The organism is Peribacillus sp. V2I11 (assembly GCF_030817135.1).
Lineage (GTDB): Bacteria > Bacillota > Bacilli > Bacillales > DSM-1321 > Peribacillus > Peribacillus simplex.
This window is the reverse complement of the sequence record NZ_JAUSYW010000001.1, coordinates 3,062,230-3,177,572: the sequence shown is the minus strand read 5'-3', so window position 1 is coordinate 3,177,572 and position 115,343 is coordinate 3,062,230. Positions and strand designations below refer to the sequence as shown.

Below are 115,343 nucleotides of genomic sequence, written 5' to 3'. Positions count from 1 at the left end.
GTCATCAGACCTCCCCGGGTAAGAGTGCAATCTTTCCCTCCATCTATCTGCTTCATTTACTCGTACCACCTTCGGCAGTAAGGACTTTGTTTTGTTTCGCAAACTCATCCAATGATACCTAGCCTTATATGAAGTTCGTGTTCCTCAGACCGGAGGTTTGCCGCTTGCTTCCTTCAGATTCCACGTCACCGTGGACACCCTTGCATTAAGCTAACCACTACTACTGCCTTCATGGTTCGGGACTTTCACCCTATAGATTGCACCCATGCCGGGTGCACGAAAAAACTGCCTTAAAGACAGTTCCGATCTTAAGCTACGCACCCGTTAGCTTAATAAGAAAAAACACCCTAGATGGCATTTTTCGGCACAGTAAATATGCTGGTTTATGAACTTTCAATGGAGATTTTCTTCATTAATCGTTTTAATTTATCTTCTGTAGCTGTTCCCTCTACTGGTGTATAGATACTGCACCTTAATTCCATGTCCCCCTGGACTTGGAGAGAAGTTAAATTAAACAGCATCTTTCCGGCTTTAGCATGTCTAAATTCAATCATCATTTCTGGAGCTTTACTCACTTGACTTTCTTGCCATAAAGATTGAAATTCTGGGTGAGAATTACTCATTTCTTTAATAAATAGGTTATACCATTCATCACCTAAGTAGTGACCATAATAGGCACGAAAAATGGCAAGAAATCCTTTAACAAAATGCTCCCAATTCACAGCTAATGCTTTTAATTCTTTTCTTGTAAATACTAGATTGATCAAATTTCGTTGGTCATCTGGGAGTTGTTCAAAATCTAAAAATACATGAGCAGCAGCATTGTTCCAGCCTACAATATGACAATGCCGATCTGTAATGATAGTGGGGCAATACGTTAACTCAGCTAAAATTCTTTCCAAAGAAGGACTAAGTTTTGGCTGATCCTTCTTTCGATGAATAATGGATGAATTCACTTCTAAAGCTAAATCATATAGATACTCTCGTTCATCATTATTTAATTGTAGAGCAGTAGATATGCAATCCAATACGCTTGTAGAGACCTTTATATCCCGACCTTGCTCTAGCCACGTATACCAAGTAGTACTAACTCCCGCCAAATGTGCAACTTCTTCTCTTCGTAAGCCAGGTGTTCTTCTCCGTGTACCAGCAGGTATACCTATAGATTCAGGCTTTATTTGGGATCGCTTCGTTTTCAAAAATGAAGACAAAGCTTCAAGTCTGGTTCTATCATTCATTTCTAAAACCTCCATCATAACAATTTAACCTAGTAGTTATTATACCAGGATAAACACTCACTTGTAATAGGATAATCCCGAAGTATAATACAACTATACTATTCATTTGGAGTGATGAAAAATGGAAAGAGTCGTTATTACCGGAATGGGAGTAGTCTCTCCTATTGGAAACAACGTAGAAAAATTTTGGAGAAATCTGACTGAAGGGAAATCGGGCATTTCCTCTATTGATACATTTGACGTAAGTAATCATAAAGCAAAAATTGCAGGAATTATTCGTGATTTTAATGCAGATGATACTTTAGGAAAAAATGAAGCACGACGTCTAGATCGCTTTTCTCAATTTGCTTTGGCTGCTGCTGAACAAGCCTGGACTGATTCTAATTTAGATATTGATGATATAAATTTAGAAAGACTTGGCGTATATGTTGGTTCGGGGATAGGAGGAATTGAAACATTGATTGATAATGTGGATACTCTTCGAGAGAAAGGTCCAAGACGAGTTAGTCCAACCCTGGTACCAGCCATGATTTCAAATGCTGCCGCAGCCCAAATTAGTATCAAGTGGAACGCAATGGGACCTACTATGTCACCTGTTTCTGCTTGTGCGATCGGAAATACAGCTATTGGTGAAGCATTCAGACTTATTCGCTTTGGAGAAGCAGATGCCGTTTTTGCAGGAGGAGCAGAGGCAGCTATAACAGATTTATCTTTAGCTAGTTTTGGTAATGCTACAGCATTATCAACGAGAAACGATAATCCAACTAAAGCTAGCCGTCCTTTTGATGTAAATCGAGATGGATTTGTCATGTCAGAAGGAGCAGGAATTTTAATCTTGGAATCTTTGTCTCACGCTTTACGTAGAGATGCAAAAATTTATGCAGAAGTCATTGGGTATGGTGCGAGTTCTGATGCCTATCATATGGTAGCTACACACCCAGAAGGTAAAGGAGCCTATCTTGCAATGAAAATGGCTTTGAAAAATGCAAAAATTTCTCCTGAAGAGATTGATGTTATTAGTGCTCATGCAACAAGTACAGAAGTGGGAGATCGATCTGAGACACTGGCCATTAAAAAACTATTTGAATCAAAAGCTTATCAAATCCCAATAACAGCTAATAAATCCATGCTTGGTCACATGTTAGGAGCAGCTGGAGGCGTGGAAGCAATTGCTTTGGCTAAAAGTTTAAAGGAAGGAATTATTCCTCCAACCATCAACTTAGAAAAGCCTGATTCATTATGTGATTTAGATTATGTACCAGGTGTTGCTCGAAAAGTGGAAATAAGTACTGGTCTATCCAATTCATTTGGTTTTGGAGGTCATAATGCAGCTATCGTTTTAAAAAAATACGAGTGAATTAAATTTCGCTCGTATTTTTTTAATTAAAATTAAAGACCCTCAAGAGTACCTTTAGTTACCATATTGGGTCTTATAGGAAATTAAATACGAAAAAGCCCTTTTTTCTTCTATTAAGGGCTTTTTTCTTGTTCATAAAAGTGTACTTATACGAACGGCAGCAACAATGCTATACTTCCCATTTCGGAAATTTTATAGGCTAAGAGAATTCCAACCTAAAAAGTCGATCTCCTCTACTGAACTGACCCCATAAAGTTAGACAGGTTATTTCGTTAGGCAGCCTGTTGGGCATGAGCTCGGTATTGTACCGGGCTCATGCCTTTTAATTTTGCCTTGATTCGTTTGTGATTATAGTATTCTATATATTTTACTAGTTCTTGTTTAAAGTGTTCCACTTTCAAATTCTTTTAGATAAAGAAGTTCCGATTTCATGATACCAAAGAAATTTTCCATAACAGCGTTATCGTAACAATTCCCTTTGCGAGACATACTTTGCGTAATGCCACGTTCCCTAAGGGCATCACGGAATTGTTTCATTTGATAATGCCAGCCTTGATCTGAATGAATAAGGAGAGTATCGTCGTCTGTTAAGCGTTCAAAAGCTTGATCTAACATCGTTGAAATGAGTGAGTAGGTTGGTCTTGAACCGATTGTATACGTAATGATTTCTCCATTAAATAAGTCCAATATCGGCGATACATATAGCTTTTCTCCAAATAATTTAAACTCTGTAATATCCGTAACCCATTTCTCATTTGGTTTTCCAGCTTTGAAATTGCGATTTAAAATATATAGTGCAATCTTGCCCACAGTTCCTTTGTAAGAGCGATATCTTTTCATACGGACAAGACATTTTAGCCCTAGTTCTTTCATGATACGCTGTACCTTTTTGTGGTTTACTTGGTGCTCGATTTCTAAGTTCATCACGAATACGACGGTAACCAAACCGACCTTCATATTCATCGAAAACAGATTTAATCAATTCTTTCAGTTCTGCATCTGGATCAGGACGACCAAAGCTTTTCACCCAATAGTAATACGTGCTACGCGGAATGTCTGCGAGCTGTATAAGTGCTTTCACCGGGAATGCATTCCTTCATTCATAGACTACTTGTGCTTTGTCTTGTTTGGTGATTTTTCCTTGTTTTGAACTAAGGCATTCAACTTTTTTAACCATACGTAAACGTTCATTAAAAATGTGTTGTTCTAGAATCTGGTGCAATACAAAAAGACGCCTTTTATTAAAGAAAAGCGCCCGTTTGTTGAATTAAAATAAAATCATTTAATCTGTTTTACTTTGATTTATCTTAATTAATTCATCAAGCTTCTCATTTTTTTCTTTGTCTAATTTTATTTTTTCATTCATGAACTTTATTACCTTAATTACAAAATAAATAGCAAAAACAGTAAGAACTAAATAAAAAATAATAGGTAAAAAAGCTACAAGAGCAAATAATCCATCTCCACCGTTAATCATTTCAGACCTCCAAAAATATTAAATATATCAATATTATACAGTATCTTCTTCAATTAAACTGACCGGTTAAATGGGGGTTACTTGAATTCGAAAGTATGATAATGTTAATAATCAATCATCTCACATTCAAAAGGCCGCCAATTGGCTGCCTTCTTATGACGCTAACGCACCCATTAGTTCTATAATGACTAACTCTTAAAAAGAATGCTCTATAAACAGTTTTGCATCAAAAAAGACCCATGAAGGGTACTTTTTGTAGGGTTTGTTCTTCAAAAAAGATTTCCATTACCGTTAACAAGACACTGATTTTGAATGAAAGAAGTAAGGTCGATGAAAGATGGCACAACCAAAAAATCTCAGCCGATTCATAATCGGGAACAATTAGATAATATTCTTCAATGATTCCGGAAGTGTTTCCCAAAAACTTAAAGATAATTTTATTTCATATTCATCTGTGTATGTTTTTACCTTTTCTTCTCCGAATTCATCATAAAGAGCCATTTTATATTTACCCTTTTCTAAAGTTGGTGCTACATAAGTTTCATATTTTTCTTTTAAACTTCTAATTTCTAAACATAATTCCTTCGGAACATATCCAATATGTATCTTTTCTCCTTCCAAATTAGTAAGTAAAACTTTTATAGCATTTTTATCATATTCATTAGAATCTTCACTTTCCAAATATCCTTTAGGTAAAGGCTGACCTCCGTATTCATATACTCTTTCTTCAAAATAATCTTCTTTTATTTCTTTGTTTTTAAGACCATCATATGGTTCAAAGTAAAAATACTCAGCTTGTTTCAATTCTTTAACTAACCTTTTAATTGCCTTTTGGTGCTCTTCTACGAACGTTCCTTTTATTAAAAAATTTAATCGTTTAATTGGCTCTTCTTTTTTCGGTTGTTCTTCCTGTATTACTTCCTCTTCTTGTATTACTTCCTCAACATTAATAATTGATTTTGATTCAACTGTAGCTGCGACATCTTGAGTCTTTTTTTAAAAGAAATCAAACAATCCCATTAATAAACCTCCTTATTTTTTCCCTCACCTTTTTATATAATTCTATTATGTTAAATCACAATAATATGAATCACTATTGTTTTTTTGTGAATGGCTCGAAAAAGAAGTAATAGAACTAACGCACCCGTTAGTTTAAGTACTATTCTTCACAAACTACCAGCTGGTTTAATTCAATAAGAAGAAATAACGTCCTGTTGACGCAATTGTTGTATGGCTAATGTATTTAATTATCGTTATTAGATAGGTATTCTGCTACATCTTTTGGAACTTTAAAATTTAAATTTAGTTTCTTGTTTTTAAATTCGATATAAGGACTATCTTTATATGTAATAATTGTAGCGATTTGTTTAAGTTCCTTTTTATCTGTATTAGGCTCTCCAAGTTTGACTGTATCCTCTTGGTACATCTTATAAATATACCCTTTAGTTGAATTTGAAGGAATATCTACAATACTCCATTTATCAACTTCTAGTGTATTAACAAATTCATTTACATCTTCTTGATTATCTATAATGTTTAAAACCAATTCTGGATTTCTTCTGACGATACTTCTATCTTTTGGGATCTATCAAGCCCAGGATCTTCTTTCATATCTTCTTTCATATCTTCTTTTTCTATACTACACCCGACTAAAAATATAGTTAAGCAAAAAGGAAATATAAATTTCATACAAACTTTTTTCATAATTGTTGTCTCCTCCAAGGATCAAATTCATACACTTACTTACTAAATCAAGAAAATTTTAAAATTTATTGATTATTATTACTATACTACTACAGTCTAAAATTAATATCGTTCTTAAGCCTATCCTGCCCCGACAGTTGCATAAAATCGAGTAGGAGGAGGCGCCTAGCCTCCGACCTCTCACACCACCGTACATACCGTTCGGTATACGGCGGTTCAGTTTAAGTCTGACGTAGTTTTGTATACCGTTCATATAGATTTACTAACCCATGATGGAGCCAATAAACATTATTAAGGGTTTTGTCTAGAATAGGACTATGCGCTATGCGCCAATAACCCTTTCTGCTATTTCCCCATTCATATGCTTTTCCAAATGGGACGCCTAATCCTTTGAGTTTCCTCACCCTCGTTCTTGGCAATTTCCATTGCTTCCATAGACACATCCTGAGTCTTCTTCGAATCCATGAATCTAAATTCTTCAATACGTTCGGAGTATCAATGAGGGCGAAATACCCCATCCAACCTCTAAGGTATTGCTTTAACTTATTTATTCGGAGTTTCATGGGTATCGGTAATTTTCTCGAGGTCATTTCCCTGATTCGTTTCTTTACTCTCTTCACCGTTTGTTTAGCCAGTAGAACCTTCGGGTTCTTCTTTGACTTCGTGAAACTAAAACCGAGAAACGTTCTGTTCCAAGGGCGATCATACTTCGACTTCTCGTAGTTGACCTTTAGCTTCAGTTTATTTTCAATGAAGCTTGAGATATTTCCCATTGCACGTTTGGCGGCTTTTCGTGTCTTCACAAAGATAGTACTGTCATCCGCATACCTTACGAATCGAAGATTGCGTTTCTCTAGTTCTTTATCTAACTCGTCTAACATGATATTAGATAATAAAGGACTTAACGGACCTCCTTGCGGAGTTCCCTCCTCACTTTTATGAAAAAGTCCGCCTATCATAATGCCTGCTTGAAGGAATTTACGAATCAGTTTGAGAACTCGTTTATCTTCAATTTTCCGCTCTAACATTCCCATGAGCTTGTCATGATTCACTTTATCGAAGAACTTCTCCCAGTCCATATCCACTACCCATGTATAACCTTCGGTTATATAGGACTTTGCCTTTCGAACCGCCTGGTGCCCCTGTTTGTTAGGGCGAAATCCATAGCTATTCTCCGAAAAGGTTGAGTCATATATCTTGGTCAATATTTGGGCAATGGCTTGTTGAATGAAACGGTCTAGAACGGTTGGAATACCCAATAGCCGAACTCCGCCGTTTGGTTTCGGGATTTCGATACGACGGACGGGCTGCGGTTGATAGGTACCCTGTAAAAGGGCAGTTTTCATGTTGTACCATTCGGTTACGAGGTGCGGTCTCAGGTTTTGAACCGGCATTCCATCTACACCATGGCTTCCCTTATTTCTTTCTACACGCTTCAATGCCTGTATTAAGTTTTCCCTCTCTAGTATCTGTTCCATTAACATCGTTGATATCCTTTCTACGTGGATAAATGGTCTATTTGTGCCTTTATCTGCTCCACCCTTTTGAAGTTCCCCGTGTATTCACCACTTCTTCCTTCAAATAAGTTCCGTTAGGAATTGTTTGCTTCTTTGCAGATAACGAACGCCTAGTATTCATCCTCCTTAATCTGTTCGGTCCTTCCTTATCTTCTCGAGTAGACAAGTACTATGACCTCTGCTGACTTCTGATGATTCAGCTGTCCATCACTGGACAGGTTACCAAGTGTACTTGGCTGTCATCAGACCTCCCCGGGTAAGAGTGCAATCTTTCCCTCCATCTATCTGCTTCATTTACTCTGTACCACCTTCGGCAGTAAGGACTTTGTTTTGTTTCGCAAACTCATCCAATGATACCTAGCCTTATATGAAGTTCGTGTTCCTCAGACCGGAGGTTTGCCGCTTGCTTCCTTCAGATTCCACGTCACCGTGGACACCCTTGCATTAAGCTAACCACTACTACTGCCTTCATGGTTCGGGACTTTCACCCTATAGATTGCACCCATGCCGGGCGCACGAAAGAGCTGCCTTAAAGACAGCTCTGATCTTCAGCTAACGCACCCGTTAGTTCTAAAAAAAGAATAATATAGAAAGCTAGTTTACCTTTATCATGCATATATTCAAATATGGACAAGATAAAGGGTGAATAAATGATGACTAAACAAACTCTTTTTAAAGGAACTATGATTTTAACAGTTGCCGCATTCATTACAAAGATATTGGGATTCGCCAACGGAATAGTATTAGCAAATGTAATAGGTCCTGAAGGCGTCGGGCTTATCATGATGGCAATGCCTGTTACTGGTCTTTTAATTACATTAACTACGTTAGGACTTCCCATAGCTATATCTAAACTGGTTGCTGAAGCTGAAATAAAGGGAAACTATAGACGTGTAAAAAAAATCCTGGTTGTATCATTAGTAACTACTAGCTTAATAGGATTTATTTTAATGATTATTGCAATTTTCGGTGCTAAGGCATTATCTTCACATTTCTTAACAGATCAAAGAGCTTATTATTCTTTACTTACCGTTATACCGATAGTCCCTATTGTGGCAGTTTCTTCAGTTATAAAAGGATATTTCCGTGGCAAACAAAACATGACGCCAATTGCGCTATCCCAAGTAATTGAGCAAGTGGTTAGAATTGGGCTTATATTTTTTTTAGTTCAGTGGCTACTTCCTTACGGAATCGAATATGCTGCAGCTGGGGCAGTTCTTTGTGGCATTATTGGAGAAGGATTTTCTCTACTATATTTATTCTCTGTATTTAAATGGTCCAAACATAAAAAATTCAAATTACACCATTCCTTTATTAAACAGATCAGCAAGGGTAAGGAAATTTTCTTCGATTTACTTAAAACTGGTCTGCCGACAACTGGAAACGGCTTAATACAATCTTTGATAGGAATTATTCAGCCCATTCTGATTACACAAAGTTTGGCTCTGGCCGGTATTGGAACGGCTTTAGCTACAAAACAATATGGTATTGTGATGGGGTATGCTATACCTTTAATGCTTCTTCCGGGTTTTGTAACGAATTCTTTATCAGTAGCTTTAGTACCAGCTATTAGTGAATCGAAAGAGAATAATAATCATCTTCTCATTAAGAAAAGAATTCAACAAGCTGTTAACATAGCTTTGATTGTAGGTGTTCCATGGACAATCATTTTGTACGTTTTTGCAGAGCCCTTAACGACTCTGATATATAAGTCACCAGAAGCAGGTACTTTTCTTAAAATCATGGGGCCATTCTTTCTACTACACTATTTCCGTACTCCCTTTCAAGCAGTACTGATTGGTTTAGGAAAAGCAAATACTGTCATGATAAATAATTTAGTGGCTTCTATAATATCCCTAATTTCTATATTCTTTCTTGCTTCAAACCCTGAATTAGGGATTTATGGAGTCGCCCTATCTTTAAATATAGGGTTAACCTTAGGTACCTCCCTTCATTTCTTTTCAATTAAAAAATTAATTGGGTTTTATTTAAATCTAATCGATACTATCAAAGTTATTTTATCCGGTATTATTATGGGGTATGGTGGATTAATTACATTTAAATATATTGAAAATGAGACTACAAATTTAATCGTGATATTGGTTATATCTATAATGATTTCCTTGCTTAGTTATTTACTATTTCTACTTTTTTTCAAAATCATTGATTTAAAAAAATTGGATTTGAGTCAATATTTTGGACACTAAAAAGTTAAATCTTAAGCTGTATTCCTAATTCGATCTTCAATGGCTTGTGGGGTTTGATAGCCTAAGCTGCTGTGAATTCTTTTTCGGTTATACCAACCTTCAATAAATTGGAACATTGCTAATTTTGCTGTTTGATAGTCTAGATATTGTACGTGGTTGACTTCTTCCTTTTTTAATAGGGCATGAAAGGATTCTATACAGGCATTATCGTACGGGCAACCTTTCTGACTAAAGGATTGCTTAATATGATGGTTTTGGATATGTTGAGTAAACTCACTGCTTGTATATTGTGAGCCAAGATCCGTATGAAGAACTAAGCCCTCCGAGGGCTTTTGTGATAAGTGTGCGTTATTGAAAGCTTTTATGACCAGTTCTGTCGTCATTGAACGAGAAAATGAATACCCTACTATTTTCTTAGAATGAAGGTCTAATACCGAAGCTAAATAACACCATCCGTCTTTTAACGTGTGGATATACGTAATATCTGCTACCCATTTCTCATTAATAGTTTGAGTAGTGAAGTCTCGTTTTAACAAATTATCCAATTGAATAACCTTTTCTTTAGATGGGTAGGGACGGTATTTTTTCTTAGTAATAGAACGAATTCTAGCCTTGCTCATTAAACGTTGAACACGCTTAAGACTTAGGGAAAAACCTTTGGTTAATAAGCTTTCATGAATCTTTGGAGCCCCATACCGTCCCTTGCTTTCCAGGTAAATGAGATGAATTTCCTTCGTTAGTTCTTTATTTTCTTGTTCGCGATTTGATACCACTATTTGAAGGGACTGATAATGGCTGCTTCTTGGGATTTCTAGTATTTCACACATCTTCTGTACGGGATATTGTTTCTTGTGTTCCTCAATAAATTCGGAAAGATCTGTCTCGGTTACTTTTTCGCGAATATGGCCATAGCCTTTTTTAAGATTTCAACTTCTTGCTTTAACCGAAGGTTTTCCTTCTGTATGGCTGCTAATTCCTTTGGGGTCATGGAATCTTCCCCTAAACCGATAGGAGTAAATTCCTTAACCCATTTATAAATGGTAACTTCTGATACGCCATATTCGCCGCTTAATTCTTTGACCGAATTACCCGAGTGATAAAGATCTACAATAGTCTTCTTGAATTCATTATTATATTTTTTACCTGTATTCTTACGTTCCAAGACGGACACATCCTCTCAAAAATCATTGTAAGGACTTAACTAAAATGTGTCCATGAAACTATACTAACTCCAAATTGCATAAGTAGCATACATTTAACTAACTTACTGATCAGTGACAATACAGTTGTTTAATTTTGCTTTTATAAAACACACTTAACACCGTCCTATTATTCAGACGGTGTTAAAATTTTCTTTAACCATCAGCAGAAAAAAAGTCGTTTAAACATGTTCCTTAATCAACTAACGCATCCGTTAGTTTAATTGCAATATTTCACAACAGGAAAATCATTATCAATTTCTTTTTTTCTAACACCATACTGCAGATCGTAAGTAGAGCTTCCCCATGTTGTCCATGCTCCGATAAAAATACCTGAAATAACAATACCGATTAGCCTAACATCAACATTTATACAATTTACCTCAAACTAAAATAGCTTTAATTTAATTTAATTATACTTTTCAAACAATATGCTTTTTCTTAATCGAATAATAAGATGAATAATTAATGTAACTAAAAAAGACACAATCCCTTGTACAAGAATTGCGCCACTTAATAGAATAACCTTCTTCTAGCTGGTTTTTTTTAGATCAAATAATTTTAGTGCTTTGGATTTGAGTCAATATTTTGGACACATAAAAGTTAAATCTTAAGCTATATTTCTAATTTGATCTTCAATGGCTTGTGGAGTTTTATATCCTAAGCTGCTGTGAATTCTTTTTCGGTTATACCAACCTTCAATAAATTGAAATATCGCTAATTTAGCTGTTTGGTAGTCTAGATACTGTACGTGGTTGACTTCTTCTTTTTTTAATATCGCATGAAAAGATTCAATACAGGCATTATCGTACGGGCAACCTTTCTGGCTAAAGGATTGCTTAATATGATGATTCTGGGTATGTTGAGTAAACTCACTGCTTGTATATTGTGAGCCAAGATCCGTATGAAGAACTAAGCCCTTCGAGGGCTTTTGTGAAGAGTGAGCGTTATCGAAAGCTTTTATGACCAGTTCTGTCGTCATAGAACGTGAAAAGGAATACCCTACTATTTTCTTAGAATGAAGATCCAATACAGAAGCTAAATAACACCATCCGTCTTTTAACGTGTGGATATACGTAATATCAGCTACCCATTTCTCATTTATGGTCTGGGTGGTAAAGTCTCGTTTAAGCAAATTATCTAACTGAATAACCTTTTCTTTAGATGGATAAGGACGGTATTTTTTCTTCGTGATAGATCGAATATTCGCCTTGCTCATTAAGCGTTGAACACGCTTTAGACTTAGGGAAAACCCTTTGGTTAATAAGGTTTCATGTATCTTGGGAGCACCATAACGTCCCTTGCTTTCTAGATAAATGAGATGAATTTTCTTCGTTAGTTCTTTGTTTTCCTGTTCGCGATTGGATACGACAAGTTGAAGAGACTGATAATGGCTGCTTCTTGGGATTTCTAGTACTTCGCACATTTTCTGTACGGGGTATAGATTCTTGTGTTCCTCGATAAATTCGGTAAGATCTGTCTCGGTTACTTTTTCGCGAATATGGCCATAGCCTTTTTTAAGATTTCAACTTCTTGCTTTAACCGAAGGTTTTCCTTCTGTATTGCTGCTAATTCCTTTGGAGTCATGGAGTCTTCTCCTAAACCAATAGGAGTAAATTCTTTAACCCATTTATATTTATAAATGGTAACTTCTGATACGCCATATTCGCCGCTTAATTCTTTGACCGAATTACCCGAGTGATAAAGATCTACAATAGTCTTCTTGAATTCATTATTATATTTTTTCCCTGTATTCTTACGTTCCAAGACGGACACATCCTCTCAAAAATCATTGTAAGGACTTAACTAAAATGTGTCCATGAAACTATACTAACTCCACTTGATAACTAAACCAATCTCTAATCATATTTTATTGTGTTAACCAATTCGATCCTGCCTTTTTGTTTACTACTGGGAACAATTCCCACGAAAACTTTGCAATCGAGTTTAAAAAGTGATATATATCCATATTGACCTATATAGTGTTTCCGTTATACATAACGTCTATCTTGCCTAAGCTCACTGCGAACACCGGACTCAGCATTAGAAAAATGTTTCAAAGATTCTCCTTTTATTATTAAGTTATATTCCTTGGGCTTTGTGATTGTTTTTCTAATATATCTTTTATTTTTTTCAGGTCTTTCTTGTTTGCACTTTTCATCAATAAAGACATTAACGGAGTAAGCAACTTTGAAAATCCACTTGGAATACCTTTGTTTTGCAATGTCATTCTTGTTAAATTGTTGTCAATAGTTTCCCATGTGTAGGTTGTTTCCATTGGAAAAGGTCCATTAGCTGTTCTCATTACAAGTTTTTGTTCGGGAATAAATTCTACGATTTCGTAAATATACGCAAGTTGTCGTCCTAAAAATTGTGCTTTGAATGCGATTCGAGAACCGATTGATAAAGGTTTTTGAGTTTGCCATTCTGCCGAATCGATATTTACATACCATTCTGGAGCATTATCAGGGTTTGTAGCATACTCTGCAACTCTTTTACGGGTACATTTTATTTTTATATCCGTTAAAACGTTAACCATATATTATTTATGCCTGATGCCATGCATCTGGGTTATTGCCTTCCACATATTGCTTCAGAATGTACATAAGTGTTCCCCAAGTCGTATTAATCATCGCATATGGACCCTCCATAGACTCCAATCCTGAATGATTAAAGTTGACTATCGTCGCTCCGTTTTCATTAGAATTCAACTCGAAACGAATTTTGGTACCTTTCCATCCTGGCATATCATGCTGAGCCGTCCATTCTACCAGCCTACCTGGTACTAACTGATCAATATGCATTTGGAATACAGCTTGACGATTGTAAAAGCCAAATTCAGCAGTGCTTCCTACTTGAGGTTCAGCTTTAGCATCTGTTGTCCACCAACCCTTAAATCCTTCTGTTGTGGTAATAGCTTCGTATACTTTCTCAGGAGACGCGTTGATCATAATTTGATGTGGCATGCTAATCATCTTTTATTCCTCTTTTCTTTTTTAAATTATATAGTTACCTCTAAGATTGAGCTTTATTCCGATCTCTTTGGTGATTATTTACGTATCGAAGTATTAGAAGATTCAGGACTGCTAGTTCCTTGCAAAGTGGGACGAAGCCGGTTAGATTATCTTAATGCTGATTAAAAGCCGAATTTCTCACTGAGAAATTCAGCTATCATTACTTTAAAATTGCGCCCGATTGTTGAAGATTAATAATATTATGGAATGCAACTCAATCCGGCCTATGCTTAATGAACTATAGCACCTGTTAGCCATCCATGAAGCGCAAAATCAGCGCTTCACCACAGAGAATGAAAATGGGTCTCTATGTCGATAATGTTTTAATGGCTGGCGAAGAAGGTCGTTGAACTATGGTGCCTTTGAGCCCATCCGTTAGTCTGACTCCGACGACCACGGTGTATCACCGACTGTCGCACCCTTTATGGGTAGCACTCATGGGAGATTAATCCTTTTTGGTCGTCGCGCTAGCCTCTACTTAATATGCTATGATTGGAGGTTTTTGTTTAACGATCTACCAAACTCAATCAGATTACTCATAAGGCTCAGCCTTTTTTTAAAAGGCGTTTTTACTGGGTCTATTTTGTTGTGTTTTTTTCTGGATTTTGAGCTTTTTTAATTTTCATGGGAGTTGAAGAGTGGGTAATAGATTATTAAAAGAACTCCTAATAAAATAAGACCAAAGATAATGATTAATCCACTTGTATCTAGTAAGACACCTAATATCACCCATAATAAATAGAGAATTTTATATTTTGTACTTTCATCCTTATTATTTTTGTAGGCTTCTTTAATTAGCCACCCTAAAATGCTACATCCAACAACAACCAATGTAATACCAATAGCCATTATTTTCACGTGGTTTTGTTACTCCTTTTAAGGAAATTTATATGCCTAGTTTGTCCCTTTATTATTGAGCTAACCTGCCCCGATAGTTCCATAGAAAAAGAGCTGCCAAAGCAACTCTCTTATTGAAGTAAAGAACCTGTTAGCTGCATAAGACTTATTGAGAGTTGACAAAAAATGTGAAGGAGAGAGTAGGTCATTAGAAAAGATAAAAAAACGCCCAAAAAAGGCGTTCAATTTAATCATTTTTATTGACTTTACCGTCGTTCCCCTTGTCAATACCAGTAACGTTATTAACTATTTGTGGAAACAAGTTTAACCCTTGATCCAAAGCATTCATTGAATCGGCTTTTTGGCCAAGATTTTTTGATTTTTCTTGTTTTTTCATTTTCATCGCCTCCTAAAATTAGGATTCGTAGTAAATCAAAATATATTCCAAAGTAATTTTTAAATGATTATGTTGCACAGTTCGTATAAACCGAGAGACTGTACTACATATATTTATACAGTCATATGTGAAAGCAAACGTCATTCACTGTGCAGTTTAAACTATGCTTTTTCATCTAAACTACCTCTCTAGATCCAGAAAAAGGCTGCCGCCACAACCTCCCTTATTGAAGTAAAGCACCTGTTAGTTTAAGTACAAAATTTCACATACTTTTTGCAGTTAAATTACCCCATTGCTTATAAACAATATTAAGTACTTTTCCCTTGGTTCCAAAAGAAAAAGCGATTACCTGGTATAGGAACCGCCTTCAACTATCTTTGCAAAGTCATCAAGAGTAGTTGAATACTTGATATAAATTCGTGGTAAAAGATAAAGTTCGTCTTTAATGCCCTTCTCAGAAAATAGTTCAGGAGTTGTCGTAAGTCCAAACAAATAATATTTCTTCGTTTCTTCTACGACTTTGTCATTGAAATTTCCGTATGGATACGCAAGAGCATTAACTGGTTTGCCTGTTATTTTTTGAATTTTATCTTTGGACCCTTTCAGTTCATATTCATAATTTTTTATTTCCGTCAAATCAGGATGTGTAGCAGTATGAGACTGGATTGAGATTATACCCGAATCAGCCATCATTTTTAAATCCGATTTCGATAATCGGTTTGGTCGACCGATAAAGTCTGAAATAACAAAAATGGTACCACTTGGTTTAAAACGTTCGTTTTCAAGTTTCTGAAAGATAGCAAATGCATTCAGATTGTTTTTGTATCCGTCATCAAAGGTAATGAAAATGGGTTTTTTTTCTTTATAAATGTCTTGCCAACGATCAAAAGTTAATAATGTGTAGCCATGGTCTTTTAAATAAATCATTTGTTTCTGGAAATTATCAGGAGTTACGTATAGCTCCTTAGAACCCTGCCCAGTAAACTCGTCAATCGAATGATAAATTAAAATAGGTACTTTTCGTTGAGCAAAAACTTGTGATGGAAGAATTAAGATAAGAAGACATAGGAAAAACATTACAACCTTTTTCATAAAATTCCTCGCTTTGCATCCTTTTTATATCTTTTCAATTTATTGTGCCTCAAAAGCATAGTTCTATTATGATTTCTCCCATATTTGATTCTATCTCCCATTAATCAATGGTGACTTTGATAATCCCAAATGAAAAACTAATTTCTTAAAACACTAAGGATTCGGACTAACTGCCACATTAGCTCTATAAGAAAAAGAGCTGCCAAAGCAACTCCCTTAATGAAGTAAAGCACCGTTTAGTTGAAGAAAATTTGTACTATTTAATCCTTAATAGATCACGCCTGCGGCGTTACCTCTTCCTTGCGACCATGAGTCTGGTGATGAATAACCCTGATCTTCAGCTAACGCACCCTATAGTTTAAGTAGAAACTGGATTGTCAACACTAAATCAAACAACTTTTTTAAGGGATAACTTCTTAAACTCTAGAGGGCTTACGTAGCCTAAAGTTCCATGAATTCGCAGCTTATTAAACCAGTTCACATAGTCTCCAAATTCGAGTGTTAGCTGATCTAAGCTTGCGAATGTTGTTTGATTGGCGAACTCAGTCTTAATGATTTTAAAGGTCGCTTCCGCGACAGCGTTATCATAAGGGCAACCTTTCATACTTAGTGAACGACCAATCTCAAATATGGTTAACGTTTCGTCAATCAGCTTGTTTTTAAATTCATTCCCTCGATCTGTGTGGAAGAGCTGAATATCACGGAGGTTCCCTTTGATAGATGCAAACGCTCTTGCCACAAGCTTCGCATCCTTGTTAGGTCCTGTGCTAAATCCAATAATTTCACGATTAAAGAGATCGACAAAGACACATATGTAATGCCATTTATTTTTGACTTTGACATATGTTAAATCGCTTACCACTACTTTTTTCTCTTCTTTTTGTAGAAATTCCCGATTTAATTCGTTTGCCTGGACTGATTCGTTACATGAGGTCTTTAGCGGTTTGTACTGAGCGATTGTATAAGAGGAAACAAGCCCCTGTTCTTTCATGATTCGGCCAATTCGCCTTCTGGAGACCGTAAGGCCTCTTTTCTTTAATTCAACCTTAATCTTACGTGTTCCGTACGCCTTACGGTTTTTATCAAAAATGTCTAAAATGGCGTTTGTGACATCGTCTTCTGAGGTTCGTTCTTTTGCTTCGTAGTAATAGGTGCTCCGTGAAAGCTCTAGGACGCCACACATTGCTGATACCGAGTATTTATCTTTGTTCCGTTTAATTACATTTACTTTCGTCCTAGTATCAGCGCGGCTTGCTTTAAAATATCATTCTCCATCTGTAACTTCTTCAGTTCTTTTCGTAGTTTAATAAGTTCTTGTTCCTCAGGAGAACGGTTATCTTTTTCTTTAAAAGAACCTGTGTTTTCACTCTGTTGTATCCACCGGTCTAAAGAAGAAGGAGTAAGTTCATATTCTTCAATAAGAGCCTTTCGGTTTTTCCCATTTTGGTAGAGTTGAATGATCTGTTGTTTAAATTCGGAAGTGAACGTACGGCGTTCTCGCTTGGTCATTTTGAGTGCTCCCTTATCTGTAGTGAGTTAAGTGTATCTGCCCTTTAAACTTCTGTCCAGATAAGTGTAGACGATTCAAACCTTCACATTCTCTTATGTGTATTATAAAAAAGGATAGAACCAATGCGATCCCATCCTAAAAATCTTTATTGTTTGTGTTTCTTTTCCTCTTGTTGTTTATGCTTCTCTTCCTTTTGTTTGTGTTTCTTTTCCTCATGTTGTTTATGCTTCTCTTCCTCTTGTTTATGTTTCTTTTCCTCTTTATTTCCATCAATATCAAATGGTTTATCTTTATTATTTTTTGTAACTGGTGGAGCTTCTTCAGGATTTGCACCTTTAATGAACAGTTCATTATTCACCTGGTATACATCACTAGGCTGCTGGAAGCTACTTTGGTCTGTTCCAAACGCTTCCAGCATGACCTTAAACATTTGGTGCGAGATTTTAGTTGTATTTCCATCCATATAATTACCTGGACCATTTTTAGTATATCCAGTCCAAACCGCCATAGTGTATTGCGGTGTATAACCAGCGAACCAACTATCATTTACCGAACCGGGTGGATATCCATATTGTACTCTGGTTTTACTGTCAAAATTGGTTGTGCCAGTTTTTCCAGCCACATCTAGTCCAAGAACATTTGCTGTTTTTCCTGTACCAGATTTTACGACTGTCCGTAACATATCCGTCACCAAATAAGCTGTGTAATCATGCATAACACGTTTTGGCTTTGGAGTTAAATTAACAACTCTGCCATCAGGATAGACAACTTTACGAACAAAATGTGGTGTATTGTATTCACCGTTATTTCCAAAAGCACTATATGCCCCTGCCAACTCTAATGGATTAACCGTATTACTTCCGATCGCATATGATTCGTACACCTTATTATTATTAAAAGTAATACCCAGATTTTCTGCAAAGTTTTGTGCTTTATCCATCCCTACTTCCTGAAGGGTAAGGAGTGCTGGAATATTGTATGACCATTGAAGTGCTGTTCTAATAGACAACATTCCGTGATATTGATGATCCCAGTTAGAAATAGATTGACCATTTGAGTAGGTTATCTCATGATCATTAATTTGGTGTGCTGTAGACCATTTTGAATTTTCAATTGCCGGACCATAATCAAAGACTGGCTTGAAAGTAGATCCTGGTTGACGTTTAATATCAACCGCAAAGTTGTTGCCTCGGAAGGAAGCTTTATATTGGTTTCGACCGCTTCCAATAGCTCGAACTTCTCCTGTTTTTGTATCTAAAAATACGAAGGCTCCTTGAAAATTGTCATTTGGATAAGAAATAATCGTATCGGTGTTCATTATTTTGTCCGCAAAGGTCTGAGCTTTTGGATCTAGCGTCGTATAAATAGATAATCCATCCGAACTGATATCTACATTTTTCTGCTTTCTTTCAACTTCTTTTACAACAGCGTCCAAAAACGCCTCGTACGGCATTCCTTGTTGTTTCTTTTTTGGAACAAGTCCTGATGTAACTGGAGCCTTCTTTGCATCCTCCAATTGCTTTTTCGTAATATACCCCTTTTTATACATAGCTTCTAAAACAATATTACGACGATTTGTTGCAGCTTTCACATGTTCGGGTTCAGTGGGATCGTAATAACTTGGACTCTGTGGGAGCCCCGCCAGCATAGCGGCCTCCGGAAGCGTTAATTTATTTAGATGATCGGCATCGATTCCGTAGTAATTTTTGGCGGCAGCTGCTACACCATATGCCCCGTCTCCAAGGTAAATCTTATTTAAATACATCATTAAGATTTGATGTTTGGAATACTTTTGCTCAAGCTGATAGGCCAAGCTCCATTCCTGTACCTTTCGCTTTATTGTTTTCTGAGGTGACAAAAAGGAGTTTTTAATGACCTGCTGTGTAATCGTACTTCCGCCTTGAGATCCGAAATCCCCTTTTAGGTTCTTGAAGATTGCTCTCGCAGTTCCTTTAATATCAATGCCATTGTGTTCATAAAAATGTGCATCCTCCGTGGCAATGAAAGCATGTTCCAACATTTTTGGAACTTGAGAATACTTAATTTTTGTCCGCTTTTCTTTACCATATTCGTAAATGAAATTCCCGTTTTTATCGTATAATTTGGTAGAAAGCGGATCGACTAGTTTTGAAGCATCTATTTTAGGTGCATCCTTAATCATTGCTGCAACCGTAACTGCCCCTATTCCAATTGAAATAACAACTAACAGTAAGCACCATATTAAAACTTTTTTCAAGAAAAATCTTCTTTTAGGGGAGTTTACACCTTTTTTTTGATCTTGTTTTGTTTTTTCCACTTGTTTTCGTTCCTGACGAGAACGATACGTTTCTGACATTAATCTTCTCTCCCATATTCAAGTTACTCGACAAAGTTGAAGAAAACTATGCAAAGAAATAACCTTTTATTTACTCACTAGTCATTGATGATCAGTATGGTATTTAAAACAATGCCTTTCATGCAAAACCTGTATATAACGAATTAAGGAAGCATTTATCCTATACTCTCCTTGGTCGGTTTTCGCAATAAAGTAATCACTTCGCACTATCTTATCTAATGTATCTTGTAGAACGTCTTCCTTCTTTACATCTGGCCCTTTTAATATTTTTTCTCGTTTAATATCATTATCCAAGGTATAACAAACAATAAATTTCTTCAAATTAATTCCCCCTTTCGAAAACAACCTCCGATTGTCTTAAGTAGGGAAACACGTCTACTTATTTGAAACGAATAGTCTTAAAATTTATATGCTGATAAGAATGCAATTATCGGAGCCAGCTTTGTCTTTCAAAGACGTTATATATGAAGCAAATACCCATGTTGATAAAATGATGGATGGCATTCCTTCTATTTTTGAAAAATACCTTTGTGTACCATCTATAAATATTTCATGAATACCATAGATACAGCCTAAAAAGATCAAAGCGTGTATAGGAAATTTCATTTTTTTAGTCCATTACACAGACCATTTATATTAATTCGAAAGGAACCTTAGTATTAAGGGGGCAAAAATATTTAATCCTCGATTCCCCCCTCTATATAAATTCCTGCTCCACTTACTACTTCACTCTGCTCTTTATCTTGCTCTTTAATATATCTAATGGACAATATTATCCTGTTAGAGATAATAGAACAAGGAAGGGAAACCCTATATCTATGTTCACTTCAATTTTCCTCTCTTATTTTAGGCGGATCTCGTTACTTTATTTGCACTTTTTACCACCACTTTTAAAAGCTTCTGAATCTAATATATAATAACTCCTTGTTGAACTAAACTCCCTCAATAAACTAAACACAATCTCACGATTGCTATAGAATTCTTAGGATTTCATAGTCATATCATTAACCGTTATCTATGTAAGCTCGGCATTACTCCTCAAGGATAGGGATTTATCGAAAAAAGTGTATGCTAACTAGCCAATTTTATAGGAAAAAATTGGTTTAATCACTGTTATGATCGCACTTTAGGATATCCACATGTCTCATGGAGGTCAACCCTCCCATGTCTCACAGAGTCGATGCTCCTACATTCCTTCGTTCAACCTTTCCATGAGGTGGATGTCGGTCATGCTGCCCCACAGGATCTAAGTCCTCACGTTAGTTGCTTTGCCGACTAATCCGTGCTTCAACTTTTAAATGAGTGTTAATTAAATAAGGTGGTAAAGCAATACCAGAAAGAGAAAATGAACGAGATTAATGAAGCTATATCATACGAATCAAATGTTAATTCCGAAGAAGTTAAAACAATAGAATTAAGTGATGGTTCATCTGTTGAACTTAGTTCAACAGATGAAGCTGATAACAGTAATTCAACAAACTTACAATCTATGGGATTTAGCGCAAAGTCTACGGATATGGGGCCATATCGTACAGAAGATAAAAAATATGGAGCCAGATTGTATACTGCTTGGGTTAAATTAAAAAGTGCAGGGGTCACTGTTGCTACCTTAAAATTAGGTAATCATTATTCTGTTGGTGATTATGGGTTGAAAATGAGATATGCTGATGTAGGAGGAACAAATGGTACTGTTTGGTCATCTGTAGATGCTTCATGTGAAGTTACTGATTCAAAAGCTGAAAAAGTAGGTTATGATATGAATGCTGTAGGAACTTATAAATTAAATGGTAAACTTAATAATGGCTATATAGTTCTTACTAGTTATATCAAACTTACTTCTTTAAATAAATCTAGTAAAGTTGCTCGTGTTTATCAAAAATACACATATAGAGATTAAAATTTTTAATGGGGTTGAATTAAAATGAATGTATCGTCTTCTTATTTTACATTTGGTTTAAATAACATGATTTTAATGGTCGGAGCTATACCAGCTATCATATACGCTTTATATTTATTACGTAAAATTTCAAAAAAATAAAGTGAAAAAAGAAGGGGAACTTTTGTAGTTCCTCTTCCTTTTTTGTTACTTTGTTTCTTCAGCAAATCACATTAAGAAAAATTTCAAAACACCTCCTATTATAAAATCGTAATTTCATTTCCGTAATCCCCCAGCACACAAGGTGTTAAAGGTACATTCGTAAAACGTATCAATGACGGTAAATTGAGAGCCCGTGTCGATGCTGATGATACAGGTGTTACAGCATCTGCTATTACTGGTTGGTTCACTACTGTATATAACAAAGCAATATCTATGGGCTACCTTCGGGTAGCTCTCTTTTTATTTGTCTTAATCAACTAACGCACCCGTTAGTTTAAGTAAAATCCTTCACAATTTCGTTATTTAGCAGTTCAATCTAACTAGGTTTTGATCCTCTATACTTACACAGCTTAGCAGTCGCCGGCTGAGGAGTAAAGATGGATGAAGTAGAGTTTAGGTTGTATGTATAAATGGAGGGAACGGGATGAGAAAGAGATAGAAAGTAAAAAGAATAGTAGCTTGAAGATAAAAGAAGTGGAGTCGGAAAGAGTAAAAAAAAAATGTGTATGATGTGAAAATTATAGAGGCTGTAGAACCCATACCTGAACCAATAGAAATGAATATATAAGTGTAAGGGAGATACAGAACAAATACAGAGAATTTCGGAGCATCATTATCCAAAAAGGAGGGTTTAATAGAAAGTTATGACTAAGAAATTAATCGGTTATCAAAGCATGTACCAGCAACAAAAGAAAACAGGACTGTATAATAAAAATAGTTGTATATCACCAAGTCCGCCAAGAGGTTGTCCAAATATTTATCCAGTGAGGGAAAACCCAAATCCAATTAACATTTTAAAGGTAAAAACTTTTCAATATACTGCAATCTCTGACGGTATAAAAAGGATTTATACCAATCAAGATGGAGTATTAAAATACGGAAGCTCTGGGATTCTTAATCCAAACAGCGTATCTTATATAAACTTATTTATAAATGGAATATTACAGCCAAATATAAATTATATCGTAGAACAGGGAAAACTTACATTCTCTAACGATTTACCCCTATCTGGATCCCCTATTATTCTTCAATTTGTAATAATTTATGGATAAAGAAAAATGGAAAGTTCTTACGCATCCAATGAACAAAATGCCGGACAATTACCCTATTGATTTCCGGCATTTTTTCATTGGCAAATCATGAGTATTAGTTGACTACAACTTCAACAACAATTGGAGTTAAAGCATCAAGTGCATCGCCACCTGGAATAGTTATAGTAGTAGTAGTAAGGGTTGAGGTATCAGCTGTTTGAATCTGAGCATTTATATATAAAACATAATAAGCAAATGACCCTGGAAATGCGGTTACAGCTGCACCGGCATCATCCGTAAAGGTTGTTGCTGCAATTGCAAATGTCGCTCCTGTACCTGTACCATCTCCTATTGTGGCAGTAAACTTTCTTGATGCCATAAAAGGTTTAATTATTGCCATTTATATCCACTCCCTTCTTTTTTAAAGTCCGGGATTTTTTCTAGACAGTCCTTAAGAGGTTGTCCTTCCCCCTGTTAATTATCTTATTTCATACTTCGAATTAGGGAACGGCAAATTTAACTTTTCTTATTGAACTCCCTCAATAAACTAAACACAATCTCACGATTGCTCTAGAATTCTTAGGATTTCATAGTCATATCATTAACCGTTATCTTTGTAAGCTCGGCATTACTCCTCAAGGATAGGGATTTATCGAAAAAAGTGTATGCTAAACTAGCCAATTATAGGAAAAAATTGGTTTTAGCAATGTTATAATTGCACTTTTGGATATCCACATGTCTCATGGAGGTCAACCCTCACATGTCTCACAAAGTCGATGTGGAACGGCTACACTTATCTAGACAGAAAATTTAAGGTCAAGTAGACTACAAATACTACTAGTTTAGGAGATTGACTTAAAAAGAGCGAAGAACATTTACTGATGAGTTTAAAAGCCAAATGGTACAGCTGTATGTGAATGGTAAACCAAGAAGGGATATTATTCGTGAGTATGAACTGACACCATCCTCTCTGGATAAGTGGATTTCTCAACACAAAACCTCCGGTTCTTTCAAAGAAGCTGATAACCGAACACCAGAAGAAACAGAACTAGTAAAGCTTCGTAAGGAACTGAAACAGTTACAGATGGAGAACGATATTTTAAAGCAAGCTGCGCTGATACGTGGACGAAAGTAAATGTGATTCGGAATAACCAGCACAAATACTCGATATCAGCAATGTGCGAAGTCCTTCAATTGCCAAGAAGCACCTATTATTATGAAGTAAAAGAAAGGTCATCAGTAGATGAAGTAAACTCCGACATCATCGAAATCTTTCAGAACAGCCGGCAAAACTATGGTACGCGAAAGATTAAAGTGGAATTAAAAAAGCGTGGATTAGTTGTCTCAAGGCGACGGATTGGGCGGATTATGAAAGAACAGGGCCTCGTCTCTACCTACACAGTAGCTCAATTCAAGCCACATTCAAAAACTTATAATGAGTCTAACCAGGTTAACGAATTGGACCGTGGGTTTAATCAGGAAAAAGAGTTGCACGCAATTGTAAGCATTTGACGTACGTAAGGGTAAATCAAAAATGGTGTTACGTATGTGTATTTGATGATCTCTTTAATCGGGAAATTATCGGCTATAGCGTCGGGCCAAAAAAAGATACTTTACTGGTCTACCGGGCATTTTCATCGATTAAGGTAGACCTGAGTAAGATTCAGCTATTTCATACGGACCGAGGAAGCGAATTTAAGAATAAGCTAATAGATGATGCTTTAGAGACATTTGACATTCTACGTTCGCTAAGCATGAAGGGCTGCCCGTACGACAATGCCGTAACTGAAGCTACGTTCAAAATCATCAAAACAGAGTTCGTTAAGGGTCGTCATTTCGAAACGCTAATCGATCTAACAAGAGAACTACAGGACTATATTCATTGGTTTAATCATATTCGTATTCATGGAACACTTGGCTACTTAAGTCCGATTGAGTATAAACTTGAACACCTTAAGAAAGTTGTCTAGTTAAGTGTTGACAATCCAGGAGACCCTCTTACATTTGAAAATAATGAAGAGGGGTTCCTTAAACTATTAAAATGGATTCATGATTTAAAAAGATTAAAAAACTTAGATGCAGCAATATTAGGTATGGAGCCTACAGGCCATTACTGGATTAACCTATCAAAATGGCTGGATAACCAAAACATTGAAGTTGTAACAGTCAATCCCCACTTAGTAAAAAGGAATAAAGAGAATCGTGATAATACCCAATCTAAGAGTGATAAAAAAGATGCGCTCGTTATCGCGGATATGGTCAAAAACGGCTACTATTCCTTTATTCGCCCATCATCAGAATCCTTTGAGAAGCTTAGAGTTCTAATGTCTAATCGTGATGTGATTATTAAACGTCTCGTGATGTCTATTAATCAAGTAAATCGATGGGTGGATGTGGTCTTTCCTGAACTCAGACAAGTGTTTAAAGATGTAACGTGCAAAGGGGCGATCGCAACCCTTCGTTTATTTCCAACACCGGATGAAATATCTTCACTAGAAACACTAGATGTCATGAGGGGTTGGAAGTCTTTAATGAAAACGACAACCAGGACCCAAGAAGGCTCAATTACTAATCAATCTAGCCAAATCCTCTATTTGGACCGGACAAGCTCTTGATGCTTATAAATTCCATTTAGAACAATTATTAGAGGAATTTGACCTCGCTGTCAAACAACTCGAAAGAGTTGAACAACAAGTTAAAGAAGTTCTCTACAAAATCCCATTTGCAAAAAAACTACTTATGATTAAAGGAATAAGTGAAATTTCATTAGCCGGAATACTGGGGGAATCAGGAGATCTAAGTGGTTTCTCTCACGGAAACTCTCTATTACGGCATGCGGGATTACATCTAGCTGAAGCAAGTTCAGGCAAATGGAAAGGTCAGATTGTCATTTCAAAGCGTGGAAGGTCAAGACTACGACGATTCCTCTACTTAGCAACTATGAGCCTTTTGATGAATAACCCTGAGTTTAAAGCCGGCCATTCCCATAATGTGAAGGTAAAGAAGATAAAGAAAATGAAATCAATCATGAAACTGATAGGTAAACTAGCAAGGATTTTTGTAGGAATAGCACGACGAAACGAGTCTTATTGTCCAATTAAAGTCCAAGTATTAATCCCATTAGCAGCATAGAAATAAAACATTAGTTATATGTATCATTAAAAATAGTTAACTTTAATTTTGAATGTTGTCTTATTCGTAGGATTTCAAATATGTACGAGTACCAGGTTTCTTAAACAAAAGGGCACTGTGACCCCATCAGGTTAGCATAACATAACTGGCCTCCACCCCTTGGATAGGCATGACCAAGGAATGAGAGGGCAATTGACCCGTTGAGACATGGGAGAGAAAGCCTCCAGGGGCGGCGTGGAGATGTGCATTATATGGTAAAATATGGAGTAGAAGCTAACTCCTTTATTTAACTATGCCTTCACGAATCCTAAATTATCTGAACTCATTTCATTTATCCGTAAGTCTAAATACAAGGGTTATGAAATCCTGCGAATAAGCGAGTATTCGTGAGCATTTTCTATTAAACTGAGGGAGTTCATTAAGGAAAACCAAAATCAAGTATTGATCACGTTTATCATTTTTATAAACGATTAAACTTTATTCAAAACGGTACGACTTTAAAACTACACAGTTTCGGGAAAGAATAATGATAATAACAATGTAAATAACGTATAATTCAGTGTTGGTTTTAGCATTATAAGTTTGTTTCTCTTTTTAACAAAGGATCATTGTGAAAGGTTTGTCAGTTCGAAGAATTCAGATTCTGGTTTCTTTATTTTTATCCCCTTTTCTGATTGAAAATATATTTCTTTATCACTTCCATAATGAACCTTAATTTCTAGATTTCCAAAATCAATGACACTTGTTCTTTCCATTTGAGGTAGCTCCTCTTTATCCCAATCAATCGCTTTATTTATAAGTGATTTTATCTCTTTAATCTTAGATTTATCATTTAATTCAAAACATTTTTCATCTTTCAGAGTTTCATAGATACAAATGTTGTCTGGTAAATCTTCAATCCAAGAAGTTGATTTATATATTGGAGTTTTATCAAATAGGAGTTCAGTTTCATAATCATATTGATTATAACTTGCTGAAATCCACAATTCACCGTCAAAACCTTCTTTTCTCCATCGTGAATGAAAACCAGACCAATCATTTTCGTCATCGTTATCATCTAGAGCTGATTGTTCATACTCAACTTTCCAACCAAGTTTAGGAAGTTTGTTCATATAAAAGTTATAAATATCCTCCCAACGATTTCCCTTTATTACATAGTGGCTTCTAGTTGGTTTCAATCCCTCAAATAACGGAATATCTCTGTGTTGTTCTGGAATAATAGACATCCCCTCATAGGTATCATCAGTGGCTTTTTGATATGCAAACCAACCTAAAAAAAGTAATAACACAACACTTCCTAATAACAGAAAATCATTTTTGTTCATATTATCCCCCTTAATAAGTACACCATATTATTTCTTTAAGTACGATTGTTAGATTTTTATATATTTTACATTCTATGTGATAGTGTAGCTTTGAAACAAAGTTCGATCAAATTAATATAAGAAACCTTGATAAATGGATAAATAAAAGGGCATGTTTTGAAAAAAAGATTAATCAAAACATGCCCTTATAATATTTAATTGGATTATTCTAAAAAGATTGATCAGTCTTGTTTTCATTAATCAGCTAACGCACCCGCTAGTTCATTCAGGAATGATTCCATACTCAACTATATTTAGCCATTGACCATCAGGTTTATCATTTATCTCAAATAAATTGACACCAAGCTCTTTTCATACTGCCGTTTCTCTAGCAGCACTACATGCGAATGCAAGTACAAAGAAACTCTTCTTTTGCGATGTCCCCTGTAACATTTTAAAAAGCCGGCTCATCTATTTATGAATATTTTCATTTTGGGTTATTAAGAATTCTGGCAAATCCTACTGAACCTCATTACACAGCCGACCGATATTCTCGACTTCAACAACGACCTCATCCCCCGACTTGATCGGGCAGCTGCCAGATGGTGAACCCGTGGCCAAAATGTCACCGGGCTCCAGTGTCATCACCTGTGAAAGCCAGCTGATTAGAAACGGAATGCTTAGAGACATTTCATTGGTATTCCCGTCTTGGACAACGCGGCCGTTTAAAGTGGTCACAATCCGCAAATTAGTGGGATCTACCCCGGTAACGATGCACGGCCCCAAAGGTCCGAACGTATCAAATCCTTTGCCCCGCGTAAACTGTGGATCTTTTTTTGTAAGATCTCTTGCTGTGACGTCATTAAATATCGTGCAACCAAATACATAATCAAGCGCATCTTCTTCTTTGATATTTTTTCCGCGCTTTCCAATGACCAGTGCTACTTCCCCTTCAAGCTCCACTTGATTGGATAGCTCGTTTGGAGGAAGGATAATTTTCTCCTTGTCTGCAATAAGCGAAGATAATGGCTTTAAAAATAGAAATGGTTCTACAAGGTTTGCCTCTCCCCCTGTTTCCTTCGCATGACCTGCATATGTCCAGCCGAAATTAACCACTTTCGAAGGTTTTACAGGTTCCAAAATTTTCACGTCACTATATTTCAGCTCTACCCCGTCATACTTTATTTCCTTGTTGACAAGTTCAGCAAAACTGCTAGACAGTTGTAATATCATCCCATCCTCAACAATACCGTAATGTATCTTGCCCTGTTGATTCTGATAGCGAACTATTTTTTGTGTTTTTTGTAGCACATGCATTATGAATAAACTCCTTTGACGAGTAAGATATACTTACCTCAGATAATATAAAATTCAGCGCTCCTCATAATCGCAAACAAGTCCCCTGTTGGAGATATATACCAAACCCTTATGTCTGAACATCTTTTTTTATTAAATGGCGTTTTTCTTTTTTAAAGTGGAAGCATCTTGAGAGTGCTCCCAACATTCAAGATTTTCAAGACCTTTAATGCTGTCTTTATAAAAAACAGGATCTTGACCAGCTTTTTTTTGTTTCATATAATCACTTAATGCTGCAAAAGCTACTTTTGATAATAATAGAACGGCAATTAAGTTTACGATAACCATCAAGCCCATAAATAAATCTGCTAAATCCCATACAAGCTCGACCTTTGCAACCGAACCGAATACAATCATGGCGAACGCGCCTATTCGATATAGAATCAACCACACTTTACTTTTGTGTAAAAATCGAATATTCGTTTCCCCATAATAATAGTTACCAATTAACGAACCGAATGCAAATAGGAAAACAAAGATAGCAAGACAACCTGATGCCCAGGAACCGATATGTTCACTTAATGATGTTTGTGTAAGTGCAATGCCAGTTAGCCCCGGTTGTTTATAAGCATCAGAAAGTAAAATAATAAATGCTGTGCTTGTACAGATGATCAGTGTATCCGTTAATACGCCAAATGCTTGAATAAGCCCTTGTTTCACCGGATGACTTGTTTTTGCCGTTGCGGCAACGTTTGGCGCACTCCCCATACCAGCTTCATTCGAGAATAAACCACGTTTAACTCCATTCATGAACGCAGCGCCTATTGAACCGCCTGCTATTTGTTCAAAGCCAAACGCGTTATTAATAATAAGAGAAAGAATTTCAGGCATTTTGGTTATGTTCATTGCTACGACAAACAATGCCATTCCAAGGTATAACACACCTAGAATCATAACCTTGTATTCAGCGATTTTTGCAATACGCTTCACACCGCCAAAGATAATCCCAGCGAAAGCAAGTGTCATGAGAATCCCTACAGTTAAACGATCTGTACCAAATGAGTTCTCAAAAGCAATTGTAACGGTATTTGATTGTACAGAATTGAATACAAGACCGAAAGAAAGCGTAATTAAAATGGAGAATAATACTCCCATCCAACGTTTGTTCAATCCTTTTTCCATATAATAGGATGGACCGCCTCGGAAACCAGTCTTATCTTTTACTTTATATACTTGCGCTAACGTACTTTCAATAAAGCTGGTTGCTGAGCTAATAATAGCAATAATCCACATCCAGAATATCGCTCCAGGACCGCCTAATGCAATCGCAATCGCAATTCCTGTGATATTACCTGTTCCAACGCGAGCGGCCATACCGATACAGAAAGCTTGAAATGGGGAAACGCTGTCTTTAGAACTAGTTCTCCCTTCCATTAAAACACGGACCATTTCCTTTAACATTCGAACCTGTACAAATTTCAATTTAAATGTGAAATAAATCCCACAAGAAACAAGCATAATAACTAATAATTTTGACCAAAGGAATTCATTTGTTACGCCAACTACATCATGTAATAATTGTTGCATTCTATCACCTCTTATTAAAAATTTACTAGCTTAGAAGATACCTAGTTTTTTCACTGTAAAAAGATCGACTTCATCAACTGATGAATTCAGTCCAAAGTCAGGGGTTATCTAGCCCCAAATATTTGAGTTAGCCTTGATAGCAGTATCTCAAAAATATAATGTACTATCTTCTGCAATCGATGTTTCCATCATTTCTTTTACCTTTTTAGGATCTGTTGTTTTTCCTAGCACCCACATCAATTTCGGCACGATTGCTTCTGTGTTCATATTTTTAGAACGTACTACACGATTATGGTCAATTTTCCGACCGACTTCATATATACTCATGTCTTCTCCTTCTTCTAGACATTGAGTTGTAATGACAACCGATACACCGTGCTCTATTAAATCAATTAATTTCGCCAAGATGTTGCGGACTTGAAAAGGAACACCACCACTTCCATAGCTCTCTATAACCACTCCTTTATACAAACCTTTTAGGCAGTCAAAAAACTCTGGTTTTATCCCAGGATGTAATTTCACAACCGCTACATCTGTACAAAGTGATGTATCTAATTGAATGTGTTTCTTTTTTTGAATATGAATCGATTTATTATATTCAATATGGTCATCATGTATCGATGCAACATACGGATAATTAATACTTTCAAAGGCATCATAGCTTTTCGTTCTAAGTTTAATCGCTCTTGTCCCTTGAATGACTTTGCCGTCAAATACAATATATACCCCACCTATATCTTCACAAGCAAAACGAATGGCATCTGAAATGTTTCGTTTTGCATCCGTTTTACTATACGAAATAGGAATTTGCGAACCTGTAATAACAATCGGTTTTGATGCATCTTGCAACATATAAGAAAGTGCAGCTGATGTGTAAGCCATTGTATCGGTACCATGCGTAATAATAAAGCCATCGTATTGATCGTAATGTTCGTAAATAGCATTCGCCATATCTATCCAAAACTCTGGCTGCATGTTGGTGCTATCAATGTTCATTAACTCTTTCGTATCAATACGGCAACGTACATTTAATTCAGGTATATAACTTAATAGATCATCGGCATGCAGTTCAGGTACAAGTCCGTTTTCTCCTTCAAGCGAGGCTACTGTTCCACCAGTCGTAAACAACATTAATTTTTTCAATGATAATGGCTCCTCTATCTCTTTTTTACAATAAGTTTTTTAAAGAATGTATTCAATTCGCGTATGCTTATTCAATTCGCGTACTTACCATGTAATTATAGTAACATAAATATAATAATTCAAGATACAAATAATTCAATTTTCGTACACTCCATCCACTTTTTGAATTCACAGAATGGTGTTTGCTTCCTGAATCTGAGCTGAGTTATTACAAATAATAAATATCAAAAAGATAATTATTTCATTAAGATACTTAATTGCAAAACCCATATACATCAACGTGTTTATATGTTTTTTCAAGAGAATATTATAGTTTTTTCTAAATGTTTTTATATACGTAAATCATTTAGTGAAATAATTTAGAATAATATTCTTCTGCAATTTAAAATCTTTAATTGAGGGACAATTGATTTTATCCCATGTCGGATAATATACCGCCTGCCCAGATTTAAACATACAGTATCCTTAAAATTATCACGCAAAAAAAAGCGATCCATCCATTTAAGAATCGCATTTGGTCTATTAACTATTTCTTATTCAACTCCCTCGGTATGATAGATATATCTCTCGAATGCTCACTTATTCGCAGGATTTCATAACCCTTGAAAATACATTAAGGTTAAAAGCAATGAGCTCAGATCCATTTGGCTTCGTGGAGGCATAATTAAATAAAGGAGTAATAAAAAACTCCATATATTACCATATAATGCACGTAATCTCCACGCCGCCCCTGGAGGCTTTCCCTCCCATGTCTCAACGGGTCAATTGCCCTATCATTCCTTCGTCATGCCTATCCAAGGGGTGGAGGCCAGTTTTGCTAACCTGATGGGTCAATGCCCTTTTGTTCAATAAATCTGGTACTCCGTACATATTTGAAATCCTACGAATAAGAAAACATTCGACAAAAGATAAGCTGAAAATCAAGTGCTAATGATTTTTAAGTGAGGTTCCCTTCGAAAACCTGTAAAGCATGATTTATTCAATATAACTACGCTGCCAGAGCTGAAAAAGGTTGTAATTTTTCTGGAGAATAAGATTCATTTCGTTTGGCTATTCCTACAAATACTCGAGCCAGTTTACCAACCAATTTCATAATTGATTTCATTTTCTTTATTTTTTTCACCCTAACATTATTGGCGTGCAACGCTTTAAACTCAGGGTTATTCATGACAAGGCTCATCGTCGCTAGGTATAAGAAACGCCGCAGTCTGGATCTCCCACGTTTAGAAATGACAATTTGTCCTTTCCATTTACCAGAGCTCGCCTCGGAAAGATGTAACCCTGCATGACGAAGGAGAGAATTACCGTGGGCGAATCCACTTAAATCTCCAGCTTCCCCTAAAATTCCAGGTAAAGAGATTTCACTGATCCCTTTAATAGCCAGCAGTTTCTTTGCGAAAGGAATTTGTTGAAGCACGTTAGTGACTTCTTGTTCCACTCTTTCGAGTTGCGTTGTAGCTAGATCATACTCTTCTAGTAGTTGTTCTAAATGTAGCTTGTAAGCATCAAGTGCTTGGTGCGTTCCGATAGAACGTTTAGCTAAATCTATAAGTAGATAAGCTTTTTTCAACCCAGGCTGACGCTTCATTACCGATTTCCATTTGCCTACAATATCTTGAGGTTGCATCGATCGTAACTCGATTGGTGTAGGAAGCAAACGTAGAGTTGCGATTGCCCCTTTGCCTTTCACATCTTTAAACACTTGTCGTAGCTCAGGAAAGACTACATCTACCCAACGATTTAATTGGTTGATAGAACTAACGAGACGTTTAACGATTACATCACGGTTGGACATAAGGACTCGAAGTTTTTCGAAAGACTCTGGAGTTGAACGAACAAAGGCATAGTATCCATTCTTCACCATATCCGCAATCACAAGAGCGTCTTTTTTATCACTTTTGGACTGAGTGTTATCTCGATTTTCTTTATTTCTTTTTACAAGGTGAGGATTGACTGTTACGACATCAATCTTTTCGTTAGATAACCATTTCGATAGATTAATCCAGTAATGACCTGTAGGTTCCATACCGACAATAGTTGTGTCTAAGCTGTTTTTAGCTTTTAGTTTATTAATCCATTCTAGAAATCTGTTAAAGCCTTCTTCGTTATTTTCGAAAGTAAGAGGATCACCTACCACGATTCCTCGATAATTTACAGCTCGAGCAACGTGAAATTGTTGGGCAATATCTACGCCAACAACGAGATGTCGATCAGAAATTCGTTCAATGAGTTGATTTTGTTTGTCCTGCATTTTAAAATTCATATTAGGGTTCCTCCTAAGATTTTGAGTTAGAGTGGTGTCTTACTCATATCTTACTGAGGAGCCCTACTTTTTTCAAAGCTGAAAAATAACGCTCTACAGGAATGCTAACCTAGCTCCATAAGGAGTCTTGCTGCATATGCCCATCAAGTTAAGATTTCTTTATACCCAAAACGAAAAAAGCTATCTTCAGTAGCATTAACAGAAAGAATAGCTTATTTTTTCGTTTTGGGTATAATCCTTTTTCTTAGCTTGATGCGATAGGCGGTACCCAGTAAACAGACAAATTTGTCTGAAAATTTCTTCGGTTTTTGGTTTAAAATAGGAATAATGTAAGATAAATCTATTTTTCTTGTATGATAAAGTAGAATAGAAGGAAAATGAATCGAAGGATGTGGTATCATTTGATGCTAAATGTAAAAAAAATGTCGTTTGTTGTTTTTATTTGTTTCATGTTTTTTATACCAAATTCAATCTCTGCTCAAGAAATTTTACACAATGGAAGTCAAGGACAAGCAGTTTATGGCTTACAAGAAAATTTAAAGAAAATGGGTTACTTCAACAGTCAACCAACAGGGTATTATGGTTCAATTACTGATCATGCAGTGAAACAGCTTCAACTAGATTCTGGACTATTACCAGATGGAGTTTTTGGATTCCAAACACAACAAAAATTAAATAGTATTGAAATGATGGCCAGGGTTGTTCATGGAGAAGCTCGAGGAGAAACTTATGAAGGAAAAGTAGCTGTCGCTGCAGTGATTTTGAACCGAATGTCAACGCCAGGTTTTCCTAAAAATACTTACGATGTTATTTTCCAGACAAATGCTTTTACAGCTGTACATGATGGGCAATATTATTTGACCCCAAATAGTTTTTCTTATCGAGCTGTTATTGATGCATTACAAGGCTGGGATCCTACTCATGGTTCTGTTTATTATTATAATCCGATCTCGGCAACAGATGAATGGATTTTCACTAGGGAAACAGTCATTAGAATAGGCAACCACTTATTTGCAAAGTAAAACTAATCTCATACATATTGAGGAGATATTTTTATAGATTCATATTATAAATATCCCATTATCCATGTAGTGGGGTATAGTTGAAAGGTCGGGCAGTAGTTGCCCGACCTTTTTGGAGGTACCCTTGGCGGCGGCACCGTTAATCGAGTAGGAGGAGGCGCCTAGCCTCCGACCTCTCACACCACCGTACATACCGTTCGGTATACGGCGGTTCAGTTTAAGTCTGACGTAGTTTTGTATATCGTTCATATAGATTTACTAACCCATGATGGAGCCAATAAACATTATTAAGGGTTTTGTCTAGAATAGGACTATGCGCTATGCGCCAATAACCCTTTCTGCTATTTCCCCATTCATAGGCTTTTCCAAATGGGACGCCTAATCCTTTGAGTTTCCTCACCCTCGTTCTTGGCAATTTCCATTGCTTCCATAGACACATCCTGAGTCTTCTTCGAATCCATGAATCTAAATTCTTCAATACGTTCGGAGTATCAATGAGGGCGAAATACCCCATCCAACCTCTAAGGTATTGCTTTAACTTATTTATTCGGAGTTTCATGGGTATCGGTAATTTTCTCGAGGTCATTTCCCTGATTCGTTTCTTTACTCTCTTCACCGTTTGTTTAGCCAGTAGAACCTTCGGGTTCTTCTTTGACTTCGTGAAACTAAAACCGAGAAACGTTCTGTTCCAAGGGCGATCATACTTCGACTTCTCGTAGTTGACCTTTAGCTTCAGTTTATTTTCAATGAAGCTTGAGATATTTCCCATTGCACGTTTGGCGGCTTTTCGTGTCTTCACAAAGATAGTACTGTCATCCGCATACCTTACGAATCGAAGATTGCGTTTCTCTAGTTCTTTATCTAACTCGTCTAACATGATATTAGATAATAAAGGACTTAACGGACCTCCTTGCGGAGTTCCCTCCTCACTTTTATGAAAAAGTCCGCCTATCATAATGCCTGCTTGAAGGAATTTACGAATCAGTTTGAGAACTCGTTTATCTTCAATTTTCCGCTCTAACATTCCCATGAGCTTGTCATGATTCACTTTATCGAAGAACTTCTCCAAGTCCATATCCACTACCCATGTATAACCTTCGGTTATATAGGACTTTGCCTTTCGAACCGCCTGGTGCCCCTGTTTGTTAGGGCGAAATCCATAGCTATTCTCCGAAAAGGTTGAGTCATATATCTTGGTCAATATTTGGGCAATGGCTTGTTGAATGAAACGGTCTAGAACGGTTGGAATACCCAATAGCCGAACTCCGCCGTTTGGTTTCGGGATTTCGATACGACGGACGGGCTGCGGTTGATAGGTACCCTGTAAAAGGGCAGTTTTCATGTTGTACCATTCGGTTACGAGGTGCGGTCTCAGGTTTTGAACCGGCATTCCATCTACACCATGGCTTCCCTTATTTCTTTCTACACGCTTCAATGCCTGTATTAAGTTTTCCCTCTCTAGTATCTGTTCCATTAACATCGTTGATATCCTTTCTACGTGGATAAATGGTCTATTTGTGCCTTTATCTGCTCCACCCTTTTGAAGTTCCCCGTGTATTCACCACTTCTTCCTTCAAATAAGTTCCGTTAGGAATTGTTTGCTTCTTTGCAGATAACGAACGCCTAGTATTCATCCTCCTTAATCTGTTCGGTCCTTCCTTATCTTCTCGAGTAGACAAGTACTATGACCTCTGCTGACTTCTGATGATTCAGCTGTCCATCACTGGACAGGTTACCAAGTGTACTTGGCTGTCATCAGACCTCCCCGGGTAAGAGTGCAATCTTTCCCTCCATCTATCTGCTTCATTTACTCTGTACCACCTTCGGCAGTAAGGACTTTGTTTTGTTTCGCAAACTCATCCAATGATACCTAGCCTTATATGAAGTTCGTGTTCCTCAGACCGGAGGTTTGCCGCTTGCTTCCTTCAGATTCCACGTCACCGTGGACACCCTTGCATTAAGCTAACCACTACTACTGCCTTCATGGTTCGGGACTTTCACCCTATAGATTGCACCCATGCCGGGCGCACGAAAAAGCTGCCTTAAGACAGCCCCTAACCCTTAATGAACTAATCTGCCCCTTTAGTTCCATACAAAAAAGAGTTGCCAAAGCAACTCCCTTATTTAAGTGGGCTGATGTGGAATACACCAATCGAATCCTTCATTTTTTAGATGCGAGTAACATTTTTTATTTATATGTTACTCCACTTAAGTTTCCTACCCGAAGCGAACTACTTATATTTATACGATTCTTTTCCATCTATGCTTGAATTAAAGTGTGACAATAATCGGACCATTTTTAGTAAGGATAATCGTATGTTCCAATTGAGCTACAAAACTTTTTTCTGTAGCATAGGTCCAACCGTCTTCTTTTTGGAATACTTCTTCTTCAAAGGTAGAGATAAATGGTTCGAAAGCGATAACCATCCCTTCCTTTAATATTTCATTATCCCATGGATCATTATAATTATAAATATGGTCAGGTGCTTCGTGTATTCTACGTCCAACACCATGTCCTGTAAGGTTTTTGATAACAGTGAATCCATGCTGTCTCGCTGTTTCGAATACTGCTTTTCCGATTCTACTTTTTTTGGAACCGGGTTTTGCTTTCTTAAGACCTGCTTCAAATGCCTTTTTAGCAACGTCGCATATTTTCGTTAATACTTCTTTTCCTTCTCCTACTACAAATGAGATTCCTGTATCTGCGAAATAGCCGTTCTTCGAAGCAGATACATCTATATTTACTAGATCCCCTTCATGAATAACCCGATGACCCGGAATACCATGTGCCACTTCCTCATTAAGACTAATGCAAGTATAGCCAGGAAAATCATATTCACCTTTTGGAGCTGAAACTGCACCTGCTTTTTCTAAAAGTTCTCCGGCTATATCATCAAGTTCTTTGGTCGTTATGCCAGGAATTGTTCTTTGTACCAATTCATCTCTAATGGAGGCAATAATTTTGCCAATTTCCTTCAAACCATTAAAATCTTCTTCTGTTTTTGCAATCATTTTTTTCTACCTCATTATCTTTTATCATCAATAAACTATATAAGTATTAATTGTACCTTTATTTTCTCGAAAAATAAAAGCAATGTAAATTATTGGGCACATTACCCCTCAGCTGAATTTTTCTTCAATCAAGAAATGGACCACAAAAAGGATCTAGTACATATGACTATACTATTAATTGGATTAATATTCCACTTTCGCTAGCCTGCCCCTCTAGTTGTATAAGGGGTCCTACCAATTTTGCTTTCGCAAAAGGGTAATTGGTCTGTTCCGGTGTGTACTTAAATCTTTCAAGCAACCGGTAAAATTGGAAAGTTATATTCATATAAGCTAAGACACATCCTTTAGCCTACACAGTTATCAGGTTCACATAAAAAAAATCAGGCACCCGTTATGGATGCCTTCAAATCTATCTTGCATTTCATTTTCTTCATAGAAGTCCTTCGGCAATATAACGGTAAAATCATGCGTTATTTTAAGATCTAGTTTAATATTGCCAGCAGGGATAGAAGCTAAAAGTCTAAAAACACCCGAAAATTGGGTGCTTATTTTAAACGATAAATTTTACTTGGTCTTCCTCGGGAAGAATAAGATTCCTCACCAATGATTTCTGCTAAATTAACTTCACATAAACTTACTACAATACGCCGTGCATTACTTTCATCCCAATAGAGATGCGTTGTTTAATCTTTTATTGTAAAATCGTTCAATTTCAATCTGTTAACTAATGCATATAATTTATTATAATTTTTCACACTTATTTTGGCTTTTTTTAGTTTTTCCATAAAATCCTTGTCATCTATCCGGTAAGAAAAACGTAATTCTTCCTCTTCACCTACAGACTCGATCATTGTTCCGTCCTCTTGTACAATGACGATGCCCTTCTCTATTTTTTCTTTTGAAAGTTGGATGGCACGTTGAGCGTTTATTTCTGCTGAGTGAAGTGTTTGACCATATCCGATTCCTACGGTTACAGTAGCATTGGATTCATTTTACAACAGAAAAACAGTATCTTTTAAATCTTTTATTTTGGATTCAATTGTACCCCGTGTACTAAAGATGAAGTAACGGCCGTTTCCCTTCTCAACTAATGACCCCTCCAATTGTTCGCAAAATTTAAGAAGAGTTTCTTTTAATTTTATCTCTAAAAATTGTAGATGGTACGAGCTTTTAGCTTTCTCAAATATTTTCTCAAAATGTTCAATTTCAATAATTTGAACACCAATTTGGGTGTCTCTAAAGTAAAAAGTTCTCGATTTTTCTGCAAGAATTCTTAATGATTGGCGAATTTCCATATCAGTTGTGGATATTCGATAGGTTGGTACTCCTGCTTCTTTTAAATTTAGATATACACAAGAAAAGCGTCACTTCCTTCAAGAAGTAACGCCACCCTTTAATTCAAGAAATTATTGATTGTAATAATACCCCATATTAAAATTGAACCCCAAACTAATATTATTATTGCGCCGACTATCCAATTCTTAGGTTTACCTTTTTTCATCAACTCTTCTGCCTTTTCTTCACAGTCGGTTAATACACTCGCTGGTATCATCTTTAATGCAAGCATTATACCTAATGGAACGATAATTACATCGTCTATATAGCCAAGAATCGGTATAAAGTCAGGTATTAAGTCAATTGGACTGAATGCATAAGCTACTACACAAGCAGCGAATAACTTTGCATACCAGGGTACTCTATTATCTTTATAAGCAAAGTAAAGTATAAAAACCTGTTTCTTCAAATTTCTTGTCCACGCTTTAATTTTTTTAAGCATTTTATTCTCCAAATAACATTCATTTTTATTCAATTATATCAAAGGTAAGATTGATAAATGTATTTTCTTATAGAACTATCCTGCCCCTTCGTATTATTATGTCAGCCAGATATTTCTGGTTGACCATTTTTTATATCGATATATGCTAACGGTAGCTGGGGTAGAACGTTCCTGCCCGTGGGGCTTGGACCCCGTCAACTAAACAGTTCGCCCCCTACTTGTGGAAATATGATTAGGCTGGTTGGGACTACGATCTCGTATAACAAGCGAAGCTATGATACTACAAGAAGGATTTAGGGGTACCGGCAATATTCTTTAGGAGGAGATAATAAATGAATTCAGTAGTTGGTCTGGATGTAGCCAAAGGTGAAAGTCAGGTTCAAGCATTCTTGGAGAAGAAGAAGCCTTATCAAGGCAGTTTTAAAGTTACGCATACCATTGAAGGACTAGAAACACTCTTTCACTTTCGAGAGAAATAGAAAATAGAACGGGGATCAAACCTCCGATTATATTGGAATCTACGGGGCATTTTCATACGCCCGTTGTACAGTATTTTGAGGAGAGAGGTTACTTATTAATTATCGTTAACCCACTCATTTCTTATCGTGCGAAGAGCTCTAGTTTACGCAAAGTAAAGACAGATATAATCGATGCACGTCACCTCTGCGAGCTGTAGGTTTGCCAAAGTAACCCCTTATTGAAGTAAGAACAATAGAATTTGCTAGCTTTAAAATATTCAAGTGTATTTCTTTTTACTAATATCGCCTCTATAAAAATTATCATTATTTTATTTTCAAATACTCAGTAAATAAAAGATAATCCTTATTGCAAAGTAGCATTGCAGTATAACGTTTATAACCTGTTAATAACGGTGTTATTAAGGGTCCTTCATACTTATTAAACAAACGTAGTAGAATCGCAAATGAATGGTTTCTTTCCATTTCAGTTCTATTACGTTTAAACTCATTAACTATATCAAGTGTAAGTAATCTGTCCCAGTATATTCTATAAGCTTCTGTTCTTTCTTTTTCAGTGATTCGGGCATTTTTTATTACTTCAAATGTTTCAAATAAATACTTATAAAATTCATCTACTGGGATCACGCCGCCAGTTAAATGAGTTTTATTCTCAGAATTAATATGTCTCACCCAATAATAACAAGGAGAATCTGCATATATACTAATTTTTTTAGTGTGTAAATAAGCACTCATAGCAATGGGGTGATCTTCTGCCAATCTAATATCTTTTCTAAAACGAATATTCAAAGAACGGAGATATTCAGTTTTAAACATTTTCAATACTGACATCGTGTCTTTTACTAGCGAATCAAAAAAATTTGTGTTTATTTGCGTACTTTTAAATACATATACAGGAACTCTACGATTGATCCCCTCATATTTTCCGATAATAACATCTGAATCATTTTCTTTACCTAATGTATACATATTTGAAATGGAATTTTCAGCAAGATAATCGTCTCCATTAACAAAGAAGATATATTCCCCTTCGGCTTCATCGATAATTCTATTTCTAGCGGTTGATGGGCCGCCAGTATTTTTTTGAGTTAATATCTTTATATTGCCATTTATATTGTACTGTTTTTTATAATTCTCAATAATTTTTACTGTATCATCCGTTGACCCGTCATCTACTATTAGTACTTCGGTACCCTGAAATATATCCGATTGAGATGTTATACTATCTTGGCATTTTAAAATGTTTTTACTTTCATTGTAACAAGGTATCCCAACTGTAACCTTATGCATAACCACTTCTCCTTAAAAGACTATAAACTACATCAGAATTATTTATCGTCATTTTTGGTTAATTATACCACTTTAGGTCTAGTTAATAGATGATTTATATGAAATTAACAATTAATAAATGTTACGAGGAATATTAATCATATTTAATCGCCAGAAATTGATGTGTTGAATCTTCTTTGTATTAATGTGGTTACTGATGTAGCAAAGCTTATTAAATAATAAATAAAACCTCATTTACACACGTTACGCTTAACCTTACCTGTCCCTTTAGCTCCGTAAGAATAAGGTTGTGGGCAGCAACCTCCCTTATTGAAGTAAACCAACTGTTAGTTATAGAGCAAAATAGTCTTCCCAAACATTAAAACCATTTAAAAAGAGTTAGGGTATAATGTAGTAATTTGGAGAAAAAATCAAATTGAATAGATAAAGTATTCATGAGTACCCCTAAGACCCCCACCCAAAAAGCCCATCTCATAAAGAGAGGGCTTTTTATGCTTATTTAAAAATTAATGTTGATAATAAACAAACTAACAAATGGACCTAAATTAGGCTTTGAACTAACGCACCAGTTAGTTCAAAGAGAAACAAATCCCAAATTACCTTTTAATATTTTTACTGGATTTCCAGCCACTATTGTATTAGCAGGAACATCTTTTGTAACAACGGAACCAGCAGCAACAATTGAATTATCACCAAATGTGTGTCTTCAGCCAAGATTACGTTACTTCCACCAATCCATACATCAATGCCAATTGAAATTGGTAATGATACCATAATCTTCAACTAAACTGAAAAGTAGGTAATTTTATTAAAATAGTAACCCGTTCGTAAAAGTGTACTTTTAGGAACGGTAAATCTGTTCTTCTGATATCTGATTTGAAGCAGCGGGAACTTTTCGTGTCTTATAATTTATCATATCTGAAGAGTAAACGCTGATACTTACCATTCCTCCTTGCGTTGTAGCTCGGATTAGGATAGGTTGATTGTACTTGTTTTTAAAACTAAAATCAGGACCATACCAGCTTACTGTAGCATCGCGTCCAGATGGAACATACGGAACGCTCCTAGTATGGGAATAGCGTTGAATAGTTTGCAGCCCTGCATTGTCGATAGCATTAAACAGGGTGGATGACACCTGACAAATCCCTCCGCCAATCCCTTCAGAAAACTCTCCTTTAACGATAACCCGAGCGAGCATATATCCTTTATTTACTGATCTCTTGCCAACGGCTTGATTAAAAGAAAACACCTCTCCTGGAAATACGACATAATTATTAATGGCTTCTGTAGCAAGCGAGATATTATTTGTACGATTTTTGTTGTTCACATTAAAATAGGTTCTATATTCACCTATCTTTTTTTCACGAATCCCCGCAAGTAATTCGCTGTCAACTTTTGGATGGATTGCAAGCAACGGCACTTCTATTTTGTACGCTCTACTACTGTACAAAAAGGAATGAAATTGCTCTTTAAATGCTTGATGGTATAGCTTGTAACCTACCCGCCCTGGAAGAATATTACCATGTTTGTCCATTGTGGCATTTACAGGTTTTTGGTACACGTGTTGGTCTATTTTTTTGACAAGTTGATTGTATTTATCCACGTCCATGATAGGAACATCTAGTAAGGGCATAGTAATATCAGCATGGTTGACGCTGGCAATCGTTTGTCCTTGGTGGGTTACCGATAAGCTTTCAGAAATATTCACTGGTTGAACGAATAGTAAAAGTCCGGCAATCCATGATAATCGCATAGAATGCACCCCCACACTGGATTGGAATTTATTTTTTCAAATCTTCACAAATCTTATTTTAAGTCTTCATAGATTGCATCTTGATCAATGAACCAACGATCAGTCAAACTCTCCCTTCGGATCATAAAATGGATGATCTTGTTTTCACTCCCTTCTCTCTCTTTATAAATCTTCACTTGAACCGGTACGTCCACAAGTATTAACCCGTTTGCGTCTTCAAGGGGTTGTCCTGAAAAATCTCTAACCCCAAAGTATGTAATATTTTCAGCAAGTTTTATGAAACGATTGGAATGATCCGGATTTGATAAGGTCATTGATAATAAACTTCGATCTCCTTGATTAATGGCAATGGTAAAAATGTGGATAAGTTCGTAGGGACTTACCGTGCCTAAATATTCATCAAGCTTACCGGCCGCTTTCAATATCATTAATTTATGAACGGGATCTTCGTTTTTTAAACGATGTGTTAAACTTCCATAGAAATGAATGCAGAAGTGACCTGAAAAACCATTTTGAAGAGAACCGGCACCATGTGGCATTCCATTCATAGAGGCAGCGATCATTTGATTATTGATTAATACAATAATGGCTCTTCTTTTCCAACTCCATTGATTATGATAAATTTTCTTCATAATCTGAGTATCATCCTTGGTTAGTGGCTGAGCATCGGCATGATGACTGCCTGCTCTTCGTTGAACCTTAAATGATAATCCCGTTTCAATGTCTATAATGGTGAAATTTGTTCTATTAGGAATAGTGTTGTTTACTATCTCCCAAGGTAATATCTCAATTTTAAAGTTTATAGGTACTTCTTCATCTTCCCATTCAATTGCATAGACCGGATGATTCACAATTAAGACAAATATAAAAATAAAAATAGCGATAAATTCTTTATAACTTTTTTTTCTGTTCATATGGTTTCTCCTGCTTTTTTCTTATTATTTCAGGACATGACCATTTGAATACCTTCGAAAATTTGGAAATTTTTCAAATAAAACTCCGAAATGTTAATTTATATTGTAAAGGTTTGGGAGAATCACTATAAAGGCTTAAAATGGCACAATCAGAAAGCTCATTTTGAAAGTGGAGTGACAGGATGTAAAACACAACTTAAGTTGTATTCCCTCACATTTTTTTAAAAAGAACCTACTACGACAGTTCTCCCCCTGATCTTTCTCCTCTGATTAGGGAGCCCAAAAGTTGAATGGTCATATTTCAATACTCTCAATCATAAGGAACAAGGAGAACATTCATTAGGGGGTTGTCTTTATGAGAACAAGTTATAGAAGATGGACAGAATATCCTTACCCAGGGGAGAGTATCCCACCTAAAGGTTCTCCAGAGGCAGGAAATTGGCCGATGTTTTTTATTTCAAGGGGAAGAGACAATGATTTCCTAGACCCCTTTCATCAACGTATAATTTGGCGAATTAAAAATCCTGAAGATATTGTTTGGGAAACAGAATTATTCATTGTAGAGGAGACATTAAAGTCATTGACTTCCCAGCAAATACGCATAGCACAATATTGGGGAACAGGTGAATTAACCGCGAAAATTACCACTTTACTTTTCAATTTAGCTGAAAAGTATAAGCTAGGATCACCGAGTGTTGCCAGGGTGCAGGGATATTTCCACGCTGCCATGAATGATACTTTTGTTATGACGTGGTTTTTTAAATATCATTGGGATGTTGCACGTCCAAATCAATATGGCAAAAATCTATCCACTGTGTTGTTTACCCCTCGTTTTCCAGCTTACCCTTCTGCACACGCTACTGTGGCGGGATGCGCAGAGGCAGTATTAAGTTATATTTTCCCTCATGAGTCATCCGAAATAAAAAAATTAATGGAAGAAAGTGCTCAATCTCGTTTGTACGCGGGCGTACATTTTAACGTAGATAACAATGAAGGCTTAAAGTTAGGCAGACAAATTGGAGAGATAGCTGTAAGTTTATTAAGGGCACAAAATCTAAATACGCTTCAATAATATTTTTGGGTTCAGGTTAAGCTAACCTGAACCTTTAGTTGCATAACGAAAGAGCTGCCTTAAAGGTTACTACGATTGCACTCGCTATCGGTCTACTAGCCTCGAATATATTCCATCCAGGTACTGGAATTGATATGGGGAGTCTTGAAAAAAGTAATATCTCCACATATGAAGAAACAGCTAAGTTAAGTGAAAGTGGTAATATTGCCGATAAATTTGTCCATATCATACCAAGTAACATCTTTCAATCGATGGCAGAGGGTGATTTACTGGCAATAGTCTTTTTTTCTGTCCTGTTTGGTGTAGGTGTTGCAGTTGTCGGAGAAAAAGGAAAGCCTGTTTTAAATTTCTTTGAAGGTGTATTGGAAGCAATGTTCTGGAAGGGAAACTAGTATTGGTCGTATATGCTACAATGTTTTTCTTTGTATTTGTTGTATTAGGGCTTATTGCGAAATTAGCTGGTACAAATATATTTATCCTTATGAAAATTTTAAAAGATGAGTTAATTTTAGCGTTTACAACCGCAAGCTCAGAATCTGTATTACCAATGCTGATCGCTAAAATGGAGAAGTTCGGATGTCCAAAAGCTGTTACCTCTTTTGTTATTCCTACAGGTTACACCTTTAACCTTGATGGATCGTCTATTTATCAAGCAATTGCTGCAGTCTTTATTGCTCAAATGTACGGCATTCATTTATCTATGACAGAGCAGATTACACTTTTACTCGTTTTGATGTTGACTTCTAAGGGAATGGCAGGCGTTACAGGTGCTTCGTTTGTTGTGGTGTTAACAACACTTAGTTCGATGGGACTTCCACTGGAAGGTATGGCTTTTATTGCAGGTATTGATCGTATTTTAGATATGCTTCGTACGTCTGTAAACGTAGTAGGAAACGCGTTAGCTACCATTGTAATGTCCAAATGGGAGGGTGAGTTTGATAAAGAAAAGGCTGAACGTTATACTGCAGCTATGAAGCAATCTGATGTCGCATAATTAGTTACAGTGGCTTTTAAATAAGGAGGAAGCATCGTGATTAACACTAGTAAAGGAAAAACAAAATGCACGAATTGAAAAAGATTTTTCAGGAACAAAAGAAGTTCCTAACCAGGCATATTACGAATACAAACGTTACGTTCGGTTGATAACTTTCCAATAACAGGTACTAGGTACACGGTGAGCTTATTAGCACCTAGTTAAAGAAAGACATACCTAATGCATGAATGATTCCTGGCCAATGTAAAAGATAGGACTTAGACCCCATACAATGCCTATCCAAATTACCAGTTGAATTATCCATTCTAAAAAAATTACAGACAAAAAGACTTCTATACACAGTATGAAGTCTTTTTGGAAAGAGAAGAGGATTACGGTTTTAAAACGACTTTTATACATTCATCCTCACGATTATTAAAAATTCGATAACCATGACTTGCATCTTCAAGGGACATTTTGTGTGTGATAATATCTCTTGGATCAAATTCGTTATTTGTTATTTTTTTAAACAATTCTGGCATAAAATGAATGACTGGAGCCTGTCCCATTTTAAGATTAATATTTCTAACCCAAAATGCACCTAATGGAAATAGATTATAGTTACCCCCGTAAACACCAGTCATTTGTACTGTCCCATACTTTCGGACAGCTTTAGTAGAAATTTGAATAGGTCCAAGGGTTCCGCCCTGCAGTTTGAATTTTTGTTCCAGAAACTCTAGGGGTGATTTCTTTCCGTCCATACCTACACAATCGATGACGACATCTGCCCCACCATGTGTGATCTCTTTTAAATGTTCGCCCATATCAGGGTATTTTGTGAACTCAAATACCTCAACATTGTTCATCTTTTTCGCATGATTGATCCGGTAATCCAAGTAATCAACTGCTATTACACGTTTTGCACCTTCCATCCAGGCAAATTTTTGTACCATCAACCCAACTGGTCCACATCCAAGAACAATAACTGTATCGCCTGATTTTACACCTGCATTTATTACACTCCAATAAGCTGTTGGCAGAACATCCGATAAAAAGAGCAGTGACTCATCCTCCAATTCGCATGACTCCGGGATAACAAAGGGAGTGAAGTTTCCGAAAGGGACTTTTAAATATTCAGCCTGACCACCTGGATGGTTACCGAACTTCTCAGTATAACCAAAGTACCCGCCAGAATCATAATGAGGGTTTGAGTTATCGCATTGGCTTTCCATTTCATGTTGGCAATAAAAGCAATGTCCGCATGAAACATTAAAGGGAACGACAACACGGTTTCCTTTTTTTACTTTTGTGACTTCAGGTCCAACTTCTTCAACAATACCCATTGGTTCGTGGCCAATAATATATCCTGGGGGTAATGGCATGTTACCTTGATATAAATGCAAATCAGATCCGCAAATAGCAGTAGAAGTAATCTTAACTATAATATCGTCTTTTTTTTCTAATTTTGCATCCTCTACTTGGCTAACCTGTATATGATTTGGTCCTTGATAAGTTACAGCCTTCATAAATGCAGGGTCCTCCTAATTCTAATACTGTTAACACTCTTAACTATGGTCAACAAAGAAAGTAAATAATATACTTACTCACCCTTAGCGTAATTGTTTTATGTAAGTTAAAGAAGTAGCACCGTTTTTGATTACGAAGTATTGGTGATAGTTCTCGAATCAGTTATTGAAAAGTGTATATAGCGTGAATTAATTCGGGGAAATAATTTACTAGTAACAGGCCGTTTCATAACCCCTAATGAATTAGTCGAGTAGAAGGGAGCCTTCTACCTTACGGTAAATTGTACTCCTCTCCCTCACAGAACCGTGCTTGCGCTATTAACGCATACGGCTCCTCCCAGTCATCGTTTACAGAATGCAGCTAATCTCTTTTCTAAGTTCATAGATGTTCACTTTAATTCTTGGTGAAGGAAGTGGATATTTACGAAGAAACAGAGCTTTTAAGCCTACTTACCAAATCCTTTATATTTTCTTTCAAGTTTCAACTGTATTGTTCATTAGTCGTTCCGTTAACACCAGTCGCCTTTTTATTAGGTAGTTCATGATGACACTGTGTTAGCGATTGCTCATTTAATAAATGTGCAAGTGATGTAAATTTCATTTCAGGCTCAGATTTTGCTAATTCTGCTATCCTTAGTAGTTTTGTTTCCAAAATTATTATTCCTACCTCTGTGTGTAGTAAATGTTTCCCTAGTAAGGGTGATAACCGGTAGCTAGCCTTTCCTCCATCGGCATTACCCAACTTCATTGTACTATGCTGCTATCCGACTCCCTACACGGCATTTGGTTTCCTTGCTTGTTATCACTTGTACACCATACTCTTCAATAGAAAAGACCGGTAGGCTCTCCCGAGTTGCCGTATCATATCAATGTGTAACGTGCCAAGGTCTCTGACTCCAGAGAGGTTTTATCCTTCTTGCCTTTGACGGAGGATAAAATGTTGCTTTCTGCACGCAGGTAAGGCATCAGCCCTCTCGGTTTACTAAAGTTTATGGAGCTCAATCCCTTCAACCATTTGGCTTTCGGCCCGCCACCTAACTGTCTACGCATAAGACTAGAGTTACCCTTTAGTCCTCCAAGACTCGCTACGAGCGAATGGCTAGTTCTTACTCGGCGGGAATCCCACCCGCTATATGATACGACCTAGGCTCGGCCGCACACCTGCCCCTTTAGTTCCATAAAATCGAGTAGGAGGAGGCGCCTAGCCTCCGACCTCTCACACCACCGTACATACCGTTCGGTATACGGCGGTTCAGTTTAAGTCTGACGTAGTTTTGTATATCGTTCATATAGATTTACTAACCCATGATGGAGCCAATAAACATTATTAAGGGTTTTGTCTAGAATAGGACTATGCGCTATGCGCCAATAACCCTTTCTGCTATTTCCCCATTCATATGCTTTTCCAAATGGGACGCCTAGTCCTTTGAGTTTCCTCACCCTCGTTCTTGGCAATTTCCATTGCTTCCATAGGCACATCCTGAGTCTTCTTCGAATCCATGAATCTAAATTCTTCAATACGTTCGGAGTATCAATGAGGGCGAAATACCCCATCCAACCTCTAAGGTATTGCTTTAACTTATTTATTCGGAGTTTCATGGGTATCGGTAATTTTCTCGAGGTCATTTCCCTGATTCGTTTCTTTACTCTCTTCACCGTTTGTTTAGCCAGTAGAACCTTCGGGTTCTTCTTTGACTTCGTGAAACTAAAACCGAGAAACGTTCTGTTCCAATGGCGATCATACTTCGACTTCTCGTAGTTGACCTTTAGCTTCAGTTTATTTTCAATGAAGCTTGAGATATTTCCCATTGCACGTTTGGCGGCTTTTCGTGTCTTCACAAAGATAGTACTGTCATCCGCATACCTTACGAATCGAAGATTGCTCTAGTTCTTTATCTAAATCGTCTAACATGATATTAGATAATAAAGGACTTAACGGACCTCCTTGCGGAGTTCCCTCCTCACTTTTATGAAAAAGTCCGCCTATCATAATGCCTGCTTGAAGGAATTTACGAATCAGTTTGAGAACTCGTTTATCTTCAATTTTCCGCTCTAACATTCCCATGAGCTTGTCATGATTCACTTTATCGAAGAACTTCTCCAAGTCCATATCCACTACCCATGTATAACCTTCGGTTATATAGGACTTTGCCTTTCGAACCGCCTGGTGCCCTTGTTTGTTAGAGCGAAATCCATAGCTATTCTCCGAAAAGGTTGAGTCATATATCTTGGTCAATATTTGGGCAATGGCTTGTTGAATGAAACGGTCTAGAACGGTTGGAATACCCAATAGCCGAACTCCGCCGTTTGGTTTCGGGATTTCGATACGACGGACGGGCTGCGGTTGATAGGTACCCTGTAAAAGGGCAGTTTTCATGTTGTACCATTCGGTTACGAGGTGCGGTCTCAGGTTTTGAACCGGCATTCCATCTACACCATGGCTTCCCTTATTTCTTTCTACACGCTTCAATGCCTGTATTAAGTTTTCCCTCTCTAGTATCTGTTCCATTAACATCGTTGATATCCTTTCTACGTGGATAAATGGTCTATTTGTGCCTTTATCTGCTCCACCCTTTTGAAGTTCCCCGTGTATTCACCACTTCTTCCTTCAAATAAGTTCCGTTAGGAATTGTTTGCTTCTTTGCAGATAACGAACGCCTAGTATTCATCCTCCTTAATCTGTTCGGTCCTTCCTTATCTTCTCGAGTAGACAAGTACTATGACCTCTGCTGACTTCTGATGATTCAGCTGTCCATCACTGGACAGGTTACCAAGTGTACTTGGCTGTCATCAGACCTCCCCGGGTAAGAGTGCAATCTTTCCCTCCATCTATCTGCTTCATTTACTCTGTACCACCTTCGGCAGTAAGGACTTTGTTTTGTTTCGCAAACTCATCCAATGATACCTAGCCTTATATGAAGTTCGTGTTCCTCAGACCGGAGGTTTGCCGCTTGCTTCCTTCAGATTCCACGTCACCGTGGACACCCTTGCATTAAGCTAACCACTACTACTGCCTTCATGGTTCGGGACTTTCACCCTATAGATTGCACCCATGCCGGGCGCACGAAAGAACTGCCTTAAAGGCAGTTCCGATTTTAAGCTAACGCAGCTGTTAGTGAAGGAAGACTCTTATTTCTCAACTTTCATAAACGTTTTTTCCTGATCAATGTCAAAGCCATTGATTCTAAGAGTTATTTCACCTTTCCTCTTCCCAGTTTCTTAACTCACCCAACAGCTATACAATTCAAAAAAGGTCTTCAAGATGTGTGTCAGAACCCATCATTAGTTTTAACTCATGGCTTTCAACAATGCGGCGAGAATATCCGGTCCTTGCTAATTGTATCATCCCCTTTTCCCAATTCTTCTGATGTAATGATGCTGCTTAACGTATCCTCAAAATTTTGGTGGTACCTGCCCAATGTTTGACTGTTCTGTTTGAGCTTTCCATCCTTCCTGACGGAACTCTTTTTCCCACTTCGAAACCACAATACAAGCGAGAACATGTCCAGGAGTATTACAAGCAGTACGTGCCATATCCAGCACTCGGTCAATGCCTGCTATAATTGCGACGCCTTCTGCAGGAAGCCCTACTGCTGAGGCGGTAGCTAAAAGGACAACTAGCGAACCGGATGGAACAGCAGCAATTCCTTTTGAGGTTGCAACAAGAACCCCCATTACAATCAACTGTTGGCCAAAATCCATCGGGATGCCATATGCTTGTGCCAGGAAAATAGAGCAAACGGAAAGGTACAATGTCGAACCATCACAATTCAGTGATAGCCCAGAAGGAATAACGAATGAAACAACCCGTTTCGAACAACCGTATGCTTCCATTCGATCCATTAACTGAGGCAGAATGGTTTCCGTACTTGTTGTAGAAAAAGCGATAAGGAACAAATCCCATACCATTCGAAACACTTTAAAGTAAGAAATCTTCAAGAACCAAGCAATTATTGGAAACAGAACGAAAATAACAATAGCAAGCCCAAGATACACAACCCCAATCAACTTTGCCATAGGGATTAAAAGGGCGATACCATACTGGCCTACAGAGGCTGCCATGAGAGAGAGTACACCAATCGGTGCGGTCACCATGACCATTTGTGTCAGTTTAAACATGATATTTGCAACTGATTCCATAAACTTCATTGCCGGCTCTGACTTTTTGCCAATTGCTCCAGCAGCTGCACCAAATAAAATAGCGAAGAATATAACAGCTAATAAATCACTTTTTGCCATCGCATCAACAATGTTACTTGGAATGATGTTAACAAGCATCGTTTTAAAATCGACAACTTTGGTAACGCTTTCATTTAATTGTGTGATATCCTTCTGAGCAAGATGGGACAAATTAAGCCCAGCACCAGGCTTTAAAATGTTAACAAGTATAAGACCTATACCTAGAATCAGGGTGGTAATAAATTCAAACCAAATAATTGTCTTAAGTCCTAATGAACCCATTTTTTTCATGTTTCCGTCGCCTGATGACCCAATGACAATAGTAGTGAAAACAATAGGCACAACAATCATTTTAATAAGATGAATAAAAGCGTCGCCAACTGGTCTTAAGGATTGGCCAAGTTCAGGAAAAAAATGTCCGATAAGTGCCCCAATAAACAATGCAATTAAAACTTGAAAAGCAAAAAACTTTTTCATAGGTTGTCCTCCCTGAACGAAAGATTAATAGCCTCATCACACAATATGTCAATAAACAGATCATTCCTTTCCCATTTGACTATTGAAGGAAAAAGAAGAAATAGCTTTTAAAGATTGTTTCTACATATTCCATAGATAACCTCCCATTTAAAAATATTTGTAAATATAGAAAAAACTGTATCATTTTTTCGTGATTCAGTAAAATACTGAATTACTATAAAGTTATAAGAATAAATTATTAATCCCGTTTACATTTCTTATTGTTCCTTAATCAGCTAACACACCCGTTAGTTCTATAAGAAAAGGAATTCTATTAAAGAATCGCGCCCGATACTTGAATAAACATTTTACTTATCTTAGCTGGAACATTCTATTTTCTAATTTATACTTCATCTTTACTATTAATATAAGAATGTCTAAAAAACAAAAATAAAGGTAGAGCTAAAGATAATCCAACTGTAAACAGAGATAAAAGACAAATCCATTTTTCTTTAATGTTATACTTGTGTGATTCATTGAACATGAATACCAAGAAAACAACACATGAGATTAAAAAATTAACTGCAAAAAAGGCCTATGTCGTGTTAGTAAATAATAATTCCATTAATAAACCTAAATCAAGTCCATTATCCCTGAGGAACTGAATAAAAAAATAATACGGAAAAACAGTACCAATTAGCCCTAAAGTTAAATATAAATTTTCCGCTGGATAATTTCCCCTTTTTAAAAGTCACTAAAAGATTACCATAATTAATTCTAAGATTGTTCAAAATATGTATATTATTGAAGATTCCTTTACTAAACAATCCGCCCCAATTGTTGAACAAAGATCAAACAGCACTCTTGAACTAAACTGCTCCTTTAGTCGAACAAGAAAAGGGGCTGCCCTGCAACCCGATTGTTCAACGAAAGCCCTTTTTACTTTATGGGAAATCCGCTCAAATCCTCGGATATAACGAGTGTTTTTTGTAAATAATAAGATTGTTAAACAATAAATTGAGGAGGACTTGTATGCAACAGGATCAACAAGCTAAGGAGAATTTGGGTTTTATTATGAAACCAGAATTTGCCGGAACTGATGCAAAAAAAGTAAAACAAGAAATTCAAAAAGATGTAAGCGAAGGACAGGGTGCAATGACTTCCCGAGAGGCAGGAGCAATGCGCGATTAAAAAACCACACTGAGTGGTTTTTTATTTTTCTGCTTCAAAATTAAACACTTACATCTCTCATTTCAATTTGATGGAGATGCTGTAAACTTAATGATTAAGCACTGTTGCATAAAGAAAGAGCTGCATTAAAGACAGCTCCGATCTTCAGCTAACGCACCCGTTGGCCATCCATGAAGCGCAAAATCAGCGCTTCACCACAGAGAATGAAAATGGGTCTCTATGCCGATAATGTTTTAATGGCTGGCGAAGAAGGTCGTTGAACTATGGTGCCTTTTTTGAGCCCATCCGTTAGTCTGACTCCGACGACCACGGTGTACCACCGACTAACGCTCCCTTTATGGGTAGCACTCATGGGAGATTAATCCTTTTTTGGTCGTCGCGCTAGCCTCTACTTAATATGCTATGATTGGAGGTTTTTGTTTAACGATCTACCAAACTCAATCAGATTACTCATACGGCTCAGCCTTTTTTTAAAAAGCGTTTTTACTGGATTTTGAGCTTTTTTAATTTTCATGGGAGTTCAAATGAAACCTACCCTTAAATCCACTCTTTTCCATGTTGTCGAATGAATTTAATATCGTTTTGATAATGTTCAAGATGCCCTTCATCTATCATCTTTTGAAAAGCAATGTCACCTTCACTGGCTTTTCTTGTAATTGTTTTACATAACCCTTCTAATCGCAGCAATACCATTTCCAAATAATCTTCTTCTATTCCCTCACCGTAAGATTCAAAAAACAATCTAACTCTTTGTTTTATACGGTTAGCTTGCTGTAATGAATCATAATAAACTTCCTCACCTGTTTCAGAAAGATAAAATCTACTTAAGGGGACGCAATTATAAAGAGTATAAGCTATGTCCCAAAGTCTTGGACCAGGTCCAGAAACATCAAAATCAATAATGCCTATAGGTCTTTCATGATTAAAAATAATGTTGTATATTGCAAAATCATTATGGCATATTACCTCAAATTGTTGAGGGGTGTTATCTATCGATTGCCAGCTATCATCAAATGAAAAATCACTTACAGCATCATGATAAAGCCGGAGCATTTTCGCTATTTCTATTAAGACATCATCGGACCACATGTATTCCTTTAAAGGATAATTACCAGCTTCTCCTTCAATAAATGATAATATCTCTCTTCCTTTTTCATCAATACCTAAAAACTTTGGTGCATAGCTGAAACCTTTGTTCTCCAAATGCTTTAATAGCTTATGAATTTTAGGACTATCTGGCTTTAATTCTCGTCGCACAGTATCTCCCGAACGATAAACTTTAGAAACATTCCCTCCTGTTAGCATTACTTCATTTTCATGGTTTGACATATATATATTCCTCCCTAATATAACTTTCCATAACCCGTAAAACAATTCCTGTTTGGTCAACTAGCCCGTTTGCTGCATAAGAAAAGGAGCTTCTGATCAGCTCCCGGTAATGAAAAAATGTTTCTCTACACGACAGTATTAAGGGTAGCTTTTGGGGAGCACCTCTACATTCTATTCCATCCACTTTTTGTAGAGGGCATCGAATTTTCCCTGGAGCTTCATTTCATCCATCCACATTTCCAAGTAGCTTGCATAAATGAAATCGCCTCTTGGGATCATATAACCTTTTTCACTGTTTGTGAAAGGCTTGTCAGTTAGAGCCGCATACAATCCGGGATCAGCTTTTGCATAAAGCATTGCTTCTACTGTGTCTGTGATCATGACATCATACGTATCTTCTGCAACAAGATGTGGGATATCAAGATTGTTTTCCACAACCGTTACGTTTGCATTGCTTAGATGCTGACGGACAAATTCTTCGTTTGTTCCGCCTGGATTTACGCCGATGCGTACAGAAGGCTTGTTGATATCTTCAATGGTAAGATACTTGTCTTTATCTTCCTTGCGAATCAAAGGCACCTTACCGAATGAAAGGTAACCTTGGGATACATATGCACTTTTTTGTCTGGCTGTGTTGCGAGTCACACCGCCAACAGCGATATCAAATTTGTCCGCTTTCAGGTCTTTCATCATCGTAGGCCATGTGGTAGCGACAAATTCCACCTCGACACCAAGGTCTTTGCCAAGCTCTTTGGCAGCGTCCACGTCAAAGCCTTCATACTCATTTGTTTCTGGGTTCAAATAGGTAAAAGGTTTGTAGTCCCCGGTCATTCCTACCCGAATGTATCCTCTTTCGATTATTTCATCAAGCTGAGAAGTCTCAACATTTTTCAAATGCCCTGGTGCATTTTCTGATGCGGGTTCAGCCGATACGTTTTGCGAGGCGATCAGGTCGTGACCGACATACCCTGTACCTAGCAAGGATAAGCTGATCACTCCAGCCATCAGTGTTTTTTTCCAATTGTTAAACATGTTATTTTACCTCCATTTTTCGCTATATTTTCAATTAATCTACCAATTATTAAAAATACAACAAAATAAATGAATCACCTTCAAAAAACATATATTTTTCAATATTTAGGTTAGATTAGCGTAACGGTTGCTATTAAAAGGACTGCACCTATTAACATATCTAAAATGTGTAATCCTAATTTAATTTCTTGTTGAACAGAAGCACCCGTTAATTCCATAAGCAAAAAAAAGCAAGCAATACGGCAGCTCTGGATCTTGAACTCGTTAGTTGAAGTACATTCCTTCACAATCATACAAATGCCGAAAAGCAAATGCTTATCGCACCTGTTAATTCATACAAACTGTACGTCAGTTTAATAAAAAAGCAGTTTAGTGGAAGTAGGGTGACTAATAAAACTTAGACTTTTCACTAGGAATATAGTAAAAAGCAGTGAGGGATTTCCCCTCACTGCCCCGTTTCTTTATTTTGTTAAAATCTTCGTGTGTCGTTTTCGAAAATTCATTGAATTATTTTCACTAATAAAAGTTGAACCTAAAAGGAGTGTGCCACCTATGATTTGAACAATTGTCATTTTTTCTTGTAAGATTACAGCGGAAATCAGTATAGCTACAAAAGGATCTACATAGCTTAGCATAGCAATACTTTGTCCCTTTAACTTTAGCATACCAGAAAAAAATAACCAAAAGCCAATACCAGTGTTAACAACGCCCAAGAGTATTATAAAAGGAATGGAAGTTCTTGATACTTCCAAGATACCAAATCCCTCGGTGAATAATACATAGGGAAAGAGAAGTAAAGCAGTTGTTCCAAGTTGAATGATTGTAATCTCTAACATGCCCATGTTTTGAATGAATTTATTTAATAACATTAAGGCTGCGTAAAATGCAGCCGCAACTAACCCGAAAAGGATTCCAAGTAGATCATCTTTACCAGAGGCGCTAATGCCGTTTCCAATAATCAATAACATACCTAATATCGCTACGCCAATACAAACAATTTTTTTAATTGGTAAATGTTCCTTAAGTACAAATGGCGAGAGAACCATGACAAACACTGGTGCAAAATAATACCCCAGTGTTGCATTAGCGAGCGTTGTATGATCGTAGGATTGATAAAGAAAAATCCAATTCCCCCCCAATGCAATCGCAGAAAGAAAAAGGGCAGAAGCATTAACTTTCACTAATTTCCATGGAATGGATTTCTTCATAATGAAAAATACAAACACTAAAAATAGACACCCAATTGAACTGCTTAGAAAAGCTGTTTCACTCGAAGATAGATCAATGTATTTTACAACTAAACCCATAGTACCGAAAATGATCATTGATAATATAAACTGAATTTTAGATTTCATCGTCTACTCCTTCGAATCTGCGAAACAGCTTATATATTTCGCAGATTCTTAATCTGTTTTATATATAAGCGTATATAAAGGAGTGAACGGTGGTGGTGATGTCGAAACGGGCTTTGTAATGTATGGATTTATAAATGATATTGGCATGATAAGCCTCCTGATTATTCAAATGTAAGATTTATTAATAATAATACAATTAATATCTTATTTTTTGAATTGGATATTTTTAAGAATGGTGCTTTCATTAAACATTTGGAAGGTATATATATTATTAAAGGTTGTGGTGTTTGATTTAATTATTTTTTGTTTCCTTTAGTTCACAAACATATTGTCTCTTTATTTAATTCACGATGTAATACATCACCCATACGCTTCATTCCTTCAATGATTTGGTCTTCAGGCATATTCGAGTAATTTAAACGTAAAGTATTCTTCTGGGTGCCATTTGGAAAGAATGGAACACCAGGAACACAAGCGACATTATTTTTTAAGCACTCTGTAAATATATGTTTGGAATCAACTCCCTCTGGGAGCTCAATCCAAATGAATAACCCACCTTCTGGCTTACTGTAAGACAAATTTTCGGGAAAGAATTCTTCCAGGCAGTTTAACATTTCTGTACATCTTGCTTTATATACTGCTTTGATTTTTTTAATATGCTCTTCCATATCGTAAAGTTCCATATACTTAGCTGTTATCCTTTGAGCAAAGCTGTCAGTATGTAAGTCAGCTGTTTGCTTAAAAGCAACGTACTTATCAATAAACGATTGATCTGCACAAATCCATCCGATTCGAAGGCCAGGAGTAAAAATCTTAGAGAAAGTGCTCATGTAAATTACTCTGTTCTCAGTGTCAAAATGTTTCACTGGCGGGATATCTTCTCCAGCAAACCTTATAGCTCCATATGGATTATCTTCTATAATCAGTACATCGTATTGATTCGCAAGTTCGATCATTCTTTTACGTCTTTGAAGATTTAATGTACGGCCTGTAGGGTTCTGGAAATCGGGAATAGTATAGATGAATTTTGCGCTAGGATGCTCTTGCAGTTTCCTCTCCAGCTCTTCCATTATCATCCCATCATTGTCCATAGCCACTTCCTCAAAGTTTGCATTGTATGATTTAAATGCATTAATTGCTGCAAGATAGGTCGGGCTTTCACAAATAATAGTATCTCCTTCGTTAATAAATAGTCTTCCAGTAAGATCTATTGCTTGCTGGGACCCTGAAGTGATAAGAATATTGTTACTAGTAGAGTCAATCCCAATGGCTTTTAACTTTTGACAAATAGAGTCTCTCAACGGACCATAGCCTTCAGTGGTACTGTATTGAAGAGAAGCCGCGCCCTCTTCATTCAATACAGCATTGCACGCAACTTTAAGGGCCTCTACAGGAAACAGCTCTGGAGCTGGAAGTCCTCCCGCAAAAGAAATGACTTCTGGTCTTTCTGTTACTTTTAATATCTCCCGGGTCTCAGAAGATGAAACTAGACAAGCTCTCTCAGCAAATTTATTTTCCATTTGTAAACATTCCTTCCTTGAAACTTCGATATTTTACCTTTCAGCTCCATTTTTATTTGAATATTCTGTTTTTTATATATACAGCTTATTCTCATGACTACTAATCAAAATAATAAACAGAGTAAGGGCAATGAAAAAACTAACATAACAGATGAATGGAAATTATTTCTAAGTTAATTTTCTAATTAAGTTCACTAGATTCATCATAATATAAACATAACTATAACAGTCAACTGACTTATATAACAGTGGAATGAAAAGAATAAACCAAACACACATTAATGTCCTAATATTAAATAACAAAAGGTGAATTTTAAAAGTTGCTGCGAGTAACTGGGCGTATTCTAGAAAAGATTTAAGGATGGATTGCATTTGTCCCATTTATCCTATTTTTGCTTATCCTCCTTTACACTCTCATCGTAAATTATCCCTTCTTCCAGTGTTATAATGTTTTATAATCAATTGCTATCTTATCCCCCAAAAATATATATCACTGAACAACCTTATATAACACTGAAAGGAGATGGAACATGCATATTGAAATTCATCGTAACGCTGAGGTTTCACTTTCAAAGCAAATATATCAATCAATTGTAGATCACATTCGTTCAGGACTCCTTCAAGAAGGAATGCAATTACCATCAGTACGTGAATTATCAAAACAGCTCGGAGTAAGTTTAGTTACAGTTGTAAAGGGCTACAACAAATTAGAAGAAGAAAACTTTACCATATCGATCCAAGGAAAGGGAACATTCGTAAATGCAGAAAAAAGAGATATGGTGGATACACGGCAAGAGGCTCTCTCTTTTAATTGGCAAGTATCTGTTCAGGATTATTTACCTAGATCTCAGTTTGCCCAGTTCCACCAAGTCCCCGAAGAACTTCACCTTTCATCCTCCATGATCGATCCAGGGCTTCTTCCTAATCGATATTTGGAGCAAGAGGTACACCAAATGCTTTCAGAAAACCCAAAGATTTTGTCTCAATACGGAAACATTCAAGGTGATGAACAACTTAGAAACGCAATGTACGAGTATTTAAAAAGGCTTGAAGTTCCTACTACACCAGACAATATTATAGTTACGAGTGGTTCACAACAAGGAATAGATCTTATCGCACGCACATTTGTTGGACCAGGTGATGTTGTGGTAATGGAAGCCCCTACTTATCCAGGAGCTATTGATGTTTTTAGAGGAAGAGGAGCTACAATACTTACCGTTCCTGTCGATGATGGTGGAATGCAAGTAGATATCCTTCAAAATTTATGTGACAAGCATAAACCAAAAATCATTTACACAATTCCTACCTTTCATAATCCAACAGGCGCAGTCATGACGTTAAAACGACGTAGACAGATGCTTGATATAGCCCAAAGTATCCAGTGCATTATTATTGAGGACGATCCATGCAGCGAAATTTACTTTGATAAAAAGCCACCGGCTTCCATTAAAAACATGGATCAGTACGGTCATGTCGTTTATTTAAAAAGCCTAACCAAGACTCTAGCTCCGGGTTGTAGAATTGGAATATTAGCTGCTTCTGGATCCATATTCAAACGTCTACTTGCAGCAAAAGCGAATACTGACTTAGGGAGTCCATTGCTTACCCAAAAGGCCATATTACCATTTATAAAATCTCAAAGAATGATTGATCATACTAAAAAATTAAGAACTGCTCTGAAGATAAGACGTGATTTAGTTCTTGAGTTGCTTTCTCAGCATGCACCTTCTGAAATATCGTGGGTAGTTCCTAGAGGAGGGTTAAACTTGTGGATCACGCTTCCATCATGGATGGATACTAACCAACTTCTATTAGAAGCAAAAAAACAGCAGCTTACATTCTTACCTGGGTCAGCCTGTTACCCTGTAGTACAAGGAAATCAACATTTACGAGTAAGTTACTCTTATATGAATGAACAGCTATTACGCCATGGGATTACAATATTATGTAACATTTTACAATCCGAAATTTCATCAAAAACAGTGTATAAAGGCTCACCAAGTTTTTGATGCATCACCATTACTTTAAGCAAGACTTGTTTATACGAATGAAACCTCATTGGATTGAAGAAATTTGCGACGCTCCTGCCGGATAACTGGCTAGCCGAGACCCCGCTAGACTCTTGCTTTGATGTGGCTTGGCAGACAGTCGGGGGAAAGGGAGCGGATTTCGGAAATCAACTGGAACGTTTTTCAAAAATAAAAAAACTGCAATCAAACTCTCTTTTCTTCGAGTTTGACTGAGTAGTATATTATTATATTAAATGATAATTTGTCATAAACGTTTCCTCCACTTTTTTATGCTTATTAAAGTCAAAAGAAGAGGCAAGTATAAAACAATGAAGCACACGCAGTATGGATTGATCATTTTATTTAATACAAATAAGGAATCGACATCGAAAAAGAATATATTGACGAGTAGTATGATTATGGACATTACCCATAAGGGATACTTTTGCTGGACGTTGAATAAGCGCTTGACACCCCTGCTGGCAGCCCACAAAGGAATGACCATATTGGGAATGATGACGATGGTCCACCAAGAAACAGTTATGTATTCGAACCGTTGAATAAAGGGCAATTCAATAATACTGGTCATTGTTAGTGTTGGCCATAGGGTAAGGGCCAACTGTTTCTGTGAATAAAAGACTATCGAAACAAAATAAAGTAATAAGGTCAATAACGTAGTGGCTATGACTCCTCCGTGAGCATACTTTTGAGATTTTTTTGCATTTTTGATGAACGGATAAAACATCAGTATCATTTCAAAACCAAGCATTGATAATGAAAAACTTCTAGTTCCTTTCATTATTTCTAATAAAGTATGATCGAAAATAGGAAGAACACCTGTGAAATCAGAGTATTTAAAACCATAAAAAGGTACAAATAAAAGCCAGTATGAAACGATTACAGTTAAAAAGGCAATACCTGTAATGGTTCTGAACCCCCCCGTATTTATATAATAAATCAGGATTAGGAAAACCAAAGCAAATGCCCAAGAAGGTACCTCGTCAAACATCCAAACATGAATGACATTTATATAACCGATTATGATCGTCATTCCAAGGGCGAAAAAGTACAGAATGAATAAGAGACTAAAGAAATTCCCAATCCATTTACCCCATGCATGGTTATTAACGTATATGAGATCACCAGGAACAATACTGAAAATCTTATATATAAGCCAAATTAATATATGAACAATCAGTCCGGCTAGGAGTATGGAGATCCAGCCATCCGTTCCCGTCGCCTTAGCTAAATCTCTTTGAAAATTTAACACGCCCAATCCAGTTTGCATGGCATGCACTAAAAATAATACATAGAATGGCGATACCTTATACTTTTCATTAACACCAGCTTGGTTCATACAGGACCCTCATTTTTATCACTCATATTTCCTATGATAATAATCTGGCTTTTACAAGGGTAATTTATTCAAAACGGATATAAACGTTAAGTACAGTTCGAATGAATTAACCTCCTCAATAAACTAATCACAATCTCACGACTGCTCTAGAATTCTTAGGATTTCAACAACAACAACTGAAAGGAATGTTACATTCCTAGATTGAATTCGGTATATATTTATAAAATCTTTAACCTTATCTTCTAAGATCTTAAAATCTTAGTATGCCTCCTCATTTTGAAGGTTCCAATCAGCACTGTTCCTGATTACAGGGAAGCACGACCACTGTAAGGATGTTTAAAAAATTGGCCCCTAGCACAATGATATAGGCAACGTATGTCTGTCTTTATTCCACCAAAGGAGGAGTATCCATTTGAAGGTCTCTTCAATATCATTCAAAGAACCCCCAGTTTATCATGACTTCCCTCCCCTCTATGAAGGTTTAGGGCTACCTGAGTTATCTTCATTCATTCAGCAACGATTTGATTTACATATACCTTGGGGAAAGTCGAAAGAATCTGGCTTGGTAGCATTCGCTTTTATAAACGGCAGGGGGATTTCGAAGTACATATACCTGATAAATTACCAGGAGTGGGACCAAAAAAGCTCCGGAAATTAAAAGGCTTGTTGCTGGAGGAAGCCAAAACAGCTTTCATCGAAAATATTGAATCGGAACCAGAAAAGCGGAAGGTGTACTAAGCCGAATTTCGTCGACCTCGGAAAGACGCTGAATAGGTGTGCTATTCCACAATTGAAATGAATAAAAGCGCTGTTCCTTGTTATAGGAAAGCGCCTGTTTGAGGAAAATCATTCTTGTCGTCTTGTCGATTTTGTTTTAAAAAAGGGTTCGTAATATAAATTTCCATAGGCATCCCTTATTTTAATAATCCGTTTTATTTCATTATCCAAATCATCATCAAGAAAAGACTTTTTATCTTCTTTAACTCCATACTTCTTTTCAAGAAATTGACCAATAATTGAATTGTTAATTCCTCTCCTTACCGCTGTTTCAATAACTATATAGAAAATGAATAACCCAATAATTAAATAAACAAAAAATATAATAGCCTTCACTAAAAATCCCCCAAACAACAATCGATTATTCCCTTTATTTTACCATGAATTCCACAATTCCTTGTTGAAGTGCCCGTTTGATGCATAAAAAAAAGGAGCTGCTGATACAGCTCCTTGAAATGAATTAATAGCCCCTAGACCGCCTAACCTCCTGTATAAACACTTGCACATGTTCCAGGTTTTGGTTCATAATAACAATGATTTTTATATTGACCAGCAAAAGGTTGATCGTACCATGTTGGAGGGCATGGAGCATATGGATTAAAATACCAAAGTGCATATTTCCCTGGATGTTGTCTCCAATAATTCAAATTCTGTTTTGCTAATCTTTTTTCAGCAGTTCTCGCTCTTTGATAAAATACATTACCTTTTTGAACAGCTTCAAAAGAATAATTTCCTCCTTGTACATGAAAAATGACTTGTGGAATTGTTCTTAAATCTTTAAAGTCTAAACAATTTGCTTTAAGACGATTAACAATTACATTTCCAACATACAACATTCCTTGTAGTCCTTCACCTTCGGCTTCAGCTCTCATCATCCTTGCCATTAAGTCAACATCTGAACTTCGGTAACTTACTCTTGCCATTTTTTCACCCCAAATATATCGTATGAAAAAAAGCCTGCATTAATGTCATTGTTTATAAAATAAGAAGTTTTTTAAAGCTTACAGTTAAGATAAGAACCTAATGAAAGGTCCGATCTTCAGCCAAACCTGTTAGCTCATGAGGTACTGTTGCTTCTTTTTGGTAATCATAGAAAAATTGTACCGGCAGAGTAAATCAATAACAAACACATAATTAACCGAAATGACTTGTCATGTTTAGCAAAAAAGTCTTTGAACAACGAGCCGAATCCTGACCACAAAAGCAATGCCATCCATCCCAGGAAAATGGTTAAGGCTAAATAGATAGCTACGAATTTAAGCGATTCATTAAACGGTAAAATGAACGCACTCAACACGGTTAAATAGAACAAAATGCTTTTGACATTGATAATTTGAAGAACGAAACCTGATAAAAAAGAAGACTGCACATCTCTGGATTCCTTCTTTGAACCTTTTGGAATGCTAATCTGCCAAGCTAAGTAAAGAAGATATGCTGCACCGGCTATTTTAAAATATGGCTCTACAATAGGAATCCAATTATAGAGGCTTGTTGTAAATACTCCGCTCATGATCCCGAGTACTGCAAATCCTGCCAAGATGCCGCTAGTGAACTTCCATGACCCAAAAAAACCAAACCTCCTTGCTTCATTCATCAATAAGATATTACTTGGACCAGGCGTAATCGATGTAATCATCACATACGAAAGAAACGCTATTATACTCATAATCTCACCTTCATTTACTATTTCCTAACGAACAGTCTTTATTGTAAGATGACTATAACTATAAATAAAATTGAAATTAAAAAATTCATTATCATTTTTTTCGATACATCATTCAAATTTAAGGAGAACGATATGGAAATTAGACACCTTAAAACGTTTCAGACTATTGTAGAAATAGGAAGTTATACTAGGGCTGCATCGAAGTTGGGTTATACTCAATCCACGATAACTTCACATATTCAGGCGCTTGAACATGAGATTGGCGGGGAACTTTTTACTTTTACAAATAGAAATTTGCAGCTTACTACTCTAGGCAGAGACTTAATACCGTTAGCGGAAGATTTACTTTCCACTCACGAACAGATTAGGAACTTGCGTTGCACCAACGAAGTTAAAGGTGTTTTAAAAGTGGCTGCACCGGAGTCTTTAACAATTTCCAGGTTAGGTCCAATCATAAGGGATTATTCCTTGAAATATCCTGATGTCAAAATCATATTAACCAATGGCCCATGTGGCCAAAACCAAGTCGACTTAATAAGTGGGCGGGTAGATGTCGCATTAATGGTCTATCCGGAAATAAAACCGGAAAAATGCATTCATTATTCTTTGATTGAGGAGAAGATCGTTCTTGTGAGCAGTCCTGACGGTCCTGATCATTTTGATGAATATAAAAATATCGGCACCAACACCAACCATTTTTTCATCACAAATGAAGAAGGCTGCAGTTATCGGACAATGTTTGAAAGATATCTATTAAAGCATGAAATGGATAACTTTCAAACCATGGAGTTATGGAGTATAGAAGCAATCAAAAAGATTGTCATGAGCGGACTTGGGTTTTCAGTTTTGCCTTTTATTACAGTGAAAGAAGAAGTAGAGAGCGGCAAGCTTAAAATCCTTAGTCATTCTGAAAAACTCAATCCCATTTATTCCCATATACTGATAAAAAAGAAAAAATGGCTGGCTCCAGCAGTAGAGGCTTTTGTTGAAGTTATATTAAACAGGTTTAATGACACTGAGAAAATGAGTGTCTTAATTGATTGAAATCATGGCATATATGCAAGTCAGAAAAGATTTATTGGCATTCAAGTTTGCCGGATGGAATCAAAGTGACTAACACCCTCCCTTTAAATAGACTGTAAAAAAGAACTTGATGTTCTTGATAGTCTACCTAAAGGGGATTTTTTATGGCCAAAAAAGGGCAAAACCCTCTCTTGAATTTTTCGAAATCAAAAAAAATAATACCTTTTAGGTATTGTTCTAATGCATATTAACAATTAGAAGTTATGGGTGAAGGGGCATATGATTAAAGAGAAATAAAAAAACAAGTGAGGTAATTCAATGGATTGGCATCAAATCAATTATTTTCAAAAAGTTGCAAGTGTTCAACATATTACTCGTGCAGCAGAACAATTATCCATTTCCCAGCCTGCGCTTAGTCGGTCGATTTCAAAGCTTGAAGACGAATTGGGTGTACAGCTTTTTGATAGAAAAGGCAGGAATATATATTTGAATCGATACAGAAATCCGCTCCCTTACCGCCGACTTTCTGCCAAGCCGCATCAAAGCAAGCGTCTGTGGGGTCTCGGCTAGCCAGTTATTCGGCAGGAGTGTCGCAAATTTCTTCCATCCATTAAGGATTACTGTAAAAAACCATGAAGGATAATCTAGTACAGTTGATTGGAACGGAAGGTGCGAGACTCCTGCGGGAAAAGCGCGTCGAGGGGAGACCCCGCAGGCGCAAGGCGCCGAGGAGGCTCCCGGACCGCCCGCGGAAAGCGAGTGCCTGGAGTGGAAATCGACGGTCGAGGTTTTATAAACCCTCATAAAAACTGAGACAAAATAAAAAATTGCACCTTAATGGAATAATACCTGAGCTTCTAATAGAATTTTACACAAGTTTCTTAACAAATAAGACCCGACCTTAGTTTGGTCCATCATTTTTCTGAACTTTGGAGATTATTAGTAAATATCATGGAAGCAGAAACCCGAATGTCATAGCATAAAACGGCCAGATGTCTGAAATAAATTCATTATAATGGACGATATTGGGTGACATAATCAGGCAATCAAAAGGATCCCAACCGGAAAAACCAGAGGACGATAATCTTGCAATTTTAAAGTTTGTGCCAGACCTAAAACGGTCACATAAAAAAACAAACTAAATCTAATAAAAATTGTGATGAATCATATTATGGCAAGTATTGCTTCCAGCCGCGTCATGAAATTAGCGATATTGATTTTCTTAGCCAACATATAGATCAGATAATTTTGTCTTGCTGTTAACTCTGGGCCAAGTACAAGAATGGCAAACATTGTTATAATGATCAAAACAATTCCAGCCAACAATTGACCGACAAAAAGGCTTTTGTTTCCGTTTTTCAAAGAACAATCCCAGTATTTTTTCAAAAAATACTCCCATTATAAAACACCGCCTTAATTTCCACTGTTCCTAAATGTTAGCACCCTCATCTCCTTTAAATTTCATTTGTTCAAAAATTAATTTCATTAGTATGAGCAGCTTTTAGATGTTCAAAATAAGGTAAGGGCGAATCACTGATCATAAGGGTAAAAAACAAAAACAAAAAATATATTGAAATATCAATTTAATTTAGTTATAATACGATACGGTCTTAGTATTAGCTTGTATTTAATTTTTAGAAAATTTAATAATTTTCTAAAAAAGCAAATTTTGGTTTTTTCGGAGGGTTTATTTTGTCTAATAAGGTACCATTTTCATTTATAGTAGTGATTGGGTTAATGTTATTTGCCCTTTTCTTCGGGGCAGGGAATTTAATTTTCCCGCCAATGCTTGGTCAATCAGCAGGTACAAATATCTGGTCAGCTAATGCAGGGTTTTTGGTCACAGGAGTAGGATTACCGTTACTTGGTGTGCTGGCACTCGGTTTCTCTGGAAAAGATGACTTACAATCATTAGCGAGCCGCGTCCATCCAGTCTTTGGTATTGTATTCACAACCGTTCTTTATTTAGCCATTGGTCCATTATTCGCAATGCCTAGAACAGGAAACGTTTCTTTTGAGATTGGTGTAAAACCTTTTTTGCCTGAAGATTCAGGTCCATTGCCATTACTTATTTTCACCATCATCTTTTTTACAGTTTCGTGCCTTCTTTCGCTCAATCCTGCGAAAATTGTCGAAATTGTAGGGAAAGTTTTAACACCCATCAAGTTGACGTTCATTGGAATCCTGGTGGTAGTCGCTTTCGTTAATCCAATTGGAGATTTCCAAGCACCTGCCGAGCACTATATGGTTCAACCATTTTTCAATGGGATCAGGGAAGGGTATTTAACGATGGATACTCTTGCATCTTTTGTTTTTGGCATCATCATCATTAATGCCATTAAAGAAAAGGGTGCTAAAACAAAAAAACAAATAATGATCGTTTGTGGAAAAGCGACTGCCATTGCGGCCGTCATCCTTGCTACCATTTATACAGCTCTCTCTTATATGGGTGCTTCAAGCGTTGAGAAACTTGGACGCTTGGATAATGGAGGCATTGTCTTGGCAAAAGTCTCGGATTATTACTTTGGAGCATATGGTGGGCTGTTATTAGGATTAATGATAACTGTGGCTTGTATAACGACAAGCGTAGGACTCATTACAGCTTGCTCGACGTACTTCCATAAACTATTTCCAAATCTGCCTTACAAAACAATTGCGATAAGTTTATCCATATTCAGTGCAATAATTGCCAATATCGGACTAACCCAGTTAATTGCCATTTCTGTACCGGTAATGACAGCCATTTATCCATTAGCCATTGTTTTGATTTTCTTAACATTTCTTCATTCTTTATTTAAAGGAAGACCTGAAGTTTATCAAGGCAGCTTACTTTTAACATTCATCGTCAGTTTATTCGATGGATTGAAGGGAGCTGGTGTACACATTTCATTCATTAATGATTTCTTCACTGCAATACTTCCTATGTATGAGGCAGGACTAGGATGGATCATCCCTGCCATTGTTGGAGGATTCATTGGGTATGCCAGCAGCGTCTTACGGTCGAAATTCGGTCATAATCACCAAATAGATTAATGATATAAATCAGTCCAGATATAATTGACTGTAGACAAATTCGAAGAAAAGCGAGTTTGCCTACAGTTTTTTTATTTTAAAAACGTTCAGTTGATTTCAGAAATCCACTCCCTTTCCGCCGACTGTCTCCCAAGCTTCCTCGCCGCAAGCGTCTGTGGGGTCTCGGCTAGCCAGTTTCCGGCAGGCGTGTCGCAAATTTCTTCAATCCATTAAGGAATACAGTTAAAAACTATTAAGGGTTTTAAAATCATGCTTCGGGATGAGACCATTCCGAACCCCATTTTGTCGACAAAATGGTTTCTATCTAAATTTTTTAAACAAAGTTGATTGGAACGGGTGTACAAGACTCCTGCGGGAAAAGCGCGTCCAAGGGAGATTCCACAGGCGGACCGCCCGGAGAAAGCGAATTCCTGGAGTGGAAATACCCTTTCTTTAACTTCTCATTCATTCCGTAATTTCTTCAGCAATTGAAAAATCTGACCCCTATGATGTGATTCATGTTCAATCAAATGGTAAACGACCCATTCAGGTGTGACATCATATTGTTCAAGTACCCTCGGTTTTCTCCAATCCGTTAGGTCCATTGTGCGAAAGTTTGAAAGAAATACTTCACGTACCTTATTGAGGCGGTAGAAATGTTCTTCTAATGTTTGTCCTTCAATGTGGCTTAGTGAGCCATCTTCAGCACGGCATCCTAATGGAAACAACGCGGATATTTCCGAATCCCATTCCGAAACAAGGACCTCCTCGTATAACCAATCTGCCTCAATCAGCGCTATGTGATATAACATCGAGCCAATCGTTTGCCTTTCATCGATTTTCGAATCGAGTATATTTTGGCTGATTCCAGTCAATTCCGATATAAGCGTACGGCGAACATCTTCTAAACACCATAGCCACCGCCCCATTTCCTCTTCATATCCCGGTAATGCAGAAACCAGTAATGCTCTTCTCTCCACCAAGATCATCCTCCTCTTCATCAACGTACATTCTATTTAAAAGTGTTGTTTCCTTCTTTTAAATGGAAAAATTAATGAATCGCCTGCCTTTTAGGGCAAAACAAAAAGAGCAATCTTTTTCGATTGCTCTTTCGCTTGTTCATGATTTTTTCGCTTTATTTCATCCGATATCGTAGATCGAAATTAACTCCCCAAAAAAAGATTGGATCTCATCTCCTCTGATATACGCCTGCTTTGTAGATAATCCTGTTCCCGTTCTTGTTCAACCATTATACGTTGCTCCAGTTTTTGAGCATATAGTGCATAGCCGATTCCATGAGCCTGAAACATCGCTTTTTCCATTGCCGACGTGTACGTTAATTCGAGAAAATTAATGAAGAATCAATCCTTCCCATAGTAAGTTTCGTACTCATCTTATCATTGAAAATGATAACTCACAAAGTTGCTGTGGTTCCATATTCACTGATAATTCAGATTTTTTGACAGCTGTTTCTATCTCCGTGTACATAAACGCCAAATCCCTCCATCTTCCTCTAAATCCCTTTTTTCATTTGCAAAAATGAGCAGTTTGATGGGATTGGAGTTGTTTTTTAAGACAAATAAAAATCCCATTAACTAATCTGTTGTTAATGGGACTGAAAGTTTATTTATATGAACCGAAAATTTCCTTTGCCAATCTACGCCCGGTAGGAGTCGCAGCCAGGCCGCCTTCTGCCGTTTCACGAAGTGCAACTGGCATGGTCAATCCTATTTTATACATGGCATCGATAACTTCGTCGCATGGAATGCGGCTTGTAATGCCTGCAAGTGCCATATCAGCTGCCGTTATTGCGTTGGATGCACCCATTGCGTTACGTTTCACGCAAGGAACTTCAACCAATCCTGCCACTGGATCACAAACCAATCCAAGCATATTTTTCAATGTGATCGCCATCGCTTCTGCAGCTTGGCTTGGTGTACCGCCGGCCAGTTCTACTATCGCAGCTGCGGCCATTCCGCTTGCCGAGCCCACTTCTGCTTGGCAGCCACCAGCCGCTCCAGAAATGGAAGCATTGTTTGCAACCACGAATCCGAAGGCAGCGGAAGTGAAAAGAAATTCAATCATCTCTGCTCGGGTCGGGTTTAATTTTTCTTTCACGGCAAATAATGTACCGGGAACAACGCCCGCAGAACCTGCAGTCGGAGTGGCACAAATCATTCCCATTGCAGCATTCACTTCGTTCGTCGCAACAGCTTTACTGACGGCATCCAATAATAAATCGCCTGCGAGTGCCTTGCCCGACTTGATATAATTTTGCAAAAGAACCGCATCTCCGCCCGTTAGGCCTGTAACGGATTGAACACCTTTCAGACCTCTTTCCACCGCTTGTTCCATCACTGTCAAATTCCTGTCCATCTTTTCAATGATCTGTTCTCTCGACAGGCTTGAGAACTCCATTTCTTGTAAAATCATGATTTCCGCGATTTTTACATTTTTACTTTCAGCAAGTTCAACCAACTCTGCTACATTTCGGAACATGTTTTTACCTCCATATCTATGCCAACACTTTCAATGATTATCATTCAACCATCCTTATGACTTGCGACACATTTTCCAATTCTTCAATTTCCTTCATGACATCGCCCTTGATTTTCTGATCGACTTCAATCACCATAAGGGCCATTTGACCTTTTTCTTTTCGCGAAACTTCCATATGTCCAACGTTAATTTCATGATTGGCCAATACTGTCGAAACGGAAGATATTATTCCAAACACATCGTTATGCACGACTAAAATGGCTGGGTTTTCACCTGACAATTTAAGCTTGAACGTATTCAACTCCGTTATTTCTATCGTTCCGCCGCCAATCGAGATCCCAACAAGTTCTAATTCTTTATCTTCGTCGAACAGTCTGATTTTGACTGTATTAGGATGATCCGTCACAGTATCCTCGATTGTAAAGGTAACTTCCATACCGGCTTCTTCCGCTATCGTTAAAGAGGCAGGGATTCGTTCATCATCCGTATCGAAATCCAATATCCCGCCTACGACAGCAACATCCGTACCGTGTCCCCTGTATGTTTTTGCAAAAGAACCATATAAAGAAATAATCGCTTTCTCCGGTTGCTTTCCGAATAATGTCCTTGCCACTCTGCCAATTCTGGCAGCTCCTGCTGTATGTGAGCTTGAAGGTCCAATCATGACGGGACCGATTATATCGAATGCAGATCTGTATTTCATTGTTTAATGCCCCTTTTCTGGCAATATTTTTTAACCGTCTTTTAAGGGTGAATGAAGATCAAAAAGCGGCATAATTACTATATTAAAATATATTTATCATTTCCGCAATGAAAACCCTTTCATTGCATATCCCATATTAACATATATTACATAAACATACCTACCAAAATTTTTATTATTTAACGCAAAATCAATATTTGATTTTTCAGTATTTTAAGATAATTAACTTTCAATGATTATATTTGTAGGAAAGCATGAAAAAAGCAGCCATCAGGCTGCTTGCCCCTTCTATCTCCGATTTAACTCGCTTTTTTCCCATCGATGGATTTAGCGGCACCCCAAATTTCGGATGCCCATTCAGGATGGTCGATGAATGGGTTGCGGTTATTTTGCCAGTCATAAATGACATCATTGCGATGGCTCTCGAAATCGTCGACTGGATCGAGATCATTCCATTTCAAAAGTGTCGATAGCTTTCCATGAAGCGGCTTCGGATACGTATTGACTGTATCGGATAATTCAAGATCCAACTCGCCGTTTCCTTCATATCGGACGGCCATGTAAAATAGCATCCTTGCTATATCGCCTTTCACATGGTCTGGCGGCTCCCATGAATCTGAATCAAACTTACATTCACATCCACTATATGTTTGACCGCCATCGTCGAAATCAAGGTGGCCCCGTTTACCATTCACTGTCACATCAGCGGGACGGAGGTGATGAAGGTCTGTCCCGGGACCTTTGCTTGTCCCAAAATCACCGTGGGACTTTGCCCAAACATGTTCACGGTTCCATTGTCCGGTATTGCCCCCATTCGCGTTCTTCGAGATGGATTTTCCAGAGTAAAGCAAGATGACATTCTGTTTGTTCACCGGGTCTTCATCCGTTTCTTTAAGGGCATTCCATACTTGATCATAAGTTAACATCGTATGCCCCTTAATAATCGAGTGCAGAACCGATTTCAATTCCGTTCCCGTTTTTCCTGCCGCCGTTTCGTAATAAGCTTCAAGCGGCTTATCATTCGAAACGGTCAGCGTGAAACGGGCAACTCCGATAGCTGGTCCTCGGCCTTGACTGCAACGAGGTATGTTCCAGCTTCATTTGCAGGTAGGGTTAATGTCTGGCCGGTGACTGTACCGATAGTGGATGAAAAGGTCAGCTTATCTCCATCTGGATCTGAGAAGTGCTCACTCAAATAGATGGTGACCTTGGAACCGGCTTTCACTTCAAGATTTTCCAGTTTCTTCGTTACGACGGGCGCAAGATTTTCTTCTTTAGGGTCGAAAGGGGAAGCAATTGCTTCCCCTCTCGAATCGACAAATTTGATATTCGATGTGTCGACACCTTCTGTTACCGACCATTTCTGAACGTTTTCAGCACCCCTGATTTCTTTTACATTGGCGTTGTCAATGATGACTTCCTTCACCGCCATGCCTCCAAAATCAATGATTGCGCCTTCCTTATCCGGTTTTATCGTCACAGCAGCATTCTTCAGCCCAAGGCCTTTGAGTACAGCATATGAACCTTTTAACCAGATACCTTCTTCGATGTTGGATGTTTCGTCAAGATCGATCAAAACACTAGGTGAAGCAATCGTAAGTCTTTTTGTTTTAACGTTTGTTACATGATACGTTTTTTCTGGAGCAGGATGTTCAACACCACCTGATCCAGATAACGAGGTTGAAATCAATACAGGGTCATGATCGCTTGCCCTTCCATGAACTTCCATGAAGGATGAGTTAATATGGACAATATCGACTTTCGTGGCCGCGGCCATATTATTCGATACCAGGATATGGTCCAGTACTTGTGAATTGCCTTGATATGTGTAAGAATAACGTTTTTCAAAAGGGACTTTCTCGATCATATTGGTTAGATCTTTGCCCTTTAATGTTTTAAGCGGTGCCGAAAATTCAAAATCATTAAAATCTCCAAGCAAGACGATATTCGCTTTGGCATCCTGTGACTTGATATCACTGACAAACCGATTGACGATGGAGGCAATTTGAAGCCTTTGCGTTTCACTTGAAAGGAAAGGAGGCTGGTTCTTGCCGAATAATGGCTGGTCACCGCCCTTGGAATTAAAATGATTGGCCACCACCACTACGCTTTCGCCTTTAAATTCGAATTGAGCGGCTAAAGGCTTCCTGCTTGAAGTGAATGCGGGATCGGTAGGCTCGATTCGTCCAGGGTTCAAGGTAAGTTTTCCATCTTTGAAGGCCACGGACTGTGTTGCCGTTCCTTTCGTTCCTTCAGTCAATTTGACACGGTCCACATTATATAAAAAGCCTACACGGATATTCCCGCCGGGTGCCCCGCCATCAAGTTTATCTTCTGGAGCGATATCGATGAATTGATATTGCGGTCCGCCCAGCTCTTTTATTTTGTCGGTTAACTTCTTGGCACTTTGAGCAGAATCCGTTGTCCCGCTATCTGTAGCCCCATCATTATCTTGCATTTCCGTTACGCCGATGATATCGGGTTGTTTAAGATTGGTAATGATGGATGTTGCGATCGTTTCAACTTTCGAATTAGCGGTTTGAGTGGAGAAATTCTCTATATTATAGGAAGCGATCGATAGCTTATCAACATCCTTCTCTAAAGATGTCACTTCCCGGGCCGTACCGCCATCCTTTAACGCCGGCAGCTGAGCTTTATCCGTCACTACCCTATAGTTGCTATATCCATAGCTCATGACACCCGTAACCGAGCCTTCAAAGAAGTCACCCGTTTTCGCTGCAAATGATTCATCATTTATATCCAGTGTAATTCTTTCAGGATTGAAATCCTTTTCCGTTATTTTGACGCCTCCAACTGCAGTAGTCGTTTCCATATTCCCTGGAATCACGACCAATTCACCATGGTCTTGAGGAGCAACCACTTTCGGGTTATATACTTGCACGAGCATTCCTTCCAGACTCTCGTAGAAATCAATGCCGTCCTCACTCGGATTAAAGTCTGTCAATCTATCATCATCGATGTTCTCAGACGGCGGAATGACATCTTTTCCAATGACGATTGGTTCTGGCATCGCAGCAGTGCCAAGCTTTTCAATAGTCGTATTAGTCAATTCAGTCGTTGGCAGATCAGTCGTTTTCATTTCAGCGTATCCTTCGATATACCACTCGACGACTTTACCTGCCACTTTGACACGATCTCCCGCTTTTAGACCATGTGCTTTGTTATACACAAGTATTCCCTCGGAAGACGTTAAGTCCTTATCCGGGTTGGGATCTTGGATGTAAAAATTATTTGCATCTTTTACATAAGTGACGACACCTTCCACACCTGAGACGAGTTGATTTTCATATGATGAAAAATGATTCATCCCCTGAATGTCACGAATCTTCACTTCATTGGTTTTGGTAACGGTATAGGCAAATGTGAAAACTTCCGATGTCTTGTCATTGACCGCGATTGCCTTGATGACAGTATCTTTGGTTAAAATGATAGGTTCTGTGTACAAGGCACTTGAAGACGTCGGTGTGGATCCATCCAGCGTATAGTGGATTTTCGCTTCTTCCCAACCAGATTCAAGTGATACTTTTGTATTTTCACTAACCGTACCAGGGAAAATATCCGTGTATACGGCTGGTTTGTTCACCAGTTCATAATCTTCAATACCACGCGGCTTCAACTGATACATGTCATTGAACCTCGATCCGATTCCGGTTACGGAAATGACATCCCCTACTTTAAAGCTATTCAGGAAATCCCCATAATTCGAACCGGTCCGGTTATCATGGCGAACGATAACGGATTTCCCTTCAGTATCTTCTGCCTTGAATTCGAATGTTCCGTATGCTCCCGATGCCGCCAATTCTGTAATGGTCGCTTTTTCAATGGTTACCAGCTCACCTTGTGTTTCCTCATTGACGCCAGATGCATCAATTTTTTGGATTTCAGGAAGTTCATTTCCAGAAGAAACGACTTCAAGGGAGGTTGGTTGGATTTGTAATTCCCTATTATAAGCGGATACTTTCCCGATTAAAGTGACCTTATCCCCTTGCTTTACATCCGCAGGCCACGAAGAACCATAAACATATAGCCCAGCCGTTTCATCTTGGATATAAAAGCCTTTTCCTCCCCAATAACCAAGCCCCGTGGTGACCACCCCATCGACCTGCACTACATCTTCAGTATTCGTGCGTGCCTCGGCAATGGAGTCCAGAACCTTCACATCAGGCTGTTCAGGAGTTGTTCCCCCATCAGTGATGATCGTGTAATCCGTTGCGGATTTCAGACCGGGTACTGAAAAGTACTTTTCCAGCTTCCCTGTAATTGTCACCTGCGCTTTGAGTAATTCCGGATGTTCGACCAAATTCAAAGCCGTTCGGATATTTCCGGCTGGAAGCTGAACAGGCATGATTTTCTTAACATCCGTTTCATCCGGACTATCCGCAATTCCTATATTCGTATTTTCAGTAAAAGGAGATGTTTGTTGATAGCTTGTACCGCTTTTAGCAGTACCGACGATGTATCCCTTCACCGTCGCCGTTCCACTGTTATTATTAATCGCTTCCATTACCGATATTGTCCCTTCCGCTTTTGCAGCGGCTGCATTTGGCAAAATCGTTGACAGCACGATCAGTATGGCAAAGAAAAGCTTACTTATCCCGTTCTTCTTCAAGATCTCAACCCCTCCAACTTTTTTTCGCAGGCTCAGGAATCAATTGAATACCGCTTAAAGAATGGTTTCTCCATTCACCGTGACACCGCTCATGCTCACGGTCTTCCCGTTAAGTCCCGATAAATCCAAATTACCCTCGACTGTAACCTGTGAAAAAGTAAAGGTATCCGGAGGAGTTCCTATTAATGTAAGATTCCCTTTAACCACTGCATTTTCCAATGAAGCAATATTCGTGATGTCCACAACTACATTACCTTCATGTGTTTTTGGGGCACCAGCCGTTCCGCCAAAATCCTTAGCCAATACCACAGTCGGGTCTGTATTGCTTCCGGCAACATCCTTGATGCGTCCTTCGATGCTTGGATCGACAGTTTTCAGCCCACTTACATAATCCCGTAAATTCTCCCAATCAGCGAATCCGATATCGGTCACTCTTCCTTCTTCATAAGCCTTCTTGAAAACGGTGAATCCATCTCCGCCCTTGGCTGTAAAAGCATTGGTCGCCACGATATATTCCTTCGTTGCATCCAAATCGGAATATGTCCCATCTTGTCCCAGGACTTCAACCTTTGTCACACGATTGCCTGCTTCCTTCGAACTGTCGTAGCTGAATTTCATTCCGGAAACATGCAGGAAGCCGCCATTTTCCTTAGGAGCGAGGCTTACACTATGCTCTAGTGCTTCATTGATTTCTGCACCCGTAAGCTTCATCGTCGCTAACGTATTCCCAAACGGTAAAACGGTTAGGATTTCCCCTAAAGTGATCTCCCCTTGATCGATGCCAGCGCGGATGCCCCCGCCATTTTGGAAAGCTATGACTGCATCCTTATTGAATTCCTTCGCTTTACTAAGCATTCCATCCGTAATTAAATTACCCAGTTCCGTTTCATTTTTACGAACACTCGGCTTCGTTTCATCCCCTGCATCACGCGGTGTTTCCAAGGCCTTCACAGCTGTTGCACCCGTCTTCGTTTCCTTCAGCTCCTTAATCTTGGAGGAGTATGTTTCAAGCACTTTTGCCGCTTCAGCATCATCCTGCTTTTCAGAAAGCTTAATCAGCTGACCGGCTTGTCCGACAATCTTGCCTTTCTTATCGAATTCCACATCAATCGTTCCTAAAAAGTCGCTATACTGATACCCTTGAACGATGACAGTCGGGTCTTTTGCTTTCCCTTTATCATCTTTGTCAACAACAACAGGGGCGTCCAACTGCGTATGGCTATGTCCACCCACAATCACGTCGATGCCCTTGACCTTGGCAGCTAATGTTAAATCATTGTCATAAGCCGCATTGTCATCATAACCAATATGGGATACGGCAACTATCTTATTGACACCCATGCCTTTGAACGCCTTGACCGCTTTTTCGGCTTCTTCAAGATAGTTTTCAAATACTATACTTCCAGGACTTGAAATATCTTTCGTTTCTTCAGTCGTAAGCCCGAAGAAACCCACCTTTTGGCCATCCACTTGTTTTACGATTCCATTGTATATCTTCCCTTGCTCCGGCTTACTTGAAATCAGGTCCGAAAATAGTCCCTTAAACTTATCATCCTTGGAGAAGTCAACGTTCGAACTGACAAATGGGAACTGTGCCCCTTTAATGAAGTCAGCCAAAGCTTGATGCCCTTCAGCACTTGATCCCAAGTCAAACTCATGATTTCCGAATGTCATGACGTCATATTTCATTAAATTCATGAAGCGAAGATCTGCTTGCCCTTTGAACTCATTAAAATAGAGAGTTCCCGAGAATACGTCACCAGCATCCACCAAAAGAGCTTGCGGCTTACTCTTACGCACTTCCTTAACAGCCGTCACCCTTTTGGCCACATTATCCAAGTGGGCATGCGTGTCATTCGTATGCATCAAGGAAAGCGTGATCGCCTTTGCTGGATTTTTCAAAGCTTCTTCAGCGGCAGCGACTTTCTTATCCGCCAATGCTATTTTCGCTAGGAATTCCTTTCGGTCCGACTCCTTGATTCCATTTAAATGAATGGCTGCTTTCGCCTTTTTAGCCGCGTTTATCTGTTCTTTCGTTTTAAGTTCCCCATTGGCAAGAGCTACATAGGCATTGACCCGTTTTGCCACTTCTTTTTTCTTTTCTGCATATACCGCATCATCATACTTACCTTTCACTTCTTTAACATAGGCGTGTATGGCTTTTCCGAGCTTGGATGTTTTGCTGACCCTTTTCAACTGCGAAGAAACGGTTTGCATCCGCTTGTCCGCGGTCTTTAAATCACCCTTCTTCACCCAGTAAGCGGCTTTTTCATAGTAGTACGGAACCTTCAGGTCACCGTTCAAAGCTGTTTTGGTCGATTTAGTGAATTTATCGTATAAAAGCTTTTCGATTTTCGCACCGTAAACCGTATCTTTAATATCTTTATCTGCCTTTTTCACGGCTTTATCCAGTGCCTCGTATTGATTCCTGATATCAATTGATTTCTTGGCAATTATTGAATTCGTAAGGGCGCTAATCGATTTGCCATGTGCAGCTTTTGCTTTCTCAGCCGCTTTATACCCTTTTACATAACCTTCTGAACGAGTGATGTACTTATCATAAGCTTCGATCTCTTTGTATTTGGCATCTTTTTCCTTTTTGCTTAACATTGATTTTTTAATGGTGGAGTTGATGTCTTTTTTTGCTTGTTTTGCAGACTTGATTTGTTTTTCAACAGTGGACACTGAAGCGAGTTTAGAAGTGTAGAAATAGGTGTCGAATGGTTTTTTGATGGCGGCCTTGGCCGTTTTGATTTTACTATTAAGGCTAGTGGCAGCATCCGAAGGTGCCGGTGCCACTGCTACGATCGTTGTCGCAGCCATTATGGTAGCTGATGCAATTTTTACGATTTTCTTTTTCCCCATTATAGTAATCCCCCCATAAGTTCTATACTGGCATAACATCCTGCTAACTTATCCAAAGAATTGACACGCTTTTCCAAAAATTCAATCCCGACAAATTTACTTACCCATACACAAATCCACCCTACTTTTTTCCTCTAAAGATCCGTGTATCTCCTATATTACAACAAAATAATCCAATTTTAAAACAAATTTACAATACTACATGGAATATTAACAGAATATTTTCATTATAATCACTCCAAAATACCTAGCAGTAGATAGATGATATATCGAGAAAATGATTTAATGGTAAAATGGAATCAGTTTTCCTCGGAATCAAACTTGGTCTTTATATCTAAATTACCAGAAACAAAAAAAGAGAGGGATTTAAATCTCCCCCACTCTTTATTGATTTAACATGAAGTTCCAATATATTTACTTTTAATACTTCCGCCACCAATATTTTTGTAAAGATATATAATAAGCAGAATTAGGATTACTCACTTTTTTAAGCTGGATAATACAGGATCATGCTTAATCGAGTTAATGTTTCCCCTGAATTATGGTAGGCATGCGGTCTGTCAGCCTTGAATCTGATAGAATCACCATTCCTTACTGTATATTCTTCGTTATTTACACGTACGGTCACTTCCCCGTCAAAAACAGTTATGTACTCTTCCGTTCCTTCTCTATGCGAATCGGAACTTAGGAATCCACCTTTTTCTATCTCGACTGAATATACTTCAAAGCGCTTCTCATCTTCAAAGGGAAAGTGGGGATAAACTCGATATTTGCCATTATCTTCAGATAATGATTGAACCTCACTTTTTAAAACAATTTTTGTATCTGGCTGCGGGCTATTTATCAGTGATGAAAATGAAATCTTCAATCCATTGGCTATTTTCCAAATGGTTGTAATCGTCGGGCTCGATCCTCCCCTTTCGATTTGTCCGATCATCGTTTTGCTTACTCCAGTTAATTCTGCAACCTTTTCAAGACTTAATTTCTTACTTTCCCTGATGGCTTTTAAATTGTTAGCAATAATAAAGTTTATTTCTTCCATAAAAATGCTCCTTATTTACAATATAACGTCGGCATTGTACAATAAAAAGTAAGTCGTTATAATGTCACTTTTGGTCATTATAGCATACAAAGGGGAGTCAACCATGCCTTTACTATCTTTTTTGCTATTTGTTTTTGTTACAAGTTTCACTCCAGGACCAAATAACATCATGGCCATGTTATTTGCGAACAAGTACGGGTTAAAAAGGACGATTAAATTTTGTTTCGGGGTAGGTGCCGGTTTTTTTGTAATAATGTTATTGTGTAGTTATTTTAATGTTTTGCTTGAAAAATTCATACCAAAGATTGAATTTATCATGACTATCCTCGGTGCAATTTATATGCTGTATCTGGCCATGAAAATCATTTCCAGTTCAAATAAAGATAAGGACGATAATGATGACAAGAACAACAGTTTTATAGCGGGCATGCTTTTACAATTCATAAATCCAAAAGGCATCTTATATGGCATCACGGCAATATCGACCTTCATACTACCTTATCACTCTTCAAATTTCAGCTTACTATTCTTTTCATTATTTCTGGCTTTTGTCGGTTTTATGAGTACGTTCTGTTGGAGTATGTTCGGTTCGGTTTTTCAAACGTTTTTATCAAAGTATCGAAGTCAGTTTAATGTAATCATGGCTTTGTTATTAGTGTATAGCGCGTTTTCGATTCTTGTACACTAAAAAGGGTAAATGGGTGCGAACCTTCATTAAGAAGGATTGCCCCATGCCTCACTCTCCCCTTTGCATTAAATGGTTAAGTTCCCTTCCCCCATTTATCTTTAAGATAAATGAAGATTTCCCAACACACTCTTCCTAAGAAACGCGCGCCACTCCCCCCTGATCCCTAAGCATCAAAATTCCACTCGTGTACCCTCTTCATTAAAAAACATATAAGATGTTCCAAATAGAGCAAAATGCGCCTTAAATAACCCTTTCCAAAGCTGGTTTCCATCAAACTAAAAACAGGTTGGTATCGTATGATTATAGAAGGGTAATTTCTTGCTTCGGGAGGTGAAATAATGACGATCAGCAGTATCATATTGGTGGTGGCGGCAGTCTTTATCGGCGCCTTGATGAGGACGATGTTCGGGTTCGGTGAAGCGATTGTCAGCATGCCTCTGCTTGCCTTACTTGTGTCTAACTTTTTGGGTTCACTTCACATATAGCGGTCTTTTCGAATTCTATACTTTTCAGTTTCAATATGGCGTCCTCGATTAAGCCCCTTTATGGACTCGGATTCCAAACGATTGTTTACGTTTTTATAAAAGTCCGGTAATTCTTGTAGTACATATCGAAATCACTAAAATAGACAGCTTTATAAAAAAAGCTGCCCATCACTATAGTAATTATGTGTGATCCACCTTGCTGTAAAAAAACACCCTACAGTTTCCGTACAATAAATGTATCCCCAAGCAGTTCCCAATTCTGGGGAAAAGGATAACCAAGTACCCAATAACTGAGACCCCTTGACCTGTAACTCTTCACCAGGTCGAATTTAGCTTTAGCACTGCGTGCGTCCTCAAACCAAACTTCATGTGTGCGCCCCTGATTATCTTTGTACCTATAATAAGGTGATTGGGCTGTCTCGTCATATTTTATTTCTACATTATATCGGATGGCGCGTCTGATGGCTTCCTGCATGTCGAAAGTCTCTGCTTCCTGCCCCTCTTCATGAGGAACGAGCCAGTCCCGTGCATAAATTTGAAATCCTATGAAGATTTTATTTGTTGGTATCGCCGTTACGGCATAGTCAAGGACACGCTTTATTTCATTAATGGGAGAGATTGCTTGTGGCGGCCCCTTTCGGTAACCCCATTCATATGTCATCAGCACTACGAAGTCGAGCAGCCGTCCGTGAACTGGATAATCATGTGCCTCAACTAATAATCCCTTTTGATTGGCGCTAGTTTTTGGGGCAAGGGAGGATGACACAAAGTAGCCCTCAGGACGCAATCGATCCACTGCTCTTTGGAGAAAGCGATTATAGAAATCACGGTCCTCTGGTGCTACACTTTCAAAATCGATATTCAATCCACGGTACCCTTTATTTTTCATCGTTTTTATGACGTTGGTTAATAATTTTTCCACTAAACTTAAATCGGAAAGGATCGTATGTGCAAGCTGTGTTCCCGCTTCCGTGGCGGAAAAATTCGTTATGCACATCATGGGTATGACGCTAGTTGACTGTGCCGCCCGTATCGTCGGTGTGTCATCAATGACTTCTAAGCTGCCATCTTGCCTCATTCTATAACCAAATGGACTTACGTAGGTCAAATCGTAGGCTACTTCACGTACCTGCTCCGCACCGGCTTGCCCGTAAACGTTTGTAAAACCATTTACATCAATGATGGGTTTCGGTTTCTGGGGAATCCTTATTATCCGTCCGATGTAAATATTGGAAGGATCTGTAATCCGGTTCATCTGCATAATGGCTTGAACTGTCGTTCCATAACGTCTTGCTATATCATAAAGGGTATCTCGTTCCCTTACGGTATGATAAATGACCGGAATGGTTAGCCTCTGCCCTGGATAGATAGCAGAAGGATTTGTGATGCGATTCGATTGCATGATTTCCTGTACCGTAGTTCCAAACTGATTTGCGATTTTATCTAGAGTATCCCCTTGCTGAACCCTGTACTGAAGATAAGGTTCAGGAATCAAAAGTGCTAGGCCAATCACTAGCTTATCTGGATTTTCAAGGCCATTGATCCGAACAATTCGGTTGGTGCTGACACCATATTGCTGGGAAATTCCCCACAAAGAATCCCCCCTATTCACCACATGGATTTTCACATGCACTGCCCCACTTTCCTTCAAGATATTCCATTCATTTTATTCCCTAGATAGCCCTAATATGTTTTTTTGAGTTCAACGTTCCAGAATCCTTAGTTTTTTCGCTCTTATTGTTTATAATTTTTGTTCCCCATTGTGAGCCCGGATTCTTTATCTAAGAAAAACAAGGGAGTGATTTCAGTAGAGGAAAAGAGGTAAACAAATCCCCCAAAGACAGGGACATTGCCAAAACCGTACCTATAACGGTGACCGTGTAGAAGCTGGATCCATTATCTATCAGTACGACAAAGAGATGTTACATGCGAAGCTGGTGGTCATTGATGGGGAAATTGCAGAGGTAGGCGCAGCAAACTATGCGAAATACCAGGGAGCAACCTCAAACTTTTATCTTCCTGGCTTCATGCTTAATTTATTTTGGAATCTTCTTAGACCTATTGCAAAAAGGTGAAGCATTTTGAGCTCGCCTATTTCCACAGCTGAAAATCATTATAGAACGAGAAATTAAAAAAAGAGCGATTGCTAACTAAATGCAGCCGCTCTTTGTATATTATTTATACTTGTTTCAGTTATCTTAAAATCCAGTTCTAAAGAATTCCCTGCCCTTTTCAAGTCAATGTTAACAGTTTGGCAGAAGTATAATTATACTTCTCAATTGAAAAATCAAAAACGGCTCCCGCTTTTAAAAAGACCGTACTTTCAACGATTAAAGTCGGATCACCTGGCTGCAAGTCCAAAAGCTTGGCATCATCTTCATTTAGTTTTTCACACGAAATGATTTTATCCGCAAACCCGATATTCAACTTCAAATCCTCGACTATATATTCATAAATGGAACCATTTGCGATTTCTTTATTTATGATGGGGATGATGTCTTTATTGAAAAAGGATTCTTCTATTACAATGGGTTCACCATTTAAGTATCTAACCCGTTTGAGGTTATAGATTTTGGTTTTTACCTGGCATTTCATTTGTTTGGCCAATTCTTCATCAGCTTCTATTAATTTTAACTTCAACACTTTACTTTTCATTTCATCATTTGGAAACACTTTGGTTAAGCCAGTCATATCCCTCATCGAAATGCAGCCCGGTCTGGAAAATTCCCTTAGGAATATGCCGCTTCCTTGAACTTGATAGATATACCCCTGCTCGACCAATATGTTGATTGCTTTTCTAATGGTATTCCTACTGACATCGAACTTCTTCATCAACTCTTCTTCAGTAGGTAACTTAGTATTTAATGTATATTTTCCATCTAATATTTCTTTCTCCATTTGTTCTACGACCATTCTATACTTTACACCCATATTTCCATATACCTTCCTCTATCCATAATGATTTCGAACAATAATTTAGACTGAATGATAGGTTTTCTTTACAATAGTTTATTTTATTGGGATTGTAAAGAAACCTCTGTTTCTTTCAGACTGTACTTAGCCTTGAGGTTTTTTATTTTGGCTTTGTTAAGGGATGCTGTTAATTTTCTTAAGGAGAAAGAACTTCAACAAACTTATTCTTTGTGCAACTAAAGGGTTACAATAAAATGGATTAATTCGGTAAAATTAATGTAGATTTAATAAAAAAACTGGGGGAAATCTTTTGAGAAAAAACCATTTCACTTTTAGCTTACTATTAATTTTGTCCTTGATGATAATTTCCGGTTGCACTAATTCCAAAGACAGCATAGCTACTATTTCAGTTAATTCCGATTCTGAGCATGCGAATACTTTAAAAAAATTAAATTTAGGGGAACTGTATGATTTTGATTTTAAATTAAATAAAGCAGATAAAACTTGGGTAACTGTTTGGATAGAAAGTTATAAAGATGGAAAACAAGAACCTCAACCGATAACTGAACTATCTTATGGGAAAAGCCCTAACAAAGTGGAGGAAGGAAATTTAGGATTTGGAATAATAAATACTGATGATTCTCGTTTAGGTATTCTTTATGCACCAAATATAACCGCAACACCACAAAAAATAGACAAAGTACATTCTGTCGACGTGTTTAGTGGATGGGATTATGCCATAGGGGAAGAAAAATTGGAATTAAAATTAGGAGAAACGTATTTATTAGGTGCATACAGAGAATCCAAAGGAAACTCTATAAGGACATATAATTTACAAGACGAAAATGAAGTGAAGAAAATGATAAAGGATGATAGGATTATATTTTTACTTAAAATTAAAATAAAAGAATTGAATGAATAATTTTTGATTATGTTACAGCTAAGATCAAAGCTGTCTTTAAGGCAGCTTCTTCTTTAGCACCAATAGGGACAGGATCGTTTAGGAATAAGGATAATCTAGCCTTGTTTTAAAATCATGGTTCGGGATGAAACTATTCCGAACCCATTTTGCCTGCAGATTTTGCATTTAATGTTCCAGTTGATTTTCAGAAATCCGCTCCCTTTCCGCCGGCTGTCTGCCCTCAAAAAAAAAGACATCCAATCGATTAACGATAGGATGTCTCCAAATCTATTGAATTCAACTGTTCCCAGACATGCGGTTGTTCAAAGATCCTTCATCCTCTTTAATGTGTAAACAAAATATTCCCAGTTGTTTATGGTCGAAGGGATGCTTAAGTGTTCTTCAGGTGTATGTACGGAAAACATATCCGGTCCGATTGAAACAGTATCCAACCCTGGTATCTTATCTATGAATACCCCACACTCGATCCCTGCATGCACAGCGATGATTTCAATATCCTCATGATATTTTTCTTTGTATGTCTCTTCAAATAATTTCTTGAGTTTCGAATCAGGATTATAGGGCCATTCCGGATAATCCGCGTCAACCAATAGCTCGCATCCAAGCATGTCGGCAATCGCCTTTGCCTGCGTGACCATATTATATTTGATGCTTTTGACGGAACTCCTGATTTCACTTTCGAATATCATTTCCGCTTCATTTGTTGTAATGACCCCTAGATTCGTCGAACTTTCGACTAACCCTTCTATTCCCATGCTCATTCCTTGAACGCCATGCGGGATCACCAGTAAGGAGGTAATGGCTTTAGTCACCGTCTCTTTGGAAAAAACGTTTGAAGAAATCGTTTCGATTTTTTCAAATCTCATCGATATCTCAGGGTCGGAAGATTGCAGTTCATTTTTAAAAGTATCCTCCCATTTCTGGATTCTCTCCGTTACCTTCTGAACATCTTCTACAGAAATCAGTACAGTCGCATCTGCTTCACGAGGAATTGCATTCCCTTTCAGGCCCCCGTTCATTTCCTGTATGCAGCAAGGGAAGTCAGTCGTTAACTCATGTAATACTCTGCCCAAAAGTTTATTGGAGTTCCCTCTTTCCTTATGGATGGACATACCGGAGTGTCCGCCCTTCAACCCTTTAATCCTGATGTTATAAGATACAGCATCAACAATAGAAGCCGATTCCCATCCGATTGGCAGGACCTGCCGCACGCGTATTCCTCCAGCAGAGCTGACCAGCAGCTTTCCATCTTCCTCCGAATCGATATTGATCATCATTTTTCCCTTGAAGTGAGCCGGATCCACGGCAAGTGCACCGTTCATCGTCGTTTCTTCTTCAGTCGTTATGACTATTTCAAGAGAGGGATGCGGAATATCATTTGCATCCAATAATGCCAAAGCATAAGCAACAGCAATTCCATTATCCGCCCCCAATGTTGTATCCGTTGCATACAACATGTCCCCCACAATCCTTAATTGAAGCGGATCTTTCTCAAAATCATGAAGCGTTCCCTTGTTCTTTTCGCAAACCATATCCATATGCCCCTGGATAATGACTGTAGGTGCATTCTCATATCCAATTGTTGCCGGCTTTTTGATAATCACATTCAGCGCCTCATCCTGGATCACCTCCAGGTTCCTATCCTTAGCGAAGCGAACCAGATAGTCACTGAACGCTTGTTCATTAGCCGATCCTCTCGGGATTTTGGAAATCGCTGCAAAATAATGAAACACCGGATGGCTCGATAATTCTTCTAAAGTGCTATACATGGAATTACACCCTTTCATTTAACATATTTGTACTGCCTCTCATCCTTTTACTTTTCCAGAACGGAACACTACGACTTTCTTGAACAAAGGATACAGAATGTACCCCAAGTAAACACCAATCATATTCAGGATCAGGTCATCGACATCCAAACTTCCGCGCCGAAAAACAAACTGACAGATTTCGATGCCCGAAATCGAAAGTGATGGATAAAGAAATTCCCTTAAAGCGGAGGACCCTTTCCCTTCCCTGGACAACAAATACAGACCGAATGGAATGAACAGCCCCACATTGGCGCTAAGGTTATAAAATGACACAAGCCCGTTCATTTCGTTCGATAAATATGAAAGAATCGTAGAAAAAGGAATCAAATTATACGAATATACCTGCCCTTCTGGTCGAAAGAACAGCAAAACCAATAATGATAAACTGTAGCCAAACAATTCTGCCCGCCATAAAAGGCGTGGAATTCTGACCGTTTCACCTCGAAAATAAAGAACCGCAAACGAAACGAAAAGAAGTATACAAAACCAGACAACCATGATCACCAAAGGATTCAAATATAATCGGAGCTGAAGGAAAAAAGGCAAACCGCACAAAAACAATGCTTGCGACAGCAAAAGGGAAAGCATGACCGATTTTAGAGACATATAACTCCCCCTTCTATTTCTTTCCAAATCATTGCATTTCCTTATATCCTAGGACAACTTTAACAGCCCGTCAACAAACTGCATTAACCTGTAATTAGAAAACCGGCAAGGAGAAGCTTTTTTGAATAAATCAACCGATGGGAAGGCTACTTCGGCGTTCAACCAAAATCCAGTTTTCTTCCAGTAAAAAAAGCCGGTTCCTCACTTTCCAGGAATCAGGCTTCTTTTTTAAAGTTGTTGATTTCATAGTGCACGGTATTTTTTCAAACTAATGATATTGATGGTGATAAAAACGACGGCAAAGGCCAGGAGAATGAGTAGATCCAGTAAAACCTCATTGAATGTGAAACCTTTGTACATAACGCCGTTCATGGCATCCGATGCGTAATACAGAGGCATGACCTTGCCGATTTTTTGCAGCCAGTCTGACATGCCATCCAATGGGAAAATTCCTGTAAAGAAGACTTGCGGCACGATGACCAGCGGAATGAATTGTACCATTTGGAATTCAGATGTCGCGAAACTCGATAGTAATGTACCAAGCGATAATGCAACGAGCGCGACAAGTATATTCGTCAGTAAAACGAGCCAAATGGAGCCAACAAGGACGATATCCAATACATTGACAGCATATAGTACGACAATTATGGTTTGAACGAGAGCAAATGAGCCATATCCGATCACATAGCCCGCTACGATTTCGTACCTTTTAATCGGTGTAGCAAGCAGCCGTTCCAACGTACCACTTGTACGCTCCTTCAAAAGCGCGACCCCCGCTATTAAAAATACAAAGAAGAAAACGAAAAAGCTGACGAGCATCGGACTGAAAGTATCAAAACCCTTTGTGTTGGCATCCCCGTAAACATATTGCTCCTCAATTGAAGGAGTGTTTTTTTCATTCCCTTGCAAGCCATGCATCATTTGCATTTGAACGGCCTTTGCACGGGTCGGTTCGTCGTTCAATAGTGTCAGTTTCATTTTGCCATTTTCAACCTGCAGCCAGCCATCCATATCATTTTCAATCATTTTTTCCTGTGAAAATTCCTCAGCGGCCGTTACTTGAAAGTCCGCTTGTTTCAATGCTTTGACCATAGCTTCATTACTGCCTGTAACAACGATTTTCAAATCACTTGATTCTGTATCGAAAATAAAATACATGAGTGTTAAAATGAGCAATGGAGCCAGGAAAAATAAAGCGAGCGTCCTTCGATCCCGGCGCATCTGCCGTGTAATTCGAGTAACAAGAGAGGCAATTCTCATTTTAGGCCACCTCCAATCCTTAAAAAAACATCATCAAGCGTTTCCACGGCAAATTGTTCTTTTAAAGCTGCCGGGGTTCCTGCCGCGATGATTTCACCTTCACGCAGCATCGCCAGTTTATCGCATCGTTCCGCTTCATCCATCACATGCGTCGTGATGATGATCGTCTTATGATCTTCATTTCTTAAACGCTCAAGTTCCTGCCAAATCGATTGTTTCAGCAAAGGGTCTATTCCTACTGTCGGTTCATCCAAAATGAGAATCTCCGGATTTTGGATGAGTGCAACCGCCAGTGACAGACGGCGTTTCATTCCCCCTGAATAATGCGCAACCCGAACGTTCAAATCATTCGTCAACTGTACGATTTCAGCTGCATATTGAATGCGTTCCCTTCGTTCCTTTTTCGAAAAACGGTATAGCTTCGCAAAAAATTCGAGGTTTTCAGCTCCCGACAGTTCTGTATATAAAGCATCGGACTGTGCCATATAGCCGACATCCATTAAAAGTGCTTCATTTGGCACTTCATGATCCAGAACCGTGACTTTACCCGCATCGGGCTTAATCAATCCGACAATCATTTTAATCAAGGTCGTCTTTCCGCATCCGGATGGACCTAACAAGCCAAAAATTCCGCTTTTTTCAATATTCAGGCTCAATGGCTGAATGACCTTTTTCTGATGAAAACCCTTAGTAATTCCTTCAATGGAAATCGCATTTTTCATTGTACACACATCCTCCCTCTTTAATTAACACGGTGTTGAGTGTATTATCATTCTAGGGTAGCATTTGGTCTAATACAATCAACACATTTGGAAAAATGTTCAGTGAAGGAGACATTCCATGGCATCGATTCATGAGGATATGGTACAAAAGACGAAGATGCAGATACAACATCATTTTATTGCACTCGTTGAAGCAGAGGGGTTCTCACATGTATCAGTGAAGAAAATTGCAGAGCGCGCCAACATTAATCGGGGCACATTCTATTTACATTACACAGATAAATATGAATTGATGGATCACTTACAGCAGGAATTGTTAAATGAACTTCAAACCCGCATTACTGCCATTTTGCCGAAAGAGGCTTTTATGGCTCTTCATCAACAACAGCTTTACCCGCCCTTCGTAGAGATTTTTCAATTCATCAGTGAACATGCCCACGCTTTGAGGGCCATTCTTGGTGATCAGGGCGATCCTTCTTTTGCAAAAAAAATAAAGCGCGTATTCGGTGAAGTACTATTGGAGCGTTTGATCAGCCAGCATCCAGCAGCTAAAAATGCAGCCTTCCGCATGTATATGCACGCCTTCCTGACATCGGCGATTTTAGGGGTGATACAGGAGTGGCTGGAGAATTGTGAAGAGCAAACGGCGGAAGAAATGGCGAAAATCCATTTTCAAATCTTGAACTTCATCAGCCATTTGCGCACATTCATACAATGAACGAATCATCCAAGGCATGTTCCATCAACATGCCTTTAAATCTGATTACATCTTGGCCTCCGCTCCTATATTACCAATGGAATAATACCTGCTCTTAGAGGTTTTCATAGCAAAAAAACTCATTCAAAATAAATGAGTTTCAAAGCAAAACAAGATATGGATTTTTCGCTCAGCGTTCCCGGATAGAACACAGGGATTACAATTGAATACCGCTAATGAATGTTGGATTCAGTTAATTTACCTTAGGGAAAACAATTTTAAGAACGGATTCTTTTTCTTATCCGTTATCCTTAACTCATCCATGATGATTTGATCCTCATGATCGGCTATCCATTTCCTTAGTGCATCTTTATCCTGGCATTGTGTTAAATATGTCTGGCCACCCTTGCCTGTAGCATTAATAACATATCTATTGAACGTTTTCTCCATAATTGCCCGCCTTTTTAATAAAATGTTTTGAATCTTTACATACGAATGCACTGCTTTTTTCTTTATCATTTACAAAAGGAACATGATATATATATATTAGAAACTTTGATTGGCAATAGCGTGTTCTGATTGAAAGTAGTGAATAAAGCACCCCGATGCTGGTTATCATAATCGGATTAATCGAACCTATCATAATGTGCTAACTAATATTTGTCAATACGTTTTTAAAATGTAAATAAAACGTAAATTTTCAGTTTTGTTAAAGAAATATTTTTTTGCAATTCAGGGGTTTACAACTGCTAAATGATGGGAGTAGAATACGTTTATCAATTTAATGCATTTCGGCCTAAACTCAAGGGAATTGAGTACGGAGGACCCAATCATTTGGGGTTAATTCTGCCTTGCAGAAGGGATGAGATCAGCTCTTTCGCCATCCTACCCGTCAGCTAACTTCGTCGGCTAAAGCGAAGGAGGTCATAAGACCGCCTATTTCGGGAGTTTTTTTGCATGCTTTTTGGGGCAAAATAACTGTTCGATGTTTTAGCAGGTCTTTTTATTATGCCTTTAAAAAGCTTCTGAAAGCAGATTGATGATTAAAATACCATACAGTTTCACACAATTTTTTTTAGGTAGGGATGGTTATTTGGGAATGAAAAAAAATTTATTGGATCCGCCAAAAATACTTGTACTAGGCTTTGCCACCCTGATACTTATTGGGGCCTATTTATTAACCCTGCCGATTTCCACAGAAAATGGCAAGGGTCTTTCTTTTCTGGATGCTTTATTCACCTCGACTTCCGCTACATGTGTAACAGGACTGGTCGTAGTGGATACGGGATCGACCTTCACCACTTTTGGTGAGTTGGTCATCTTGACACTGATTCAGATAGGCGGTTTAGGGTTCATGTCATTTGCGACATTTTTCTTTTTCCTTTTAGGCAAAAAGATTTCTTTAAAAGGCAGGTTACTCTTGCAGGAGTCCTTAAATAATCTATCCATGGCGGGTGTGGTCAGGTTAGTGAAACGGCTTTTAATTTTCACGGCCATCATTGAAGGCCTGGGTGCCCTTATCTTATCGATTCGCTTTTCTTTTGACATGCCAATCGGCAAAGCAGTCTATTACGGGTTTTTTCATTCCATATCGAATTTCAATAATGCCGGCTTTGATTTAATGGGGGAATTCAGGAGTTTGACCCCATATGTATCGGATCCATTCGTAACCCTTACCGTCGCATTCCTCATCACGTTTGGCGGGATAGGTTTTATTGTGATGAATGAACTATACGAATATCGGAATACCCATCGTTTATCCGTACATACGAAGATAGTTCTGGCGACTAGCTTGACCCTTACCATTGCCGGCGCAATTTTAATCTTTTTATTCGAGTTCGGCAATGCCAAGACATTACAGCCATTATCTTTCATGGGTAAAATGCTGTCATCTTTATTTCAATCGGTTTCACCACGGACGGCAGGCTCCAATACGCTGAATATCCCTGATTTAACTCAGCCTACATTACTGCTCATCATTTTCTTGATGTTCGTCGGGGCTTCACCCGGATCGACTGGCGGCGGGATTAAAACGACTACATTAGCAACGCTTTTTGGAACGGTTTGGTCACAGATTAAAGGAAAGGGTGATGTGGTATTATTCCGTCACCGCATTGTGAGTGAAACGATTTTTAAAGCATTATCCGTTACATTCATTGGCGTATTCATGGTTTCAATCATCTCCATTCTGCTGACCATCACTGAAAGCGGAACTGATTTCTTGATGATTTTGTTTGAAGCCACTTCAGCATTTGCCACCGTGGGACTTTCAATGGGTTTGACCCCCGAATTATCACCGGCTGGCCGGATGCTCATCATTTTCACGATGTTTGCAGGCCGTGTGGGTCCTTTGACTTTGGCCTTTGCCATCGCTATGAGGCGCAAACCAGATCCGTTCCGCCGGCCAAAAGGGAAGATCATGATTGGTTAATCATAAATGAAGGAGTGTAAAAGATGGGAAAACGACAATATGCCGTGATCGGTTTAGGCAGATTCGGAACCAGTGTGGCCCATAGATTATATACGGCCGGCCAAGAGGTATTGGGTATTGATGTCAACGAGGAAAGAGTCGAGAATGCGGGACTGAGCGTCACCCATGCGGTCATGGCGGATACGACTGAAGAAGAAACATTGAAATCAATCGGAATCCGTAATTTCGACTGTGTCATCGTAGCCATCGGAAATGACATGCAATCGAGCATTTTAACTACCTTGCTTTTAAAAGAGCTTGGGGTCGAAAAGGTCATTGCCAAAGCACTCAATAAAAATCACGGTCAGGTGCTCACTAAAATCGGTGCCGACTGGGTCATCTATCCTGAGAGGGATATGGGGGAACGGGTCGCGAATCAGCTCCTTTCCCCTAACATGCTGAACTATATAGAGCTCTCGAAAGAATACAATATCGAGGAAATCATCCTCCCCATGAGCATGAAGGGAAAAAGCCTCAGGGAGCTAGATTTGCGTGCAAAATATAATATCAGCGTCATTGCCATCGTGAGTAATGGGGAAGTTATCATAGCACCCTCACCGGACCAGGATATCCATGAAAAAGATTTGCTTTTAGTGGTTGGCAATAAAGAAGATCTAGCCGTCTTTGCCAATATTGAATAATCCGGCAGGTTCGGGCTCTTGCCTTATTGAGCCCGAACCCATTTTGAATGCAAGCATCACTTATACATGCGAGAAGACCGCCATATGGCGGTCTTCTCGATGAAATTTATAACGAGCAACCCATGCCCTTGATATGTATGTATTATTTTATCGTACTGATCGCTTGGGCAAGAGTGGACTTTATCGTCACTTTATCAAAAGGCAGTTGAAGCTTATAACGGCAGTCATGGCTATTTCCGGCCGAAGTCCTGAAAGGGTTGTTTGGATTCCCACCAAATTTAAGGATTCAATCAATTGTGACAGCTTGTGTGCGGATGCACTATCTATAGCATGAACGCCCGATAGGTCAATGAAAAGCCTGGTGACATTTTTTTCAGCGCACTTTTGTAATGTGTTTTCAAGCAAGGACATGCCCCTCGTCGTGTCAATATCGCCTATCAGGGGAAGCAACGCCGTGTTATCCTTAAGGAAAATGATGGGCGTGCTCAATTCATCGATCGTTGACTGTTGGGCTTTCATGATTTTATTGGCATATCTATGATTCGCTTCCGTAAACCTCTCCATCACTTCACTGAACACCTTGATCACTATCCGGTACCAGGAATTTATTTCTTCCTGGGTATATTGATTTCCATTCAATCCCACAAAACGGTCAATATAATCCAGGTATTGCTCTTGCGTTCGAAAAAACTCCCTCAATATAAAATAGATGGGTGTTTTTAAATGCTGCTCATCCTGACCGATATCTTCAATCCACTCACCAAGCTGCTCAAAGAATTCCCTTTCCTCTGTATCAAAGACCTGAAAGAAACGTAAATGGAATTCATTATTTTGTTGTTTAAGTTTTTTGATCACTTTGGGATCGGGTGAGCTATAAACCCCCGCCTTGTCGTTTTTATTCAATGTTGCGTACCAATCCTCAGTCAATTGTCCTGCCACACTCAATAAAAAAGAATATAGTTCTTTATTCCTGTGCATAAACTCCTCCTATTTAGTTTTTTATTAAAAGCATTCCAATTGGTCTCAGCAGTCGATAAATCTAACGCTGACATCAGCTTTTTATAGAAAAATTATCAACAAAGCAAGCATCGAAGATAACCTCTTCCATACTTAAAAATCTTATGATGATCTGATGCCCAATGGCCCCTCTTTCCATATACCTTCCCAGCAGTTTTTGAAACCATACAACCACTGTATTTTCAAAAGAAGATTAGATCCTTTATCTATTATTCTGGAAAATCTGCGTTCACCCAAAAAGCATTTCATTATTATATTTTACCATTTTTACATTTTGTTAACGATTACCCCTTTTCTTTATAACAAAAAAGGACCTGATCCCAGATCCTCCGTTTAAGACCCATTTCGCCTATCTTATGAAAATCAATTTTTCATAAATAAAGCCGTCCATAAACCTTGCACCCCAAAGGTTTCATCCGATTGTTCCATTTTCCTCATTTTACGTATTTCCACCACTTCAAATTCCTTGAAGATCATTCTGAGTTTTTCTTCAGTAAAACCCAATCCGCCTTTGAGGCTTCTTTGCCTATATACCTCCCAATCTGAAATGTCAGCACCACCCAATATGCCGCCTTCGACAAAACAAGTAATCGAATACAACCCCTTACTCCTTAACGCCTTTTTCACCATCTCCAAATAATTGATCCTACGATGTGGAGCAATATGGTGAAAACAACCTGAATCATACACAAAGTCATATTGCCCTTCCTCAATATCCAAATCAAATATATTCCTTTGAATGAAGTTCACGTGCACATGTTTATCTGCCGCACGTTCTTTTCCCCATCCAAGGGCTTCCTTCGAAAGATCCACCGCATCAACGGAACAGCCTTTTTGAGCGAGATAAATGGCATTTCTTCCAGGTCCGCACCCAAGCTCAAGAACCTTTCCTGGCCCAATTGACCCACTATCAAAATATGTAACCAAATTCTCATCAGGGAAATTTTCGAAAAAGGGAACCCCTTTTTCACGGTCTTCATAAAAACCATTCCAGAATCCAATCGGCTCACGCAATAACGAGTCCAGCATATTCAATAGATCTTCATAGGTTGTAATCGTCTCCGACAAAACCATCACCTCTTCCCAGTGTATCCCACTTGTTAATTATACTCATTTCGGCTAATGCCTATGTAACAGCTGCATCAAAAATGCGTTACATATGGCGTTCTGACACTACTGGACCTTGTTGTTTATATACTTGGTCACTGAAATTTAAAGGTATCAAAGATGCCTTCAAACTATCTTCTGATGGTATGATCCATTCTTCAATATCCACGTTAGGGAAGACATGGGTTCTATATATGCATGTCAAATATGACATGTTCTTTACAGCGGATCAGGCTTGACAGCCCCCCATTAGTCAGCGTAGAAAAAGAGGAGCCAGGTTCCTATTTTTTAGCTTCCAAACAACAAAATTCAGCTCCCTGATGTATCCTCATGTCTTTGAATCCGACTCCCAATCCACTTCTGAAACATCCCTCATCCTCCTTCCTGTTACATCCGTTTACTGATGATTATCTTTCTGTACATTCCATTCAGCATGATCGGTCGATCTTCTTCAATTTTCATATTCTTTTCATGTCTACTGAACAAGTCTTCAAACCTCAAGCCGATATCCGTTCCTAAAAATCTAATGATCGGTCGCAGAAGCTTTTTAGGTAGTGAAAGCACTTCATCTTTAGAAATAAACTTATCGAATAGTATTATTTTTCCATCCGCTTTTAAAACCCTGATCATTTCCTGAAGACATTCATTGGCATCAGGTACGACGGAAAGAACCAAACTTCCCACTATATAGTCAAACGATTCATTCTCGAATTCCATATGCTGTGCATCCATCTCGAGGAAATTGATCTGTGTATCACCAAATTTCTCCATCGCTTTTTTTAGCATATCAGCTGACAGATCTATCGCCGTTATCTCAAGTTTAGGGTTCTTGATCAGCTCCAAATCGGACCCCGTTCCTACGCCCACAAACAGAACCTTTGCATCATCATGAAAATGCATCTCTTCAAATATTCTTTTCCTGGCATCTAAAAAGAGATGAGAGTTGAAGATTTTGTCATAAATCGGCGACCAAACCTTATAAATCACTTTATTCCACGAATTATTCAACCCTCCCCACCTCCTTACATATTTCTTCTACAAAGCATAATCAATCCCTTCCAAGCGGATATTATATCTGGCACAAATTAGTAAAATTAAAAATAGTATGCGACGCAGTGATCCGCGAAATACATTAACCAAATTACCTTGACTGTCATAGTAATATATTATAGGATATACCAAAGGAGGTGAGGATTTGGTTCAACGCCAACTATCTTCTGACTTACTTCGCGGACATGTAGATACAATGATTCTAAAACTTCTGCAAAGTGGCGACAAATATGGTTATGAAATCAGCAAACTGATATATACGAATTCCAATGAACAGTATGAAATTAAGGAAGCGACGATGTATTCCAGCTTAAAACGACTGGAAAAGGACGGATGCATCATCTCTTATTGGGGAGATGCCACACAAGGCGGAAGAAGGAAATATTACAAAATCACCCCGATCGGGGAAGACACATATACCCAAAATAAAAATGACTGGGAGCAGGCCAAACGAATACTTGAGCGCCTCCTATAAGAAAGGAAGATGAAATGTGATTGAAAAACTGCATACACATGTTCATAGCATTTTTGCCCCGTACAAAAGTGCAAAAACAGCAAAGGAATTGGAAGAAGAACTGCTGCAAAACTTACTGGAAAAATACAATGACCATAGAAGGAATGGTGCCAGTGAGCAGGAAGCGTATAAGCTGACTGTGGATTCGATTGGAGAAGTATCAGAGCTCATGGAATCACTCAATCTTCAATATAATGTGCTTGAGCAGGCGATAAACATGGACTATTCCAGGCAACGCTTATTGGATTCCGACTTTCGCTCGGTTTCGGTGCATGATGGGAAGTTTGATTCCTGTGATTTAAGCCGTTCCGACTTCAGCCATTCCGACCTGACGAACAGCACATTTAAAAGCAGTAACTTAGATAATTGTATCTTTGAAAACGCCAATTTAACTGGTACCTTATTTAAAAGTGCAAATTTAAAAGGCGTAACTTTCAAGAACAGCATTTATAATAAAACCCATTTTAAAAGCTGTAATTTATCTGGTCTTATATTTGATGGGGAAACATTCAACCAAACCATTTTCGAAGGTTCATCATTGAAAAAGGCATCATTTCGCGATGCCACACTCATCAATGTTCAATTCCGGATGTCCGATTTAAAGAAAATCGACTTTACTGGAGCTTCGATGGATAAACTCACTTACAACTTTTTACATGGAGCTAAGGTCGATCTTAGCGGCGTGACCATCATCTAAAAAGGAATTTCCAATGACTTTACCGATAGCGATGGTCGTATCCACCTCAATCATTTGCGTGACCGTGTTTCTGACTGCGGTCGCTTTAAAAGGAATGAGCATGGGGAAATGATTCATCAAGAACCCTGTGCTAAGGCATGAAACGTCTTAGCACAGGGTTTTTACGTGTTCACTATACCTTTTCAGATATGCTATCATTCAACCGCCCATCCTCCCCTGCATGAACCTTTAGACTTCCACTTCAAATTCTTTAACGTAGACAGCATTCCCGGTGATTTCAATATCATAGGTGTCATGGTTTTAGGTAGCCGTAACGCGAACTCTGCCATCCTTTCCGATTTCATGTCCCTGTTCGACTAACAGGTCCACCTCATCTTCAAGGTGATCCTTTATGTATTTTGCATAATAAGCCCCCATTACACCTGAAGCCGTTCCTGTAACCGGGTCTTCAAGCGTACCTGAAAATGGCGAGGAAAAATGCCGGGCATGCATATGGGCATCCTTATCATAGGTTTCCAGGCAAAAGGGATGAACAGAAGCTCTTGGCATTTCCTTTAATAATTGCGGAAACAGGTTATTGTCCGCCTTCATCTTTTTGAATGAACTGCGTTCTTTTACCGGAACCAGCAAAGTCCATAAACCTGTACTTCCATAAACAATGGGTAATTCACTTTCCATATCTTCTATATCAAGGCCCAGGGAACTGGCTAAGCCACCCTTATCTCCGTTAAACGCTTCAAACTGCGGCGCCGCCTGTTTCATCGTAATGTATATCTCTTGATCAGCCGTCGTATGGATCTTGATTGGCAATATTCCCGCTCCCGTTTCAATCATCACCTCATCTTTATCCAATAATCCCCTAGTCTTCAGTGCATGGATGGTAGCCATTGTCGCGTGTCCGCAAAGGTTCATTTCGTGTCCTGGTGTAAAATAACGGATTCTAAGATCGGCAATATCGGACTCCATGGGAAAAGAGGTTTCATTGAACCCCACCTTCATCGCTATATCCTGCATTTCCTTTTCCGTCAGTCCATCCGCATCTAAAACCACACCTGCCGGATTTCCTTTATTCGGTTTACTGCTGAACGCATCGTAATGAAAAACCCTTACCCTTTTCAAATCTAACATCTCCTATTAAATGAATGGTGCTTCTCCTGAATAGTCATTCTACATCTCCATCAAAATCCCTTTTTCGTCCTATACTCAGTGAAACAACCATTGATTTTATTTTCTGACTATTGTACAATTACTCAAATGCATCTAATTGTAAAATTCCACTAAGCGAAGGAGTACGTTATAATTTCTCTTCCAAAGAGAACTGGTACTTTGTTGAAAGCCAGTGTCCAGAATATAACCGAAGATCATCCCCGAGAAGTAAAGCCGAATCTTTAGTAAGCTTTACCGGTTTCCCCCGTTTTATAGGGACAACGTATTATTGTGCGTTTGTAAAGGGTAGTAATCTGCTCTCGAAGCATCTCATTAAACAAGAGTGGTACCGCGAGTTCAAATCTCGTCTCTTAATGAGACGGGGTTTTTTGTTTTTATCCTAATCAATGAAAATAACGGTAAAGCAGGTGCAGGAGGCATGCAGACACTATTATTCGTAACGGATTTATACTATGAAGCAAAAGGAAGAAATTATTATGAGGAGGATTTGTTCCTTACTTCGAAGCTTAGGGAAGATTTTCAGTTAGTACTTTGCCATCCTGAAGACATTGAAACGTTTGAGAAGGATTTTGACTTGATCATCTTTCGAAATGCCGGTCCAGTAGCCAATTTTAAAGATAAGTATCTAGCATTCCGTAATAGAGTGGCTGCTGGTTATTTGAAAACATACAATTCATTTGTTGGAAAGGCTGATATGAACGGGAAGGAATACTTAATTGAACTGACGAATGCTCAATTCCCTGTCATTCCGACCATCGATACACTTGAATCTTTAAATGAACTTCCTAATGTGGAAACGTATATAGTGAAGCCGAAAGATGGAGCGGATTCCATCAGTTTGGAATTTGCCACGAAAGAAGAATTGGGAGATAAAATGGATTCGGAATCAAAAAACACGTTGGTACAGCCATTTATCGATTTTGAGTATGAGGTCTCATTTTATTTTGTCGATATGGAATTTCAGTATGCCCTTTATGCGCCTGATAAAGAGAAAAGATGGGAATTAAAAGAATATGTACCTACTGAAGCAGATCTGGCCTTTGCTAAACGGTTTATTGAATGGAACAACCTCGATTGGGGAATCCAACGAGTTGATGCGTGCCGGAATGAGCAAGGTGAACTTTTATTAGTAGAACTGGAGGATTTAAATCCCTATCTTTCCCTGTTGGAATTAACCGATGAAACACGACAGAATTTTGTAGAGGCCCTGAAAAAATCAATCCAGAAAGCACTGGAAGCTTAGTATGTCGAATAAAGTGCGAGGTAGGTCGAAAAACTGCGGACCATGATTTTAAAATAACTTGGTTATACTACATGATTTTTACTGTTTTATATGAGCTGAAAAACTCAATTATTGAGAAATTTGCGACACTCCTGCCGAATTACTGGCTACCAAGGCCCCACAGGCGCTTGCTTTGATGAGGCTTGGCAGACAGCCGGCTGAAAGGGAGAGGATTTCTGAAATCACCTGCAGCTTTATTCAAATAAAAAAACTGCAGGCAAACTCGCTTTTCTTCGAGTTTGTCTACAGTCTGAAACGACTATCTAGTCCCTAAGGGGCCTTTAATTCAATTGAGATTTATGCCATTTCCACGCACTTTCAATGATTTCTTCCAAATCTATCGACGCTTTCCATCCAAGTTCTTCATATATCTTATTAGCCGAAGCAACCAGGCGGGCTGGATCTCCAGGGCGACGATCCGCATACTCTATGGTCGGTTTCACTCCTGTGACTTTTTCACAAGTGTCGATTACATCCTTAACCGAAAATCCTTTTCCATTCCCAAGATTGTAGATGGCCGTATCCTTCTTCCCGGATAATAGGGCTTGAAGCGCGATTATATGAGCTTGAGCTAAATCCGTTACATGAATATAATCACGAATGCAAGTTCCATCTTCTGTGTCATAGTCCGTTCCAAACACGGAAATCTTCTCACGTTGACCTAATAAATGCTGTAAAATGATTGGAATCAGGTGTGTTTCCGGATCATGGCTTTCACCAATTTCTGCCGACGCATGTGCTCCGGCCGCATTAAAGTAACGCAAGACGACATAATGTAGTCCATATGCCTCTGCAAAGTCTCCTAAGATCTGCTCTACCATCAATTTCGAGCGACCATATGGATTAATCGGATTGGTTGGCTGATCTTCATCAATCATATCAACATTCGGTATCCCGTATGTAGCTGCCGTTGATGAAAAAATGAAATTCTTAACATCATGCTTGAGCATGGTATTCAATAATGTAAGAGTTGCCCCTACATTATTATCATAGTATTTATAAGGATCTTGAACAGACTCACCAACCAAGCTATTAGCGGCAAAGTGCATAACAGCTTTAATGGGATATTTAAGGAATATTTCATTCAAAACCGCTTCGTCCCCTAAATTTCCTTCCACCAAGATGGCATTCGAATCGACCAGCGAACGAAAACCGGTTGAGAGATTATCCAGGATGACTACCTCTTCAGTATTCACTAATTCTTTTACAAGATGACTTCCAATATATCCTGCACCGCCAACGACCAAAATCATATAGAATTTCCCCTTTTACTTTAAGCTTAAATGAATCATTAACAAATCTCGCAACCTATATGTGAGGTCTAATTATAAGAACCTCCCTCACTTTATAGGCATTTATTGAAAGTTTCCATGGCCAATCCATTATATTGGGTGTAATCAAACTTCGCTAGTTTAGGATTATCATTACTAACCATAGTAGATAAGCCCTTTTCCAGTCCATCAATGCTATTTTCAACAAGTAAACCATATTTACCGTTTTCCAAAACGGTTCGGTTAGCCACTATATCAGTAGCCATGATTTTCATTCCTAAAGTCATTGCCTCCAATAAAACCATAGGCTGCCCTTCATAATGTGAGGAAAGAACGAAGCAGTCACATTTTCCCATGAACGAAAATGGATTTTCAAGCTGACCCAAAAGATGAACGGAATGATTTAAGTCCAGCTCATCAATGATTTCCTGCAAATCTTCCTTTAAAGGTCCTTGTCCTAAAATATACAGTTTACTATTTTTGTGTTTCTCATGAAAGCCTGCGAATGCACGAATCAAATTATCTTGACCTTTTTCAGGAGATAATCTTCCCATATTGACAAAGTTAAAATCATTTTCATCAGGATATGGAACGAATTGATTATTCACTTCCAATCCATGCACCTCTTGTACGATTAACGCCTGCTTATCGATCCAGCCTATAGATATCCCGTCCAATAATATATGGGCATAAGTACCAAGTTGAGTAACCGCTTCTTTATCGAATTCCACGATCCGGCCATTAAAGGTTGGCCCATTTTCCAAGACCATGGCATCTTGCAGCCCATAAGGCTTATCCCAAATATTATAATCGCCTAAGTTAATTTCGGCAGTGCCGCGCACTTCCCGTTCTTTTAACAGGATTGGCTCTTCTATGATTTCGAATGCCCCCGTATTTAACCAGCCAATTTTCTTATTATCGATTTCGAAAAGGTAATAGCCGCCTTTGTTGGTTCTGTTATACTTTATGATTCTGACGATTTGCCCTTCAAAATCGATTGCCTTGCTCACTCTCTTAGCCTTGTAGTTCGGATAAGCCTTCGTCCAGATTGTATGGTCTTCCGGGTTAGTTATTTTTCCGTACTTCTGATTGCCGGTGTTTATTTCCTTCAGCGTCCTATTCTCAATCTTATCGATGAATTTTTTATTGTTTTTATAGTTTCTGGATAATATATATTTTCTTTTCATCATGATTTGCAGCTTGTCATTAAAGCTCATGTCTTCATTGATTGTACAATGTTCAAGCATGGATAAAGCAGAATTATCTATCCAGCCTATTATCTTGTTTTTTACAGAAATTCTGCTGTAAATCGAATGCTGGGTTTTTGCTTCCCTATCGACTTTTACAATGACCCCTTTAAAATCTAGACTGCCGGAAACTTTGTACGTTCCTTCAACCTTATACGGCAAGGACCAAATATAATTCGATCGAGGTCTTACTAACCTTGCAATTTTATCGACTTCTTTTTCATAAATGATGCTGTCTGGCAACAGCTCCACAGCTTCTTCACTAATCCAGCCTATTATTTGATTGTTATGACTGAATTTGTAAAAATTCTTTTGATCAGCATAGGCTTTTCTCGAAATCACGATTTCAGCGTCTTCAAATCGTTCTTCCAGTGGAAATTGAGTGGCATTCGAAACTCCCGGAAGGGTATTCCAAACTTGATTATCCTTAACATCCCTTAATATCGCCCTTGCTTTGAAGTTTTCTGTGAACAATGCCTTTTCATCATTTTCGATAACTTCAGTTTCATTTGAATCGATTTGAAGGATTTTATCCGGATTGATAGAATTCATTACATAATCAAACTTATCGTAGTCTGCATACCCCAATAGATTCTTTCGGTTTAATTCCATCGTTCCCTCAGAAACACTTACCAGTTTATCAAATCGATTGTATACCGAAAAAATCCCTCTTAAATTAATACGGTGAGGTCTTTTTCCATTAATGATGCGCTCACTATCAGAAAGCAAATCATTGTGCATATAACAAACTTTCTTTTTTGCATCTGCCGCCAGCAGATATTTAGCCCAATAATGGCTATAACCGCTAAAATCGATAACAAAATCAAACTTTGATTTACCGAATAAACGTGCATGCTCTCTAATATAGGCATTTTCCGGGTAAAGCTTCTTCCCTAAGAAACCTCTTTCCCCTCTGTTATGGATGAATTTGTCTTTGTAGACTTCCAAAAATTTATACACAGGCAAGCCAGGTTTGAATAGAAAACGCACATTATTATTAACCTTGCCCATATTTTTCAAAACCTCGTGCGAGTGGGGAGTGGCAGTAAAACAGCTGACATCATATTTATCATAATCAATATTATTCATTAAATTAAGGAAAGAGGATGTAATTCCGTTATCCTTCAATCCGCCCGGATAAATTAATATTTTTTCCTTTGCGGAATCCAGCCCAGTAATTGTGTTTAGTTGTTTCGTAGACTTATTGAAAATATTATTGACTATTCTCTCTGTTACTTTTCCATCCTCATGGTTAATGAATTTTTCCTGCATTTTTTTATATTTATCGGAATATCTCAATTTCACACTTTTAATATCTTTAATGGCCAGTGCCAATTCTTTTGAGTTAAAAAGCATTGGTCCCGGGAGTTCGTCATTTTGGAGATATTGTCCCCTTTGCTCTGAATAAACGTCCGTATCCCATGTGTAAAATAGAATGGGCTTATCGGTAACAAGATAATCAAAGAAAATGCTGGAATAATCCGTGATAAGCAAATCAACTGCAGCAAGCAATTCATTTGTATCCACATGGTCAGGTACTAGTCGATCCTTGATTTCCGAATGCTTGGCAGCCTCTTTATATAGAAATGGATGCACCTTAATAAATAGGTTATATTGTTCACCAATTTGACTTTGTAAATAATTAATATCTGCAATGATTTGAAGAAGATCGTTATCTACTTTGGCCAAATTCGTCCCCTTCCAAGTCGGGGCATATAAAATATTTTCCTTGGCATCACTGATTTTCAAACCTAGAGTTCTTAGATATTCCTTATACTCCCCCGGATTCGTATTCAGCGTCAAATCGATTCTCGGATATCCTTCTTCTATAATTTCACCTTTATACAATCCATTTAACTTATAGCTATGTGTAAATATGTTGGTAGTATGGGCATTAGGGCTCAAAATGAAATCTGCACTCAAAAAGTTCCTGACAACGTTTTGAGAGACCGAAGGGTTACCGGGTATATCGAAGCCCATGTTCTTAAGGGGCGTTCCATGCCAAGTATTGATGTAAATTTGATCGCTTTTAGGGATGAAGAACGACTGGAATGTGGAGTTATTGATCAAATACTCACTTGATGCCAACCATTTTAAGTATTCCTTTGAATTACGTTGAACAAATTGAACATTCGGCATATCCTTATACTTCGCTATTATACCTGAGAGGACACTGAAATCCTGGATGGACCAAATGTGCATAAAATCTTGATAGTCTTGATTTTCCAGCATATATTTAAACATCGCGTATGGACTGTCAGTCATACTGTTTCCATCACGACTCTCATATAGAATTGTGTTTTTTTGCACGCTTAATTTCTCATAATACTTTGCATATCTATTTACACGCTGATGATTTCCCTTCATTAGGAAATTGGCGATAGGCTGTTTGAAGAAATCGACTTTTCTTTTTATTACCTTCTTATTCACTAAATAGGCATCCCCTTTTATGGATTTATATTCATCATTCAAAAATATGTTTGCCTTCCATTAACCAAAAATAACAACTATGAATGATCAATAGTTGGAGATTTTTTAAAAATGATTACTCTATTAAATTAAAAGATTATGAATGGGCAGTAAAAGTTTATTTGTCCACTGCCTTGTGCAGTTCGAGGATATTTTCCATTACTTTTATAATGTCGTCTCTTAAATCTGGACGTTGCAGGGCAAATTCAATTGTCGTTTTCACAAAGCCATCGACAACACCGACATCATAGCGTTTTCCTTCAAAATCGTAAGCGAAGACTTTTTGGATTTCATTCAGTTTTTGGATGGCATCCGTTAACTGGATTTCACCGCCAGCCCCTGTTTCCTGCTTGGCTAGGAAATCGAATATTTCCGGAGTCAGTATGTATCTTCCCATTATGGCCAGATTGGATGGTGCCGTTCCTTGTTTTGGTTTTTCAACGAAACGGTTCACTTCGTATCTTCTGCCTTCTTGCGTAAGCGGGTCAATGATGCCGTATCTATGTGTTTCGTTCTCATTTACCGGCTGCACTCCAATGATGGACGAACCTGTCGCATCATATTCGTTGATTAATTGACGTAGGGAGGGCACATCGCTTTCTACGATATCATCGCCTAAAAGGACAGCAAAAGGCTCATCACCAATAAAGTTACGTGCACACCAAACAGCATGTCCGAGACCTCTCGGTTCTTTTTGCCTAATGTAGTGGATATTGGCTAAATTGGATGGGTATTGCACCTTCTCCAATAAATCGAATTTCCCTTTATCCCTCAGGTTATTCTCTAGTTCGTATGCATTATCAAAATGATCTTCTATCGCTCGTTTATTCTTTCCCGTGACAATGATTATATCTTCAATTCCCGCTCTCACGGCTTCTTCTATAATATATTGAATGGTTGGTTTATCCACTATTGGCAGCATTTCTTTAGGCATCGCCTTCGTTGCGGGCAAAAATCTAGTTCCCAATCCCGCTGCAGGTATAATGGCCTTTTTAACTTTTTTCATTCTTGTAACTCCCTCATATTAAGATAAAACTACAAATTTTACTTATTCCTCCTTTTTATAGTAACATAGACTCGTTTTTTGTAAATATATTAACGGAAAAAATATCCTCCAATTGTAAACGCATCCATAATTGAAACTTTCACCCAACTCAATATCCCGCTTTCTTCTTGAAAATATAAGGCCTTTCCCCGATATTTCAGGAAAAGGCCTTATTTTTCTTAATTATATGACTGATAGGTCCAAAGACTTATTCATTTAGCACCGTTGATCATCTCATTAATATTTTCCATGAAAGCATTCATGACCTGCTTCAAAAATTTCAGCTCGGCTTCTTCCATCGATTCACCTTGGATCCCGAAATAGAATTTGATTTTAGGTTCTGTACCAGATGGCCGCAATCATACCCGTGTGCCATCTTCAAGGAAGTACTTAATTACATTTGATTTAGGTAAATAAATGACTTCTCTTCTTCCTTATTGGTGCCCACCGTCAGCTTCACACCGCTTTGATAATCCTCCTGCATCGTTACAGCTTTTCCGGCAATTTGCTTTGGAGGAGCCTCACGGAACTGATTCAGTATCCCTTGAATCTGCCCGGCGCCTTTAGATTCATCCGATTGGTACCTGCCCCAATTTCCCCGCGTATACCGCCTGTGCCGAATTCCAAGTTCTTATAAAACGCATCTTCTATATTTTTTTCATCATCTTGCATCTCGTTAAGTAATGATTTCATTTCATTATCAGGGGCTGCGAAAATCCCACATGAGCCGTAAGAACATTTCCAATCCATCTTCGCCTAGTCCTTCTTTCTTCGTTTCTTGTGGGGAATCTATGTATTTTAACCAAAAACCAACAGTTATCATTAATAAAAAAAGCCGTTCACAGGACTTTCTTGCTATATTATTTTTGACAAAAATCCTGGGGATGGAATTTAAATGGAGCAAAAAAAATGACGTCACCACCAGGAGCGACGTCCACTAAAACCTTACAAATTATTCAGCTTCGGCAACAACGGTAAAGCGTTGGTTAATGTGCTGCGGGTTTTCAATTTCATCAAGTACTGCAAGGGCAAAATCAGCATAGCTTACATAGCTTTCACCCTTTGAGTTTACAAGAAGGTTGTCTTTCCCCAGTTTATACCCACCTGTTCTATTTCCTTGCGGATCAAAGAAGGCGGAAGGACTGATGAACGTCCATTGGATGCCAGTTGCATTTTGTAGATCTCCAAGGTTCTTGGATTGATTAAAGGCTGTTGCAAAGTATTCTTTAGGGAACTCAGGCGTATCCAGTACACGGATCGTTTTTGCCTCGTCAACGAAAAGGCTTCCAGCTCCGCCAACAACGATCAGTTTAGTTTGAGGAGCCCCTTTCATTGCATCGATCAAGATTCTTCCTGCCTCGACATGCAGATGTTCTTTCCCTGGAGCAGCGCCAAAGGCATTCACTACCACATCAAATTCTTTAATATCTTCTGCTTTCAGATCGAATACGTCTTTTTCCAGTACGGATGCTCCTTGAATTTGGACTTTAGCTTCATCCCTGACAATGGCCGTTACTTCATGTCCCCTAGTCAATGCTTCCTTTAAAATCAGACTTCCAGCTTTTCCGCTCGCACCAATAATACCGATTCTCATTTTAAATTCCTCCTATATATTGTTTTTGAAACTTTTATTGTAACTTAATTACTTACATGTAATAATATAAGTTACAGGTACCCATTTGTCAACTTTATTATTTAGAGGTGTTTCGTTGGAGTTATATCCTAATTTTCGTCGATATATTGCAAGTTTCGGAGATATCCCCCTGTTTTTCGTCGATATATTGCAGATTTCGGAGATATATCCTGTTTTTCGTCAATATATTGCAGATTTCGGAGTTATATCCTAATTTTCGTCGATATATTGCAGATTTCGGAGATATACCCCTGTTTTTCGTCGGTATATTGCAGATTTCGGAGATATATCCTGTTTTTCGTCGATATATTGCAAGTTTCGGAGAATATCCTATATTTTCGTCGATATATTGCAAGTTTCGAAGATATACCCCTGTTTTTCGTCGATATATTGCAGATTTCGGAGATATATCCTGTTTTTCGTCGGTATATATAAAAAAAGCACCATTCCTTTTAGAATGGTGCGCTTAATTACATGCTGATTTTCTTTTTCATCAGCAGTCCCATGCAGATAGTGATGAGAGTAAAAGCGATAAAGGCCAAAAACGGGATCGTGATGAATCCTAGCCAATTTATATACTCACCTGAGCAAGGTACACCGCTTTGACACATTTCGAAATGCTGTAGGGCTGGAATTTTTTGCAGACTATAGTGATACCCTGACACCAACATGCCCAAAATCGATAGTGGGAGGATGTATCGATAAATTTTCAGGTCTTGCTCATAAAAGGCCCGGCCCAATAAAATAACGAGCGGGTACATCAAGATCCTTTGATACCAACAAAAGGTACAGGGTACATAATGGAGGATCTCACTAAAGTAGAGACTTCCAGCAGTGGCCATGATGGACAGGATCCAGGAAAATAATAGTGGCTTGTTCATCACTATTTCTCCTTCGCTGCATCATCAACCATTTTCACTAAATCATCAATTGTATTTCCTTCAAACTTCTTGCCATTGACAAATAAGGAAGGAGTTCCAGAAACACCCAATTCGTCAGCCGAATCCATATCCTTGTTCCATTGGTCCTCGGACTTATCGGCTTTAAAAGAGGAAACGACCTTTTTCACATCTTTGTCATTTGTGATTTCTTTCAATGTTTCTTCTAGGAATTTGTCCGTAAAGACATCTTCCTTTTCATATTTCGGGTCATCTGGCTGCTTATCATACAACAGCTCATGAAATTTCCAAAAGGTATCATTCCCCAATTCCTGATAAACGCTTTCCGCAAATTTAGCGGATCTGGTTGAATCGACGTTAATGAACGAATAATTCATGAAATAAAATTGCGCTTTTCCTGTATCAATCAATTCACTTTGTATAGAAGGAAAGAATTGTTCCTCGAATGTCTTGCAGACTGGACATTTATAATCTCCAAATTCCACTATTTGGACAGGAGCCGATTTTTCTCCCAAATAAGGCTGTGATTTATAATCGATTTCATTAACGGCTGTATCTTCGTCCTTCCCATTTGCCAAAAATATAAAGCCAATAATGATTACAGCAATTAACCCTATGATCCAAAACGTGAATGCAGAAGATTGTTTTTGATTACCCTTTTTTTTATTAGCCATCATATACCTCCATCACTTGTAGTTGTGTCGATATTCCTTCTCCAGCCATAGCGGCCGATTTCAGTTCCCCCTTCCTGCACCTGTTCACCTGTAACTGATTCATTTACACGTAATAATATAAGTTTCATCATGATGGTTTGTCAATTACACATACCTTTTATTTTTGCTCTTGCAAAAACGGCGTTACTTGACAAGGAAACGTTTAATGGATAAATATTATTCTTGCAGGCCATTATAACTTGTAACCACTTGAATTACATGTTAAATAATTTATACTATATAAGAATAGAGATTTTAAAGGAGAGAAAAAAGAGATGTCCATCAGTACCCGCTTTTCCGTAGGAATCCATATATTATCTCTTTTAGAAATAAACAAAGAAGGCGTTAACACTTCTGATTTTATAGCAAAAAGTGTAAACACCAACCCGGCCTTAATCAGAAAAATCACCGGCATGCTGAAGAATGCAGGTTTAGTGAACGTTCGGCCGGGTATCGCCGGAGCGACATTGGCCAAGGACTTATCGGATATTACTTTGCTCGATGTTTATCAGGCTGTTAACGTTGTCTCCGATAAAGAATTATTTGGAATCCATGAAAACCCTAATCCAGCATGCACTGTTGGAAGAAATATACAAGATACAATAGAACCCATCTTTTCAGTTGCTGAACTTGCCTTGGAAAAAGCATTGGGAGTCGTGACGATCGAGGATGTCGTTAGGGGTATTCTGGAAAAGGATAAAACTAAATAGCAAAAAAAACACATGAGTCGGACTCATGTGTTCAGTTTGTAGACAAAAGGGGTTCGGAATTAAAAAATTCTGAACCCCTTTTGAAATTCCCTTTGAATTTTCGCCTAAAGTTAAGAGATTGGGGCTCTACGAGCCCACTATGTTAGGCCATTTTTGGACCTCGCCATGTCCAATTGGCCATCTTCTTTAAATTAATGGCAGCGAAAGTAAGCATCGCCTGCATCGACAATTTTTTAAGTCCCCTTAAAGTAGTCCAACGCATACCATGCTTTTCTTTTGCATCTGCGAATACACGCTCAATCGTTTCTTTACGTTTTGCATATATAGGTTTTACATCTTGATGATGACGCAGATGATCTGCTTCTTCCACATGTGTTTTCCAGATATGCCGTGTCACCACTTTTTGACAGTCTTTGCTTTCTGTACACCGAGATAAAAATGAGCATGTTGTACAAATTTGTTTTGGCGATTTGTACTCGCGATAGCCCTCTTTATTTGTTGTTGAGTACTTTAAAGTTTCGCCCGAAGGGCACAGGTAACAATCAAAATGTTCATCGTATACATAGTCCTGTTTGCGGAAAAATCCTTCTTTGGTGCGAGGACGTGTATAAGGTAAAGCCGGTATGATTTCTTTGTTAAATAGGTAGCTTGTAATCGCTGGTGTTTTATAAGCTGCATCTGCGGCAACGGCTTCCGGTTTTCCAACTTTCTCAATCACTTGTTCAACTAGTGGCTCTAAGATCTGACTGTCATGTGTATTTCCAGGTGTTACAATCGTTCCCAATACAAAACCGTTGCGGTCTGCGGCCGCGTGGAATGAATAGGCAAACTGTTTTGTTCGTTCATCTTTCACATAGTAGCCACTCTCAGAATCCGTTGTACTTTCTTTAATCTCTTTGGTCTCTTCTTTATCAAATTTATCTGGTGGAAAAGGCTTTTTTTCATGGTTTTCACGATCTTGATTGATTTCTTCTTGAAGACGTCCTTGATACGCTCGTGTTTCTTTACGAACGATTTTCTTTTCAAATTTCCGTTTATTCGCACTGGCTTTCACATGTGTGGAATCCACGAAAACGTGTTCAGCACTTATTAACTTTTTATTAGCAGCTGTCATTAAAATGCGATAGAAAATCTGTTCAAATAGGTCTGTATCTTTAAAGCGTCGCTCATAATTTTTCCCGAACGTAGAGAAATGAGGTACTTTATCATGGAAACCATAGCCTAAGAACCAACGGTAAGCCATATTGGTTTCAACTTCTTCAATCGTTTTACGCATGGAACGAATACCGAAGGTATATTGAATGAAAGTCAGTTTAACTAAAATAACTGGATCAATACTTGGGCGTCCTACCTCTGAATACATATCTTTCACCAAGTCATAAATGAAAGTGAAGTCAATGGCAGCCTCCATTTTACGAACCAAATGGTTCGGTGGCACCAGTTGATCTAAAGTAATCATTTCAAGTTGATCTCGCTGAATAGAATCATGTTTAGAAAGCATCCTCATCACCTCAAGTTTTAATACTTCTATTTTAAAACAAAAATGACTCCAGGCAAAAGTGTTCTATCTAAAAGGTAAGACAAAGTTGATTGGAACGGAAGGTACGAGACTCCTGCGGGAAAAGCGCGTCTAGGGGAGACCCCGCAGGCGAAAGCCGAGGAGGCTCCCCGACCGCCCGCGGAAAGCGAGTGCCTGGAGTGGAAATCAACGTCCAAATTGTACAAGCCATAAAAATAGACAAACTCGATTTTCATCGAGTTTGTCTACAGTCTGAACACATGAGTCGGACTCATGTGTTTTTTGCCGTTTTATCATTTGTACTTAGGAACTTCAACCGCCAATTTATAGGAATCTAATAAACTATACAAATTATAAATCTGTTTCACTTGTTTTGTTGCCCAGCCAATATCAGTTGCATACTGGTGTGAAGCATATCCATATTTCTCTGCAGCTGTAGGATTCCATCGCATCTTGTAAAGCGTGTCCTGTCCAGCAGAGATATATCCTTTGGCGATGAATTCGGCACCGCCAATGATGGCCGCTTCCGGTGTGAACCAGCCTGCATTATAGGCGTATTGAGCGCCGCTGCTTAACGCCGTACCGTCAAAGGCTCCCACTCCATACATATTATAGACCGTTTTCCCGTTCACCTTAACGCCAGTCGCTAACGGTGAAGTGCCATTCCCAGTCTCCAGCAAAGCATGTGAAATCAGGTAGATTTCATTGACCCCGTATTTTTCCCCTGCCGCAGTGAAGGTTGCAGCTTGGCCTTGTAAAATCCCTTTACCTGAAAGGATTCTATCATTCACCTCGGAAACGTTCATGTTGGTGACTTGGGAGAGCTTGACGAATTGGAATGAATTGATTGGATCATTCACAAAATTACTTGGGTTGAGATTATATTCTAAATCTTCCGTACTGGCATTCACCCATGTCTTGTTATAGTCCACCTCATACCAATAGTATCCGTCAGAGCCCTTTACTTTGGATTTAATATTCATGGATTGATAATTGCTGACGGGACCGACTACCCAATAATTAGATCCAGCTCCGCCCCTGACACGCCAACCGGTTCCTTTTACCGTACCTTTTGTTGAATTGATTAAAGTTAGCCCATCTTCACGTATGTAGGTTTTATACTTTTTATCCGTTTGCCCATTTAAGGCCATTTGAATTTCGACCATTTTTTCCATCGTAAGATTATACTCTTTATCGATCCTGATTATCGATCCATTCGAACTTCCTGGACCTTCCGGTGCTTTGACCGTTAAATATTGTGAACTGACATATCCCGTTTTTCCATTGGCCGTGACTCTTGACCAACCATTAGACTCTGAATACACCGTTACGGCCGTATTATTTACAAGCTTGGCTATAATTGAAGCGGAAGCTGATGCAGAAGACCGCATATTCAGACTGGAGCCATCATTCACATTAACATATTTAACTACCGTGTTTTTTTCTTCGTCCGGATTCAGCCCCGGTAAAGAACCAGGCTTCGTTGCTGATAGATATTGCGTACTGATATAGCCTTCTCCGCCATATGCTTTAACTTTTGACCAGCCATTTGATTCCGAGATGACTTCTACCTCTACACCCCTTGCCAATTTAACAATGACGGAAGCACTCTCTGACGGCTTATTCCTCATATTCAGAGAACCCGAGCTGACATTTACATATTTCGTCGTCGTTTTTTCAGGCGTGACGGCCGTTGATCCCGCTCCTGGCTTTGAATCAGATAGATATTTTGTGTTGACATACCCATCCTTCCCATTAGCCTTGATTTTCGCCCAACCTTTGGATACCGAATACACCGTCACTTCCGTTCCTTTTGACAGCTTTGCGTCTATGCTGGCGCTTTCCGACCCGCTCTTTCTCATATTGAGCGTTCCAGAGCTGACATTTACATATTTCGTCGTCGTTTTTTCAAGCGTGACGGCCGTTGATTCCGTTCCTGGTTTTGTTGTCGATAGATATTTGGCACTGACATGGCCGTCCTTTCCATTGGCTTTGACTTTCGCCCAGCCATTGGATTCCGAATAGACCGTCACTTCCGTCCCTTTTGAAAGCATCGCGACTATGCTGGCGCTTTCCGATCCGCTTTTTCTCATATTGAGCGTTCCGGAGCTTACGTTTACATATTTTGTCGTCATTTTTTCAGGTGTGACAGCCGTTGATCCCGATCCTGGCTTTGAATCAGATAGATATTTGGTGTTGACATATCCGTCCTTTCCAATGGCTTTGACTTTCGCCCAGCCATTGGATTCCGAATAGACCGTCACTTTCGTTCCTTTTGAAAGTATGGCGACTATGCTTGCGGTAGCTTTCCCGCTTTTTCGCATATTGAGTGAACCCGTGCTCACATTCACATATTTCGTTGTCGTTTTAACCGCTGCCGCAGCTTTCGTTACCGTTCCAGGCTTCGTTGTCGATAGATACTTCGCACTGACATATCCTTCTTTTCCATTGGCTTTGATCTTCACCCAGCCTTTGGATTCCGAATAGACCGTCACCTGTGTGCCCCCTGTCAGCTTCGCGACTATGCCGGCACTATCACTACCGCTTTTTCGCATATTAAGTGAACCTGTGCTCACATTCACATATTTTGTTGTCGTTTTAACGGTTACTGCAGTGTTCGTTAAAGTCCCTGGCTTTGTTGCCGATAAATACTTGGTACTGACATATCCATCTTTTCCGTTGGCTTTGATCTTCGCCCAGCCTTTGGATTCCGAATAGACCGTCACCTGTGTGCGATTTGCCAGCTTTCCAACTATGCTTGCACCTTCCGACCCGTTTTTTCGCATATTGAGCGAACCGGAATTTACATGTACAAACATGACATCTTCAATATTGGCCTGTTCAGCATGTAGTGGAGCTGCAGATATTTTTTCTTCGAAAGCAACTGTAGACAACACTGCAAAACAGAAAGTTGGTATAATTAATTTCTTCATCTCATTCTCCCTACTAAGGAATTATATTTTTAACATTTATTTAAATATCGGTTAAAACCAGTATAATAATATAGGTATTTATACTCATTAATCTAAAATTTATCATATCCCTTTAGATCTATAGGGAGAAAAAGGAGATTGTAGCATATTAGTAAACTAATAGACATTTAAGTAATTAAATAGAAATATTTGCAATGAAACTTACGCGACAAGCTAATAATAAAAATAAAGTATATTGATATAATTACTTAGCGCTCAAATTAATGCTTATGAGACGAGCATCTTTCTGCATTTACCGAATATACATAAAGGGTGAGCACACGATCCCTATATTTGACGGATCGAGGCAATAACCTATATAATTACTGTATATAACTTATAAGAATTCTTCTGTTAAGGGGAGTAGCTATACAATAAAGTCGTCAGTACAGGATTGAATCCTCGGCTTTATTGGCAACTGATTTTAGTTGTTTGCAAGACCTTGCCGATTATTTGGTGAGGTCTTTTAATTTTTAAAAGACGGTATAACCAATAATCGGTTATACCGTCTTTTTTGATTCGAAAAAATTGCACAATAGAGGTGAAAAGTATGCCGAACTATAATGAATTAGCTCAAAGCGTGAAGATTTCCGATGATAAAAAGCATATATTGCTTGA

At 38.2% G+C, this 115,343-nt stretch carries 92 protein-coding genes, 11 pseudogenes, 1 riboswitch and 1 other annotated feature (1 of these 105 running past the window's edge); of the genes and pseudogenes, 26 read left to right on the top strand and 77 right to left on the bottom strand.

The features are described 5' to 3' along the window. Positions 1–383 precede the first annotated feature (383 nt). Positions 384–1,238 (bottom strand): helix-turn-helix transcriptional regulator, encoded by an 855-nt coding sequence (locus QFZ73_RS15465; protein ID WP_307267748.1) that lies wholly within the window; start codon positions 1,236–1,238, stop codon positions 384–386. A 121-nt stretch (positions 1,239–1,359) separates the two neighbouring features. Here QFZ73_RS15465 and fabF point away from each other — a divergent pair, with 121 nt between their 5' ends. Further along, positions 1,360–2,595: a beta-ketoacyl-ACP synthase II gene (gene fabF, locus QFZ73_RS15460; RefSeq protein ID WP_307267745.1), complete on the top strand. Its 1,236-nt coding sequence runs from the start codon at positions 1,360–1,362 to the stop codon at positions 2,593–2,595. 272 nt (positions 2,596–2,867) lie between these two features. Here the strand turns inward: fabF and QFZ73_RS15455 are convergent. From QFZ73_RS15455 to QFZ73_RS15425, 7 genes and pseudogenes are all read right to left on the bottom strand, one after another. Further along, positions 2,868–3,787: pseudogene (locus QFZ73_RS15455) on the bottom strand (IS3 family transposase); the annotation flags it as partial. A gap of 90 nt (positions 3,788–3,877) precedes the next feature. Then, a complete protein-coding gene (locus QFZ73_RS15450; RefSeq protein WP_307267742.1) occupies positions 3,878–4,072 on the bottom strand; it encodes a hypothetical protein in 195 nt (64 codons plus the stop codon). A gap of 381 nt (positions 4,073–4,453) precedes the next feature. Next, complete coding sequence (locus QFZ73_RS15445) at positions 4,454–4,876, bottom strand: hypothetical protein (protein ID WP_307267739.1); 423 nt, start codon at positions 4,874–4,876, stop codon at positions 4,454–4,456. 439 nt (positions 4,877–5,315) lie between these two features. Continuing rightward, positions 5,316–5,618, bottom strand: a complete 303-nt coding sequence (locus QFZ73_RS15440) for a hypothetical protein (protein ID WP_307267736.1) — start codon at positions 5,616–5,618, stop codon at positions 5,316–5,318. Beyond that, a complete protein-coding gene (locus tag QFZ73_RS15435; RefSeq protein ID WP_307267733.1) occupies positions 5,609–5,776 on the bottom strand; it encodes a hypothetical protein in 168 nt (55 codons plus the stop codon). The genes QFZ73_RS15440 and QFZ73_RS15435 overlap by 10 nt, the downstream gene beginning before the upstream one ends. Positions 5,777–5,997: 221 nt before the next feature. Continuing rightward, positions 5,998–7,260: a group II intron reverse transcriptase/maturase gene (gene ltrA, locus QFZ73_RS15430; RefSeq protein WP_307267729.1), complete on the bottom strand. Its 1,263-nt coding sequence runs from the start codon at positions 7,258–7,260 to the stop codon at positions 5,998–6,000. A 43-nt stretch (positions 7,261–7,303) separates the two neighbouring features. Further along, the gene (locus QFZ73_RS15425) at positions 7,304–7,459 is read right to left on the bottom strand and encodes a hypothetical protein (RefSeq protein WP_307263198.1); all 156 of its coding nucleotides are present in this window, start codon (positions 7,457–7,459) and stop codon (positions 7,304–7,306) included. A 487-nt stretch (positions 7,460–7,946) separates the two neighbouring features. Between QFZ73_RS15425 and spoVB the strand changes: the two genes are divergently transcribed. After that, positions 7,947–9,500 carry a stage V sporulation protein B gene (gene spoVB / locus QFZ73_RS15420; RefSeq protein ID WP_307267724.1) on the top strand — a complete coding sequence of 518 codons (1,554 nt, stop codon included), beginning with the start codon at positions 7,947–7,949 and terminating at the stop codon, positions 9,498–9,500. An 11-nt stretch (positions 9,501–9,511) separates the two neighbouring features. On the opposite strand, the gene QFZ73_RS15415 is transcribed toward spoVB, so the two are convergent. From QFZ73_RS15415 to QFZ73_RS15370, 10 genes are all read right to left on the bottom strand, one after another. After that, positions 9,512–10,662, bottom strand: a protein-coding gene (locus QFZ73_RS15415) for an IS3 family transposase (RefSeq protein ID WP_373458939.1) whose coding sequence is annotated in 2 segments (ribosomal slippage) — positions 9,512–10,413 and positions 10,413–10,662 — 1,152 coding nt in all. Because the reading frame shifts where the segments join, the coding sequence is not laid out codon by codon here. A gap of 647 nt (positions 10,663–11,309) precedes the next feature. After that, positions 11,310–12,466, bottom strand: a protein-coding gene (locus QFZ73_RS15410) for an IS3 family transposase (protein WP_307267717.1) whose coding sequence is annotated in 2 segments (ribosomal slippage) — positions 11,310–12,223 and positions 12,223–12,466 — 1,158 coding nt in all. Because the reading frame shifts where the segments join, the coding sequence is not laid out codon by codon here. A gap of 310 nt (positions 12,467–12,776) precedes the next feature. Next, positions 12,777–13,238, bottom strand: a complete 462-nt coding sequence (locus QFZ73_RS15405) for an SRPBCC family protein (protein WP_307267715.1) — start codon at positions 13,236–13,238, stop codon at positions 12,777–12,779. Between the two features lie 7 nt (positions 13,239–13,245). Then, positions 13,246–13,674 (bottom strand): SRPBCC family protein, encoded by a 429-nt coding sequence (locus QFZ73_RS15400; RefSeq protein ID WP_251438259.1) that lies wholly within the window; start codon positions 13,672–13,674, stop codon positions 13,246–13,248. A 654-nt stretch (positions 13,675–14,328) separates the two neighbouring features. Beyond that, positions 14,329–14,571, bottom strand: a complete 243-nt coding sequence (locus tag QFZ73_RS15395) for a hypothetical protein (protein WP_307267711.1) — start codon at positions 14,569–14,571, stop codon at positions 14,329–14,331. Positions 14,572–14,797: 226 nt separating this feature from the next. Then, the gene (locus QFZ73_RS15390; protein ID WP_307267708.1) at positions 14,798–14,947 is read right to left on the bottom strand and encodes a hypothetical protein; all 150 of its coding nucleotides are present in this window, start codon (positions 14,945–14,947) and stop codon (positions 14,798–14,800) included. 345 nt (positions 14,948–15,292) lie between these two features. Beyond that, positions 15,293–16,039 (bottom strand): polysaccharide deacetylase family protein, encoded by a 747-nt coding sequence (locus QFZ73_RS15385; RefSeq protein ID WP_251438261.1) that lies wholly within the window; start codon positions 16,037–16,039, stop codon positions 15,293–15,295. A 388-nt stretch (positions 16,040–16,427) separates the two neighbouring features. Then, a protein-coding gene (locus tag QFZ73_RS15380) for an IS3 family transposase (RefSeq protein ID WP_307267704.1) occupies positions 16,428–17,548 on the bottom strand; the annotation gives its coding sequence in 2 pieces (ribosomal slippage) (positions 16,428–17,299 and positions 17,299–17,548; 1,122 coding nt in all). A gap of 146 nt (positions 17,549–17,694) precedes the next feature. Then, entirely contained in the window at positions 17,695–19,884 is a 2,190-nt protein-coding gene (locus QFZ73_RS15375) for a transglycosylase domain-containing protein (RefSeq protein ID WP_307267701.1), read from the bottom strand. A gap of 81 nt (positions 19,885–19,965) precedes the next feature. Then, positions 19,966–20,205: a hypothetical protein gene (locus tag QFZ73_RS15370; protein ID WP_307267698.1), complete on the bottom strand. Its 240-nt coding sequence runs from the start codon at positions 20,203–20,205 to the stop codon at positions 19,966–19,968. A gap of 1,024 nt (positions 20,206–21,229) precedes the next feature. On the opposite strand from QFZ73_RS15370, the gene QFZ73_RS15365 reads away from it, so the two are divergent. After that, a complete protein-coding gene (locus tag QFZ73_RS15365) occupies positions 21,230–21,781 on the top strand; it encodes a hypothetical protein (RefSeq protein ID WP_307267694.1) in 552 nt (183 codons plus the stop codon). 845 nt (positions 21,782–22,626) lie between these two features. After that, positions 22,627–23,034 carry a DUF4183 domain-containing protein gene (locus QFZ73_RS15360; RefSeq protein WP_307267691.1) on the top strand — a complete coding sequence of 136 codons (408 nt, stop codon included), beginning with the start codon at positions 22,627–22,629 and terminating at the stop codon, positions 23,032–23,034. A 94-nt stretch (positions 23,035–23,128) separates the two neighbouring features. Here QFZ73_RS15360 and QFZ73_RS15355 read toward each other — a convergent pair whose 3' ends face one another. Further along, on the bottom strand, positions 23,129–23,413 hold the full coding sequence (locus QFZ73_RS15355) for a DUF4183 domain-containing protein (protein ID WP_307267688.1): 285 nt from the start codon (positions 23,411–23,413) through the stop codon (positions 23,129–23,131). A 498-nt stretch (positions 23,414–23,911) separates the two neighbouring features. On the opposite strand from QFZ73_RS15355, the pseudogene QFZ73_RS15350 reads away from it, so the two are divergent. Together QFZ73_RS15350 and QFZ73_RS15345 are read left to right on the top strand one after the other, a co-directional pair. Beyond that, a pseudogene (locus QFZ73_RS15350) lies at positions 23,912–24,983 on the top strand (IS3 family transposase). Positions 24,984–25,001: 18 nt separating this feature from the next. Continuing rightward, positions 25,002–26,145: pseudogene (locus QFZ73_RS15345) on the top strand (IS110 family RNA-guided transposase); the annotation flags it as partial. A 605-nt stretch (positions 26,146–26,750) separates the two neighbouring features. Here the strand turns inward: QFZ73_RS15345 and QFZ73_RS15340 are convergent. The 5 genes from QFZ73_RS15340 to QFZ73_RS15320 form a co-directional block, all read right to left on the bottom strand. Further along, on the bottom strand, positions 26,751–27,470 hold the full coding sequence (locus QFZ73_RS15340; protein WP_307267685.1) for a hypothetical protein: 720 nt from the start codon (positions 27,468–27,470) through the stop codon (positions 26,751–26,753). Positions 27,471–27,968: 498 nt separating this feature from the next. Beyond that, a complete protein-coding gene (locus QFZ73_RS15335) occupies positions 27,969–28,766 on the bottom strand; it encodes a fumarylacetoacetate hydrolase family protein (RefSeq protein ID WP_307267680.1) in 798 nt (265 codons plus the stop codon). A gap of 132 nt (positions 28,767–28,898) precedes the next feature. Further along, a complete protein-coding gene (locus tag QFZ73_RS15330) occupies positions 28,899–30,332 on the bottom strand; it encodes an alanine/glycine:cation symporter family protein (protein WP_251432276.1) in 1,434 nt (477 codons plus the stop codon). A 147-nt stretch (positions 30,333–30,479) separates the two neighbouring features. Continuing rightward, positions 30,480–31,475, bottom strand: coding sequence for an asparaginase (locus QFZ73_RS15325; protein WP_251432279.1), 996 nt, complete (start codon positions 31,473–31,475; stop codon positions 30,480–30,482). 988 nt (positions 31,476–32,463) lie between these two features. Then, positions 32,464–33,738 (bottom strand): IS110 family RNA-guided transposase, encoded by a 1,275-nt coding sequence (locus QFZ73_RS15320; protein WP_307267673.1) that lies wholly within the window; start codon positions 33,736–33,738, stop codon positions 32,464–32,466. 404 nt (positions 33,739–34,142) lie between these two features. On the opposite strand from QFZ73_RS15320, the gene QFZ73_RS15315 reads away from it, so the two are divergent. Further along, positions 34,143–34,760 carry a cell wall hydrolase gene (locus QFZ73_RS15315; protein WP_307272805.1) on the top strand — a complete coding sequence of 206 codons (618 nt, stop codon included), beginning with the start codon at positions 34,143–34,145 and terminating at the stop codon, positions 34,758–34,760. 217 nt (positions 34,761–34,977) lie between these two features. Here QFZ73_RS15315 and ltrA (QFZ73_RS15310) read toward each other — a convergent pair whose 3' ends face one another. The 5 genes from ltrA (QFZ73_RS15310) to QFZ73_RS15290 all read right to left on the bottom strand — a co-directional run bounded on the left by ltrA (QFZ73_RS15310) (position 34,978) and on the right by QFZ73_RS15290 (position 39,549). After that, positions 34,978–36,240: a group II intron reverse transcriptase/maturase gene (ltrA, locus tag QFZ73_RS15310; RefSeq protein WP_307267670.1), complete on the bottom strand. Its 1,263-nt coding sequence runs from the start codon at positions 36,238–36,240 to the stop codon at positions 34,978–34,980. 43 nt (positions 36,241–36,283) lie between these two features. Beyond that, positions 36,284–36,439, bottom strand: coding sequence for a hypothetical protein (locus QFZ73_RS15305; RefSeq protein ID WP_307263198.1), 156 nt, complete (start codon positions 36,437–36,439; stop codon positions 36,284–36,286). A 592-nt stretch (positions 36,440–37,031) separates the two neighbouring features. Further along, positions 37,032–37,772, bottom strand: a complete 741-nt coding sequence (gene map / locus QFZ73_RS15300; protein WP_251432282.1) for a type I methionyl aminopeptidase — start codon at positions 37,770–37,772, stop codon at positions 37,032–37,034. A 683-nt stretch (positions 37,773–38,455) separates the two neighbouring features. Next, positions 38,456–38,623 carry a hypothetical protein gene (locus QFZ73_RS15295; RefSeq protein WP_307267667.1) on the bottom strand — a complete coding sequence of 56 codons (168 nt, stop codon included), beginning with the start codon at positions 38,621–38,623 and terminating at the stop codon, positions 38,456–38,458. A 542-nt stretch (positions 38,624–39,165) separates the two neighbouring features. After that, entirely contained in the window at positions 39,166–39,549 is a 384-nt protein-coding gene (locus QFZ73_RS15290) for a YkvA family protein (RefSeq protein ID WP_307267664.1), read from the bottom strand. Positions 39,550–39,881: 332 nt separating this feature from the next. Here QFZ73_RS15290 and QFZ73_RS15285 point away from each other — a divergent pair. After that, positions 39,882–40,222 (top strand): annotated as a pseudogene (locus QFZ73_RS15285) (IS110 family transposase); the annotation flags it as partial. A 109-nt stretch (positions 40,223–40,331) separates the two neighbouring features. Here the strand turns inward: QFZ73_RS15285 and QFZ73_RS15280 are convergent. The 4 genes and pseudogenes from QFZ73_RS15280 to QFZ73_RS15265 all read right to left on the bottom strand — a co-directional run bounded on the left by QFZ73_RS15280 (position 40,332) and on the right by QFZ73_RS15265 (position 43,982). Then, positions 40,332–41,315 carry a glycosyltransferase gene (locus tag QFZ73_RS15280; RefSeq protein ID WP_307267661.1) on the bottom strand — a complete coding sequence of 328 codons (984 nt, stop codon included), beginning with the start codon at positions 41,313–41,315 and terminating at the stop codon, positions 40,332–40,334. Between the two features lie 574 nt (positions 41,316–41,889). Continuing rightward, positions 41,890–42,077: pseudogene (locus QFZ73_RS15275) on the bottom strand (hypothetical protein); the annotation flags it as partial. Between the two features lie 79 nt (positions 42,078–42,156). Beyond that, entirely contained in the window at positions 42,157–43,068 is a 912-nt protein-coding gene (locus QFZ73_RS15270) for a VanW family protein (protein ID WP_307267659.1), read from the bottom strand. A 53-nt stretch (positions 43,069–43,121) separates the two neighbouring features. After that, the gene (locus QFZ73_RS15265; protein WP_307267655.1) at positions 43,122–43,982 is read right to left on the bottom strand and encodes a hypothetical protein; all 861 of its coding nucleotides are present in this window, start codon (positions 43,980–43,982) and stop codon (positions 43,122–43,124) included. Between the two features lie 355 nt (positions 43,983–44,337). Between QFZ73_RS15265 and QFZ73_RS15260 the strand changes: the two genes are divergently transcribed. Together QFZ73_RS15260 and QFZ73_RS15255 are read left to right on the top strand one after the other, a co-directional pair. After that, complete coding sequence (locus QFZ73_RS15260; protein ID WP_307267652.1) at positions 44,338–45,054, top strand: vanadium-dependent haloperoxidase; 717 nt, start codon at positions 44,338–44,340, stop codon at positions 45,052–45,054. A 65-nt stretch (positions 45,055–45,119) separates the two neighbouring features. Continuing rightward, positions 45,120–46,048: pseudogene (locus tag QFZ73_RS15255) on the top strand (cation:dicarboxylate symporter family transporter); the annotation flags it as partial. 371 nt (positions 46,049–46,419) lie between these two features. Here QFZ73_RS15255 and QFZ73_RS15250 read toward each other — a convergent pair. The 6 genes and pseudogenes from QFZ73_RS15250 to QFZ73_RS15225 all read right to left on the bottom strand — a co-directional run. Next, positions 46,420–47,553 (bottom strand): zinc-dependent alcohol dehydrogenase, encoded by a 1,134-nt coding sequence (locus QFZ73_RS15250; RefSeq protein ID WP_307267649.1) that lies wholly within the window; start codon positions 47,551–47,553, stop codon positions 46,420–46,422. Between the two features lie 481 nt (positions 47,554–48,034). Continuing rightward, positions 48,035–48,301 (bottom strand): hypothetical protein, encoded by a 267-nt coding sequence (locus tag QFZ73_RS15245; RefSeq protein ID WP_307267644.1) that lies wholly within the window; start codon positions 48,299–48,301, stop codon positions 48,035–48,037. A 509-nt stretch (positions 48,302–48,810) separates the two neighbouring features. Then, positions 48,811–50,068: pseudogene (gene ltrA / locus QFZ73_RS15240) on the bottom strand (group II intron reverse transcriptase/maturase). A 43-nt stretch (positions 50,069–50,111) separates the two neighbouring features. Beyond that, entirely contained in the window at positions 50,112–50,267 is a 156-nt protein-coding gene (locus QFZ73_RS15235; protein ID WP_307263198.1) for a hypothetical protein, read from the bottom strand. A 679-nt stretch (positions 50,268–50,946) separates the two neighbouring features. After that, the gene (locus tag QFZ73_RS15230; protein ID WP_307267642.1) at positions 50,947–52,209 is read right to left on the bottom strand and encodes a dicarboxylate/amino acid:cation symporter; all 1,263 of its coding nucleotides are present in this window, start codon (positions 52,207–52,209) and stop codon (positions 50,947–50,949) included. Between the two features lie 382 nt (positions 52,210–52,591). Further along, positions 52,592–52,894, bottom strand: a pseudogene (locus QFZ73_RS15225) (DUF2834 domain-containing protein); the annotation flags it as partial. A gap of 326 nt (positions 52,895–53,220) precedes the next feature. On the opposite strand from QFZ73_RS15225, the gene QFZ73_RS15220 reads away from it, so the two are divergent. After that, positions 53,221–53,379 carry a hypothetical protein gene (locus tag QFZ73_RS15220; RefSeq protein WP_251432340.1) on the top strand — a complete coding sequence of 53 codons (159 nt, stop codon included), beginning with the start codon at positions 53,221–53,223 and terminating at the stop codon, positions 53,377–53,379. 537 nt (positions 53,380–53,916) lie between these two features. Here the strand turns inward: QFZ73_RS15220 and QFZ73_RS15215 are convergent. From QFZ73_RS15215 to QFZ73_RS15200, 4 genes are all read right to left on the bottom strand, one after another. Next, a complete protein-coding gene (locus QFZ73_RS15215) occupies positions 53,917–54,708 on the bottom strand; it encodes a phosphotransferase (protein WP_307267635.1) in 792 nt (263 codons plus the stop codon). A gap of 171 nt (positions 54,709–54,879) precedes the next feature. Continuing rightward, the gene (locus QFZ73_RS15210; RefSeq protein WP_307267632.1) at positions 54,880–55,740 is read right to left on the bottom strand and encodes a transporter substrate-binding domain-containing protein; all 861 of its coding nucleotides are present in this window, start codon (positions 55,738–55,740) and stop codon (positions 54,880–54,882) included. 461 nt (positions 55,741–56,201) lie between these two features. Beyond that, on the bottom strand, positions 56,202–57,095 hold the full coding sequence (locus QFZ73_RS15205; protein ID WP_251432347.1) for a DMT family transporter: 894 nt from the start codon (positions 57,093–57,095) through the stop codon (positions 56,202–56,204). A 317-nt stretch (positions 57,096–57,412) separates the two neighbouring features. Next, entirely contained in the window at positions 57,413–58,615 is a 1,203-nt protein-coding gene (locus QFZ73_RS15200; protein WP_307267629.1) for an aminotransferase-like domain-containing protein, read from the bottom strand. A gap of 530 nt (positions 58,616–59,145) precedes the next feature. On the opposite strand from QFZ73_RS15200, the gene pdxR reads away from it, so the two are divergent. Further along, positions 59,146–60,624 carry a MocR-like pyridoxine biosynthesis transcription factor PdxR gene (gene pdxR, locus QFZ73_RS15195; protein ID WP_307267626.1) on the top strand — a complete coding sequence of 493 codons (1,479 nt, stop codon included), beginning with the start codon at positions 59,146–59,148 and terminating at the stop codon, positions 60,622–60,624. A 265-nt stretch (positions 60,625–60,889) separates the two neighbouring features. On the opposite strand, the gene QFZ73_RS15190 is transcribed toward pdxR, so the two are convergent. From QFZ73_RS15190 to QFZ73_RS15175, 4 genes are all read right to left on the bottom strand, one after another. Continuing rightward, positions 60,890–61,981: a GerAB/ArcD/ProY family transporter gene (locus QFZ73_RS15190; RefSeq protein WP_307267624.1), complete on the bottom strand. Its 1,092-nt coding sequence runs from the start codon at positions 61,979–61,981 to the stop codon at positions 60,890–60,892. Between the two features lie 846 nt (positions 61,982–62,827). Further along, positions 62,828–63,094, bottom strand: coding sequence for a hypothetical protein (locus QFZ73_RS15185; protein WP_307267621.1), 267 nt, complete (start codon positions 63,092–63,094; stop codon positions 62,828–62,830). A 143-nt stretch (positions 63,095–63,237) separates the two neighbouring features. Beyond that, complete coding sequence (locus QFZ73_RS15180) at positions 63,238–63,681, bottom strand: cell wall hydrolase (RefSeq protein WP_251432368.1); 444 nt, start codon at positions 63,679–63,681, stop codon at positions 63,238–63,240. Positions 63,682–63,845: 164 nt separating this feature from the next. Continuing rightward, positions 63,846–64,424, bottom strand: a complete 579-nt coding sequence (locus tag QFZ73_RS15175; RefSeq protein ID WP_307267618.1) for a LysE family translocator — start codon at positions 64,422–64,424, stop codon at positions 63,846–63,848. A gap of 132 nt (positions 64,425–64,556) precedes the next feature. Here QFZ73_RS15175 and QFZ73_RS15170 point away from each other — a divergent pair, with 132 nt between their 5' ends. Continuing rightward, a complete protein-coding gene (locus QFZ73_RS15170) occupies positions 64,557–65,468 on the top strand; it encodes a LysR family transcriptional regulator (protein ID WP_307267616.1) in 912 nt (303 codons plus the stop codon). A gap of 297 nt (positions 65,469–65,765) precedes the next feature. Next, positions 65,766–65,945, top strand: a pseudogene (locus QFZ73_RS15165) (LysR family transcriptional regulator); the annotation flags it as partial. 666 nt (positions 65,946–66,611) lie between these two features. Here the strand turns inward: QFZ73_RS15165 and QFZ73_RS15160 are convergent. Beyond that, entirely contained in the window at positions 66,612–66,833 is a 222-nt protein-coding gene (locus tag QFZ73_RS15160) for a GerAB/ArcD/ProY family transporter (protein ID WP_251432391.1), read from the bottom strand. A 306-nt stretch (positions 66,834–67,139) separates the two neighbouring features. Here QFZ73_RS15160 and brnQ point away from each other — a divergent pair, with 306 nt between their 5' ends. Beyond that, the gene (gene brnQ, locus QFZ73_RS15155) at positions 67,140–68,480 is read left to right on the top strand and encodes a branched-chain amino acid transport system II carrier protein (protein ID WP_251432393.1); all 1,341 of its coding nucleotides are present in this window, start codon (positions 67,140–67,142) and stop codon (positions 68,478–68,480) included. 440 nt (positions 68,481–68,920) lie between these two features. Here brnQ and QFZ73_RS15150 read toward each other — a convergent pair whose 3' ends face one another. The 8 genes and pseudogenes from QFZ73_RS15150 to QFZ73_RS15120 form a co-directional block, all read right to left on the bottom strand. After that, entirely contained in the window at positions 68,921–69,439 is a 519-nt protein-coding gene (locus QFZ73_RS15150) for a DinB family protein (protein WP_307272802.1), read from the bottom strand. Between the two features lie 183 nt (positions 69,440–69,622). Beyond that, positions 69,623–69,769, bottom strand: coding sequence for a YuzK family famiily protein (locus tag QFZ73_RS29155; RefSeq protein ID WP_475726846.1), 147 nt, complete (start codon positions 69,767–69,769; stop codon positions 69,623–69,625). 313 nt (positions 69,770–70,082) lie between these two features. Next, a complete protein-coding gene (gene sdaAA / locus QFZ73_RS15145; RefSeq protein WP_063236176.1) occupies positions 70,083–70,958 on the bottom strand; it encodes an L-serine ammonia-lyase, iron-sulfur-dependent, subunit alpha in 876 nt (291 codons plus the stop codon). A 40-nt stretch (positions 70,959–70,998) separates the two neighbouring features. Beyond that, positions 70,999–71,661, bottom strand: a complete 663-nt coding sequence (sdaAB, locus tag QFZ73_RS15140) for an L-serine ammonia-lyase, iron-sulfur-dependent subunit beta (RefSeq protein WP_251432397.1) — start codon at positions 71,659–71,661, stop codon at positions 70,999–71,001. A gap of 299 nt (positions 71,662–71,960) precedes the next feature. Beyond that, positions 71,961–72,668: pseudogene (locus QFZ73_RS15135) on the bottom strand (endonuclease I family protein); the annotation flags it as partial. Between the two features lie 23 nt (positions 72,669–72,691). Beyond that, complete coding sequence (locus tag QFZ73_RS15130; RefSeq protein ID WP_307267608.1) at positions 72,692–76,291, bottom strand: DUF6359 domain-containing protein; 3,600 nt, start codon at positions 76,289–76,291, stop codon at positions 72,692–72,694. A 54-nt stretch (positions 76,292–76,345) separates the two neighbouring features. Beyond that, the gene (locus tag QFZ73_RS15125) at positions 76,346–79,156 is read right to left on the bottom strand and encodes a bifunctional metallophosphatase/5'-nucleotidase (RefSeq protein WP_307267606.1); all 2,811 of its coding nucleotides are present in this window, start codon (positions 79,154–79,156) and stop codon (positions 76,346–76,348) included. 487 nt (positions 79,157–79,643) lie between these two features. After that, positions 79,644–80,198: a helix-turn-helix domain-containing protein gene (locus QFZ73_RS15120; RefSeq protein WP_307267603.1), complete on the bottom strand. Its 555-nt coding sequence runs from the start codon at positions 80,196–80,198 to the stop codon at positions 79,644–79,646. Positions 80,199–80,301: 103 nt separating this feature from the next. On the opposite strand from QFZ73_RS15120, the gene QFZ73_RS15115 reads away from it, so the two are divergent. After that, positions 80,302–80,886: a LysE family transporter gene (locus tag QFZ73_RS15115; RefSeq protein WP_251432409.1), complete on the top strand. Its 585-nt coding sequence runs from the start codon at positions 80,302–80,304 to the stop codon at positions 80,884–80,886. 338 nt (positions 80,887–81,224) lie between these two features. Further along, positions 81,225–81,371 (top strand): hypothetical protein, encoded by a 147-nt coding sequence (locus tag QFZ73_RS15110; RefSeq protein WP_251432412.1) that lies wholly within the window; start codon positions 81,225–81,227, stop codon positions 81,369–81,371. Positions 81,372–81,585: 214 nt separating this feature from the next. On the opposite strand, the gene QFZ73_RS15105 is transcribed toward QFZ73_RS15110, so the two are convergent. Both QFZ73_RS15105 and QFZ73_RS15100 read right to left on the bottom strand, forming a co-directional pair. Further along, entirely contained in the window at positions 81,586–82,998 is a 1,413-nt protein-coding gene (locus tag QFZ73_RS15105; protein ID WP_307267599.1) for a glycoside hydrolase family 18 protein, read from the bottom strand. Between the two features lie 605 nt (positions 82,999–83,603). Continuing rightward, the gene (locus QFZ73_RS15100; protein ID WP_251432418.1) at positions 83,604–84,302 is read right to left on the bottom strand and encodes a GntR family transcriptional regulator; all 699 of its coding nucleotides are present in this window, start codon (positions 84,300–84,302) and stop codon (positions 83,604–83,606) included. Between the two features lie 292 nt (positions 84,303–84,594). Here QFZ73_RS15100 and QFZ73_RS15095 point away from each other — a divergent pair, with 292 nt between their 5' ends. Beyond that, a complete protein-coding gene (locus QFZ73_RS15095) occupies positions 84,595–85,206 on the top strand; it encodes a hypothetical protein (RefSeq protein WP_307267596.1) in 612 nt (203 codons plus the stop codon). Positions 85,207–85,508: 302 nt separating this feature from the next. Here QFZ73_RS15095 and QFZ73_RS15090 read toward each other — a convergent pair whose 3' ends face one another. From QFZ73_RS15090 to QFZ73_RS15075, 4 genes are all read right to left on the bottom strand, one after another. Then, complete coding sequence (locus QFZ73_RS15090; protein WP_307267594.1) at positions 85,509–86,975, bottom strand: aminoacyl-histidine dipeptidase; 1,467 nt, start codon at positions 86,973–86,975, stop codon at positions 85,509–85,511. 39 nt (positions 86,976–87,014) lie between these two features. Beyond that, on the bottom strand, positions 87,015–87,623 hold the full coding sequence (locus tag QFZ73_RS15085) for a VanZ family protein (RefSeq protein WP_307267591.1): 609 nt from the start codon (positions 87,621–87,623) through the stop codon (positions 87,015–87,017). A 243-nt stretch (positions 87,624–87,866) separates the two neighbouring features. Beyond that, on the bottom strand, positions 87,867–88,883 hold the full coding sequence (locus tag QFZ73_RS15080; protein ID WP_307267588.1) for an ABC transporter permease: 1,017 nt from the start codon (positions 88,881–88,883) through the stop codon (positions 87,867–87,869). Then, entirely contained in the window at positions 88,880–89,605 is a 726-nt protein-coding gene (locus QFZ73_RS15075; RefSeq protein ID WP_251432434.1) for an ABC transporter ATP-binding protein, read from the bottom strand. Before QFZ73_RS15075 ends, QFZ73_RS15080 begins: the two co-directional genes overlap by 4 nt. A 118-nt stretch (positions 89,606–89,723) precedes the next feature. Between QFZ73_RS15075 and QFZ73_RS15070 the strand changes: the two genes are divergently transcribed. After that, the gene (locus tag QFZ73_RS15070; protein ID WP_307267584.1) at positions 89,724–90,323 is read left to right on the top strand and encodes a TetR/AcrR family transcriptional regulator; all 600 of its coding nucleotides are present in this window, start codon (positions 89,724–89,726) and stop codon (positions 90,321–90,323) included. 237 nt (positions 90,324–90,560) lie between these two features. Here QFZ73_RS15070 and QFZ73_RS15065 read toward each other — a convergent pair whose 3' ends face one another. Then, on the bottom strand, positions 90,561–90,752 hold the full coding sequence (locus tag QFZ73_RS15065; RefSeq protein WP_076370632.1) for a hypothetical protein: 192 nt from the start codon (positions 90,750–90,752) through the stop codon (positions 90,561–90,563). Between the two features lie 333 nt (positions 90,753–91,085). After that, positions 91,086–91,228, top strand: a riboswitch (cyclic di-AMP (ydaO/yuaA leader). Positions 91,229–91,401: 173 nt separating this feature from the next. On the opposite strand from QFZ73_RS15065, the gene QFZ73_RS15060 reads away from it, so the two are divergent. After that, positions 91,402–92,733 carry a TrkH family potassium uptake protein gene (locus QFZ73_RS15060; RefSeq protein WP_307267576.1) on the top strand — a complete coding sequence of 444 codons (1,332 nt, stop codon included), beginning with the start codon at positions 91,402–91,404 and terminating at the stop codon, positions 92,731–92,733. Between the two features lie 23 nt (positions 92,734–92,756). Next, entirely contained in the window at positions 92,757–93,413 is a 657-nt protein-coding gene (locus QFZ73_RS15055; protein WP_307267573.1) for a potassium channel family protein, read from the top strand. Positions 93,414–93,599: 186 nt separating this feature from the next. Here QFZ73_RS15055 and QFZ73_RS15050 read toward each other — a convergent pair whose 3' ends face one another. From QFZ73_RS15050 to QFZ73_RS15040, 3 genes are all read right to left on the bottom strand, one after another. Beyond that, on the bottom strand, positions 93,600–94,391 hold the full coding sequence (locus QFZ73_RS15050; protein ID WP_307267570.1) for an STAS domain-containing protein: 792 nt from the start codon (positions 94,389–94,391) through the stop codon (positions 93,600–93,602). 402 nt (positions 94,392–94,793) lie between these two features. Then, entirely contained in the window at positions 94,794–95,498 is a 705-nt protein-coding gene (locus QFZ73_RS15045; RefSeq protein WP_307267568.1) for a class I SAM-dependent methyltransferase, read from the bottom strand. A 426-nt stretch (positions 95,499–95,924) separates the two neighbouring features. Continuing rightward, positions 95,925–96,545: a class I SAM-dependent methyltransferase gene (locus tag QFZ73_RS15040; protein WP_307267565.1), complete on the bottom strand. Its 621-nt coding sequence runs from the start codon at positions 96,543–96,545 to the stop codon at positions 95,925–95,927. Positions 96,546–96,783: 238 nt separating this feature from the next. Between QFZ73_RS15040 and QFZ73_RS15035 the strand changes: the two genes are divergently transcribed. Further along, entirely contained in the window at positions 96,784–97,062 is a 279-nt protein-coding gene (locus QFZ73_RS15035; RefSeq protein ID WP_373459010.1) for a PadR family transcriptional regulator, read from the top strand. A gap of 16 nt (positions 97,063–97,078) precedes the next feature. After that, positions 97,079–97,798, top strand: a complete 720-nt coding sequence (locus QFZ73_RS15030; protein ID WP_251432455.1) for a pentapeptide repeat-containing protein — start codon at positions 97,079–97,081, stop codon at positions 97,796–97,798. Between the two features lie 228 nt (positions 97,799–98,026). Here QFZ73_RS15030 and QFZ73_RS15025 read toward each other — a convergent pair. Continuing rightward, positions 98,027–98,917, bottom strand: a pseudogene (locus QFZ73_RS15025) (PhzF family phenazine biosynthesis protein). A 148-nt stretch (positions 98,918–99,065) separates the two neighbouring features. After that, positions 99,066–99,319, top strand: a binding site (T-box leader). A gap of 64 nt (positions 99,320–99,383) precedes the next feature. Between QFZ73_RS15025 and QFZ73_RS15020 the strand changes: the two are divergent. Beyond that, positions 99,384–100,208: an ATP-grasp domain-containing protein gene (locus tag QFZ73_RS15020; RefSeq protein ID WP_307267556.1), complete on the top strand. Its 825-nt coding sequence runs from the start codon at positions 99,384–99,386 to the stop codon at positions 100,206–100,208. A gap of 320 nt (positions 100,209–100,528) precedes the next feature. Here the strand turns inward: QFZ73_RS15020 and galE are convergent, their stop codons facing one another. The 8 genes from galE to QFZ73_RS14980 form a co-directional block, all read right to left on the bottom strand. Continuing rightward, the gene (gene galE / locus QFZ73_RS15015; protein WP_307267553.1) at positions 100,529–101,500 is read right to left on the bottom strand and encodes a UDP-glucose 4-epimerase GalE; all 972 of its coding nucleotides are present in this window, start codon (positions 101,498–101,500) and stop codon (positions 100,529–100,531) included. Positions 101,501–101,592: 92 nt separating this feature from the next. Then, positions 101,593–105,195: a CDP-glycerol glycerophosphotransferase family protein gene (locus QFZ73_RS15010; RefSeq protein ID WP_307267550.1), complete on the bottom strand. Its 3,603-nt coding sequence runs from the start codon at positions 105,193–105,195 to the stop codon at positions 101,593–101,595. Between the two features lie 157 nt (positions 105,196–105,352). After that, the gene (gene galU, locus QFZ73_RS15005) at positions 105,353–106,240 is read right to left on the bottom strand and encodes a UTP--glucose-1-phosphate uridylyltransferase GalU (RefSeq protein ID WP_307267547.1); all 888 of its coding nucleotides are present in this window, start codon (positions 106,238–106,240) and stop codon (positions 105,353–105,355) included. A gap of 573 nt (positions 106,241–106,813) precedes the next feature. Then, on the bottom strand, positions 106,814–107,029 hold the full coding sequence (locus tag QFZ73_RS15000; protein ID WP_307267544.1) for a hypothetical protein: 216 nt from the start codon (positions 107,027–107,029) through the stop codon (positions 106,814–106,816). 202 nt (positions 107,030–107,231) lie between these two features. After that, positions 107,232–107,873: an NAD(P)-dependent oxidoreductase gene (locus QFZ73_RS14995; RefSeq protein WP_251432475.1), complete on the bottom strand. Its 642-nt coding sequence runs from the start codon at positions 107,871–107,873 to the stop codon at positions 107,232–107,234. 509 nt (positions 107,874–108,382) lie between these two features. Continuing rightward, positions 108,383–108,793: a disulfide oxidoreductase gene (locus QFZ73_RS14990; protein WP_307267538.1), complete on the bottom strand. Its 411-nt coding sequence runs from the start codon at positions 108,791–108,793 to the stop codon at positions 108,383–108,385. Positions 108,794–108,795: 2 nt separating this feature from the next. Further along, the gene (locus QFZ73_RS14985) at positions 108,796–109,485 is read right to left on the bottom strand and encodes a DsbA family protein (protein ID WP_307267537.1); all 690 of its coding nucleotides are present in this window, start codon (positions 109,483–109,485) and stop codon (positions 108,796–108,798) included. After that, on the bottom strand, positions 109,485–109,616 hold the full coding sequence (locus QFZ73_RS14980; RefSeq protein ID WP_307267534.1) for a hypothetical protein: 132 nt from the start codon (positions 109,614–109,616) through the stop codon (positions 109,485–109,487). Before QFZ73_RS14980 ends, QFZ73_RS14985 begins: the two co-directional genes overlap by 1 nt. Before the next feature lie 183 nt (positions 109,617–109,799). Between QFZ73_RS14980 and QFZ73_RS14975 the strand changes: the two genes are divergently transcribed. Further along, complete coding sequence (locus QFZ73_RS14975) at positions 109,800–110,234, top strand: Rrf2 family transcriptional regulator (protein ID WP_251432483.1); 435 nt, start codon at positions 109,800–109,802, stop codon at positions 110,232–110,234. A gap of 142 nt (positions 110,235–110,376) precedes the next feature. On the opposite strand, the gene QFZ73_RS14970 is transcribed toward QFZ73_RS14975, so the two are convergent. Together QFZ73_RS14970 and QFZ73_RS14965 are read right to left on the bottom strand one after the other, a co-directional pair. Continuing rightward, positions 110,377–111,735 (bottom strand): IS1182 family transposase, encoded by a 1,359-nt coding sequence (locus QFZ73_RS14970; RefSeq protein WP_307267527.1) that lies wholly within the window; start codon positions 111,733–111,735, stop codon positions 110,377–110,379. 311 nt (positions 111,736–112,046) lie between these two features. Then, entirely contained in the window at positions 112,047–114,686 is a 2,640-nt protein-coding gene (locus QFZ73_RS14965; protein WP_307267523.1) for an SH3 domain-containing protein, read from the bottom strand. A 589-nt stretch (positions 114,687–115,275) separates the two neighbouring features. On the opposite strand from QFZ73_RS14965, the gene QFZ73_RS14960 reads away from it, so the two are divergent. Next, positions 115,276–115,343, top strand: the 5' end (the start) of a protein-coding gene (locus QFZ73_RS14960; RefSeq protein ID WP_251432491.1) for a protein kinase family protein. Its footprint extends 538 nt past the window's final position; only the first 68 of its 606 coding nucleotides appear in the window; its start codon is at positions 115,276–115,278; its stop codon lies beyond the right edge, outside the window.

Coding starts and splice junctions, on each gene's coding strand:
- QFZ73_RS15465 (WP_307267748.1), bottom strand. CDS start 1,238: ATGAATGATAGAACCAGACTTGAAGCTTTGTCTTCATTTTTGAAAACG.
- fabF (WP_307267745.1), top strand. CDS start 1,360: ATGGAAAGAGTCGTTATTACCGGAATGGGAGTAGTCTCTCCTATTGGA.
- QFZ73_RS15450 (WP_307267742.1), bottom strand. CDS start 4,072: ATGATTAACGGTGGAGATGGATTATTTGCTCTTGTAGCTTTTTTACCT.
- QFZ73_RS15435 (WP_307267733.1), bottom strand. CDS start 5,776: ATGAAAAAAGTTTGTATGAAATTTATATTTCCTTTTTGCTTAACTATA.
- ltrA (WP_307267729.1), bottom strand. CDS start 7,260: ATGTTAATGGAACAGATACTAGAGAGGGAAAACTTAATACAGGCATTG.
- spoVB (WP_307267724.1), top strand. CDS start 7,947: ATGACTAAACAAACTCTTTTTAAAGGAACTATGATTTTAACAGTTGCC.
- QFZ73_RS15405 (WP_307267715.1), bottom strand. CDS start 13,238: ATGGTTAACGTTTTAACGGATATAAAAATAAAATGTACCCGTAAAAGA.
- QFZ73_RS15400 (WP_251438259.1), bottom strand. CDS start 13,674: ATGATTAGCATGCCACATCAAATTATGATCAACGCGTCTCCTGAGAAA.
- QFZ73_RS15390 (WP_307267708.1), bottom strand. CDS start 14,947: ATGAAAAAACAAGAAAAATCAAAAAATCTTGGCCAAAAAGCCGATTCA.
- QFZ73_RS15385 (WP_251438261.1), bottom strand. CDS start 16,039: ATGAAAAAGGTTGTAATGTTTTTCCTATGTCTTCTTATCTTAATTCTT.
- QFZ73_RS15375 (WP_307267701.1), bottom strand. CDS start 19,884: ATGTCAGAAACGTATCGTTCTCGTCAGGAACGAAAACAAGTGGAAAAA.
- QFZ73_RS15365 (WP_307267694.1), top strand. CDS start 21,230: ATGAACGAGATTAATGAAGCTATATCATACGAATCAAATGTTAATTCC.
- QFZ73_RS15360 (WP_307267691.1), top strand. CDS start 22,627: ATGACTAAGAAATTAATCGGTTATCAAAGCATGTACCAGCAACAAAAG.
- QFZ73_RS15355 (WP_307267688.1), bottom strand. CDS start 23,413: ATGGCAATAATTAAACCTTTTATGGCATCAAGAAAGTTTACTGCCACA.
- QFZ73_RS15340 (WP_307267685.1), bottom strand. CDS start 27,470: ATGAACAAAAATGATTTTCTGTTATTAGGAAGTGTTGTGTTATTACTT.
- QFZ73_RS15335 (WP_307267680.1), bottom strand. CDS start 28,766: ATGCATGTGCTACAAAAAACACAAAAAATAGTTCGCTATCAGAATCAA.
- QFZ73_RS15330 (WP_251432276.1), bottom strand. CDS start 30,332: ATGCAACAATTATTACATGATGTAGTTGGCGTAACAAATGAATTCCTT.
- QFZ73_RS15320 (WP_307267673.1), bottom strand. CDS start 33,738: ATGAATTTTAAAATGCAGGACAAACAAAATCAACTCATTGAACGAATT.
- QFZ73_RS15315 (WP_307272805.1), top strand. CDS start 34,143: ATGCTAAATGTAAAAAAAATGTCGTTTGTTGTTTTTATTTGTTTCATG.
- ltrA (WP_307267670.1), bottom strand. CDS start 36,240: ATGTTAATGGAACAGATACTAGAGAGGGAAAACTTAATACAGGCATTG.
- map (WP_251432282.1), bottom strand. CDS start 37,772: ATGATTGCAAAAACAGAAGAAGATTTTAATGGTTTGAAGGAAATTGGC.
- QFZ73_RS15295 (WP_307267667.1), bottom strand. CDS start 38,623: ATGATCGAGTCTGTAGGTGAAGAGGAAGAATTACGTTTTTCTTACCGG.
- QFZ73_RS15290 (WP_307267664.1), bottom strand. CDS start 39,549: ATGCTTAAAAAAATTAAAGCGTGGACAAGAAATTTGAAGAAACAGGTT.
- QFZ73_RS15280 (WP_307267661.1), bottom strand. CDS start 41,315: ATGCATAAGGTTACAGTTGGGATACCTTGTTACAATGAAAGTAAAAAC.
- QFZ73_RS15270 (WP_307267659.1), bottom strand. CDS start 43,068: ATGCGATTATCATGGATTGCCGGACTTTTACTATTCGTTCAACCAGTG.
- QFZ73_RS15265 (WP_307267655.1), bottom strand. CDS start 43,982: ATGAACAGAAAAAAAAGTTATAAAGAATTTATCGCTATTTTTATTTTT.
- QFZ73_RS15260 (WP_307267652.1), top strand. CDS start 44,338: ATGAGAACAAGTTATAGAAGATGGACAGAATATCCTTACCCAGGGGAG.
- QFZ73_RS15250 (WP_307267649.1), bottom strand. CDS start 47,553: ATGAAGGCTGTAACTTATCAAGGACCAAATCATATACAGGTTAGCCAA.
- QFZ73_RS15245 (WP_307267644.1), bottom strand. CDS start 48,301: ATGAAGTTGGGTAATGCCGATGGAGGAAAGGCTAGCTACCGGTTATCA.
- QFZ73_RS15230 (WP_307267642.1), bottom strand. CDS start 52,209: ATGAAAAAGTTTTTTGCTTTTCAAGTTTTAATTGCATTGTTTATTGGG.
- QFZ73_RS15220 (WP_251432340.1), top strand. CDS start 53,221: ATGCAACAGGATCAACAAGCTAAGGAGAATTTGGGTTTTATTATGAAA.
- QFZ73_RS15215 (WP_307267635.1), bottom strand. CDS start 54,708: ATGTCAAACCATGAAAATGAAGTAATGCTAACAGGAGGGAATGTTTCT.
- QFZ73_RS15210 (WP_307267632.1), bottom strand. CDS start 55,740: ATGTTTAACAATTGGAAAAAAACACTGATGGCTGGAGTGATCAGCTTA.
- QFZ73_RS15205 (WP_251432347.1), bottom strand. CDS start 57,095: ATGAAATCTAAAATTCAGTTTATATTATCAATGATCATTTTCGGTACT.
- QFZ73_RS15200 (WP_307267629.1), bottom strand. CDS start 58,615: ATGGAAAATAAATTTGCTGAGAGAGCTTGTCTAGTTTCATCTTCTGAG.
- pdxR (WP_307267626.1), top strand. CDS start 59,146: ATGCATATTGAAATTCATCGTAACGCTGAGGTTTCACTTTCAAAGCAA.
- QFZ73_RS15190 (WP_307267624.1), bottom strand. CDS start 61,981: ATGAACCAAGCTGGTGTTAATGAAAAGTATAAGGTATCGCCATTCTAT.
- QFZ73_RS15180 (WP_251432368.1), bottom strand. CDS start 63,681: ATGGCAAGAGTAAGTTACCGAAGTTCAGATGTTGACTTAATGGCAAGG.
- QFZ73_RS15175 (WP_307267618.1), bottom strand. CDS start 64,424: ATGAGTATAATAGCGTTTCTTTCGTATGTGATGATTACATCGATTACG.
- QFZ73_RS15170 (WP_307267616.1), top strand. CDS start 64,557: ATGGAAATTAGACACCTTAAAACGTTTCAGACTATTGTAGAAATAGGA.
- QFZ73_RS29155 (WP_475726846.1), bottom strand. CDS start 69,769: ATGTTTCAGGCTCATGGAATCGGCTATGCACTATATGCTCAAAAACTG.
- sdaAA (WP_063236176.1), bottom strand. CDS start 70,958: ATGTTCCGAAATGTAGCAGAGTTGGTTGAACTTGCTGAAAGTAAAAAT.
- sdaAB (WP_251432397.1), bottom strand. CDS start 71,661: ATGAAATACAGATCTGCATTCGATATAATCGGTCCCGTCATGATTGGA.
- QFZ73_RS15125 (WP_307267606.1), bottom strand. CDS start 79,156: ATGGGGAAAAAGAAAATCGTAAAAATTGCATCAGCTACCATAATGGCT.
- QFZ73_RS15120 (WP_307267603.1), bottom strand. CDS start 80,198: ATGGAAGAAATAAACTTTATTATTGCTAACAATTTAAAAGCCATCAGG.
- QFZ73_RS15115 (WP_251432409.1), top strand. CDS start 80,302: ATGCCTTTACTATCTTTTTTGCTATTTGTTTTTGTTACAAGTTTCACT.
- QFZ73_RS15110 (WP_251432412.1), top strand. CDS start 81,225: ATGACGATCAGCAGTATCATATTGGTGGTGGCGGCAGTCTTTATCGGC.
- QFZ73_RS15100 (WP_251432418.1), bottom strand. CDS start 84,302: ATGGGTGTAAAGTATAGAATGGTCGTAGAACAAATGGAGAAAGAAATA.
- QFZ73_RS15090 (WP_307267594.1), bottom strand. CDS start 86,975: ATGTATAGCACTTTAGAAGAATTATCGAGCCATCCGGTGTTTCATTAT.
- QFZ73_RS15085 (WP_307267591.1), bottom strand. CDS start 87,623: ATGTCTCTAAAATCGGTCATGCTTTCCCTTTTGCTGTCGCAAGCATTG.
- QFZ73_RS15080 (WP_307267588.1), bottom strand. CDS start 88,883: ATGAGAATTGCCTCTCTTGTTACTCGAATTACACGGCAGATGCGCCGG.
- QFZ73_RS15075 (WP_251432434.1), bottom strand. CDS start 89,605: ATGAAAAATGCGATTTCCATTGAAGGAATTACTAAGGGTTTTCATCAG.
- QFZ73_RS15070 (WP_307267584.1), top strand. CDS start 89,724: ATGGCATCGATTCATGAGGATATGGTACAAAAGACGAAGATGCAGATA.
- QFZ73_RS15065 (WP_076370632.1), bottom strand. CDS start 90,752: ATGGAGAAAACGTTCAATAGATATGTTATTAATGCTACAGGCAAGGGT.
- QFZ73_RS15060 (WP_307267576.1), top strand. CDS start 91,402: ATGAAAAAAAATTTATTGGATCCGCCAAAAATACTTGTACTAGGCTTT.
- QFZ73_RS15055 (WP_307267573.1), top strand. CDS start 92,757: ATGGGAAAACGACAATATGCCGTGATCGGTTTAGGCAGATTCGGAACC.
- QFZ73_RS15050 (WP_307267570.1), bottom strand. CDS start 94,391: ATGCACAGGAATAAAGAACTATATTCTTTTTTATTGAGTGTGGCAGGA.
- QFZ73_RS15035 (WP_373459010.1), top strand. CDS start 96,784: ATGATTCTAAAACTTCTGCAAAGTGGCGACAAATATGGTTATGAAATC.
- QFZ73_RS15020 (WP_307267556.1), top strand. CDS start 99,384: ATGCAGACACTATTATTCGTAACGGATTTATACTATGAAGCAAAAGGA.
- galE (WP_307267553.1), bottom strand. CDS start 101,500: ATGATTTTGGTCGTTGGCGGTGCAGGATATATTGGAAGTCATCTTGTA.
- galU (WP_307267547.1), bottom strand. CDS start 106,240: ATGAAAAAAGTTAAAAAGGCCATTATACCTGCAGCGGGATTGGGAACT.
- QFZ73_RS15000 (WP_307267544.1), bottom strand. CDS start 107,029: ATGGATTGGAAATGTTCTTACGGCTCATGTGGGATTTTCGCAGCCCCT.
- QFZ73_RS14995 (WP_251432475.1), bottom strand. CDS start 107,873: ATGAGAATCGGTATTATTGGTGCGAGCGGAAAAGCTGGAAGTCTGATT.
- QFZ73_RS14990 (WP_307267538.1), bottom strand. CDS start 108,793: ATGAACAAGCCACTATTATTTTCCTGGATCCTGTCCATCATGGCCACT.
- QFZ73_RS14985 (WP_307267537.1), bottom strand. CDS start 109,485: ATGGCTAATAAAAAAAAGGGTAATCAAAAACAATCTTCTGCATTCACG.
- QFZ73_RS14980 (WP_307267534.1), bottom strand. CDS start 109,616: ATGATGAAACTTATATTATTACGTGTAAATGAATCAGTTACAGGTGAA.
- QFZ73_RS14975 (WP_251432483.1), top strand. CDS start 109,800: ATGTCCATCAGTACCCGCTTTTCCGTAGGAATCCATATATTATCTCTT.
- QFZ73_RS14970 (WP_307267527.1), bottom strand. CDS start 111,735: ATGCTTTCTAAACATGATTCTATTCAGCGAGATCAACTTGAAATGATT.
- QFZ73_RS14965 (WP_307267523.1), bottom strand. CDS start 114,686: ATGAAGAAATTAATTATACCAACTTTCTGTTTTGCAGTGTTGTCTACA.